The sequence below is a fragment of the Rhodoferax sp. GW821-FHT07F03 genome, assembly GCF_059418745.1.
Genome location: NZ_JBWKQM010000006.1, coordinates 1 through 112,292, shown reverse-complemented (window position 1 = coordinate 112,292; position 112,292 = coordinate 1). Strand labels below are relative to the sequence as shown.

The window sequence follows — 112,292 nt, the reverse complement described above, 5'->3', positions numbered from 1 at the left end:
TGAGGTCGAGCGTCTGATCGATGGTGTCGAGGCAAGACCGAGTTGACGAGGATGCGATCATGATTCCGTCAGCCGGTCTTGTGGACTTCCATTGCCACGTCGATCTCTACCCGGACCACGCTCTTGCGGTCCGGGAGGCAGATGCGGCTGGCGTATTCACCCTCGCGGTGACAACAACACCGTTAGCGTGGCCACGCAATCACGAACTCGCGCAGCGCACGAAGCATGTCCGAGCTGCGCTTGGGCTGCATCCGCAATTGGTCGCGGAGCGTGCGAGCGAACTTGAACTGTGGGATCGCTACCTGTCGGAGGCGCGTTACGTTGGTGAAGTCGGCCTCGATGCAGGTCCGCGCTTCTACAAATCTCTGGATCTGCAGAAGCAAGTCTTTCAACACGTTCTTCAGCGTTGCGCTGACGCGGGGGGCAAAGTTGTCACTGTCCACAGCGTTCGAGCTGCCAAGGCTGTGCTTGACCATATTGAATCGTTTTTGCCTCCATCTAAGGGGAAGGTCGTACTTCACTGGTTCACCGGCAGCAAGGCAGAAGCGCAGCGCGCTCTCGAATTGGGGTGTTATTTTTCGATAAACGCCGCCATGTTGGAAAATACGCGACATGCATCTATGGTCGCGCTGATTCCGCTCGATAGGCTGTTGACTGAGACCGATGGCCCCTTCACAAAGACGGGCGATCGCCCGTCTAAACCTGCCGATGTTGCCATAGTGGTCGAAGCGCTCAGCCGGCTGCACGGAATGCCCACTTCAACGGTAGCCGCAACGATACGAGCGAATCTGCGTGCCCTACTCGAACCGAATGATGGAGCGAAGAACGGTCCGCCCCCTCCGCCTGGGGTTACCAACTCTTAATGGAGACTACCGAAGTGCCAAAAAAATTTCATGTTGCCTTGTCCTTTGCCGGCGAAGATCGTGTGTATGTCGATGCCGTGGCCAAGGCGTTGCAAGCCGAAGGCGTCGATGTCTTTTACGACAAGTTCGAGGAAGTCGATTTGTGGGGAAAGGATCTGTACACGCACCTGAGCGATGTCTACCAGAACCGAGCTGTCTTCACTGTCATGTTCGTCTCCGACGCGTACCGCAAGAAGTTGTGGACGAACCATGAGCGCAAGAGCGCCCAAGCTCGGGCATTCACCGAAAGCCGCGAATACATCCTGCCGGCCTTTTTTGATGAGAGCGTCGAAGTGCCTGGTCTCTTGAAGACAACAGGACACATTGCTCTTGCAGGTCGTTCGCCCGCTGCCCTGGCCGAACTCATCACCAAGAAGCTACGAGAAGCCGGTGTACGCCTGAAGCAGGCCTTTTCGTACTCGGATGAGGCCAAGGCAGATGTGGACTTCCCGCTAAAGAACGGAAACAAAATCGCCGGTCTTATTAAGGCGATGAAGACCTACAACTGGTATCAGCAGAATCCGGCCGTCGTGGCCGTACTGGAACTCGATTGGGGCAAGGTCAGTGCTGACGAAGCCTTTGTGCTGGGTCGCAATCTGTATCAATGCGCTTGTGGAAACGAGAATCGAGCGGTCGCGTTCTTGGACAAGCTGCGTTAGGAGTTGGCTTCCATTCCAATCGAGCGGGCGCTCGATGTGTTGAACGGAATGTTCTTCGAGGTCTACTTCAATGCTGCTGGCGAGTTCCGCTCCGGCAAGATCAAGGGACGGTGTTTGGAGAAGTTGCTGGCTATTCAAACGGTGAAGAAGTACGAGCCCGCAATGCTATTCATCCAACGGACGCTTGAACCGTATCGTGACGAGCTTCCTTTTGTTCCTTCCACCGCACCGCAGGAAGTGGTCGTGGAACTGAGCGTTAAGCGGAGTGCGCCACCTCTCGTTAAGGCGCTGACGATTGGGGAACGCAGTTTGCTGAGTGAAGACAAGGACAACGATAGCCCAGACGGTCGAGTATGGCGTTTGTCATTCCGGGGCTTTACGGTTAAGGAACTGAAGGCGCAACTTGCAGAGGAGTGGAGCATCCCCAGCGACTTGCTCACAATTGCGCCAGACCGGAAGCTGGACCCGAAACTTGAGCTTGAGCTACCGGACGGCGTGAGCATTCGATGGCCAGCACACAAATGATGTGTGCCATTCAGAAAGCCCGTCTCAAGAAACTTCCGGGCCTGGTTAAGTGCCGCCATGAGGACGTGAGGAATTTTCACGAATCAGTGGTGCGCAATCGTCAGCCCGAACAATTCGCCACGCCGAAGTCTGGCGGCATCCGTTTATAGCCAGGACCGACTCGTGCCTGATATCCCAATCGTAGACGCCCTATTTTCTGCACTACTCAACAGCGACAAGGCCGCACTTGACGCCATCGAGTCCCAACGCGCGGCGGAATGCGCAGGTCTTCGCGCTGTCATTTGCGCCGATTCCCCAGGTGCGATCAACCTCGAACTTGGCCTCAGCCTGTCCTCCAGTGAGTACGTCACCCCTTTCTTCGAGGGCCAACGAGCGTTCTTCATGTCCGCCGGGACCAGCATTCAAGCACGGTTCACTGGCGGCCAGTCGAATGTACTGATCGATTTTTCGCTGAGCTTCGACTCGAACTTTGCAGAGAAGATGCGTGCGGCCATCGCCGGTGAGAGCATCCAGCAGGTCGATCGCAACCGGGTCGACGAGGTACTCATGCTCAAAGCTCGGAACCGCAACGTGCAATTCGACGTGCTGCCGTTCCTCATCGAGAACACCCGCCTGACCCGCGACGATCCACGCAACGAGCGCCCCTTGAATACGTTGATCGCCTTCCGCATGCTCGATCACCTGGATTGGGATGCCTTTCGGGATGATCCCACTCGCTTCGTTTTCGATGTCCCATGCGAAGAGCTAAAGGCTTCACTCCGTCCCGAAGCCGAGGCCTTTCTGTCGGAGTTGCAGACCAGTGAGCATGTCATTCATCACGAAGCCAAGAGCGCTGGGACACAGGCGTTGCTCTTGCGGTTTGCCCGACTGTGGCACGAGAAACGCAAGCCAGATAAGAGACGCATCTTGAGCGAACTGCTGCGTTTCAGCATCCATAACCTGGGGGCCATCCCGCTCACCGAGTTGCACCTCATATGGAGCGGCATGACTTCCGAGTTGGGGTCGCCGTTCTTCGGCCCGATCACTGGTCGATCCAAGACGATGCTGGAGGAGATTCGCGGCATGGCTTGGGACATGACTCTCCTCCGTGTCTTAGAGAAGAATGCTACGGCAAGTCAGCTCGGCTCGTTTTTCGTTCCTTATTTCGTGTCGATCGACCGCCGCTGGCGTCACTTGCTGCGCCTGAATTCTGTGAGGTTGATGCTGATCGATGATGCACATCGGCGCGTACTCTTCGCCCGTACCGATGAGCTGGAATTCCAGCACGTTCTGGGAGAATGCATGCAGACTGAGTTGCAGTCGGAGATGACTCCCGGAAAGGTTGAAACCCGTCGGAGGTCCGCGCAGGCAATCCGATTGGACGCAATGCAACAGCTCGTCGCCGAAGAAGAAAGCGGTTGGCTCGAACAAGCCTTGCAGCAATCGCAGAACGGAACCAGATAACACTTCTTCTGCGAATTGTCGTATCGCGACACGACAATTCGTTGGAGTTCACCCTTCGCGTAGCGCCCGCTGGTTGGCATGACGCTGCACTGGCGGATGCCGGCCAAACGCTGCCCGTTGGCCGGCCCCCGGATGTCGCCCAGCAGCATTGAAGGTGCTGCTGGCGACGGAACGGATATCTTGCACCGGATCAAGCATTCACCTCTTCGGTGCGGCGCCCCCCCGTGATTGTCTTGCGCCGATTGGCCACCAGCTCGGCGGCTTCCCGCACCGGCTTGTCCTCGGTGTGGACGTAGCGCATGAACATCACCACAGTCTTGTGAGCCGTCAGGGCCATGCCGACCTTGACCGGGATACCCGAATTGGCAATGTCGGTCGCTGAGCGATGGCGGATGCCGTGCGTTCCAACATGCGTCGCACCCGCCGCTTTGAGCGCACGACTCCAGCCACCGTAATACTCGCCTGTGGTCAGGTGTTGCCCTGGATGGCGCGGCGACGGTAGTACATAGGGATTGCCTTCCTGCCTCGGCGCCGTCGAAAGCAGCCGGTAGGCTTCCTCGCTTATGGGCTTGGACATGCCACCGGTCTTGCTGTCAGGCCAAACGACGCGGCGGTTTTCCAGATCGACCCATTCCCATTCGAGCGAGACGATTTCACCACGGCGGCCGGCGAACTCGAATTGCAGGCGAATCGCCAACGGGATGACGTAGTTCTCCAGCCCCTCGGCCTCGATCTTGTCGAGCTGCCGGAACAGCTTGCCCATGTCCTCGTCGCTGATAAGGTGGGTGGACTTTCCAGCAGGGAACATCGGGACATGGCGGCAAGGATTGGTGCCGTCAGGCCGATAGCCCCACACCTCGGCCAAGTTGAACATCTTGCGCAGGATACTGAACGCCTTGTTTGCCTCGGTCTGCTTGTACGATAGTTTTTCCATCAGTCCGGCAATGTCAGGTCGCTTCACGTCATGGACCTTCTTGCGGCCCAGCAGCGGAATGATGCAGCGGTCGATGACGCCTTGATAGCCGACTCGGGTGCTGGGCTTGTTGCGCTTCTTGGAGTGATCCTCCATGAACTTCTTGCACAACTCCTCGACGGTGGGCGCTTTGCGTGCTTCCGCCTTGGCTGCGCCGGGATCACCACCCCGGCGTACCTGGGCCAGCCATTCCTGCGCGAGCGAGCGGGCCTGTTCGACGGTCAGTTCCCCGTACTGGCCCAAGGCGGGCTTGCGGCGCTCGCCGGCGTTCGTCCGGTACTGGAGCATGAACACCTTGCGGCCCGACGGGGTAATCTTGCACAAGAAGCCGGGCACCAGCGTATCCCGGAGTTCGACAGCCTGCGCCTGTGGTTGTGCCGCGTCGACAGCGGACTTGGTGAGCTTGATTTTTGCCATGATGACTCCTCGGAAAGACCCGGTTCCCAGGAGCCTTCTAGGGGCCAGCAGAGAGGAAGTCGGGTCAAGTTTCAGAAAGCACCGGCATATGATGAACTCGCCTAAGTCATTGATAAACCTGCTGTATCTAGTCCTGGCGTAGTCCAGCGAAGTGCCGGGCTGGAGTCATGGTGAAATAAAAAAGGCCCGTGTAACTGCTAGTTCCACGGGCCTTTTTACGTCTACGCTATCAGTCCGACTTGGTGACCAGGTCGAAGTGTTCCACCACTGGTGGGCTGGCGAAGAAGGGGCCGACGATGGCGCGCCATTCGGCGAATGCAGGCGTTTCGCGGAAGCCTACGTTATGCGCTTCTACCGAGGTCCAGAAGATTTGCAGCACGTAGCGCTCAGGGCTTTCAATGCCCTTATTGACCTTGTAGCCCTTGCAGCCAGGGTTCTTGCTGATGACGGTCTGCAGGCCACGCGTGATGGCCTCATCGAATGCGGCTTGTTCGCCGGGGCGGATGCGGATGTCGGCAATTTCTAAAATCATAGAGATCTCGGTTAATGGTTAGTCGATGGCAGCGGCACACATGGTTCCTGCCCAGAGATACCGCGGAACCGGCTCCGCCGGGCCGCTGGTATCGCCCCCTGCACGGGGGGTGGCGAAGACATGCGTACTCGGCTTTTCAAGTCGATTCCGGGGCAGTGCGTAGCCTGGGGGGGTTACAAAACCTCGCTGGCGAAGTCGGCTAAGCGCGAACGCTCGCCGCGCGCCAGCATGATGTGGCCGCTGTGCGGCCAGCCTTTGAACTTGTCCACCGCGAACGTCAGGCCGGATGAGCCTTCGGTCAGGTACGGCGTGTCGATCTGCTGCAGGTTACCCATGCAGATGATCTTGGTGCCGGGGCCGGCGCGGGTGATCAGCGTTTTCATCTGCTTGGGCGTCAGGTTCTGCGCCTCGTCGATGATCACGTACTTGTTCAAGAAGGTGCGGCCGCGCATGAAGTTCATGCTCTTGATCTTGATGCGCGAACGGATCAGCTCGTTGGTTGCCGAGCGGCCCCATTCGCCTGCGCTGGTCTCGGTTTTGGCCAGCACTTCCAGGTTGTCGTCCAGCGCGCCCATCCAGGGGCCCATTTTTTCCTCTTCGGTGCCGGGCAGAAAGCCTATGTCTTCACCGACGCTGACCGTGGCGCGCGTCATGATGATCTCGGTGTAGCGGCGCTCGTCCAGCACCTGGGTCAGACCGGCGGCCAGAGCCATCAATGTTTTGCCGGTGCCGGCGTTGCCAGTCAGGGTGACGAAGTCGACTTCCGGGTCGAGCAGCAGGTTCATTGCGAAATTTTGTTCGCGGTTGCGGGTGGTCACACCCCACACGGCGTGCTTGAGGTGGTTGTAGTCTTTCAACGTCTTCAACACCGCAGTCTTGGCGCGGATTTCGGTCACGCGCGCATACAGGCTGGGCTCGCCCGGGGCTTCGAAGTAGACGAACTGGTTGACCATCATCTCGGGCACGATGGGGCCGGAGATGCGGTAGAAAGTGTGCAGGCCTTGCTGCCAGCTTTCCACAGTTTTGCCATGTTTGCTCCAGAAATCGGCCGGCAGGGCCAGTGCGCCGGAGTAGAGGAACTCGCCGTCTTCCAGCGCCTTGTCGTTCTGGTAATCCTCGGCGGCCAGGCCCAGTGCGCGGGCCTTGACGCGCATATTGATGTCCTTGGACACCAGCACGACTTCGCGGCCGGGATGCAGCGGGCGCAGCGCCTCGACCACGCCCAGGATCTGGTTGTCGGCCTTGCCCTGGGGCAGGCTGGACGGCAGGGTGTAGTCCAGCGTCTGGGTCTGGAAGAACAGCTTGCCGCCGGCTTCAGGGTGTCCGGTGGCATCCAGCTTCAGTCCGATGCCGATGTCGCCACCATTGCTGCCGGCCAGGGCGTCCAGCGAGCGGCTGGTCTGGCGTGCGTTGCGGGCGACTTCGGTCATACCCTTTTTGTTGCTGTCCAGCTCTTCCAGCACGATCATGGGCAGGAAGATGTCGTGCTCTTCGAAGCGGAACAGGCACATCGGATCGTGCATCAGCACATTCGTGTCCAGCACGAACAGCTTGGCCGGTCCCGTGCTCTTGGGGGTCTTGCGCTTGGCAGCGGGTTCTTGCAGCAGGGCCACGCCACGGTTGCGTGCGGGGGCTGCGCGGTCTGCCGCTGGTGCGGGTCTGCTGGGTTCGGCCGCGGGGCTGGATTTGTCGCGCTGGGTGGGCAGGCGCTGCTCCACCGGTTCCACCGCCACATTGCGGGCTTGGGGTTTTTCGTCTACGGGGCCGGCATTGGCGCTGGCTTTAGGTGCCCGGCTGGTCCCCGATTTTTTAACGGGTTTGGCGACCACGTCATAGGCTTCACGGGCCAGGGTGGCGGCGCGCTTGGTGGGGGCGGGTGGCAATGGCATAGGGCGTGGGGCTCGCTAAAAAGAAGGATCAAAAAGCGAAAAAGCCGCCAGGAGGCCCGGGCGGCTTTTGAGGGGGAAGCGCGTTCGAATTCACCAAAAACATGAATTCATTATGCATGAGCTGCGTGGCATTTTGGTGCCGTGCAGCAATGACGGCTTTAAACGGTTTTCTTCAGGTCCTTGACGGCTTGCAGCACGTCGTCCACATGGCCGGGTACTTTCAGGCCGCGCCATTCGTTTTTCAGCACACCGTCGGCGCCGATCAGAAAGGTGCTGCGCTCAATACCCTTGACCTTTTTGCCGTACATGATCTTGTTCTTGACCACGCCAAACATATGGCACATTTTTTCTTCGGTGTCGGCGATCAGTTCAAACGGCAGTTCGAGCTTGGTCTTGAACTCGTCGTGCGACTTCATGTTGTCGCGCGACACACCGAACACCGTGGCGCCGGCCTTTACAAATTCTTTATGCTTGTCGCGGAACTGCATGGCCTCGGTGGTGCACCCAGGGGTGTTATCTTTGGGATAGAAATACAGGACAACAACTTTACCGAGATGGGTGGTGTTGGAGACCTTTACGCCACCCGTGGCGTTGGCTTCGAATTCGGGGATAGGTTTATTGACAACGATCGCCATAGTGCTTGGGGTCTCTTGTGACGGGATGTGGTCGTTGAAAGCTGAAAGTGGCTTGGAAAGATGCGATCACATGCTTGACCAAGATACCGCGGCTGACCAATCTGCTGTGAAGGTTATTACGCAGCTGCAACCTTCGATTTTACCCTGAAAACCCAGAGGCTCACGGCGCAGGCTCAAGTATCAGGGCTGCCACGACGTGGCGACCTTCCTGGGCCAGGATGTTGTAGGTGCGGCAGGCGGCCTGTGTATCCATGGTCTCCAGGCCTATGCGCCGGGCCATCAGTTCCTTCATCCAGACCGGTTTGGGAAAGCGGATGCGGCTGCCGCTGCCAAAGATCACCAGCTCGGGCTGCAGCGCGGCGAGTTGTGTGAAGTGCTCCTCCGTCAGGTCCTCAAAGCGTGCGCAATTCCATACCAGGCGCTCACCGTGCGAGCCCAGCACCACGCTGTGCTCCACTTTGTCGGTGTTGATGCCCACCCAGCCAGGCCCGTAGCCGGTGATGGATTGGACGTCGAATTTATCGGGTTGGATCTTCATGGGGCGGCGTGCCTGGGTTGGATGTTGCCAGGCCCTGGAACGGGGCGGCAAATGTGGTCCAATTATAGGTTTCCATCCTTGCAAGCTGCCCGGGAGCAGGCGGCTTGCATATTTGCCCATTAAGCGCCCACTAGGCCACCATGAAGACCATCCAAAAATCCAGCAAACTGGCCAATGTGCTGTACGACATTCGCGGGCCGATCATGGACGCAGCGCGCCAGATGGAGGACGAAGGCCAAAAGATCATCAAGCTCAATATCGGCAATCTGGCGGTTTTTGGCTTCGACGCGCCGGAAGAGATCCAGCAGGACATGATCCGCAACCTGCCCAATTCGGCAGGTTATTCGGACAGCAAGGGCATTTTTGGTGCGCGCAAGGCGGTCATGCACTACACCCAGCAGCAAGGCATTGCGGGCGTGACGCTGGACGACATCTACTTGGGCAACGGCGCCAGTGAGCTCATCACCATGGCGACCAACACCTTGCTGGACAACGGCGACGAGCTGTTGCTACCCATGCCCGACTATCCGCTGTGGACGGCCGCGACCAGCCTGTCTGGCGGCACGCCGGTGCACTACCTGTGCGACGAGGCCAATAACTGGATGCCCAACCTGGACGACATCCGCGCCAAGATCACGCCGCGCACCAAGGGCATCGTGGTGATCAACCCCAACAACCCCACGGGCGTGGTGTACACCGACGCGCTGCTGCTGGAGATCGTCGCCATCGCCCGCGAGCATGGCCTGGTGATCCTGGCCGACGAGGTCTACGACAAGGTGCTGTACGACGGCGTCAAGCACACGGCGATGGGCAGCCTGTCGACCGACGTGCTGACCCTGACCTTCAATTCGCTGTCCAAAAGCTACCGGTCCTGCGGCTACCGCGCGGGCTGGATGGTGGTGTCGGGCAACAAAAAGGTGGCCACCGATTACATCGAGGGCCTGAACATGCTCTCCAACATGAAGCTGTGTTCCAACGTGCCCGGCCAGTGGGCCATCCAGACCGCCCTGGGCGGCTACCAGAGCATCAACGACCTGGTCTGCGAAGGCGGCCGTCTGCGCCGCCAGCGCGACCTGGCCTACGAGCTGATCACCGCCATTCCGGGCGTCACCTGCGTCAAGCCACAAGCGGCGCTGTACATGTTCCCCCGGCTGGACCCGGCGGTCTACCCGATCGCCGACGACCGCCAATTCTTCCTGGAACTGCTGCGCGAAACCCGCGTCATGCTGGTGCAGGGCACCGGTTTCAACTGGCAGCAACCGGACCACTTCCGCATCGTCTTCCTGCCCCATGAAGACGACCTGCGCGAAGCGATTGGCCGCGTTGCCAAATTTCTTGAAAGCTATCGTAAACGTAGCGCCTAGCGCACGTACTACCTGCGCTATCGGCACTTTTTACTTAAATATCTGTTATGAAACCCATCCAAGTAGGCATCCTCGGCATCGGCACTGTCGGCAGCGGCGTGTTCAACGTTTTGCAGCGCAACCAGGAAGAAATCAAGCGCCGGGCCGGCCGTGGCATTGAGGTCACCATGGTGTCGCGCCGCAACGTGGCCGAGGCCCAAGCCCTGGTGGGCGACCGTGCCCAGGTGGTGGCCGATGCACGCGCCATCATTGCCAACCCCGACATCGATATCGTGGTCGAGCTGATCGGCGGCTACACCCTGGCCAAAGAGCTGGTGCTGGAAGCCATTGCCGCCGGCAAACACGTGGTCACCGCCAACAAGGCCTTGCTGGCCGTGCACGGCACCGAAATCTTCGCTGCGGCCCATGCCAAGGGCGTGATGGTGGCGTTTGAAGCAGCGGTCGCCGGTGGCATCCCCATCATCAAGGCGCTGCGCGAAGGCCTGACGGCCAACAGCATCCAGTGGGTGGCCGGCATCATCAACGGCACGACCAACTTCATCCTCAGCGAAATGCGCGACAAGGGCCTGGACTTTGCCGTGGTGCTCAAAGAAGCCCAGCGCCTGGGCTACGCCGAGGCCGACCCCACCTTCGACATCGAAGGCGTGGACGCCGCGCACAAGCTGACCCTGATGTCGGCCATTGCCTTCGGCATCCCGGTGCAGTTCGACAAGGCCTATGTCGAAGGCATTACCCAGCTGGGCTCGCAAGACATCAAGTACGCCGAGCAACTGGGCTACCGCATCAAATTGCTGGGCATCACCAAGCGCACGCCGCAGGGCGTGGAGCTGCGTGTGCACCCCAGCCTGGTGCCAGCCAAGCGCCTGATCGCCAATGTCGAAGGCGCGATGAACGCGGTGGTGGTGCAGGGCGATGCCGTCGGCACCACGCTGTACTACGGCAAGGGCGCGGGCAGCGAACCCACCGCCAGCGCGGTGATCGCCGACCTGGTGGACATCACCCGCCTGCACACCGCCGACCCGACCAATCGCGTGCCGCACCTGGCCTTCCAGCCAGATGCCCTGAGCGATCTGCAAGTGCTGCCCATGGGCGACGTGGTCACCAGCTACTACCTGCGCCTGCGCGTAGCCGATCAGGCCGGCGTGCTGGCTACCGTCACCGGCCTGCTGGCCGCGGCCGACATCAGCATCGACGCGGTGCTGCAGCGCGAAGCCGATGAAATCGGCGGCGAAGGCGCCACGCAAACCGATGTGATCATCCTGACCCACGACTGCACCGAGTCGCGCATGAACGCCGCCCTGGCGCAGATGCAGGCCCTGCCCACCGTGCTCGCGCCCATCACCCGCATCCGCAAGGAAGAGCTGGCCTGACCTCATACTCCTTTACGCATTAAAACTGTGAGGGTTGCGCTATGAAAATTGAGTCGATACGCCTAAAAAACTTTAAGGCTTTTCGGGATGTTCATATTTCTGAAATGCCTGATTTTCTCGTCGTAGTGGGAGCAAATGGCGCGGGTAAAACGACCTTGTTTGATGTGTTTGGATTCCTACATGATTGCCTCAAGGGCAATGTACGACAAGCCCTGGATCGTCGGGGTAGATTCAAAGAGGTTTTGAGTCGAGACAGTGTGGAAGACACAATCTTGATCGAAATTCAATACCGCATGCCGATTGCGGGCGTTGATCGCCTGGTCACCTATTCGTTGGAAATCGCCGAAAAAGGAAATGCGCCTTATGTGAAGCGAGAGGTGCTTCGCTACAAGCGCGGGCGCTACGGGAGTCCTTACAGATTTTTAGACTTCACCAATGGGCAAGGTTTTGCCATTAATAACGAAGAGGATTTCCATAAGCCCGACGGCGAGTTGGAGCGAGAGTTCCAAACGGTTGCACCTGACACTTTAGCCATCAAAGGTTTAGGGCAGTTTGAGCGATTCAAGGCGGCCAATGCTTTTCGTCAGTTAATGGAGTCGTGGCATGTTTCCGATTTTCACATTGATGCCGCACGTGGGCGTAAAGAGCCGTCCGGTGATTCAGAGCATCTGTCTGAAACGGGCGATAACCTGCCATTGGTTGCACGTTATTTGTACGAGCAATACCCCCGGGATTTTCAGAACATTTTGACCACCATGGCTCGGCGTGTACCAGGGGTTCGTGCGGTGGAGCCATTGTTGTTGGATGATGGGTACTTGACGCTTCGGTTCCAGGATGGTTCGTTCAAGACCCCTTTTTTGGATCGCTATGTTTCCGATGGCACTATCAAGATGTTTGCCTATCTTGTGTTGTTACATGACCCTAAACCGCACCCATTGCTGTGTGTAGAAGAGCCTGAAAATCAGCTATATCCCAAGTTAATGATTGAGTTGGCTGAAGAGTTCCGTCTGTACGCTCAACGTGGTGGACAAGTACTCGTGTCCACCCATTCGCCGGATTTTCTGAATGCGGTTGAGCTTGATGAGGTATTTTGGTTGGTGAAGGAGGGTGGCGGAACTCAGATTCGTCGAGCAAGGGATGATGTGCAAATTGCAGCCTATATGGCAGACGGCGATCAAATGGGCAATTTGTGGAAACAAGGCTTCTTTAAGGGGGCTGACCCCATATGACGGAGTTGGTTTTTTGCTTGGAGGAGGCCTCTGCACAGGCCATGCTGGAGGGACTGTTGCCCCGTTTGTTTCCAGATGGAGGGATGGTCTACCGGTACATCACCTTTCAAGGTAAGCAGGATCTAGAAAAGCAATTACTTCGAAAGTTACGTGGTTATCAGAATCCATTAGCAAAATTTGTAGTACTACGCGACCAAGACTCCAATCCGGATTGCGGCGCGGTGAAGGAAAAGCTGTTGGCCATATGTATCCAGGCGGGGCGTCCCGACAGCTTGGTACGCATTGCCTGTAGGGAGCTTGAGACTTTTTATTTGGCTGATTTAGCTGCAGTCGAGCGTGGACTCGGTATTTCCGGATTGGTGAAATTGCAGGCTACTAAGAAATTCCGCAGTCCTGATTACCTAGGATCTCCGTCTAAAGAACTAGGTATCTTGACGAAAGGGCTTTACCAAAAAGTAGGTGGATCGCGAGCGATAGGTACCCATCTTGATCTTGAGAACTTCCGATCTGACAGTTTTCGCAATCTCGTAGCCGGGATTCGGCGACTTGCCCATTGATTTATTGGACATTATTCATGCACTACATCTCCACCCGTGGCGACGCCACGCCGCGCAAGTTCTGTGAAATCCTGCTCGAAGGCCTGGCGCCCGATGGCGGCCTGTACCTGCCGGTGCAGTACCCGCAGGTGGACAACACCACCCTGACGCGCTGGCGCAAGGTCTACCACGAGCAAGGCTATGCCGAGCTGGCGTTTGAAATTTTGTCGCTGTATATCGACGACATCCCGGCCGACGACCTGCGCGCCCTGTGCCGCAAGACCTATACCGCCCAGGTGTTCGGCACTGGCGAGATCGTGCCCCTGCGCCATGTGGAAAACGGCGTCTACCTGGAAGCCCTGTCGAATGGCCCGACCCTGGCCTTCAAGGACATGGCGATGCAGCTGCTGGGCAATTTGTTCGAGTACGAGCTGGCGCGGCGCGGCGAAGAGCTGAACATCCTGGGTGCCACCAGCGGCGACACCGGCAGCGCGGCCGAATACGCGATGCGCGGCAAGAAGGGCGTGCGCGTCTTCATGACCTCGCCAGCCGGCCGCATGAGCCCGTTCCAGCAGGCGCAGATGTTCAGCCTGCAGGACGCGAACATCATCAACATCGCTGTGGAAGGCGTGTTCGACGACTGCCAGGACATCGTCAAGGCCGTGTCCAACGACCTGGACTTCAAGCGCAAGTACAAGATCGGCACCGTCAACAGCATCAACTGGGCGCGTTTGCTGGCCCAGGTGGTGTACTACTTCGCCGGCTACATCCAGGCCACCGAGACCAACGACCAGAAGGTCAGCTTCACCGTGCCCTCGGGCAACTTCGGCAACGTCTGCGCCGGCCATGTAGCCCGCATGATGGGCCTGCCGGTGGCGCAGCTGGTGGTGGCCACCAACGAGAACGATGTGCTCGACGAGTTCTTCCGTACCGGCGTCTACCGGGTGCGCGGCAGCGCCGATACGCACGAGACCTCCAGTCCCTCGATGGACATCTCCAAGGCCTCCAACTTTGAACGCTTCGTGTTCGACCTGGTGGGCCGCGATGGCGCGCGCACCAAGGACTTGTTCAGCACCCAGCTGTCGGCCACCGGCAGCTTCGATTTGAGCGCTGATCCGGCCTTCAAGGACGTGGCCGCGCGCTACGGCTTCGCCAGCGGTAAGAGCACGCATGCCGACCGCCTGGCCACCATCCGCGACACGGCGGATCGCCACGGCATGGTCATCGACACGCACACGGCCGACGGCCTGAAGGTGGCGCTGGAGCACTTACAAATCGGCACTCCGATGATCGTGCTGGAGACGGCGCTGCCGATCAAGTTCGCCGCCACCATCGTCGAAGCCCTGGGCCGCGAACCCGAGCGTCCCGCGCAGTTCGAAGGCATCGAAGCCCTGCCCAAGCGCGTGCTGAACCTGCCCGCCGATGTGACGCTGGTGAAGGCGCTGATCGAGAAGACTTGTAGCTAAATAGGCCTCTGGCGCAGGTTCTACCTGCGCTAGCAGCTATTAAAAACATAGTATGGTGCGGACATGGGTATGAAGGCGGTCGTCTTCGCGGGCTTTTCCGGGTCGGGCAAAACCACCCTGGTGGAGCAGCTGATTCTCCGCCTCAAGCAGCTGGGCCTGCGGGTGTCCGTGGCCAAGCATGCCCACCACAAATTCGACATCGACCATCCGGGCAAGGACAGCTGGCGGCACCGCCAGGCCGGCGCCTTCGAGGTGGTGGTGGCCTCCGACCGGCGCCTGGCCCTGGTGCGCGAATTCGAACAACCTGAGGCGCTGTCGGTGCATGCGCTGATCGCCGAACTTAGCCCCAGCGTGGACTGGGTGCTGGTCGAGGGCTTCAAGTCCAGCGACCTGCCCAAGATCGAAGTCTGGCGCGCCGCCGCGCAGCAACCGGTGCAATACCCGGTGGACCCGCACATCGTGGCCATAGCCACCGACGTGGCCGCCGACGCATTGCCCGAGCCCAGCCCGTACCCCGTGCTGGACCTGAACGACCCCGACGCTGTAGTTGCCTGGCTGCTGCAGCACGCCCCTCTGTTTGTCTACAAGGCCCCGACATGACCCGACCCCGCGCTCCTTTGATGCCGCTGGACGACGCCCTGGCCCAGCTGCTGGCCCAGGCGCAGCCCCTGGCCGGGGTAGAGCAGGTGTCCACCTTCGATGCCGACAGCCGCGTGCTGGCGCAAGACCTGGTGTCGGAGCTGCAAGTGCCCGCGCACGACAACAGCGCCATGGACGGCTACGCCCTGCGCTGTGCGGATCTGGCGGGCGCGGCCAGCTTGCCGGTTTCCCAGCGCGTAGCCGCCGGCAGCCCGGCGCTGGCCCTGCAGGCAGGTACGGCGGCGCGCATCTTTACCGGTGCGCCCATTCCCTTTGGTGCCGACGCGGTGGTGATGCAGGAGGACTGCGAAGTCCTGCCCGACCAAAGCATCCGCGTGCTGCGCCCACCCCAGCCCGGCCAGTGGCTGCGCCGCGCCGGCGAAGACGTGGCCAAGGGCGCTGTGGTGCTATCGAAAGGTGAGCGCCTTACGCCCGCATCTACTGCGCTGGCGGCCAGTATTGGCATGGACCAGCTGCCGGTGGCGCGGCGCCCAAGGGTGGCGCTGTTTTCCACCGGCGACGAACTGGTGATGCCTAGCGAAGTGGCGCCACAGGCTATGCGGCCCGGGGCCATCTACAACTCGAATCGTTTCTTTCTGCGCGCCCTGCTGCAACGCCTGGGCTGCGTGGTGACCGACTACGGCATCGTGCCGGACCAGCGCGCCGCTACCGAGCAAGCGCTGCGCGATGCCAGCCAGGCACACGACCTGATACTGACCAGCGGCGGCGTGTCGGTGGGTGAGGAAGACCATGTCAAACCCGCTGTGCAGGCCCTGGGCCAGCTGAATCTGTGGCAGATCGCAATCAAGCCCGGTAAGCCGTTTGCCTGTGGCCGGGTGGGCGGCGCCCACTTCATCGGTCTGCCTGGCAACCCGGTGTCCAGCTACATCACTTTCCTGGTGTTGGTGCGCCCCTTCCTGCTGCGGCTGCAGGGCGCCACCCAGCTGGCGCCGCAGGCCATGGCACTGCCCGCGCATTTCAACTGGCCCCGCGCCGACCAGCGCCGCGAATTTTTGCGCGTGCGGCGCAACGCGGCCGGCGGCCTGGACCTGTTCGCCAACCAAAGCTCTGGCGTGCTGACCTCCGCCGCCTGGGGCGACGGCGTGGTGGACAATCCGCCGGGCCAGACCATCGCCCACGGCGACATGGTGCGTTTTATCTCTTTGACGGAGCTGCAGGCATGAAAGTGAACGTGCTGTACTTCGCCTCCATCCGCGAAGCCCTGGGCCAGGGTCGTGAAGAGGTCATCACCAACGCAGCCACCGTGCAGGCTCTGCGCGACGAGCTGGTGGCGCGAGATGGCGCCTATGCCAGCAGCCTGGCGCCAGGCCGTGCTGTGCGCGCCGCGCTGAACCAGGTGATGGTGGATGGGCAAGCTGCGCTGGTGGACGGGGCCGAGGTGGCATTTTTTCCGCCGGTGACGGGGGGCTAGTTGGTTGGAGGCGCATCCACGTAGCCTGGGCGGTGAGGGACAGTGTTGTTTCCCCTATGCCTTCTTCACAAACTCCGACTTCAATTGCATCGCGCCCACGCCGTCGATCTTGCAGTCAATGTCGTGGTCGCCTTCGATGATGCGGATGCTTTTGACCTTGGTGCCCACTTTGATGACGAGGGAGGAGCCTTTGACCTTCAGGTCTTTGACCAGGGTGACAGCATCGCCATCGGCTAGCACGTTGCCATGGGCGTCGCGGACGACGCGTTCTTTTTCAGCGCTGTCTTCTGCGGCCTTCTGCGGCCACTCGTGCGCGCATTCTGGGCACATGAACAGAATGCCGTCTTCGTAGGTGAAGGCGGAGCCGCATTGGGGGCAGGGGGGTAAGTTGCTCATGTTATTTTGGTCTTGGGTGAGTGGTTGATCTTGGGGGGAGTGGTGGCTCTAGTTGGCCTAGGGTGAACGGAGATCCCAAGCCAAATTGTCTGCTACCGCAGAAAGAATCTGCGCAAGCCGCTATTCATTTGAGAGCAAGCCTGCATCCCTGTCCGAGATGCAGTGCTAACGCCCGCCGGCTATTCCAGCTCGGCCAGCTTGGAGTTGCGCAGGCGGTTCGGGGCCAGGGCACCGGCCGAGTCCAGAATGGGGTAGGCAATGGAGCAGATGTGCGAGTTGATGCGCTTGAGCTCGCTGATCAGGTCGATGTGCAGCGAGCTGGTTTCGATGCTGGACAGGGTGTTGTCCGTCAGCCGTACCAAGTGGGACCGCGAGTAGGCGTGCTCCAGGTCGCGGAAGCGGGCTTTTTCCTCCAGCAGCTTTTTGGCGTCGTGCACATTGCCGTTCAGGAACACGCTCATGGACAGGCGCAGGTTGTCCAGCAGGCGGGCGTGCAGCTCGCCGATTTCCTGCAGGCCGGCTTCTGAGAAGTTGCGCCGGGGGCGTATCTTCTTGTCCTGTACGTCGATCAGCACGCGTTCGATGATGTCGCCGATCTGTTCCATATTGATGGTGAAGCTGATGATGTCGGTCCAGCGTCGGCTCTCGGCTTCGGCCAGGGCTTCACGCGATATCTTGGTCAGGTAGTACTTGATGGCTGAGTACAGCTCGTCCACCGTGTCGTCCAGCTTGCACAGCTCCTTGGCCAGGGCTTCGTCGTCGTGGCTGATCACTTCCATCACGCCGCGCAGCATGGTTTCCACCACATCGGCCTGGTGCAGGGCCTCGCGCGCGGCACAGGAGATGGCCAGCGAGGGCGTGGACAGGGCGGACGGGTCCAGATGTCGCGGCCGCATCTGGGATGCGGAGGGTAGGGGTTTGGGCAGCAGCTTTTCCATGGCCTTGGCCACCAACTGGGTCAGGAAAATAAAGGCCAGGCTCATGGCTACGTTGAAGGCCAGGTGGAACAGCACCACACCCTGTGTAGAGTCGGGCATGGAGGGCTGCACATGGCGCAGCCACAGGCCGATGAACGGCGCCACCAGCACCACGCCCATGATCTTGAACACCAGGTTGCCCACGGTGACCTGGCGCACCTCGATGGCCGACTTGGCTGTGGTCAGTACTGCCAGCGCGCCACTGCCCAGGTTGGCACCCAGCACCAGGCCCAGCGCTACGTCCAGGTGGATCACATGCGAGGCGGCCAGCGCCGCAATCAGCAGCACCACCGCCAGGCTGGAGTAGGCAAGTATGGCCAGCAGCATGCCGAGGAAGATCTCCAGCACCACGTCGCTGCTGACGGCGCTCAGCAGCCCGCGTATGGCGGGTGAGGCCAGCAGCGGCTCGGTGGCGTCCACCACCAAACGCAGGGCCAGCAGCATCAGGCCCAGGCCGATCAGCACCCGGCCGATGCGCCCGGGCGTACCGTCCTTGCTGGACAGGAACAGCACCACGCCGACAAAGATGAACAGCGGCGACAGCCACGACAGGTCGAAGGAAAACAGCACCGACATCAGACTGGTGCCGATGTCGGCCCCGCGCATCACGGCCAGTGCGGCGGGCAGGGTGATCAGGCCCTGGCCCACGAAGGAGGATGTCATTAACGAGGTGGCTGTGCTGGACTGCACCAATGCCGTCACGCCTATGCCCGATAGGGCGGCGGTGAAACGGTTGCCCATGCTGTTGGCCAGGATTTGCCGCAGGTTGGCGCCGAATACACGCAGCACACCGGTCCGTACCAGGTGGGTGCCCCACACAAGCAGCGCAATGGCCGCCAATAAATTAAGGAGATGCTTCATAGGGTTAGCCGGCAACTATACGCCGCAGCGCTGTTGTATTTGGCATGGGGACGCCATGGATTGGCCGGGAGGCGCCATGGGGGCACCCCGATTTTCTTGTGTAAAGAATGGATGAGGCTCATATTGGCTCATGTAGGATGTGTGTAAATGTAAATTTGTGTTTGCAGTTCAAGTACAAAAGCAAGTTTGCTGAAGAGACAGACAGGCCCCGCGCAGGGTGGATGCCAGTCTGGATGTTTTTTTTCACTACCGCCCATATACATAGGAGTCGATATGCCGAGAACCCAAGCCCCCGCCATCCAGCTCAAGCGGCGAACCGTGATTTCTTCAGCTGTCGGCATGGCGGTGTTCGGGCTGGCCGGGTGCGGCAGCTCCGCCAATGGGGCGGGCGACTCTGCTGCGGCAAGCTCCGCAAGTACAACGAGCGGCTCCGCCACGCTGCTCGCTAGCAGCGACGCGGGCACGACACAGGTGGACAACACAACTGCCACCGCAAGAGTCTTCGCACACCCGGGTTTGCTGCATACCGAAGCGGACTTCACGCGCATGCGGGACAAGGTCGCGGCCCAGGCCCAGCCCTGGCTTGCGGGTTGGAATGCGCTCACGGCGAATGGCCGCAGCCAGCTGGGTGCGACGCCACGCCCCCTGGCCACGGTGTACCGCGGCACTACTAATAATTCCGCGCAGATGTACATCGATATTGACCGAGCCTACCAACTGGCCTTGCGCTGGAAGGTGTCGGGCGACACACGGTTCGCCGATCTCGCGGTGGTGTTCCTGAACGCGTGGTCGTCCACGCTGACGTCCATCCAGGGCAATGCCGATCGCTATCTCGCGGCAGGCATTTACGGCTACCAGTTTGCCAACGCGGCCGAGATCATGCGCACCTACAGCGGTTGGGCTGCGGCAGACTTTGCGCAGTTCCAGAACATGATGCTGACGGTGTTCTACCCGCTCAGCAGCTGGTTCCTGGTCAATCACAACGATGCGGTGATCACCAACTACTGGGCCAACTGGGACCAGTGTGCGCTGGCCTGCGTACTCAGCGTGGGCGTGCTGTGCGACCGTGAAGACATTTACAACGAGGCCATGGCCTATTACCGGTCGGGGGCGGGCAATGGTGCCGGCTTGCAGGCGGTGTACCACGTGCATCCTGGTTACCTGGGCCAATGGCAGGAGAGCGGGCGCGACCAGGGGCACTGCACGCTAGGCATCGGCTTGGCCGGCGCATTCTGTGAGATGGCATGGAACCAGGGCGACGACATCTACGGCTATGACAACAACCGCTATTTGGCGGGCGCCGAATACGTGGCCAAGTCCAACTTGCGGGATGCCAATGGCGTGTTCAACACCGTGCCTTGGTTGACCTATGCTGATAAGCAGGGTGTGTTCACGGGCCTGTCAACCGCTGCGCAAGGCATTCTGCGCCCGGTGTGGGAAATGCCCTTGCACCACTACCAGGGCCGCCGTGGTATCGCCGCCAAGTACGTGGGGCAAGAGGCGCTACAGCTGCGGCCTGAAACCGATGGTGGCAACGGGGATCAGCTTGGCTTTGGCACACTGACGTTTGCACGCGACCCGATCACAGGTGCCGCTCCGCAGGGCTTGACCGTGCGCCAGCAAGGCACGCAAGCGGTGCTGTCCTGGTGGGGCACGCCAGACGCTACGTCGTACAACGTCAAGCGTGCCAGTTCCGCTGGCGGCAGTTATGCGACCGTGGCTTCGGGTATCACCGACCTGCTGACCTGGACCGACACCTTACCGGCGGGCACATCCTGGTACGTGGTGACAGCCGTGTCGACCAGCGGCGAGAGCGCGGTATCGAATGCCGTGAGCGTATCCCTCTCCCCGGTGCTGTCGCTGCAGCTGAAGTTCAATGAGGCCAGCGGTACAGCCGCAGCCGACAGCACGGCGCAATGGCCGGCGGCGACCTTGACCAATGGAGCGGCATGGGCCGCGGGCCATGAAGGTAGTGCCTGTGCGCTGGACGGTGTGGACGACTATGTCGCCTTACCCGCCGGGATCGTGGATACCTTGAGCGACTTCACGATGGCCACCTGGGTGTATCTGGACTCTGCGGCGACCTGGACGCGCATTTTCGATTTCGGCTCGGGCCCGCGACGTTGCATGTTTCTAACCGTTCGGAATGGGGCAGGCGTGCCGCGCTTCTGCATAGACACCATCCACGGCTACAACGCGCAGGTGATCGACGGCAATACCGCGTTTCCCGTAGGGAGCTGGGTCCATGTAGCCGTCACTCTGTCGGCGGGTGTGGGCACGCTGTATTTGAACGGCGCGGTCGTTGGCAGCAATACGGATATGAAGCTTGCGCCCTACCACCTGGGTACTGGCATGGACGGCTGGATTGGCCGTTCGCAGTACGCGGCCGACCCTTATCTGAAGGCCAAGGTAGACGATTTCCGGGTGTACCAGGGCGCCTTGACGGCGGCTGACATTGCAGCGCTGGCGAGCGCCTGAAAGCCAGTCCAATCAGCCATAGCTGATGCATGCCAGGGCTGCATGGGGTTGCCTTGCCCCTTGACCTTGGGTGCAGTCAGTGCCGGGTTCAGTCGGTCACAGATCTGCCTGCGTACCGGGCGCCGGGGCTTCCACGTTCCAGCCCAGTGTTTTGGATATCTGGTCGGCAAACCCGCGTGCGGTCTGCGCTTCTCCGTGGACCACGAAGGTTCGCTGAGGAGGGCGCGCAAAGCCCTTGAGCCAGCCCAGCAAAGCCGCCTGGTCCGCATGGGCCGAGAGCCCGCCGATGGTGTGGATCTGCGCCCGCACCACATGCTCTTCGCCGAAGATGCGCACCCGTTTGGCGCCATCCACCAGCTTGCGGCCCAGCGTGCCTTCGGCCTGGAAGCCGATGATGACGATGGCGCATTCCGAGCGCCCCAGGTTGTGGCTCAGGTGGTGCTTGATACGGCCCGCATCGCACATGCCGCTGGCCGACAGGATGATGGCACCGGCCTTGATGTCATTCAGGGCGATCGACTCCTCCACGGTTTGCGTGAAGTGCAGGTCGATCCAGCGGGGCAGGCTGTCTTTGGGCACCAGGAATGCGCGGGTTTCGTCGTCCAGCACCTCCTTGTGGCGCCAGGTGATCTCGGTGGCCTTGGTGGCCATGGGGGAGTCGACGAACACCTTCAGCTTGGGCAGCCGCCCCTGTCGGCACAGGTCGGCCAGCAGCCACAGCACCTCTTGCGTACGGCCCAGGGCAAAGGCGGGGATGATGATGTTGCCCTTGCGCCGGCGCAGCGTGTCTTCCACCACCTGGACCAGTTCGTCCACGGTGTCCTTCATCTGCCGGTGCAGGCGGTCGCCGTAGGTGGATTCGACCAGCAGCACATCGGCGCTGTCGATGATGGTCGGGTCGCGCACGATGGGCCTCCCGGGTTGCCCCAGGTCGCCAGAGAACACCAGCTTGGTGGTCTTGGCGTCTTCGGTCAGCCACAGCTCCAGAATGGCCGAGCCTAGGATGTGGCCCGCATCGCGAAAGCGGCAGCGCAGGGCGGCATGTGGCTGCACATCCTCGTCGTAGGCAACGCCGTTCAACTGCTCCAGGCAGGCCTGGGCCTGGGCCACGGTGTACAGCGGCGCGGGCGTGGCCGCCAGCCTGCGCTGGCGGTGGTTTTTGCGCTGGGCGCGCGCCCAGTCGGTTTCCTGGATGAAGGCGCTGTCGAGCAGCATGACGGATAGCAGGTCCACGGTGGCCGTGGTGGCGTAGATCGGGCCGCGAAAGCCCAGCGCGCTCAGCCGGGGCAGCAGCCCGCTGTGATCGATGTGGGCGTGGGTCAGCAGCACAAAGTCGATCTGCCGCGGGTCAAAGGTCCAGGCCTGCAGATTGCGCACCCGGGCTTCGCGCCCGCCCTGGAACATGCCGCAGTCCACCAGAAACTTGAGTGAGTCAGTTTCCACCAAATAGCAGGAGCCGGTGACCTCTTGCGCGGCCCCGATAAATGTCAGCTTCATACGCAGCCTCCAGAGTGGAGGCCCAGTATCTGCTTCGCGGTGGCAGTTGTGTTGACCTGGGTCAAACCATCCGCTGCTGCCTATTCCAGCAGCTTGCGCGACGCCTCCAGCGCCAGGCGCGACCATTCCACATCGCCAAGCTGCGCGACTCGCAGCTGGTGCGGCACCTCGACGCTGATGGGCAGGTCTGCCGGCAGCGCGTCGAACAAACCGGCCAGGTCGATGCCTCCTTCGCCCGGCAGCAGGCGCTCGCAGCGCGCGGTGTGGATCATCTGCTCTACCGTGAAGTCTTTGCCGGCGGGCGCGTCGCAGATTTGTGCGTAGTGCAGCAGTTCGCGCGGCAGGGCGCGCAGATCGTCCAGCGTGGTGTGGGAGCGGGCGAAATGCAGCGCATCGACCAGGATGCCAGCGTTGGCCGGGCTGCCCGCGGCGCGCACGGTGCGCAGCGCAGCCTGGGCATTGGGCACGGCAGTCCAGGGCATGAATTCCAGGTCGGCGGTCATACCGTAAGCCTGCATGAAGGCACAGAGCCGGGCGTAGCTGTCGGCTAGGCGCTGCAGGTCCGTGTCGTCGCCGGCCACCAGCACCGCCTTGGCCTGCAGCGCCGCGCCGGCTTCCAGCAGCGGGCGGTGTGCGTGGGGGTCAAAGTCCGCGCCTATGCGGATGATTTCAATGTCGAACACGCCCACGCCGGTGTCGCGCTGCACTGCCAGGGTCTCGCGCAGCATGGCGGCATCGCCCAGCAAGACCTGGTGCGGCGCGCCGGGCATATTGGGCTGCAGCCGCATGCCGACGTGGCGGTAGCCTAGCTGCGCCGCAGCGGCCAGCATCTGCGGCGGCGTGAGGCCAGAGGCGGTGAGGTAGGCCAGGGAGTAGGTGCGCATGCTCAACCTCCTCGCTTTACTTCAGCGGCGATACCGCGGTGGGCATCGCGATGGTGGACACCATATTCGTCGTCAGGTGCGCCGGCCCGCCCTTGGGTGGCCAGATGCCTTGGGCCACCGCGTCGGCGCGGGCCTTGCTGCGCGCGTCCAGCGTGGGGTAGGACCAGATGTTGGTGAAGCGCAGCGGGCCGTCCAGCGCCACCATCGCCACCACGCAGGGCGACAGCGCTTCGCGTGGTGGCACGTACTGCTCCCACAAATCAATCGTGGCCTGCACGCCGCCGGTCTTGATGCCATAGGTACGGATCTCGTACACCGGGCCGGTGATGCCCGATTCTGCAGACGGCCGCACCGGCTTCATCCACGGAAAGCCCTGGTAGCTGTGCTGCTCCAGGCTTTGGAAGATGCCGCCGCAGCCGAAAGGGTCGGCGCTTTTTTGCGTGCGCGCCCGCTCCGCCTGCAGCGCGCCCAGGTCGGCAAAGCCGCGCAGCACGATCATCTGGTTCAGCTGGCCGATGTCGGTAAACCAGCAGCCCAGCAGTTCACCGCCTGCTTCGGGCTCGGTGGTGTAGGTCTGCACGTGGGTTGCGGCCTGCCCGGCGGTGCCAAAGGGCAGGGTCATGGTGGCGAGTTCGTAGTACATGGAGATTCCTTTTGCTATTGAATTGAGAGCTTCTTGCGCAGGTATTGCTTGCGGTAGAGCCCGATTTTTTATAAATCCACACCGGCGGCGTGGTGTGCAGCGATGTAGCCAAACGTCATCGCCGGCCCCAGGGTGATGCCGCCGCTGGGGTAGGTGCCGCCCATCACGCTGTGCACGTCGTTGCCACCGGCGTACAGGGCGGGGATGGGCTGGTTCCGCGCGTCGAGTACCTGTGCGCTGGCGTTGGTGCGCAGGCCGGCGAAGGTGCCCAGGCTGCCGGGAACGACCTTTACCGCATAGAACGGGCCTTGCGCCAGAGGCGCCATGCAGGGGTTGGCCAGGCCCGCCTCGGCGTCGCCCTGCACGCGGTTGTAGGGGGTCTCGCCCTTGGCGAAGTCAGCGTCACGGCCTTCCAGTGCTTGCTGGTTGTAGCGCTGAACTGTGGCGTGCAAGTTCGCTGCAGCTATGCCGCAGGCCAGGGCCAAATCAGCCAAGGTGTTGCCGCGTTGCAGGTAGCCGTTGCGCAGCATGGCGCCCATGGGCATGGGGGCGGGTTTGACTGCGCCCAGCCCGTAGTGGCGGATGAAAGCGTGGTCGCAGACCAGCCAGGCCTGCACCGGTGCTCCGGCTGGCGTGACCGCCAGCATGCCGCGCACAAAGTCGTAATAGGAGTCGGCTTCGTTGGTGAAGCGGCGCCCGTTCGCCGTCACCGCGATCAGGCCGGGTTTGGCGCGCTCGATCAGGTGTGGGAAGTGCGCGAAGCTGCCGTCTTTTTGCGGCACCAGCGATACCGGCGCCAGCGCTGCGGCCTGCACCGCGTCACGCGCGACCTGGCCGCCGGCCGATTCGCCCAGGCGCAGGCCGTCGCCGGTGTTGCCGCGCGACGCGGCCGACCAATGTTCGTGGTCCAGCAGTTCCTGCTTGCGCGCTGCGTCGTGCGGAAAGCCGCCGCAGGCCAGCACTACGCCGCGGCGCGCGCGTATCTCTGTGCCGTTGACCACCGCGCCGAGCACGCGGCCATGCTCGACCAGCAGGCGCTGTGCCGGGCTGCTGGTGCGTATCTCCACGCCCTTGGCAAAGGCCGATGCGGCCAGGCCTGCCACCAGCGCATTGCCGTTAACTAGGCGCATGCCGCGCCGGTAGCGCAGCAGGTCGGTGAAGTGATGCAGTACCCGCTTGGTCACATACCAGAGCGATGCGGGTTTGCGCAAGGCGTTGAAGAAATGCCGCAACTCCGCACCGGACGCAATGCCCATGCCCCACAGCGTGGTCTCGGCTAGCGGCGGCTTCAGCTGCTGGATGTGCGCACCCAGGCGGCGGCCATCAAAGGGTGCGGCGCAGATCGACCGGCCGCCCTTGGCTGCATGCGGGTTGCGCCCGTGGAAGTCGGGCACGCTGTTACCGTCGATGAACTGCAGCGCAGTCTGGCTACGGAAGAACTCCACCATGCGCGGCCCTTGTAGCAAGAAGGCCTGGACCCGCTCTGCGTCGAACTGCGCGCCCAGCTCCTGCCGCAGATACGCCATGGGTTGGGCGATGTCCTCAACGATGCCGGCGTCAAGCGCCAGCGGGTTGCGCGGAATCCACATCCAGCCGCCCGACCAAGCGGTGGTGCCGCCGTACTGGGCCTCTTTCTCCACCACCAAGACCTTCAAGCCCAGATGGGCGGCGGTGACGGCAGCAGACAAGCCGCCAGCGCCGGAGCCGATCACCAAAAGATCGCAGGTTTCAGTGGCGGCCATGGGATCAGGCTGCGTAGATTTTCTTCAGGCTAGCAGCGGCGGTAGCGCGCGGCTGGTTGAAGAAGGGCGATGCGCCACTGGCTGCGGCCAGCTGCGCGGCCAGCGACACCAGGTCGGCGCCCAGGGCCTGCATGCGTTCCAGCGTAAAGCGGGCAGACGGGCCGGCAATACTGATAGTGCCTAGCGCGGGCTGGCCGTTCAGGCGCATGGGCGCGGCCATGGCGTTGAGGCCGGGGGTGTAGGTTTCCAGCGTCAGGCTGTAGCCGCGTTCGCGTGTGGCGTGTACTTGGGCCATCACCTCTTGCAGGGTCTTGGGTGCGTTCGGGCCGAATTCTTCCACCGGGCCAACGCCCTGCTGGGCCACCAGGGCCAGTGCCGCGTCGTCGTCCATAGTGGACAGCCAGGCCAGGCCCGAGGACGAGCAAGAGATGCGCGCATCGCTGCCCATGTCGGGGTCGTAGCGCAGGCCCTGGCGCGCGCCTTGGGCGCGGGCCACCCAGGTCAGCCGGCTGCCATCCACCACGGCCAGGCGCACCAGTTCGCCGGAGATTTCGGCCAGGCGGTCAAGCAATGGCTGGGCAATATCGACGATGCCGGTATGGCTGAGAAAGCTCAGGCCCATGGACACCAGCTTGGTAGTCAGCAGGTAGTCGCCGTGGTCGCGCGTTTGCCGCACATAGCCACAGCGCGCCAGGTCGGCCAGCAGGCGGTGTACGGCGCTGCGCGGGATGTCGAGCTGGTCGGCAATGGCAGCCAGCTCCAGCCCGCCGCCGTGCTGGGACAGCAGCTCCAGGATGCCCAGGGTTCTTTCCAATACGCCATTCATGCGGGTCGCTCCGTCGGTTCAATGGCTGGCATCTTATCAAAATCAGAATTAAGTTCAATACTAGAATAGTATTCCATTTTTAATTATGATTGCGCCATCGAGCAGTCCCACGGAGAACTTCAGCATGTCAGAACCCTTGAACGGCGCCACCCGCGTCCACTACATCGTCGGCGACCCGATCGCCCAGGTGAAATCGCCGGCCGGGGTGAGCCAGGCGCTGCAGCAGCGCGGCCACAACGCCTATGTGATGCCGGCCCACGTGGCGCCGGCCCAACTGGCCGCCTGGCTGGCCGGGGTATCGCTGGCGCAGAACGTGGACGGCGTCATCGTCACCGTGCCGCACAAGTTCGCCTGTTTTGAGTTGTGCAGCACCACCTCGGAACGGGCCAGGTTCTTGCACGCCGTCAACACCATGCGCCGCAACCCTGATGGCAGCTGGCACGGCGATATGTTCGACGGCCTGGGCTTCGTCTCGGCGATGCAGGACAACGGCTGCCAGCCGGCGGGCAAGAAGGCCTTGCTGGTCGGTGCCGGCGGCGCCGGCTCGGCGATTGCCCACGCGCTGGTGGTGGCCGGGGTCAGCCAGCTGGCCATCTTCGACGCCGATGTGGCCCGCCGCACCACCCTGGTCAACCGTTTGCACGGCCTGGGCCGCTGCCCGGTCATCCATGGTTCGGCCGATCCCACGGGCTACGACATCGTGCTCAACGCCACCCCGGTCGGCATGCGGGCCGGCGACCCGTATCCGTTGGATGTGGAGAAACTCAGCGCCGCCATGTTCGTCGGCTGCGTGATCACCGCGCCCGCCATCACGCCACTGATCGCCGCCGCCCGCGCCCAGGGCTGCCAGACCATGACCGGCGCCCACATGTTCGGCCGCGTGCGCGACCTGATGGTCGATTTCCTGCTGGAACGCTGAGATGCAGCTGCTGCCTTCGCTGAGCGCTCTGCCCGAGTCCTCCAGCTACGACCTGGTCGTCGTCGGCGCCGGTGGCGCGGGCCTGGCAGCGGCGCTGTTCGCGGCCATCGCCGGCCAGAAGGTGTTGCTGGTGGAGCGCACCGAATATGTGGGCGGCACAACGGCCTGGTCGGGCGGAACCACCTGGATTCCCGGCACGCGGCATGCGGCCAGCGTCAACCCGCAGGACACGCTGGCAGACGCCAAACGCTACCTCGACAACGCCATCGGCGCGCACAGCCCGGTGGCATTGCGCCAGGCGTTTCTAGATAACGGCGCGCAGGCGGTGGAGCTGCTGGAAAGCCGCAGTGATGTGCACTACCGCGCCTACCCCAAGCACCCGGACTACATCTCCGAGCTGGGCGGCTCTACCCTGAACGGACGCGCGCTGGAGCCGCTGCCATTTGACGGTCGCCTGCTGGGTGATCTGTTCGCCTTGATCCGCCCGCCCATCCCGGAGTTCACCGTGCTCGGCGGCATGATGGTGGATCGCACCGACATCAACCACCTGCTGGCGCTGGGCACCTCCTGGCGGTCTTTCAAGCACACGACCAAGCTGCTGGCCCGCCATGCGCTGGACCGGCTGCGCCACCCGCGCGGCACGCGATTGGTGATGGGCAATGCCCTGGTCGGGCGGCTGCTGTATTCCTTGTCACAACACGCGAATGTCACGCTGGCGCTGAACACCTCGGTGCGGCGCATCCACCGCGAGGCCCAGGGCATTACGGCCGTGACCCTGCTGCAAACCGGCCAGCACCGCACGGTGGGCGTGGGGGCTGGCCTGGTGCTGGCCAGCGGTGGCTTCAACCGCAACGCCCAGCTGCGCGCCGACCTGCTGCCCGGCGTTCCGGCCGACTGGTGCCCGTCTGCGCCCGGCCACACCGGTGAAGCCCACGGCTTGGCCCAGCATGTGGGTGCGCACTATGGGCAAGGCGGCCTGAGCCCGGCCTTCTGGGCACCGGTGTCGAAACGCCTGCGCGCAGACGGCAGCACGGCCGTGTTCCCGCATTTCATGATGGACCGCGCCAAACCCGGCATGCTGGCGGTGAACCAGGCGGGTCAGCGTTTCGTCAATGAAAGCACCTCCTACCACCTGTTCGGCCTGGCCCTGCAACAGCCAGGCAATCTGCCGGCCTACCTGGTGTGCGATGCCGTAGCCCTGCGCAAATACGGCATCGGCATGGTGCGCCCCGGCGGCAAAGGGCTGGAGCCCTTCCTGGCCGACGGCTACCTGGCGCAGGCTGACACGCTGGATGCGCTAGCGCACAAACTGGGCATCGATGCGCAAGGCCTGCAGGCCAGCGTGGCGCAGATCAACCGCTATGCCGCAACCGGTGTGGACCCGGACTTTCAACGCGGCAGCACTGCCTATTCCCAGAATATGGGCGACCCCGCTGCCGGCGGCAAGAACCCCAACCTGGGCCCGCTGCGCCAGGCACCGTACTTCGCGGTGCGCCTGTACCCGGGTGACATAGGCGCCGCCACTGGCTTCGCCACCGACGCCGATGCGCGTGTGCTGGGCGAGGACCAGGCGCCCATCCCCGGCCTGTACGCCGTGGGCAACGATATGCAGTCCATCATGGGCGGCGTCTACACCGCACCGGGCATCACCCTGGGCCCGGGCCTGGTGTTCGCGTATTTGGCGGTGCGCCATGCGCAGTCTGTGAAATCTAGGTAAAAAGTGGCTCTGGCGCAGGTAATACCTGCGCGGGTAGCTATCAAGTTGATAGTGAATTGCGGCCTAGGGTTTCACCCTAGATTGCAGTTGACATCTGCCTGCGGGGTTTCGCAACACGGGGTTGGCGGTGGCTTGGGAAGATCACCCCATCGACAACAAACCGCACCGGTCACGGTGCAAACCCCGAAGGACTTCACCATGACACGCACTTTCAACCGCATCGCCGCTTCTGCCCTGTTCGCCCTGACCGTTGGCGCTTTTCTGCCCGCACACGCTGCCGGTAACGACGCTGATCTGGCCGGCCAAGTCCAAGCGGCCCTGAGCAGCAAGTTGGGCAGCGATGCCAAGGACCTGACCGTTACCGCCGACAACGGCAGCATCACCCTGCACGGTTGGGCCCAAGGCCCGCAAGAAGAAGCCAAGGCCCGCTATGTGGCCAGCACGGTGCCTGGTGTGCATAACGCCTACAGCTCGGTGCGCACGTTCTCGACCGATAGCAACGAGTAATTTGAACCTGTGCCCCGTGTGGGCATGCTCCAGAACAAAGGCCTGCAACGTTTGCGTTGCAGGCCTTTTTGCCGTTATACGAGGCAAAGAGTTGGAGGCCGATCACCACGATGGGCATCAAGTAAAGTCAGACTTTTGCGGCAAGCGATTGTCCATTTCTCGCCATGAACAGATTGCAAACCGAATTGCGTCGCCTCTACCTCTTGGGTAGTCCCGCAGACGACGTTGCCAGTGTCGAAGCCCCTTGCTTGATCAGCCCAGAAGCGGGTGTGCGGGCGATGGTCCTGGAACTTGCCCGGCCAGCGGATTGGAGTGTTCTATCGGTACTGTGGCAAGGCGTTCAAGCCGATCTGGAGCTGCCCGCACCGGCAATTGCCGTCTCGGGCACAGACGGTTACCAGTTATGGTTTTCGCTTGCTGAACCGGTGCCCGTGCTAGAGGCGAGGCGCTTCCTGGAGTTCCTGCGCCTGCGTTACTTGGGTCAGGTTGCGCTGGGGCGCATTGCCATGTGGCCTGCGGTGGATGCTTCGGCTCCAGGGCATTACCAGCACGCCAATATGGTTCCGGCTCACTTGAAAGATAGCGGGCTATGGTCGGCGTTCATTGCTCCCGATTTGGCTCCCGTTTTTTCCGATGAGCCCTGGCTCGACATTTGCCCTAGTCCTGATGCCCAGGCAGACATTCTGTCGCGCCTGGTGGGTATCAAGGCCGCAGATTTTCAAAAGGTCTTGGCCAGGCTGGGTGCTGCAGCCAAAACCACGACGTCTCACAGGGCGTTGGCAACCAGCGAAAAAGGCGGCGGCGCAAGCGATCTGGCGCATGCTGCAACACAGCAGAATCTAAAACAGTTTTTGCTGGATGTCATGGGCGACACCAGCATAGAAATGCACCTGAGGATTCAGGCTGCGGCAGCCTTGCTGCCGTACTTTGAAAACCCGCCTCGCGCTGCAAGTTGATGGTGCAAACGTTGCCCTAAGTTGCCACCGAATCCGGTGCCAGCCGGGCTGCGAGCAGGCTGGCCGTATAGCGCAGGCGGTCTATGTCGGCTCCGACTTGGATACCGCGGCTGAAGCAGCACAAGGTGCCGTACACCGCACCTCCCGAGAGGCGCACGGGCGTGCTCAGGTGGGTTCCGATGGGGATGCCAGGGTCGGGTGCCTGGCCAGATGCGACGTAGGCGGCAGCATCGTCCATACGCTCTGGCAAGCGGCCTTCGACCACCCATTGGCACCAGCTCTCTTCCACCGGGTCGGACATGCCGGCCTGCACAGGCGCGAAGTCCGGCGCGTGGTCCACCGCCATGAAGGTGCGGCGGTTGTTGGCAATCTGGGACACGAAAGCCACGTCCATTCCCAAGCGCGTGCGCAGCAATTTCAGAACTTCCGGTACGGCGGCAGGAAGTTCGGGGTCCGCCGAGTCGCTGGTGGCGACCAGCAACTCCGAAATTTTGACGTCCAAGTCGTCGGGTTCGTAATCCAAGTACATGGGTGCCAGTCTAAATGTTGGCTCCTGTGGCTGGCGCCGGATGGGCGCTGCTGCCATGGGCCGAAAAGCCTGCATGTTCCCCACGATGCAGGCTTGGTGCGGAGGCACAGGCCGGTACGCGCATCACGTAAAAAAATCACGGCTTGGCCGCGTTTTCTGCGGCCTTTTTGTATTCGAGAAATATAGGGAAAATTTGCCTCTAGCGCAGGTAATTACTGTGCAAGTAGCTATCAATTTTATAGTGATTTAGCTGCCAGGGTTTCACCCTGGGTTGCAGTTGAAATAGGGCGAGCGCTTGTGGCAACACGCCATTGGCGGCGGCTTGGGAAGATCGCTCCATCGACAACCAACCGCACCGAACTTGGTGTAACAACCCCAAAGGATCTTTACCATGGCACACACTTTTAACCGCATCGCCGCTTCTGCCCTGTTCGCCCTGACCGCTGGCGCCTTCTTGCCCGCACACGCTGCCGGCAACGACGCCGATCTGGCCGGCCAAGTCCACGCTGCCCTGAGCAGCAAGTTGGGCAGTGATGCCAAGGACCTGACCGTCACCGCCGACAACGGCAGCATCACTCTGCACGGCTGGGCCCAAGGCCCGCAAGAAGAAGCCAAGGCCCGCTATGTGGCCAGTACGGTGCCTGGTGTGCACAACGCTTACAGCTCGGTGCGCACGTTCTCGACCGATAGCAACGAGTAATTTGGATCTGTGCCTCGTGTGGGCACATTCCAAAAACAAAGGCCTGCAACGTTTGCGTTGCAGGCCTTTGGCATTTAGCCCCGGGAAGAATGGGTCGGCGGCGCGGTGGATTGCCGTACGACCAGCTCCAGCGCGTCCACGCATTCCATGGGCGGAACTTCGGGTACGTTGTCCAAGAGGGTCAGCAGCATTTCAATACCGCGCGCCGCCATGGCGGTGGTGGGAATGGCTACCGTAGTAAGGCCGGGCCTGGACTGGGCCGACTGCTGGATATTGGTGATGCTGACCACGGACAGGTCTTGCGGCACGCGTATGCCCAGGTCGGAGGCGGCGTCCAGCACGGCCAGGGCCGGCAGATCGTTCGACACAAACAGGGCCGTGATGTCGGGCTTGCTGGCCAGGTAGCGGTGCGCGGTGGTGTAGCCCTGTTCAAACGAATCTTCACAGACCAGCACATTGGCGGCAGGCAGCTCGGCATCCGCGGTGGCCATGGCCTGGCAGAAGCCCTCGTAGCGGCCGCCGTGGATGCCGTCGAGCGTACTGGCGATGATGGCGCCAATTTTCCGGTGGCCCAGGGCCAGCAGGTGTTCGGTCGCCATCTGCCCCGCCTTGCGGGAATCAAAGCCCACGCAGGGGATGCCGGGGTGGCGCTCCGGGAACTCCCACACACTGACCACTACCGGCATGCCGCTGTCTGCCAGGGCCTGTAGCTGTTGCAGGTTTAGGTCGCCGCGGTTGGCGACCAGCACGCCGTCGGACAGCGAGCCCGCCACATCGTGTAAAAACTGTTGGCCGCCGTCTTCCTCGTGCTCGGTATTGCAGATCAGCAGAAAGCGGCCGTTCTTGCGCGCCGCCAAGTGGGCCTGCAGCGTGAACTCGGGGTAGAACGGGTTGGTGATGCAGCTCACCATCAATGCCAGCGTGGGGGCTTTGCGTTCCACCAGCGCGCGCGCGTTCAGGTTGGGGCGGTATTTCTCGGCGGCAACCGCGGCCAGCACGCGTTCACGGGTTTCATCGCCGACGCGGCCCTTGCCGCGAATCACATTCGTCACGGTAGTGGGGGTGACGCCTGCGCGCAGTGCCACTTCTTTGATGGTTGCCATATCGGTCGGATGCGGTTGCTGAAGGTGTTGGAGGGGCGTGGTGGAGCAGGGCGGGCAGAAGCGATCCGGGTGTGATTGTCGTCTGAAGCAGAACTTTTTTTGCAAAACTAGTTTAACGTTAAATCAAATTGCGCTAGACTCCCGAAAAATTCAGAAAAATCAATGTGTCGCCACAGGCGCGACGGCCAAATGCAGCGTTTGCTGTTTTTTTTGGAGTAGTTGATTTAACGTTAAATCAAGTAGGAGACAAAAATGGCGGCCATTCGTTTGCAGGGCGTATCCAAGTCGTTCGGCGACTTCCCACCGGTTCTGAAAGACGTGAACCTGGACATCGGTGAGAGCGAGTTTTGCGTCTTCCTCGGGCCGTCGGGCTGCGGCAAGTCCACGCTGCTGCGGATTGTGGCGGGCCTGGAGGACCCGACGGGTGGCGACATCGAAATCGCCGGGCAGCGCGTCAACGCCGTGCCCGCAGCCAAGCGTGGCGTGGCCATGGTGTTCCAAAGCTATGCGCTGTTTCCCCACATGACGGTGGCCGAGAACATGGGCTTCGGCCTGAAGCTGGCCAAGAAGTCGCCGGCCGAAGTGCAGCAAAAGGTCCTGGAAGCCGCGCGCATCCTGCAGCTGGAGGCGCTGCTGGACCGCAAGCCTAAAGCCCTCTCGGGTGGCCAGCGGCAGCGGGTGGCGATTGGCCGGGCGATTGTGCGGGAGCCGGGCGTGTTTCTGTTCGACGAGCCGCTGTCCAACCTGGACACCACCTTGCGTGGCCAGACCCGGCTGGAGATCGCCAAGCTGCATGCCAGCTTCAAGCAATCGTCCACGGTGTATGTGACCCACGACCAGGTGGAGGCCATGACGCTGGCCGACAAGATTGTGTTGCTGAACGCCGGCGCCAACACCGACCGCTACGGCAGCATCGCCCAGGTCGGCGCGCCGCTGGAGCTGTACCACAACCCCAACAGCCAGTTTGTGGCCGGCTTCATCGGCTCGCCGCAGATGAATTTCTTGGCGGCCCGGGTGCTGGCCTGCGATGCCCACGGTGTTGCGGTGGCGGTCCACGCTACTGGGCAAACCGTGCGCACCCACCACGGGGCCAGCCCGTTGCAAGTGGGCCAGGAGCTGACGCTGGGCATACGCCCCGAGCACCTGCGTCCATGTGCGCCGCAGACCGTGGACAGCGTGGATGCGTCGACCATCACCGGCCGCATTTCTGCCATCGAGCGGCTGGGCGAGCAGACCTATGTGCACTTCAGCTGTGGCGATAGCCAGAGCTTGATCGCCAGCGTGCCGGGCAATACCGCGCACCAGGTGGGCGATGCGATCACGTTGGCAGTGCCCGCTGAACACTGCCATCTATTCACCGCGGACGGACGCGCGGTTCAGCAGAAGTAAACCAAAACAGGAGACAAAAATGAAATTCAAGCAATTACTCACCGCATGTGCAGCCGCCCTGGCGCTGGCATCCGCGGCCCACGCCGGCACCATGACGGCCAACATCGCGTTCAAGGGCAGCGGCTCGCGGGCAGTATGGGAAAGCGTCATCGCCGACTTTGAGAAGGCCAACCCCGATGTCAAGGTCAAGGCCGCCTTCATCGAGGAGGAAACCTACAAGGTGCAACTGCCCGCCTGGCTCACCACGGCCGCGCCCGACATCGTGAAATGGCATGAGGGCGAGCGCATGGCCTACTACGCCAAGCGCGGTCTGTTCGAAGACATTTCCGAGGACTGGGCCAAGAACGGCTGGGACAAGGACTTTGCCTCCTTGAAGGGCGCCTCGTCGTACAAAGGCAAACAGTACGCGCTGCCTACCGACTACTTTGGCTGGGGCGTTTTTTACCGCAAGGACTTGTTTGACAAGGTGGGCATCAAGGCCGAGCCCAAGACCTGGGAGGAATTCCTGGATGCCTGCAAGAAACTGAAGGCTGCAGGCATTGCCCCTATCGTGGTGGGCGGGCGCGACTCCTGGACGCTGGCCGCGTGGTTTGACTACCTGGACTTCCGCATCAACGGCTATGAGTTCCACATGAAGTTGATGGACGGTGAGATCGCCTACACCGACCCGCGCGTAAAGGCCGTGTACGCGGCCTGGAAGACGCTGCTTGACGAGGGCTACTTTATCGAAAACGCGCTGTCCTACACCCTGGACTCCGCCCAGCCGCTGTTCAACCAGGGCCAGGCAGCGATGACGCTGATGGGCACCTTTCTGTCGGGTGGCATTCCGCCGGAAGTGAAGCAGAAGACCGGCTTCTTCCAGTTCCCGGTGGTCAAGGCCGGTGTGCCGATCGCCGAAGACGGCTCGGCCGAATGCCTGAACATTCCGGCCAAGGCCAAGAACAAACCGGACGCTCGCAAGTTCCTGGCATTCGTCGGCACGCCGGAAATCAGCGCGCGGCTGGCCAAAACCTTTGGCTCCTTGCCTGCCAACAACCGCTCGCCGGTATCGGACGACCCGATTGCCCGCCGTGGTTTTGAAATCCTGTCGGCCACCAAGGGCGGCATCGCGCAGTTCTACGACCGCGACATGACCAAGGAAATGGCCGACGAGGGCATGAAGGGCATGCAGCGCTTCATGACCGACCCCAGCAAGCTGGACGACATCCTGGCGCAGGTGGAGCAGCAGCGGCTGCGCATCTACGCGAAGAAGTAAATCCAAGCCAGGGGCGGAGACATCCGCCCCCCGCGCCACTTCTCCAGAAAGCCGTTCCAGCCATGTCTACACAAGCCCATGCATCGCCATTGGCCAGGCAGCGCCGCCTGTCTGCGGCCCTGTTTCTTGCGCCCGCATTGACCGTATTTGCGGTGTACGTGATCTACCCCATCTTCAACAGCATCGTGCTCAGCTTTTACGACTGGGACGGTGTGGCCGACAAGGCCTACGTAGGCCTTGCCAACTACCGGGAACTGTTTGCGTCGCAGACTTTTTACATCGCGCTGAAGAACAATCTGCTGTGGCTGGTGCTGTTCATGCTGGCGCCGCCGATAGGCCTGGCTTTCGCCCTGTTTTTGAACCAGAACGTGCGCGGCATCAAGCTGGCCAAGTCGCTGTTCTTCGCGCCCTTTGTACTGCCGGGCGTGGTGGTGGGGTTGGTGTTCGGCTGGTTCTTCGACCCGAGCTTTGGCCTCTTCAAGCTCATTGTGGGCCACGGTGTGCCGGTGCTGGGCGATGAGCGCTACGCCACCTACGGCATTATTTTTTCTGCGCTGTGGCCGCAGATACCGTTTTGCATGGTCTTGTACCTGACGGGCCTGACCGGCATCAACCACGAGGTCATAGAGGCCGGGCGCATGGAAGGCGCCAGCGGCTGGGCTCTGCTCTGGCATGTGGTGCTGCCGCAGCTGCGGCCTGCCACCTTCATGGCCATCACCCTGACGGTCATTGGTGCGCTGCGCAGCTTCGACCTGATCGCGGTGATGAGCGGCGGCGGCCCTTACGACAGCTCGACCGTGCTGGCCTACTTCATGTACGACCAGTCCATCAAGTACTTCCGGTTTGGCTACTCCGCCGCCATTGCGGTGGTGCTGTTTCTCATCATGTCGGTATTCATTGCGTATCAGCTGCGTCGCCTGCTGAAAGCAGAAAGTTGAGCGAGGTTCACCATGTTTCCTTTAGCCATTGAGAAATGGAAGCCCATCAACCGGCTGGGCTACAAGTGCGCGCTGCCCATCGCGCTGCTGCTGTGGCTGTTGCCGCTGCTGGCCGTCATGGTGACCTCGGTGCGGTCCAATGAAGACTTGTTGCAAGGCAATTATTGGGGCTGGCCGCAGAGCATCACGGTGGTGGAGAACTACCGCACCGTGTTGGTCAATTCGCCCATGCTGCAGTACTTCTGGAACAGCTGCCTGATCACCCTGCCATCGGTGCTGGGTGCCATGGCTTTCTCGGCCATGGCCGGATTTGCGCTGGCCACCTATCCCTTCAAGGGCAACACCTCCATCCTCGCCACCTTTGTGGCGGGCAACTTTGTGCCGGTGCAGATCTTGATGATTCCGGTGCGCGACTTGACCCTGCAGATGGGCATGTTCAACACGGTGCAGGGCCTGGTGTTTTTCCATGTGGCGTTCCAGACAGGGTTTTGCACGCTGTTCCTGCGCAACTTCATCAAGGAGCTGCCGTTCGAGCTGTTCGAGGCCGCGCGCATTGAGGGTGCGTCTGAATGGCAGCTGTTCTACAAGATCGTGTTGCCGCTGATCACACCGGCACTGGCGGCGCTGTCCATCCTGGTCTTCACCTTCGTGTGGAACGACTACTTCTGGGCCCTGTGCCTGACGCAGGGCGACGAGGCCGCGCCCATCACCGTCGGGGTTGCTGCCTTGAAAGGGCAGTGGACCACCGCGTGGAACCTGGTGTCCGCCGGGTCCTTGCTGGCCGCCATGCCTTCCGTGCTGATGTTCTTTGCCATGCAAAAGCACTTTGTATCCGGCCTCACCTTTGGCGCGACCAAGGGCTGAGGTCGTCACCCCACCACATCGCAACTTCGGCCTGTTGCCGAGGTTGTCCATCTGTCACTAGATAGGAAATGACATGAAAGTCGGAGTTGATTACTACCCGGAACACTGGGACGCCAAGCTGTGGGAGCAAGATGCCATCGCCATGAAAGAGGCGGGTGTTTCCATCGTCAGGCTGGCCGAGTTTGCCTGGTCCCGCATGGAGCCCACACAAGGCGTGTTTGACTTTGGCTGGCTGGACAAGGCCATCGCTGTGTTGGCAGCGCAAGGCATTGAAATCGTGCTGGGCACGCCCACCGCAACGCCGCCCAACTGGTTGGTCGAGACCTACCCCGATGTGCTACCGGTGGACAGCAAGAAGCAGCCCATGTACCCGGGCGTGCGCTGCCACCGTTGCTACAACAGCCCATCGCTCAAGCACTTTACCGGCCTGATCGTGAACGAGATGACGAGCCGGTATGCGAACCACAAAGCCGTCATTGGCTGGCAAACCGACAACGAGCTGGCCGCCAACGACTGCCACTGTGTGAACTGCACGGCGCAGTTCAGGGTCTGGCTGCAAGACAAATATGGATCGCTGGAAAACCTGAACCGCGAATGGGGCACCGTGGTGTGGAGCGGCGAGTACAGCACCTGGACCCAGGTGACCACGCCGCTGGGCGGCTCGCCGTACCAGAACCCTTCGTTGCTGTTGGACTTTCAGCGTTTTTCCTCGGACTCGGTGGCTGCGTTCAACGGCTTCCAGGCCGCGCTGATACGCGAGCGCTGCACGGACCAGTTCGTCACCCACAACCTCTGGGGCTACCCGGTGGTGACGGACTACTACGACTTGTTCAAGGACATGGACTTTGTCTCCCTGGACTACTACCCCAGCACCGACCTGAAAAACGACGCCAAATCCAAGTTCTACCATGGTGCGTTGACGCACGACCTGACCCGTGGCGTGAAGCAAAAAAATTACTGGGTCATGGAGCAACTCAGCGGCACCCCTGGCTGCTGGTACCCCATGTCGCGTACGCCGTTCCCCGGCATGATCCGCGCCCATGCATGGCAAAGCATTTCGCGCGGTGCCGACGTGGTGGTGCACTTCCGCTGGCGTACGGCCAGGGTGGGGGCCGAGCAGTTCTGGCACGGCCTGCATGACCACCACGGCATTCCGGGCCGGCGCTTTCACGAGTTCAAGCAGTTCGCGCACGAGGTGAATCGCCTCAGTGACATGCTGGACGGCACGACTGTAGTGAATGATGTGGCCATGCTGTTTTCCCACGAACAGCACAACGCGCTGAAGATCCAGCCGCAGTCGGACGGCTTTGACTACCTGGACAACTTCAAGCAACTGCACAGCGCATTCTTGCACCTGGGTGTGGGCACCGATGTCATCAACTGGACGGCCGATATAGCCCGGTACAAGGTGGTGGTGGCACCCTATCTGTTCTTGGAAAACGCAGAAGTTAACGCCAAGCTGCGACGCTTTGCCGAGGCCGGCGGCACCGTGGTCCTGACCACCCGCACGGGCGTGAAGAACATGCACAACGTGTGCGGTCCGCAGCGGCTGCCAGGTGGGCTGGCGGCGATGGCGGGTGTCGAGGTGGACGAGTACGACCCGGTGGGCCGCGACGTGCAGACGCTGCGTTTTGCCAATGCAGACGAGCACAGCTGCGCGCAGTGGTGCGACATCCTGACCCCCACCTCGGCCCAGGTGCTGGCGCACTATGCGTCTGAATATTTTGCCGGTCGGGCAGCGATCACCCACAACAGCTACCAACGCGGCAGCGTGTACTACATCGGCAGCATCCTCAGCGACGCGGGCTACCAAGCCCTGTTTGCCGATATGTTGCGCGGCGCCAAGCTGCCGTATTTCGAGAACCTGCCGCAAGGTATCGAGGTCTCGCGCCGGGTGGGCGCGGGCAGGGTATTGCTGTTCGTGCTGAACCTGGGCAAAGACAGCAAGGACCTGTCGCTGGGCGATAGCCGGTATGTGTGCGAGCTGTCGGGTAAGGAGGTTGGTGCCACCGTGCGCGTGGATGGCGGCGATGTGCTGATTCTGCGGGACGTCCAAGCCATCGCCTGATGTCGGCGGTACTGCCTTTCATGCGCTGATGAAATATAGGTAAAAAGTGGCTATGGCGCAGGTAATGCCTGCGCTGGTAGCTATCAAGTTAATAGCGAATGGCGGCCTAGGGTTTCACCCTAGATTGCAGTTGACATCTGCCTGCGGGGTTTCGCAACACGGGGTTGGCGGTGGCTTGGGAAGATCACCCCATCGCACCAAACATGGTGCAACAACCCCAAAGGAACTTCACCATGACACGCACTTTCAACCGCATCGCCGCTTCTGCCCTGTTCGCCCTGACCGCTGGCGCCTTCTTGCCCGCACACGCTGCCGGTAACGACGCCGATCTGGCCGGCCAAGTCCAAGCTGCGCTGAGCAGCAAGTTGGGCAGCGATGCCAAGGACCTGAGCGTCACCGCCGACAACGGCAGCATCACTCTGCACGGTTGGGCCCAAGGCCCGCAAGAAGAAGCCAAGGCCCGCTATGTGGCCAGCACGGTGCCTGGTGTGCACAACGCTTATAGCTCGGTGCGCACGTTCTCGACCGACAGCAACGAGTAATTTGGACCTGTGCCCCCTGTGGGCAGGTTCCAAAAACAAAGGCCTGCAACGTTTGCGTTGCAGGCCTTTTTGTTTTGTGGCGAGGCTATAAGCCAATGCGTTTTAATGTCTGCTTGGGAGCAATCACAAAGATGGCTTCGGGCTCCCAGCCGACGGTGGGCATCGTTCTCCAAAGCGGTCTGCGATGCGCTACCCAGCGTTCCCGTGGTCATAATCTTGCCCTGTTAGTGCCCCGATTTCACCTCTTCGCAAGCTCTGCGGTCTAGATTACCTTAAGCCTCGCAAAGACAATCCCAGTCAACGTCCATGAGTTCAGCACACGCCGTCGAATACAAGCTCTCGCCAGCAGTGAGCGACTTGGAACTGAACAAGTTGTTCTCTGTGTCCTGGCCGAGCCACAGCGACACTGAGTTTCAGACGGTCTTACGCTGTAGCATGGCTTACATCTGCGCGTATCAGGGGGCCGAACTTGTTGGCTACGTCAATGCAGCCTGGGACGGAAAGGCACATGTCTTCGTACTGGACACAACGGTTCACCCAAACCGTCGTCATCAAGGTATTGGAAAGGAACTGGTTCTACGCGTGTTGGAACAAGCCAGGGTGCGGGGAGCTAGTTGGGTGCACGTTGATTTCGAGCCACACCTCAGAGAGTTCTACAGTCAGTGCGGGTTCCGCTCATCTGAGGCCGGAGTCATCAATGTCGCGAGCTATGCCTAACCTTTCAATCGAGAGAGCGTTAGACCTCAAAGTTACAAGCCACGGCCACGCCCCATCTCTTCAAAACCTCAACAACTTCTCGTGATATAGCACTTCCGATGGAACAGTTGAAGACCAGGCTGCTCGTCGAACTTCACAAGATCGAAGGTGTTGAGGACCGACCGTCACCCGTGGCCGGGGGCTCATCTCTCTTTTACCTCGGCAAGGAGTTCGCTCATTTTCACAATGCGACCGAGCTTGATCTACGGCTCACCAAGACCGCGATACGCGAGCTTGGCCTGGAGCACCCCACTGGGTCAGTTCACCATCCGAGTCGGTCACCGAACTCGGCTTGGATCGAAGTGCGCTTCTCCACTGCCGATGATGTCAAGCGCGTCGTAGAGCTGGTAAGACTTGCGGTAACAAAGCTATGAATCCGTCCGTACTCCTAGGGTGCCCTCTGTTCACACCTTCTGGCGACACACGCCCTCGGCCAGGAAGCAACTCTATATCTCGCCCGTGAGGCGCACCGCTGTGGTGACTTTGCTGCTGCACCGGAACACTATGACTATTTCTTGGTCCGCCAATCAGTCGCCTGAGCGCATTTCAGGGTTTAAGTAAAAAAGGCCTCCAGCGCAGCTAATACCTGCGCTGGCAGCTACTTTTTATGTAGCGCTGTGGTGGTGGCGCTTAACGTGGCGGCGCAGCCAGAGCAGCAGGTCGTCCACATAGGTGAAGACCACCGGTACCACCAGCAGGCTGAGCACGGTGGAGGTGATCAGGCCGCCTATCACCACGATGGCCATGGGGCCGCGGAAGCTGGGGTCGGTGCCCCAGCCCAGGGCGATGGGCAGCATGCCGGCGACCATGGCGATGGTGGTCATCAGGATGGGCTGGGCCCGTTTGTGGCAGGCGTCCACCAGGGCTGCGTAGCGGCCCATGCCTTGCTGGTGGTAGGCCACCACTGCGTACTCCACCAGCAGGATGGAGTTCTTGGTGACGATGCCCATCAGCATCAGCAGGCCGATCACCGACGACATGGAGAAGCCGCTGCCGGTGATGAGCAGCGCCATCAGCGCGCCGCCTACCGACAGGGGCAGGGCGGCCAGGATGGTAGCGGGCTGCATGAAGTCGTGGAACAGCAGCACCAGCACGGCGTAGATGCACAAGATGCCGACCAGCATGGCGCCGCCAAAGCTGGTGAACAACTCGGCCATGCGCTGGGCGTCGCCGGTAGCGATCTGGTGCACGCCGCTGGGCAGGTTTTTCATGCTGGGCAGAGCCTGCACCATCTTGTTCACCTCGCCCGTGGTCAGGCTGCCCAGCTCGATGCTGAGGGTGACGTTGCGCATGCGGTCCAGCCGCGCTACCTGCGACGGCCCGCCGCCCAGCGACAGGTCGGCCACGGACGCCAGCGGCACCGCGCCGCTGCGCCCGGCCACGCGCAGCTGGCCTATGGCGTCCAGGTCGGAGCGCAGGTTGTCGTCAAAGCGCACGCGGATCGGGATCTGGCGCTGCGGCAGGTTCAGCTTGGCCAGGCTGGTGGCGTAGTCGCCGTAGGTGGCCACGCGCACCACGCTGGCCAGGTCGGTGGTGGTCACGCCTTGCTCGGCCATGCGCACCGGGTCGGGCCGCACATGGATTTCCGGCCGCTGCAGGCTGGAGCTGTCGGTGATGTTGCCTATGCCTTTGAGGGTGCGCAGGTCCTTGGTCAGCGCGGCGGTGGCCTGGCTCAGGGCCACGGCATCGTCGCTGGCCAGGGTCACGTCCAGCGACTGGCCATTGCCCTGGCCCATCACACCGACGCGGGTGCCGGGCAGGGCGCCCAGGGCCTGGCGGATGGCGGCTTCGACCTGTGCCTGCGAACGTGGCCGCGTGCCGCGTGGCGTGAGGCTGACGGTGAGCGTGGCCTCGTTCACCGTACTGCTGCTGGCGTCGCTGGTGGAGTCGCCGATCACGGTGAACACCTGGCGCACCTCGGGCATCTTGGCGATCAGCGCCTGCGCCTGGGTGCTGGCGGCGCGGGTCTGCTCCAGCGTGCTGCCGGGCTGCAGCTTCAGCGAGATGGTGGTTTGCGCGTTGTCCGAGGCGTTGATGAAAGAGGTAGACAGCAGCGGCACCAGGCATACCGAGCCGACGAAGAACAGCCCGGCCAGCAGCACCGTGCTGCGCCGGTGGGTTTGGCACCAGTGCACCATGGCCAGGTAGCGGCGCATGATGGGGCCGTCTTCCTGCACATGGTTGGGGCTGGGTTTGAGGATGTAGGCCGCCATCATCGGCGTCAGCAGGCGCGCCACCAGCAGCGAGGCCAGCACGGCTGCCGCCGAGGTGATGCCGAACTGGCGGAAGAACTTGCCCGGTATGCCGCTCATGAAGGCGGTGGGCAGGAACACTGCCACCAGGGTGAAGGTGGTTGCGATCACCGCCATGCCGATTTCATCCGCCGCCTCCAGCGCGGCCTGCATTGGCGTCTTGCCCATGCGCAGATGGCGCACGATGTTCTCCACCTCCACAATCGCGTCGTCCACCAGCACCCCCACCACCAGGGACAGCGACAGCAGCGTGATCAGGTTCAGCGAATAGCCGCACAGGTACATCACCAGAAAGGTCGGGATGATGGACAGCGGCAGCGCCACGGCAGACACAAAAGTCGCCCGCCAGTCGCGCAGGAAAAGCCACACCACCACCACCGCCAGTACCGCTCCTTCGTATAGCAGGTGCATGGAGCCCTTGTAGTTGTCTTGCGTGGGCGTGACGGTTTCCACCGCCTCAGTGATCTGCACCTGGGGATGGGTTTGGGTGAAGCTTTGCACGGCGTTGCGCACCGCCGCTGCCACGGCCACGTCGCTGGTGCCGATGAGCTGCTTGACCTGGAAGCCGACCACCGACTTGCCGTTCAGCGCGGCGTAGGCAAAGCGCTCTTCTGCGGTATCGTTGACCTGGGCCACCTGGTCCAGCCGCACGCTGATTTGCTGTGCAGTGGCGGTGGTCACGGGAATGGCCAGGCCGGCCAGTTGCTCGGGCCGGTCCAGCCGGCCCAGGGTGCGTACCGACTGGTTGGTGCCGCCCAGCAGGCCGCGCCCACCGGAGGCATCGGTCTGCACCGCCTTGATCTGGCTGGACACGCTGCCCGCGGTCACGCCCAGGCCGGCCAGCTGCGCCGGGTCCAGCGTTACATGCATTTCACGCGTGACACCGCCCACGCGTGTCACGGAGCTCACGCCTTTGACGGACAGCAGCGCCTTGCTGATATCGTTGTCGATGAACCAGGACACATCGGCCTCGCCCAGGTGCGGCGCCTGCACGGTATAGGTCAGCAGTGCGCTGCTGGCGCGGGTGACCTTGGACACCACGGGTGCGGCGACCTCGGTAGGAAGGTCGGCACGTGCGCTGTCTACGGCGTTGCGCACCTCGTTCAGCGCGACCTCGCTGTCCTTGTCCATGTCGAAGCTGACCACGATGCTGGCCGCGCCGTCGGTGATGGTGGTGGTGATGTGGTCCACCCCGCCTACCGAGGCCAGTTTGTCTTCGATCTTGCGGGCCACTTCGGTTTCCAGCTGCGCGGGGGCCGCGCCCTCCAGCGTGGCCGACACCTGGATGGTGGGTACGTCGAGGTCGGGGAAGTTCTGTATGGCCAGCCGGTGAAAGCCCAGCAGGCCGGCCCCGGTGAGGATGATGAACAGCAGGATCGCTGGGACGGGATTGCGTATCGACCAGCTCGACAGATTCATGGAGTCCCCTTGGCGGCGCTGGCGGTGCCAGCAGGGGTAGTCCATTGCACTGGGTCACCGTCCTTCAGAAAGGCGCCGCCACTCAGCACCAGCGTGGCCTGTGCGCCTATGCCGCTGGTGATCTCCACCATATCGCCTATCCGGCGACCGGTCTGTACCTGGCGCTGGGCCACTTTGGTGGTACCGTCTTTTTCGAACACATAGCTGTTGCCGTCGCGCAGCACCACGGCGCTGGCCGGCACCACCAGGGCCGGGGCTTCGCCGGTGTCGATCTCGCCGCGCACATACATGCCGGCGCTGGCAGCGCTACCGATCGGTAGGTCCACATAGGCCAGGCCGTTGCGCGTACTGCTGTCCAGCGTGGGGCCGACGATGCGCAAGCGGCCCTGTACCTGGCTGCCGTCGGGCAGCGTGACCTTGGCCGTTTGGCCGGGCTTGAGCGCGCTGAGCTGCTTGCCCGTGACTTCGGCCCGCCATTCCACGCGGCGTTGGCGCACCAGCTGGAACAGCTCGGTGCCGGATGCCACCACATTGCCCAGCGTGGCGCTACGGCTGGAGACCACCCCGTCGTCCACCGCCAGGATGCGTGTATGGCCGAGTTTGATACGTTGCGTGTCCAGCGTGGCCAGGGCCGCGTCCAGGCTGCCCTGGGCGGTTTGCTCGGCGATCACGTAGGAGGTGACCTGTTGTTCTGAAAGGGCACCGCTGTCGCGCACCGCACGGCTGCGGTCGGCCTCGGCCTTGGCCTGGGCCAGCTTGGCGCGGGCCTGGACCACGGCGGCCTCCTGGGCACGCAGGTCGGCACGTACGCTGTCATCGGCCAGGCGGGCCAGCAGCTGGCCGCGTTTGACCACGCTGCCCACGTCCACCAGCACCTCGGCAATGCGCAGGCCAGCTTCTTCGCTGGCGATGCTGGCGGTTTGCCAGGCAAACAGGCCACCTGCAAACTGCTGGGTACGCCGCCAGTTGAGCTGCTGCGGCTGTACTGCCGTGACGGACAGGCCGGCATTCGCGCTGGCCGGAGCGGTGCTGGGGGTTTGGGCCGGGCTTTTCGCCATCCACAGGCCACCAGCGGCCAATAGCACGATGACGGCAGCTGCAATCCATGTTTTTCTATGCAATTTCACTTCACTTCTCCAGAGGATGTTGCCGGTGCTTGCACCGACCAGCCGCCGCCAACGGCTTTGTACAGGGCCACGCCGTACAGCAGCTGGTCGCGCTGCACGGTGATCAGGCTTTGCTCGGCGGCGATAGCATCGCGCCGGGCTATTTCGAGGTTGAGCAGGCTTTCGCCACCGGCGCGCCACAGCGACTCCACCGTGTTGGCATAGGCCCGGTAACCCAGCGCGCTGCGGCGCAGGTCGGCCTCGCGGCGGGTGGCACTGTCGAGCTGCACCAGGTCTTCTTCTACCTCTTGCACTGCACTGCGCACGGCCTGCTGGTAGTTGGCCAGGGCCAGGTCGTAGGCGGCCTGGGCCGAGGCCACGGCCGCCAGCTTGGCGCCGCCGTTGAGCAGTGGCAGCGACAGGCTGGGCCCGAAGGACCAACTGGTGCTGTTGGCGTTGCCCGCCGTCTTGCTGCCTGATAGCGAACCCACCAGTGACAGGCGCGGGTAGCGGTCGGCCTCGGCCACGCCGATTTCGGCACTGGCAGAGGCCAGGCTGCGCTCGTACGACACCAGGTCGGGTCGCTGGCTGAGCAGTGCCACCGGCAAGGTGCTCAAGGCAAACATCTGCGGTGTAGGCAGGCTGGGGGCCTGCGCTGCCAGTTGCTGGCGCAGGATGGGCTCGTCCAGCCCGGTCAGGGTGACCAGGGCCTTGACCGTCAGGTCACAGCTGGCTTGCTGGGCCGTAGCGGTGGCGGCGGCGCTGGCGGCACTGGCATCGGCCAGCGCGGCGTCAGACTGCGCGCTCATGCCGGCCTGCAGCGAGCGGCGGGTGATGTCGGCGGTGGCCTGGCGCGACAGCGCGTCGGCCTGGGTGCTGGCCAGGGTCAGCTGGCAGGCGCGGTAGGTCAGGTAGTCGGTGGCCACTTCGGCGGCCAGCGACACCCGGGCGTCATGCCAGTCGGCCTGGCGCGCCGATACCAGGGCATCGGCCGACTCCATCGAGCGGCGTACGCTGCCGAACAGGTCCAGCTCCCAGCTGGCGTCCAGCGCGCCGGTTGTCGTGGTGGTAGTGCTGGTGCCTGTGGTTCGGCCTCGGCTTGCGGCGGCGCTGCCGGTCAGCGTGGGCAGGCCGGCCGCATTGGCGGTGCTGACGTTGGCGCGGGCCGAGGCGATGTTGGCCGCCGCCTTGCGCAGCGAGGGGTTGCTGGCTTCGGCGGACTGCAGCAGCTGGTTCAGCGTGGCGTCGTGGAACTGTTCCCACCAGGTCAGCAATTGTCCGGTGTCGCCCGCATGCGGCAAGGCTGCTTGCCAGGCGTTGGGTACGGTGAGCTGTTGTGGCACCGGTGCCTGGTACTGCGGGCCTACGGCGGCGCAGCCGCAGAGCAGGGCGCTGCACAGCAGCAGGACGGGCCGTCTGAAGACGGAACGGGGAGACGGAGAGTGCATGGTGGTATCGGTTGGGTGGGGACACCCACGGGTATTCAATCCAGGCCCAGTTTGCCGACAGCCCAGTAGGCCTTGGTCATATGGGTGGAAAGCATGCGGCGCTGCTTGAGCGCATGGCGCAAGCGCTGTATCGAATTGGCATTGCCGCTGAAAATAAAGTCCTGCGCTGGCGTAGCCTGGGCCAGGCGCACCATCTCGGCTTCCACCTCGGCCAGGTGGCTGTTGTCGGCATTGCGTTGTACCAGCACGGCACTGCGCAGCTGCAGCACATCCAGCACGCGGCGTGCGTCCTGTGCGTTGTCTACTTCGAATACATAGGACACAGGGTGTTGTTCGTTCGCTGCCACGAAAGCGCCGGCGGTGGCGAAGGAGGTTTCGTCACCAAAAAATACCGTGTTGTGTTTGCGTGCATGCAGGCTTAGAGCGTTGCGCGGGCCAAACAGCATGCAGCTGTCGCCCACGTTCGCGGACTGGGCCCAGCCCGCGCCGGGTGAGCGATGCGGTGCATCGCCATGCAGATATACCAGCAGCTGTATGTTGCCGCTGGCATAGTTCCAGTTCAACGGCGTGTAGGTACGCGACACAAAGCTGCCCAGTTTCAGTTCCACCTTTTCTCCCGGGCTCCAGTGCACCCTGCGTAGCCCATCACCCTGCAAGGTGATGAGCCGAAACCGGTCGCTCAGCGGTTGAACCTCCTGCACCACGGTGGGCAGGGCGGTGAGTCGTAGCAAGACGCTTTCAATGCGGCCATAGGTGGGGCTCGGGAGATTTTTCATGCGGGGCGACGGGGGCTTTAGACGTCTTAAAACCGGTAGCTGGCAAACACGCCCACCGTGGTTTGCGTCTTCTTCTCGGTGATCGGACTGTCGGCTGCATCACCGCGCAGGCTGCTGGCGCTTAGCCGGGCGCCCAGGCCCCATTGCTGGGTGAGCTGGTAGTTGGCGCCGATGTTGAAGCTGACCGAGTTGATACCTGATTTGGCGGTATAGGTTGCCAGGCCGGAGCTTGCGCTTTGCGCTGCAGTGACGCCAAAAAAGGTCTGCGTGTATTTGCTGTCTGCCCAGGTGATGCTGGGGCCTGCGGTCAGCATCAGCCGCTCCATGGGGCTATAGCGGGCCTCCAGGTCCAGCGTGGCGCGGGTGCCCTGGTCTTTGCCAGCCAGGTCGGTGACCACATTGCCGCCCACCTTCCACCAGCTGTCGCTGTAGCTGGCGAAGACCGAGCCCAGTGCCGTGGCGCTGATGTCGCCCATACCGTGCAGCCGGGCGGAGTCCGATTCCTTGCGCGGTTTTTCCAGGTTGCCCCCCAGGCCCACGCCCACACGCAAATGCTCGCCCTGTACCAGGAAGGCACCCACGCCCGCCGGCACACCCGCGCCGGGCAGGCCACCGATGAAATAGCGGCCTCGGTTGGCACTGAACATAGGCAAGGCCGAGGTCTTGGTTTCGCTGCTGCCGGGGTATTTGGGCTGGCTGACAACACCCAGGCCGGCGGTGAAGTTCCAGCTATCGTTGGACTCCTGGGCCCAGGCGTTGGCGCCCAGGACGCTGCTGGCGCCGGCCAAGGCTATGGCGCTCCAGCGCAGGCGGCGGGCGGAGAAAGATGTGAGCATGTTGAATGTGCTTTCAGTGAGGAAGGGAGTTGAGGGAGTCGGGTATATCCAGGCGGAACAGGGCGCCTGAAGGGGTATCAACAACGTGCAGCCACCAGCCATGGGCCAGGGCAATCTCCTGGCAGATGGACAAGCCCAGCCCGGCGCCTTGCGGGGCGGTATTCTGCTGGCGTGGGCCGCGCCAGAAACGCTCAAACAAGTGGGCTTGGTGCTCTTTGGCAATGCCCGGGCCTTCGTCACGCACACTCAGGCCCGAGGTGTCGATGGTCAGCATCACTACGCCGCCAATGGGGGAGTGTTGCACCGCGTTTTCCAGCAGGTTTTTCAGCAGGGTGAACAGGGCTGACTTGTCGCCCTGCCATAGCAGGGTTTGTGTTGGCAGCTGCAAGTCCAGCTGTACGCTATGGCGGTCGGCCAGGCGCGACAGAAATACCAGCACTTCCTCGGCCACGCTCGCGGGGGCCATGGGGGCGAACTTGTAGTTGTGGGCCTCGCTGGCTTCGGCCAGGTGCAGCAGTTGGTGCACCTGGCGGGCCATTACGTCGATGTCCATCAGCAGGGTGTCGCGGTCGGCCATGCCGTCCAGCTCGATCTGGCCACGCATCAGGGTCAGTGGGGTCTTCAGCTCGTGGGCCGCTGCACCCAGAAATTGCTGCTGCACACGAAAGCCTTGCTCCAGCCGCTCCAGCGCCTGGTTGAAGGCATGGATCAACGGCACCAGCTCGGTGGGCACATGGTGGATGGGCAAGCGGGCCGACAGGTTGCGTGCATCAATGTGTGCCGCTGCCTCGGAGGTGTCACGCAGCGGGCGCAGCAGGCTTTTCAGCGCCAGCAGCATCAGGCCGATTAGCACTGGAACGGTGATCAGCAGCGTCAATACCAGGCTGCCGCCCACCGGCCTGCGGGCCGCCAGCTGGGCCACGGCCAGAATGCGTTCGCTGGCGGCGGCCTGCAGGTAGAAGGCCTGGCCGGCCGGCGTGTCCTCCACCTGCACCGTGGCCAGTTGCACGGCTGCATCCTTGATGCGCAGATCGGTGGCGCCTACCTTGGGAACAGGCTGGTAGTCCATGGGCAGCAACTGCTCGCGGGGATGCACGCGCAGCACCGAGCGGCCCTGTGCATCGACCACCCGGAACTCGATGTCGCCGGGAAAGGCGTCGTAGAACCAGAGCAGCTCCTGCGGCTGCACGATGCGGTTGGGGGTGCCATCGGCATTGCGCTCCAGATTATTGGCAGTCTTGGTGGCAATGTCTTGCAGCATACGGTGCCGCGCAGTCCAGCTGTCCTGCCAGACAAACACGGCCATGAACAGACTGCCGAGCACCGTGACAACGATCAACATGCCGACGGCGAAGGCGGCCAGCAAGCGTCCGCGCAGGCTGCGAAACCAGCTATGCCTCGACCAGTGCATAGCCATGTCCCCGCGTATTGCTGATGCGCACCACCGAGCCAATCGCCAGCAGCTTGCGGCGCAGCCGGTGCAGAGCCACATCTAGCGCGTTCGGGGTGACGGCATCGGTCAGGCCCCAGGCCGCCAGTTCCAGTGCATTGCGCCGCACCGTCTGGCCGCCAGCGCGCAGCAGTACCAGCATGATTTGCATCTCGGCGGGTGCCAGGGTTATGACTTCGTGGCTGCAGACCAGCATGCCGCCGTCGGGCCGCAGCTCGATGTCGGCGAAGCTGTCTACGGTGTTCAGCCGTTGCGCTGGGCGGCGTGTCAAGGCACGCACCCGGGCCACTAGTTCTTCTATGGCGAAGGGCTTGGTCAAATAGTCGTCGGCCCCCGACTCCAGGCCGTCTACCCGGTCGTGCAAGGCGTCGCGGGCGGTCAGCATCAGGCAGGGGATGGACAGGCGGGCCTGGCGCAGGCGGCGCACCAGGTCGATGCCATCGCCATCGGGCAGGCCACGGTCTATGACTACCGCTTCGTAGTCGCCCTCGCGCAGCGCTGCCCAGGCGGCATCGATGCGGCCGAAGGTGTCCACCGGAATGCCCACCTGGGCCAGCGCCTTGCCGACCAGCTGGGCCAGGCGTTCGTGGTCTTCTACGAGTGCGATGCGACCCATGGTGTCAGGCCGGAGCGCGGCGGAGGGAATGGACGGAACTGTGCATGCCGGCCATTGTGCGCACACCTCTCTTACTGCCGACTTTCCGGGCGAAAGTTTGTGTAAACCAGCGCCGTCAGATGGCCGGTGTTGCAAGCCATTTAGGCCTCTGGCGCTTATAAAACCTGTGGTAGGTGCTATTTATTCAATAGCATTTTATTTTCTACTGGCTTTTCAAGGTTTGCAGCGCTTGGGTAATCGGCTCTGCCACCATGGGGCGCACCAGCCGCTGCACCTCCTGGCCGTCCTGCAGAAAAACCAGCGTGGGCCAGAGCTTGACGCCAAAGGATCGCCCCAACGGCCGGCCGCGCCCGTCGGCAATCTTCAGGTGCCGCACGCCAGGTCGTGCCGCCAGCGCCTGCTCTATGGCCGGGCGGGCGGCGCTGCAGATGCCGCAGTAGTCGTCGCCAAACTCCAGCACCAGCGCGCCTGGCGTGGCATCCACCTCGGCGCGAGTTGGTTCGGCGGCATATGCATGGGCCATGGGCGTGCTCCTGGGGTTTATAAGGAAATAATGGCTGCAGCGCAGATATTACCTGCGCAAGCAGCTGCTAATTTCGTAGCAAACGGGGCGGCTTCAGTCTATCAATTGGCCCCCATCGTGGAACGGGTACGGCCCCGCAAAGCTGCCGCTGGCCGCCAGGTGGCTGACCAGTGTGCCGCCGTTGCCCAGTGCATGCAGGGCGAAGCCGGGCGGCTCCAGCGTCCAGGCCGAGGCCGCGTCGGGCGCCAGATCCAGGCACACCTGGTGGGCTGGCGAGGGCACGGTCATGGCGATGCTGCCGCCAAAGCGCACCTGGATGCTGCGGTGCAGATGGCCGCAGATGATGCGTTCCACATTCGGGTGCCGCGCCACCAGCGCTTCCAGCGCGGCCGCACCTTGCAGCAGGCCGATGTCGTCCATATGGCCGATCAGCGTGGCAAACGGTGGGTGGTGCATGGCGATGACCACCGGGCGGTCGCGGTGCTGGTCCAGCGTGTCGGCTAGCCACTGCAAGCGCTGGCCGCACAGGCTGCCGTGGCTGGCGCCGGGGACGACCGTGTCGAGCGCGACCAGCTGCAAATCGCCCACCGCCACGCTGAACTGCACGAAGCCGTTGCTACCCAAATAGCCATGGTCGGCAAAGCTGGTGCGCAGCTGTTCGCGGTCATCGTGGTTGCCGGGCATCAGATACACCGGCATGCTCAAGCGCGCCAGCAGGCTACGCAGGTGCGCGTACTCGGCAGCGCGGCCGAAGTCGGTCAGGTCGCCGGTGATGACCACCGCATCGGGCTGCTGCGGCAGCCGCAGGATGCTGTCCACCGCCTGTTGCAAATACGGCGCGGTGTCCAGCCGGCCATAGGCCAGGCGGCCAGGTTCGCGGATGTGCAGGTCGGAGAGTTGCAACAACAGCGTGCTCATGTGGCTTCCTCGCAGGACATCAGGCGTTCGGGGGCGATGTGTATGCCCACGGTGTCGCCCACCTTGGCCGGGTGGTCGCGCGGCACTTCGGCGTGTAGCGGCGCCTGGTCGGCCAGCGCCAGCGTGAGCTGCAAGCGGTCACCCAGAAAGCTGCGGCGCTGCACCACGGCCTGGCCGGCACCGGAGCGTACCGGGCCGATCTGGATGTCTTCGGGGCGCACCAGCAGCGCGCTTTGGCCGGCGCGGGCCGGTGGACATTTCAGCAGCATGCCGCCCAGCGGCAGCAGATTGCGCAGCAGCGCTGGCGTGTCGCGCTTGAGCGTATTCACCCGGCCCAGAAACGACGCCACGAAGGGGTGGCCGGGGCGACGGTATAGCGTCTCGCCATCGCCTACCTGCACGATGCGGCCGGCCTGCATCACAGCCAGGCGGTCGGCAATCGCCAGGGCTTCCTGCTGGTCGTGGGTCACGTGGATGGCGGTGATGTGCAGGCGGCGCAGCAGCTCGGCCAGCTCGTCGCGCAGCGACTCTTTCAGCTTGGCGTCGAGCGCAGTCAACGGCTCGTCCAGCAGCAGCACGCGCGGGCGCACCGCCACCGCACGGGCCAGGGCCACGCGCTGGCGCTGGCCGCCAGAGAGCTCGGCCGGGCGCTTGTTTTCCAGGCCATTGAGTCTGACCAGATCCACCAACTCGCCGACAGTTTTGCGCTGTTCATCGGCGCTGACGCCGCGGATGCGCAGGCCGTAGCCGATGTTGGCCGCCACCGACATCTGCGGAAACAGCGCGTAGTGCTGGAACACCATGCCGATGCCGCGCCGCTCGATCGCCAGCGCCGTCACGTCCTCGCTGCCAAACAGGATGCGGCTGCCGGCGTCCGGCGTTTCCAGCCCGGCGATCAGGCGCAGCAAGGTGGTTTTTCCGCAGCCGGATGGGCCCAGCAAGGCCAGTACCTCACCGGGCTCAATGGCCAGCGTGGTGGGTTGCAGGCCGCGTGTGCCATCGGCATAGGTTTTGGCGCAGTCGACTACATCGACGCGCGTGCGTTCAAAGTTCATCTGCACACCCCCAGGCTACGCATTTCATGTCTTCGCCAACCCCCTTGCAGGGGGCAAACCCAGTGGCCCGGCAAAGCCGGTTCCACGGGTTTCTGGACGGGGAGGCGCTGTGTCCATCGTTGAGAGTTAAGTTCTTATCCATTGCGTTTTTCCATGAGGTGTCCTAGCCATTGCAGGCCCCACAGCACGGGCAGGATGACCAGCAAAAAGACCAGGGTGTAGGCCGAGCCGATTTCGATGCGCATCGACGCATAGCTGTCCGCCAGGCCGACCGGCAGGGTGCGCGTCAGCGGCGTGTGCAGCATCCAGGTCAGGTTGAATTCGCCGACCGACAGGGTGAAGACCATCAGGCTACCGGCGACGATGGCGGGTAGCACGGCGGGCACCAGCACGCCGATGAAGCGCTGGGCAAAGCTGGCGCCGAGCGAGCGCGCGGCTTCCTCCAGCGCCAGCAGCTCATGCCGGCGGAACGCGGCACCCACGGTGCGCACCATGAAGGGCAGGGTGAACACCAGGTGCCCGACCAGGATGAAGGCAAAGCTCTGCCGGAAGCCGCTGAGCTGCCCGTAGGCCAGGATCAGCGCCAGCGCGGTGGCCAGGCCGGGTACGGCCACCGGCAGGGTCAGCAGTTCTTCAAACAGCCGTGCCCAGCGGGATCTGCTGCGCGCCAGCGCATAGGCGCAAGGCACGCCCAGCAGCAGGCTGCCGACCACGCTGAGCAAGGCCAGCAGCAGCGACGCGGCCACGGTGCCGCCGTACACGTCCAGCACCTCGCTGATCCAGCGCAGGGTCAGGCCGCTGGCCAGGCCGGTGCTGTAGTTGTTGACCAGGCCGGCCAGCACCGACAGAGCGATGGGCGCGATCATGAAGACGCTGACCAGCGCGGTCAGCGCCGGCAGCAAGAAGGGGAGTTGTCGTGGATGGGCCATGGTGTCAGGCTCCCGCCGCCGCCGGGCCGGCCGCATGGCGCGCCAGGAACAGGCTCAGCCAGGTGATGCTGCCCAGCGTGATCGACAGGCTGGCGGCCAGCGCGAAGTTGGCGTAGTTGGTGAACTCGTTATAGAGCGTGATCGGCAGCACTTCAAACTTGCTGGCCAAGGTGAAGGCCGTGCCGAAGGCGCCCATGGACGTAGCAAAAACGATAGCACCACACGCAAGCGTGGTCTGCGCCAGCTCGGGAATCCATACATCTCTGGCAACGCGCCAGCGGGACGCGCCCAGCGAGCGCGCGGCCTCTTCCAGCTGCGCATCCATGGCGCTGGCGGCGGCGGTGTAGGTGGCGATGGCGCGCGGCAGCGAGAAGTACAGATAGCCCAGAAACAGGCCGGTCAGCCCGTAGGCAAACGTCGTGCGGCCCAGGCCCAGCCACTCGGTCAGATCGGCCACCAGGCCCTGCCGACCACCGAGCAGGATGATGAAGAAGCCGATGATCACGCCGGGAAACGACAGCGGCAATGTCAGCAGCGACAGCAGCAGCGGCTTGGCCTTGAAGCGTTGCCGCGCCAGCGTGATGCCGACCAGGCCGCCGAGCAGCAGCGTGGCCATCGTCACCGCCAATGAGAGGCCCAGCGTGTTCAGCAGGCTGCGCAGATAGCGGCTGTCGGTCAGCACCGCGAAATAGGTGGCCCAGCCTTTGTCTGCCGGCAGGGCGAACAGGCGCACCACCGGCAGCAGCCAGAAGGCGGCAAAAAAGGCCACGGCCGGCGCCGCACAGGCGCCCAGCAGGCGGGAGTTGGAAGTCATGCGGGGCGCCCCTTGTGCAGATTCTTTGCAGACTTACTGCACGTCTTTCAGGTAGCGGTCCGAGAAGCCCTTTTGCACCGCGGCCATCTTGGCGTAGTCCACGGTTTTGGCGCGGGCGTATTCGCTGGCCGGCAGGAAGCGGGCCTGGATTTCTTTCGGCATGGCCGTGGCGCGCACCGGGCGCAGATAGGCATTGGCCCAGATGGCCTGGCCTTCGTCGGACAGTACAAAGTCCAGCACCTTGTGGGCGTTGTCGGCGTGCGGCGCATTGGCGACCTGGCTCATCACATAGGGCACGACCAGGCTGCCTTCGGTGGGGATGACGAACTGCACGTTCGCCTTGTCCTTGTACTTGGCGCGGTAGGCGTTGAAGTCGTAGTCCAGCAGGATGGCGATCTCACCCGACAGCACGCGGGCGTAAGCAGTTTGCTTGGGCACGATGGGTTCGTTCTTTTGCAGCGCCTTGAAGTAGTCGATGCCAGGGCCGAAGTTGTCCAGCGTGCCGCCACGCGCCTGGTTCACCGCCACGGCGCCCACGTAGCCTACGAAAGCCGAGGCCGGGTCCAGGTAGCCGATCAGGCCTTTGTAGTCGGGCTTGAGCAGGTCGGCCCAGGACTGGGGCACCGGCTTGCCCTTGAGCGCGTCCACATTCACCATGAAGCCCATGGTGCCGGAATGGATGGTGAACCAGTGGCCTTGCGGGTCTTTCAGCCCGTCGGGAATATCGGCCCAGCCAGCGGGTTTGTAGGCGGCGACCACGCCTTCTTTTTGCGCCTGGATGGCGAAGGTCACGCCCAGGTAGGTGACATCGGCCACCGGGCTGGCTTTCTCGGCCACCATCTGCGCCAGCGACTGGCCGGAGTTCTTGTTGTCCGGCGGCATGGTCACGCCGGTCTTGGCCTTGATGGCCTTGATCTGGCTGGCCCAGTCGGCCCATTCGGGCGGGCAGTTGTAGCAGATGGCGTTTTGGGCGAAGGCGCTGGCGCCGGCCAGGCCGAGTGCCAGTAGCGCTGCGCGCGCCAGGGTTTGGAAGGGTTTACGCATAAAAACTCCGTTGAAATAAAAGGGTGGGGGACGTAGCTTCTTGTTATGACTGCAGCACCGGGGCGCAGGACTCCCCGGTGCGAAAACCATGGGCCAGCAGCACGCTGGCGTCGGGCGATACCGCTGCGCCGGCGGCCATGGCAGCCATCAGCAGTTGCACGCCGTGGCGGCCGATGTCGGCGTTCGGTTGGGTGACGGTGCTGAGCATCGGCGTCAGGTCTTCGCCCAGCGCAATACCGTCAAAGCCGGTGATGCTGATGTCCTGCGGCACGCGCAGACCCGCCAGGTGCGCGGCGCGGATGCTGCGGATCGCCAGCAGGTCGTTTGAGCAGACCAGGGCGGTGGGGTGGGGGCCGCACTGCAGCAGCGCATGGATGTCCTGCACCGCGGTTTCGACAAACGGCACTTCCAGCCACTGCGTGCCATCCAGCCCCAGCGCTTGCATACCGGCGCAGAAGCCGCGTTGGCGTTGCTGGGCCCGGTCGGACGCCGCCAACTGGCCGCTGATCAGCGTGATGCGGCGGTGGCCGAGTGCGGCCAGCCGCGCCACCAGCTCGCGCACGGCCTGTTCGCTGTCCACCGACACGCAGGGGTGGTCTGGGTGCTGGTTGTAGGCCAGCACATAGGGCAGGTGGGCCACACGCAGCCGGGCCAGCGCGGTGGATGTGGCGGGGTTGGACACCACCAGCAACATGCCGTCCACATTGCCGGCCAGCAGCTGCTGTACGGCCTGTTCTTCGCTTTCCAGCCGGTAGTCGGTGGTGATGGGCAGGATGGCGTAGCCGGCGGCGCTGGCGGCCTTGGCAATGCCGTCCAGGCATTCGGCGAACACCGGGTTCAGCAGCGTGGGCAGGACCACGCCAATCACGCGGCTGCGCTGGGTGCGTAGGCTGCGGGCGCTGGCATTGGGTAAATAGGCCAGGGTTTGCGCCATCTGCAGCACATGGGCGCGCGTCACGGCATTCACCGTGTCGGGACGGTTGAAAACCCGCGATACGGTGGCCATGGATACGCCGGCTTGCTCTGCTACTTCTCGGATGCTCACGTTGTTGTCCTGACTGAAAACGTTTTCATTGGACAAGCTGGGCGTGACACCGTGATGACAGGTGTGCCGGAGTAAACGCGGGGCGAAAAAAAGCCCGCATCAGCGGGCTTCAGTGTTGGGTGGGTGGGGGCTTATTTGCCGCGCCGTACCCGCAGCAGCTCGTCCAGGATCAGGCAGATCGCGCCCAAGGTGATGGCTGCATCCGCCAGGTTGAAGGCGGCGAAATGCATGTTGCGCCAGTAGAAATCCAGAAAGTCCACCACGTAGCCGTGCAGCACGCGGTCTATCACATTGCCGATGGCTCCGCCCAGCACGCAGGCCATGGCGAAGCAAAACAGCTTTTGCCCCGCGTGCTTGCGCAGCATCCAGACGATGAACAGCGCTGCTGCCACACCGATGCCGGTGAAGAACCAGCGCTGCCAGCCGCCCGCGTCGTGCAGAAACGAGAACGCCGCGCCGGTGTTGTGGGCCCGCACGATGTTGAAGAAGCTGGTCACGGGCGTGCTGTCGCCCAGCTGGTAGTAGCCTGTGATGAGCACCTTGGTGAATTGGTCCAAGATCAGGACGATCAGTGCCAGGCCCAGCCAGGGCAGTACGCTGGCGCTGGATTTGCCGAAAGTGGTTTTGCCTTTACCCGCCATTACGCCACCTTGCGGACTTCGCCCGCGCCATACAGATTGCTGCTGCAACGGCCGCAGATCGTGGGGTGGGCGGCATCGCTGCCCACGTCCGGCGTGTAGTGCCAGCAGCGCTCGCACTTGGTGTCAGAGCTGGCTGTGACGCTGATAGCGAAAGCGTCACCAGCTACCAAAGTGATAGCGGAGGTAATGAACACAAACTTCAGGTCCGCACCCAGGCTGGACAGCAGGGCGTAGTCGGCAGCGGCCACGGTCAGGTGCACATTGGCCTGCAGCGAGGCGCCGACTTCGCCATTGGCGCGCAGCACTTCGATGTCCTTGTTGACCGCGTCGCGGATCTCGCGGATGCGGCTCCACTTGGCTTGTAGCTCCGCGTTAGGCGCGGCCAGCTCGGCATAGGTTTCCAGGAAGATGGATTCGCTGCTGCCGAAGATCTTCCAGGCTTCTTCTGCGGTGAAGCTGAGGAACGGCGCCATCCAGCGCAGCATGGCGTGTGTGATTTGCGCCAGCGCGGTCTGGGCGCTGCGGCGGGCCAGTGATTTGGGCGCGGTGGTGTAGAGCCGGTCTTTCAGCACGTCCAGGTAGAACGAGCCCAGGTCTTCCGAGCAATACACCTGCAGCTTGGCGACCACCGGGTGGAACTCGTACACCTCGTAATGCGCGAGGATGTCGGCCTGCAGCTGGGCCGCGCGGCTGAGTGCATAGCGGTCGATTTCCAGCAACTGGTCGAACGGCACGGCATCGGTGGCCGGGTCAAAGTCGCTGACGTTGGCCATCAGGAACTTCAGCGTGTTGCGGATGCGGCGGTAGGTATCGACCACGCGGGCCAGGATTTTCGCGTCGATGCCCAGGTCGCCCGAGTAATCGGTGGACGCGCACCACAGGCGGATGATCTCTGCACCCATCTTGTCGCTGACCTCTTGCGGCGCGATCACATTGCCTTCGCTCTTGCTCATCTTGCGGCCGCGGCCGTCCACGGTGAAGCCGTGCGTCAGCAGGCCCTTGTAGGGCGCGTGGTCGTACATCGCGCACGAAGTGAGCAGCGAACTGTGGAACCAGCCACGGTGCTGGTCATGGCCTTCGAGGTACAGGTCGGCCGGCCACTGCGACTGGGCTGCGTGGCTGGCGCGCAGCACGTGTTCGTGGGTGGTGCCGGAGTCGAACCACACGTCCAGGATGTCGTTCACCTTGGTGTAGTTTTCCGCATCGGCGCCGATGATGGATTCGGCCGTGGCCTTGCTCCAGGCTTCCACGCCGCCGGCCTGCACCATGGCCGCGGCCTGGTCCATGATCTCCATGGTGCGCGGGTGCAGCTCGCCTGTGGCGGTGTGGATGAAGAAGGGCAGGGGCACGCCCCAGTTGCGCTGGCGGCTGATGCACCAGTCGGGCCGGCCGGCGATCATGTCGCGCAGCCGGGTCTTGCCGTTCTCGGGGTAGAAGCTGGTTTCTTCGATGGCAGCCAGTGCCAGCTTGCGCAGGGTTTGCGGCGCCTTGTCCTTGGTGAACACGCCCTGGCCTTCGTCCATACGGATGAACCACTGGGCGGCGGCGCGGTAGATCACCGGCGTTTTGTGGCGCCAGCAGTGCGGGTAGCTGTGGGCGATGGTCTCGGTGGCGAATAGGCGCTCGTGCTCGCGCAGCTTGTCGATGACCAGCGGCGCAGCCTTCCAGATGTTGAGACCGCCGAACAGCGGCAGCTCGTCCACATAGCGGCCGTTGCCTTGCACCGGGTTCAGGATGTCGTCGGTCTTGAAGCCGTTGGCGATGCAGGAGTTGAAATCCTCTACGCCGTAGGCGGGCGAGGAATGGACGATACCGGTGCCGTCGTCGGCTGTCGCGTAGTCGGCCAGGAAGACGGGGCTCAGGCGCTGGTAGCCGGGGTCTACATCGTAGAACGGGTGCTTGAAGTTGATGCGTTCCAGCTTCTCGCCCAGGGCGGTAGCCAGCACCGTGCCGTTCAATGCGTAGCGGGCCATGGCTTTTTCCACCAGGTTAGCCGCCAGCAGCAGGATGCCGCGCTCGGTCTGCACCAGCGCGTAAGTCAGAGCCGGGTTCAGGTTCAGCGCCTGGTTGGCGGGGATGGTCCAGGCGGTGGTGGTCCAGATCACGGCGTAAGCGTGCTGGGCCAGCTTGTCCAGGCCAAAGGCGGCGGCCAGCTTTTCGGGCTCGGCGCATTCAAAGCCCACGTCCAGGGTTTGCGACTTCTTGTCGGCGTATTCGATCTCGAACTCAGCCAGCGACGAGCCACAGTCGAAGCACCAGTACACGGGTTTGAGGCCACGGTAGACGAAGCCGCGTTCCATGATGCGTTTCAGCGCGCGGATCTCGTTGGATTCGTTGCCGAAGTCCATGGTGCGGTACGGGTTGTCCCACTCGCCCAGCACGCCCAGGCGTTTGAAGTCGGCCATCTGTCCGGCGATCTGCTCGGTGGCGAAGGCGCGGCTTTTCGCCTGCACTTCGTCACGCGGCAGATTCCGGCCGTGCAGTTTCTCGATGGCGTTCTCGATCGGCAGGCCGTGGCAGTCCCAGCCCGGCACATAGGTGGCGTCCATGCCTTTGAGCTGGCGCGCCTTGACGATCATGTCCTTCAGGATCTTGTTGACGGCGTGGCCGATGTGGATGTTGCCGTTGGCATAGGGCGGGCCGTCGTGCAGCACGAACTTGGGCGCGTTGATGCGTGCGTTGCGCAACTTTTTGTAGATGCCTTTTTCTTCCCATTCCTGGACCCAGCCGGGTTCGCGCTTGGGCAGGTCGCCGCGCATGGGGAAGGGCGTGTCGGGCAGGTTCAGGGTGCTGCGGTAGTCGGGGGCGGTGGATTCAGTCATGGGATATTCGAATGGCACGTTAGGGAGACAGCCGGCGTACACAAAGAGGGGGGCTGCAAGATCGGCAGGCTGTCTGCTGACAGCAACTCGATCGTCTAAATTCGGTCGCGCGTTGTCTGGCGGCTGGTTTCTGCGTGCAGGGTCTTGAAATAGGCGCGTGCCTCAGCGCAGTCCTTGGCGATGCCGATTTGAAGGGCGTCCAGACTGTCGTATTTCAGTTCGTCATGCAGTTTGTGCAGCAGTTCCACGCGGATGATTTTACCGTAGGCCCCCTCGGGGCCCAGCGCGGCGGGCCAGTCCAGGCAATGGGTTTCCAGCAGCACCCGGCCGCCGTTGATGTCATTCGGGTCCAGCGAAGGGCGTATGCCCAGGTTGGCCACGCCGACCAAAGGCTTGGCATCCAGGCCATGCACCAGTACCGCGAAGATGCCGCTGGCGGCGGGTTTCCAGTGCGAGAAACGCAGATTCAGGGTGCGAAAGCCGTCGTTGCGGCCGGCGGCAGACTCGCCGAGCTGCCGGCCCAGCTTGCGCCCATGCACCACGTGGCCGCTGATGCTGTAGGGGCGGCCCAGCAGACGGCTGACGTCGGCCATGCGCCCGGCTTGCAGCGCGGTGCGTACGGCGGAGCTGGACACGCGCTGACCATGCACCTCGTAGCTGTTCATGCGCGCCACGTCGAAGCCCCGGGCCTCGCCGGCGGCGTCCAGCATGGCGTAGTCGCCGGCACGCTTGGCACCGAAGCAGAAGTCGTCGCCCACCAGCACATAGCGCACGCCCATGCCGCGCACCAGCACCTCGTCGATGAAGGCCTGCGGGGTTAGGGCTGCAAAAGCCGCGTCAAACGGCAGCACCACCGCCTGGTCGACGCCGCAGCGGTGCAGCTCGGTGAGCTTGTCGCGCAGGGTGGCGATGCGGGCCGGCGCCAGGCTGGGCTGGGCCGTGGCCTGGGCGAAGTAGTCGCGCGGGTGCGGCTCGAAGGTCATGACGCAGCTGGGTACGCCACGGTGCCGGGCTTCGTTGATCAGCAGCGCCAACATGGCCTGGTGACCGCGGTGCACGCCGTCGAAATTACCGATGGTGAGCGCGCAGTGGGGGGCTATGCCCGGATGGTGGAAGCCACGAAAAACCAGCATGGATCGTTATCTTTTTGATAGCGTATTGCGCCCGTGTAATAAGCGCTGTCAGCTCAATGTTCATAGAAACAATGTATATTGTGACGCAGCAGACAGATGCAAGGCGTTCACCAGCGGGTTGGCGCCCTGCCTAGCATTTCCGGTAAGTGGTCTTTTATCGATCCAGGAGGCGTGTTGTGAAGGTCTTGAAGCTCTCAGCCCAAGGGTTGCCCCAGTCATGGATTTCGCTGGAGCAAGCCGTCGTCCATTACGCGGCCGAAGAGGTGCGCTGGGAGATGGGCGCGCAGGTTGCGGTGTTCCATGGCGGGCATAACGCCATTACGGGCGAGCAGTCGATCATCACCGTCAACAGCATCATCGGCACCCGTGGCGTGCCGAATATCAACCCCTTCGACCTGCGCCCCAGCCTGACCAACGCCAAGCTGTTCATCCGCGACCGCAATGTCTGCGCCTACTGCGGCAACCGCTTCCACGAGGAAGTGCTGACCCGCGAACACATCAAGCCCCTGGGCCAGAAGGGCGCCGACACCTGGATGAACGTGGTGACCGCCTGCCGCGCCTGCAACCACCGCAAGAGCAATCGCACGCCCGAACAGGCGCACATGCCCCTGCTGTACACGCCCTACGTGCCCAGCCTGTGGGAAGACTTCATCCTGCGCAACCGCCGCATCCTGGCCGACCAGATGGAGTTTCTGATGGCCCATGTGCCGAAGTCGTCGCGGCTTTTGATTTAGCTGATCCCTAACTCAGCGCAGAGTTTTTGCACCGTGGCCCGTAACTGGGCCACTTCTTCTTCCAGGGTTTCGATACGGGCTTCCAGCCGGCCCGTGTTGCCGCTGCCCGCGGGGGCTGCAGGGGCGTTGATGTCCACCGGCCCGCACAGCAGATGCGCCCAGCGCTGCTCGCGCTCACCCGGTGCGCGCGCGAGTTTGACCACCAGCGGGCCGCCTTTTTCCTCGCTGCGCTCCAGCATTTCGTCCAGAAAACCCTCGACCGAGGAAATATCGGCAAATTTGTACCAGCGCTCGGTGTTCAGCCGCAGCTCGCCGGCGGTCTGCGGGCCGCGCAGCATCAGCAGGCCCAGGATGACGGCCGATTGCTCGGGTACGCCGATGCCGCGCTGGAAGTTGTGCTCGAAGCGCGTGACCCGGCTGCCGCTGGATTCGCGCACCAGGGCCAGGTCTTTCAACGTGCCCAGGGCCTCGGCGATCTCGGCCTCGCTCAGGGTCATGATCGGGTCGCGGCTGGTTTTCTGGTTGCAACCGGCCAGCAGGGTGCTGAGCGACATGGGGTAGCTGTCGGGCACGGTGCGGGCTTTTTCCATCAGCGTGGCAAGTACGCGGGCTTCGTTGGGCGAGAGGGTGGTGGTCACAGGGATAATTCCGGTCAGTATGAAGAATATTGTTATTTTGATCTCAGGCGGTGGCTCTAATATGGCGGCCATCGTGCGCACGGCCCAACGCGACGACTGGGCCAAGCGCCTGGGAGCCCAGGTAGTGGCGGTGGTGAGCAACAAAGCCACGGCGGCGGGGCTTGACTTTGCGCGTGCCCAGGGCCTGGCTGCCGAGGTGGTGGAGCACAAGGCCTTTGCCGAGGCACCCGACCCGCGTGCCGCGTTTGACGCCCAGTTGATGCAGGTGATAGACCGCCACCAGCCCGCGCTGGTGGTGCTGGCCGGCTTTATGCGCATCCTGACGCCGGGTTTTGTGGAGCACTATGCGGGCCGGCTGGTGAACATCCATCCGTCTTTGCTGCCGGCCTTCACCGGGTTGAATACCTACCAGCGTGCACTGGATGCGGGTTGCCGATTTGCCGGTGCCACCGTGCACCAGGTAACGGCCGAGCTGGACCACGGGCCCATCCTTGGCCAGGCGGTGGTGCCCATCTTGCCAGGTGACACGGCCCAACTGCTGGCTGCCCGCGTGCTCACGCAGGAGCACCTGCTGTATCCGCGCGTGGTGGCGGATTTGCTGCGAAATATGTAGCTACCAGCGCAGGTATTACCTGCGCTGGAGCCGTATTTATGCCGTAAGGCTGACGGTGCTACCCGTGTTGCTGCTGGCGGAGCCCGCAGCGATCTGGGTGTATTGCTTGAGCACTTGCTGGGCCAGTTGGTTCAGGTCAATGCTGTCTGTGCTGCTGGAGGACTTTTGCAAGGTGTCCACGGCGGCGGCCACCTGTTGGACGAAGGTGTCGGCTTCTGTGTTGCTGAGCTTGCCGTCCTTGTCGGTGTCAATTGCCTTGAGCAGGGCCTGCATGGTATCGGCCGTGCCGTTGGCCTGGCCCGCGGCGGCCTCGGCGGCGGACACGATGCCGTCCTTGTTGGTGTCCAGCGGGTCGTAGGTGGTGCTGTCGCTGCTGCTGGAGGTGGGCGGCGGGCCGCCCGCGCCATGGGGGCCGCCTGCGCCCGAAGGACGTCCGGCGTCGAATTCGCTTTGGGTCAGCTTGCCGTCGCCATCTGTATCCAGGCTGGCAAATTTGTCGCTGCTGCTATCGGTGGCGTTTGCGTCTCCGCTGGCCGACATCTTGTCCATAAGTGCGGTGAATTCGCTGGAGCTGAGGCTGCCGTCGCCATTGCTGTCCACCTTGGAGAACAGATCGTCGCCGGCCTGGCCGGTAGCGCCGGTACTGCTGTCGCTACGGCTTTGCGCGAAGTCCATGGTGGACGGGAGCTGCACGATGCTGGTGATTCCGTTGTGCAGTTCGGTGCCGTCCAGGCTGCCGTCGCCATTGGTGTCCAGCTTGGTCATCAGTTCGGCGGCGGTATTGCTGTTAGCCACACCGGTCTTCTTGGTGACCTGCTCCATCAGGGTCTTCAGCTCGTCGGTGTCTATGCCACCGCTTTTGTCTGAATCGACCAGGCTGAAGAGTTTGTCTTTGGGGGCGCCGCGTGTCGCCCCGGTTGAGGCCCACGCGTTGCTGCTGTTACTGACACTGCTGATGCTGGACATCGTTGTTTCCTTTAGGCGGATGAGGGTGGGATGTCACCCCAGCAAGTGGTTTGGGCGACTACTGTATTTTTTACGCCACGTGTAAAGCTTGTTTGTCAACCGTGTATCCAAGTTGGTACAAAAGCTTGTTTAAGAGGCGGAAAAGAAAGGTAAAGACCTGCCTGTTTGTGTCTTTAAGGGGGGGTACTCTCCCTACACTTTTCGGCGAAATGGATGAAATATGAACCCCTCACGCCAAATATTGGTCGTGGACGACGATGCCGGCATTACCAATCTGCTACAGGAATACCTGACGGGTTTTGAGTTTTGCGCGCATACCGCCCACGACGGGCCCAGCATGCGCCAGCAACTGGCTGCACAGCCTATTGATCTGGTGGTGATGGACATGATGCTGCCCGGTGTGGACGGCTTGGCCCTGACGCGCGAGTTGCGCCAGCGCTCACGCATTCCCATCATCATGCTGACGGCATGCACCAACTCCTACGACCGAGTGCTTGGTCTGGAAATGGGGGCCGACGACTACATGAGCAAGCCCTTCGAGCCGCGTGAGCTGGTGGCGCGCATCAAGACCGTGTTGCGCCGGGCCGCCACCGTGCACGACCGCATCCTGCAAGAGGTGGGCGGAGACGTGGTGTACTTCGATGGCTGGGCACTGCAACGCCATGAGCGTCGCTTGACTTCGCCGTCCGGTCTGGTGGTGCCGCTATCGAACGCGGAGTTTCGCCTGCTGCTGGCCTTCCTGGGCATGCCTCGCAGGCTGCTCAGCCGCGAGCAACTGATGGAGCAGGCGCGTGGCCGGGCCATGGATGCGTACGAGCGCAGCATTGATTTGCTGGTGTCGCGGCTGCGGCAGAAATTGAGCGAGTCTCCCGACGCGCCATCGCTGATCAAAACCGTGCGCGGCGCGGGTTATATGTTTACCGTGCAGTCTGTGCAGGGTCAACCTTCGTGGACGTCCTGAGGCGCCTGATTTCGCGACTGTTGCCGTCCACCCTGTTTGGGCGTTTGGCTGTGTTGGTGTCGGTGGGTGTCTTGACTGGCCATGTGCTGGCTTTGGCCATGATGTTCCATATGCGCCCGCCTGTGCGGGACCCGCGCGCGGCGCCACCGTTGCCGAACCCCGTGCTACGCCCGGGTGCCAAGCCACTCATAGAGTTTGGCCTGCCCGCATCTGCGCCACCACAGTCTGGCCCTCCGGACGATATGGCGCCGCCTGCTTCTGCGCTGTGGCTGGACATCAGCGTACGCCTGGCTGCTTTGGTGGTGGCGGCATGGATCGGAGCCCGTTGGTTATCGGCCCCGGTGCGGCGACTGGCCAACGCCGCCAAGGCTCTGGGCCAGGATCTGGACCATCCGCCTTTGCCGGAAGATGGGCCCCGGGAATGCCGTGATGCCAGCCGCTTGTTCAACCAGATGCAGTCGCAGATCCGCCAGCAACTGGTGGAGAGCGATCGCTTTGTCGCCGCCGTATCGCATGATTTGCGTACGCCCTTGACGCGTTTGCGCCTGCGGGCCGAGGGGCTGGGCGACTCGACCCAGAAGAACGCTTTTCGCAACGACATCGTCCAGATGGACGAGATGATTACCGCCACGTTGGACTATCTGTGTGGTGCCGCTCAAGAGGAACCCTGGGTGCATCTGGACGTGGCTGCCTTGGTTGAAAGCCTGGTGGATGACCAGCAGGACTGCGGTTTTCGCGTGGATTTTGGCGGTACGGCTGCGCCGTTGCGGGCGCAAGCATCGGCTTTGCGCCGCTGCCTGAACAATCTGGTGGACAACGCGGTGCGTTACGGCGGTGCGGCGCATATCGAGATGGTGGACAGCCCGGAGCAGCTCTCCATTGAAGTGCACGACCCCGGCCCAGGCCTGCCGGAGTCTGAGCTGATCCAGGTGTTGGCTCCGTTTTACCGCTTCCAGCAGACTTCCGGGCGCAATACCGCCGGCGTAGGCCTAGGCTTGTCGATTTCGCTGGACATTGCGCGCCGCCACCAGGGCAGTCTGACGCTGCGCAACGGTGACACCGCTGGGTTGGTCGCCACGCTGCAGCTACCGCGCCTGGCTGTTCAGCCGGTCTTAAGACCTTGAATACGTTCTAAGCGTCCTGCAGGCCGGTGAAACGCGGCTGGCGCACGCCGTCTATCACCACCTCTTCGGCGAACATGGCCGCTGGGCGCACCCATAGGCCGTGTTCGCCGTAGAGCGCGCGGTACAGCGTCATGGGTTCCAGGGTTTCACTGTGGCGCACGGTGTCGATGACTTCGTACAGCATGCCTTTGTAATGGCGGTAGCGGCCTGGCGGGGTGGGGTGCAACGGAGGCAAATCGGCGTCAGACATGGTGCAGGTTCGTGAAAAAAAGGGGACGTGGGACAATCGGGCTTATGCATCCTAAAGACTTTCTTGACGAGTGTTCTGAACTCGTCCGCCTCGCGCTCCAATTTGAACATCCCGCCGATTCGGTGGTTTCGCGTTTCTTCCGCGACAACCGCTCGCTGGGCCCGCGTGAGCGCGCCACGCTGGCGGAAACCGTGTACACGGTTCTGCGCAAAAAACTACTGTTCGATCATTTGGCCCCTTCGGGCAGCGGCTCCAAGCAGCGTCGTATGGCGATTTTGGGCTTCCATGGCCCACGCGACTTTTTGTACGCGGCCCTGAACGATCAAGAGAAAACCTGGCTGGAAAACTGCGACAAGGTCAAGCAGGAAGACCTGCTGGACCGCCACCGCCACAACCTGCCCGAATGGCTGGTACAGCCGTTGAAAGAGCAGCTCAAGGACGAGTTCTGGCCGCTGGTGGAAAGCCTGGTCCATGGCGCCGGCCTGGATTTGCGCGTCAACGCCTTGAACTCCAAACGTGATGATGTGCAAAAAGAACTGGCCAAGGCTGGGATCCAGTCGGTTGCCACCCCGTATTCGCCCTGGGGCTTGCGCTTGACGGACAAGCCTGCATTGACCAAGGTGGACGCCTTTGTGCGCGGTGCGATCGAAGTGCAGGACGAAGGTTCGCAGCTGCTGGCTTTGCTGCTGGATGCCAAGCGCGGCGAAATGGTGGTGGACTTCTGTGCTGGCGCCGGTGGCAAGACCTTGGCGATTGGCGCCAGCATGCGCAACACCGGACGCCTGTATGCGTTTGACACCTCGGGCCACCGCCTGGATGCGCTCAAGCCACGTCTGGCGCGCAGCGGTTTGTCGAATGTGCATCCCGCCGCTATCGCCCATGAGCGCGACGACCGCATCAAGCGCCTGACCGGCAAGATCGACCGCGTATTGGTCGATGCACCGTGCTCCGGCCTGGGCACGCTGCGCCGCAATCCTGATATGAAATGGCGTCAATCGCCCAAGGCGGTCGAAGAGCTGGTGGTCAAGCAAACCGCGATCTTGCAAAGTGCGGCCCGTTTGCTGAAGCCGGGCGGTCGCCTGGTGTATGCGACCTGCAGTATCCTGCCCCAGGAAAACGAGGCTATTGCGCAAGCCTTCTCGGCGGCGAATCCCGAATTCACCCCCCTTGAAACAGTCGACTTGCTGACCCATTTAAAGGTGGAGAACGCAGCCAGCTTGTGCAGCGGTCCGGTAACGGGCGGCGAGTACCTGCGTTTGTGGCCGCATCGCCATGGCACGGATGGCTTTTTTGCTGCAGTTTGGCAGAAAAAATAAGGCAATGCGTGTGTTGCTTGGGGTTGCTCTCTAGGTAAATTGAGTGCTCCAACCTAGAATAGAGGGTTGGCGCGCCCGGGATACGCGGCGAGCCCACTCTAAAAACGAGGCTATTTACCTATGTTGTTACCCGATTGGGCTGTGTTGAACGCAGCCGTTGACTGGCTTGCAAACGGCTTGTGGAACCTGTCTTGGTGGGAGATCGTGTTGTACACGCTGGTCACCACCCATATCACCATCGCCAGCGTGACCATCTACCTGCACCGCCACCAGGCGCATCGGGCGATGGATCTGCACGCGATTCCGTCGCATTTTTTCCGCTTCTGGCTCTGGCTGGGCACTGGCCAAGTCACCAAGGAATGGGTGGCCGTGCACCGCAAGCACCACGCCAAGTGCGAAACCAAGGACGATCCGCACAGCCCGCACGCCCACGGTATTGAAACCGTGTTCTGGACCGGTGCCGAGCTGTACCGCAAGGAAGCCAAGAACCTGGAAACCGTTGCCAAGTTCAGCCATGGTTGCCCGAACGACTGGATCGAGCGCAATCTGTACACCCGTTTTAGCTGGCAAGGCGTGGGCCTGATGCTGATCCTGAACTTGGCCATGTTCGGTATTGCCGGGCTGTCGGTCTGGGCAGTGCAGATGATCTGGATTCCGGTGACGGCTGCCGGCATCATCAACGGCATTGGCCACTACTGGGGCTACCGCAACTTTGAAGCACCGGACGCGAGCACCAATATCTCGCCCTGGGGCATCATCATTGGCGGCGAAGAGTTGCACAACAACCACCACACCTACCCAACCTCGGCCAAGTTCTCGGTCAAGCCTTATGAATTCGATATGGGCTGGGTCTACATCAGCATGATGGAGAAGATCGGCTGGGCCAAGGTCAAGAAGACGCCGCCCAAGCTGCAACTCGGCGCCATCAAGCCTGTAGCCGACGAAAAGACTTTGGAAGCGCTGATTGCCAACCGTTACGAAGTCATGGCCGGTTATGCCCGTGAACTTCGCCAAGCCTGCAAGGCCGAGCTGGAAACGCTGAAAGCCCGCAAGGGTGATCTGTCCGCATTGCAAGCTGCCAAGCGCTGGATGCACCGCGACGCTGAAAAAGTGCCTGCGGCTGCCCAGCCCCAGTTGGCCCAGGCCCGTGCCGCCCATCCGGTACTGGACAAGATGGTGGTGATGCGCGAAGAACTTCGCCAGATGTGGCTGAACACCTCGCAGTCGCGCGAACAGCTGACAGCTGATCTGCAAGCCTGGTGTCACCGCGCCGAAAGCAGCGGTATCGCTGCTCTGCAAGAGTTCTCGCAAAAGCTGCGCGCTGCGCACGCCTGATAGTGGTTCCCGGCGTGCCGGGGACGTAAAAAAACCCGCTGCGGCGGGTTTTTTTACGTCTGGGCTAGCCACGGACTATGTTCTAACCCCATACGTCGAGCGGCGGGTCCATGGCCACGGCGCGCAAGATGTCGGAACGTGACACAAAGCCCATGACCTTGCCGACGTCATCCACCACCGGCAGGCCCGGCAGTTCGGTATCCAGCAGCACCCTGGCCACCCGGCGGATGTCGGTGTCTGCCGAGACGCTGGCTATTGGCGTCCACATGACGGCGGAGACCGGCTGCGCCATGCGGGTGGCCCAGTAGTCGGGTGCACTGGGCAGACCGGATGTGTTGGGCGCTAGATCAGTGCGATACAGGTCGGCACGCAGCAACATACCTACCAACTGGCCATTCGTGTCCAGTACCGGCACCTGGCCAATTCTTTTTCGGGCCAACAGGTCGGCGGCATCGAATAGCAGGGTATCGGCCTGGATGGTGGTGGCGGGCTGGGTCATCAGCTGCGCCACATGGGTCAACGGCTGACGGGGCGTGTCTGGTTGGGCGGCTTGCGCGTAGGCGGCCAGCGCCGGGTTGGGTAGTGGTTTGTGCGTGTGCTCTTGCGCCGTAGGGGCTTCCACTTCTTGGGGGAATTCGGGCAGGATCTCCAGCTCATTGTTTTCGATACGGTGCATGCGCGCCACGGCATGCACCTGGTCGATATGGCGCAACTGCTCTACGGTGCCCGTGAACACCCTGCCCGAAACCCCGTAGACCGAAAACATGTACAAAACCCTCCTGCGCAGGCGCAAAGTACCATATTGCGCCGGCGGGCGGAAGGCTTATTCCACTTCCGCCTCGCAGTGGGACTGCACTGCCGCCAGGGGGTGCCCGCCCGCATCCTCTACCCAGCCTATGACCTGTAGCCGCTCGGGTTTGGCACCTTCCGGTACGGACATGGCGCGCAGCTCCTGCCAGCCATTGGCCGTGGGGGCCCAATCCAGCACCAGTGCGTTGCGTACCAGGTTGCGTGTGATCGGTGTGCCGTCTTCTCCGGCTGGGATGCTTTCTACCAACACCAGCCAGGCCTTCAGCGGCCCGGTTGGAGTGTCTGCCGGCAGCAGTGCGATGGAGGTGCCTACATAGCCGCTCAGCAGCGGCCCACGTGCGACGCGCAGTTGCGGGGGGGGTTGCAGCGACGGCGGGGGGGCTGCGTGGATGGCTGCCTGCTGCCTCGCTCGCATGCGCTCCAGGCCTTCTGGGCGGGCCGCGGCCGACAAGGGCGCATCTTCGCCGAGCGCGCCGGGCAGTATCCAGTCGAGCGCGATGGCTTGCGGGCTGGGGAGCGCGGTTTGGGGATTGCTCCAGCAGGCTTCGCAGTCGGCGCTGATGAAGCGGTCTCGTATGGCCTGGAAGGCCGGCTGGCCATCGCTGGAGCAGCTGGACTGGGCGATGGCAGGCTGACCCAGGATCAGGGCAGCGAACAGGGCGGCGGGGCCGACGGCAAGTCTGGGTTTCATGGGGGTTCCTACAATCGACGTATGTTCTCAGCAAATACACCCTTGGTCGCAGAAAATTCGCCGCTCTTACACAACCTGAACCCGGAGCAGCTGGCCGCAGTGACCTTGCCGACCGGGCATGCGCTGATTCTGGCCGGGGCCGGCTCTGGCAAGACCCGGGTGCTGACCACCCGCATCGCCTGGCTGCTGCAAACCGGGCGCGTTACGCCCGGCGGCATCATGGCCGTGACCTTCACCAACAAGGCCGCCAAGGAGATGGTGGTTCGATTGGGCACCATGCTACCCATCAATGTGCGTGGCATGTGGATTGGCACTTTCCATGGCCTGTGCAACCGCCTGCTGCGCGCCCATTACAAGCTGGCCAATCTGCCGCAATCCTTCCAGATCTTGGACACGCAGGACCAGTTGAGCGCCATCAAGCGCCTGATGAAGCAGTTCAACATCGACGACCAGCAATACCCCGCCAAGCAGACCCAGTGGTTCATCGGCAACTGCAAAGAAGAGGGCTTGCGCCCCAGCATGGTCGAGGCGCGCGACCCGCAAACCCGCAAGAAGGTAGAAATCTATGCGCTGTATGAAGAGCAGTGCCAGCGCGAAGGCGTGGTCGACTTTGGCGAGCTGATGTTGCGCAGCTACGAGCTGCTGCGTGACAACGATGCCGTGCGCGAGCACTACCAGCGCCGCTTTCGCCACATCCTGATCGACGAGTTCCAGGACACCAACAAGCTGCAGTACGCCTGGATCAAGATGCTCAGCGGCTATGGCGAGAAAGACCTGGCCGCCGGCACCTCCATCCCCGGTGGCAGCGTGCTGGCCGTGGGCGACGACGACCAGAGCATCTATGCCTTTCGCGGCGCGCGGGTGGGCAATATGGCCGACTTCGTGCGTGAATTTGGCGTTACCCAGCAGATCAAGCTGGAGCAAAACTACCGCAGCTTCAGCAACATCCTGGACTCTGCCAACCACCTTATCAGTCACAACAGCAACCGCCTGGGCAAAGACCTGCGCACCGACCAGGGCCCCGGCGAGCCGGTGCGCGTGGTGGAAAGCCCGCGTGACCTGGACGAAGCCCAGTGGATCGTTGATGAAATCAAGCAGTTGGTACGCGATGGCATGGAGCGCAAGGAGATCGCCGTACTCTACCGCAGCAATGCGCAAAGCCGGGTGATCGAAACCACGCTGTTCAATTCCGGCATTCCCTACCGCGTGTACGGCGGCCTGCGCTTTTTCGAGCGGGCTGAAATCAAGCACGCGCTGGCCTATCTGCGCCTGCTGGAGAACCCCAACGACGACACCAGCTTTCTGCGCGTGGTCAACTTCCCGCCGCGCGGCATTGGTGCCCGAAGCCTGGAAATACTGCAGGACGCGGCGCGCGCTAGCGGCTGTTCGCTGCACGATGCGGTCAGCGCCATCCCCGGTAAGGCGGGGGCCAACTTCGGCGCCTTTGTTGCCAAGCTGGACGTGCTGCGTGAACAAACCCAGGGCAGCAGCCTGGCCCACATCATCAAGCTGGTGCTGGAGCACAGCGGCCTGATGGCCCACTTCAAGGCCGACCGTGAGGGTGAAGACCGGGTGGAGAACTTGGAAGAACTGGTCAACGCCGCTGAGAGCTTTGTGTCCCAGCAAGGCTTTGGCCGCGATGCCGTGGCCCTGCCGGTGGACGAGCTCAGCCAGTCACCTGTCAGCCAGGGCCTGGACCCGAACGCGCCGTCTGCCGACGGCTTCCTGGACCAGGACAGTGGTGAAACCCTGTCGCCGCTGGCCGCCTTCCTGACCCACGCTGCCCTGGAGGCTGGCGACAACCAGGCCCAGGCCGGCCAGGACGCGGTGCAACTGATGACCGTACATTCGGCGAAGGGCCTGGAGTTCGACGCGGTGTTCGTCGGTGGCATGGAAGAGGGCCTGTTCCCGCATGAGAACTCGCTCAGTGACCGCCAGGGCCTGGAGGAAGAACGCCGCCTGATGTATGTCGCCATCACCCGCGCGCGCCAGCGCCTGTACCTGAGCTTCTCGCAAAGCCGGCTGCTGCATGGCCAGACGCGCTACAACCCGCGCAGCCGCTTCTTTGAAGAGCTGCCGGAGTCCGCGTTGAAGTGGATCACCTCCAAAAGCGCGGGCTACGGCACCTCCAGCTTTGCTCCTAAATTCGGAGCTGCTAGCGCAGGCGGATACAGCGCTGGAGGCCGATTCAATAAAGAAGATGCGCCCTTTGCCAGCCCACCTGTGCCACCGCAGAAAGAGGCACCCAGCCACGGCCTGCGCGTGGGCATGAAGGTGTTCCACACCAAGTTCGGTGAAGGCAAGGTCAATTTGTTGGAGGGTAAGGGCGATGACGCGCGCGCACAGATCAACTTTCCACGCCACGGCGTGAAGTGGCTGGCGTTAAGTGTTGCGAAATTGACACCCGTGCCCTGATACACAAGGTATCTGCCGTGTATCCGGTTTGTGTCTTCTGGCTGTCATATAGCGGGCGCAGCATGCTTGTGTTGAGGCCCAAGAACACTCCAGGAGCGCACCATGACCGACCTGACCGAATTCCACGTAGGCGACTGCGTCGTCTCGTTGTATGCCAAACCCATGATTGACGGCACGTGGTTGGCCCGCGTTGGCATCGCCCAGCACTACGGCATGCCCATCCCCAGCCAGCGTACCCTGAGCTTTGACAACCCCTTCATGTCCGAAGACTCTGCCCTGGCCCACGCCCGCGAGCAGGGCCTGCGCATCGCACGCGACCCGGTGGCATTTTTGCAGATGGGTGCTTGACGGTTGGTTTTCCGATAGTTGGGCGGCGGCCTTAGTCTTCAAGGCACAGACCGCTTGGGTTTAGGATGGCAAGCTATGGATTGCTTAAGCCTGCTTGCCTCATGAACGAATGGAAAGACCTGGTTGGCCATTGGCGACCTGTATTGGTTCGACTGGCCACCCAAGCTGGAGCGACTGATCGTGCGCATGATCTCAACCACTTGGATCGGGTATGGGCCACGGCCAGGCAACTTCTTTCATCGCATCCGCAGACTGATCCGTTGGTGGTGATGGCGGCGTGCTATCTGCATGACCTCGTCAATCTGCCCAAGGACCATCCTGAGCGAGCACAGGCATCGCGGCTTTCTGCACAACAGGCCGAGACAGCGTTGTCGAAGCTGGGATTTCCGCAGGACAAGCTGAGGGGCGTAGTGCATGCCATTGAAGCGCACAGCTTTTCCGCTGCCATAAGCCCTGAAACGATTGAAGCGAAGATCGTCCAAGATGCGGACCGTCTGGACGCTTTGGGGGCTGTGGGGCTGGCACGCATGTTCCACATTGGAGGGCAGCTGGGGCGGGCACTTGCGCACGCCACCGACCCGCTTGCGCAGGATCGCCCGCTAGACGATGTGCATTACACCCTTGACCATATTGAGAACAAGCTGCTGCAGCTTCCTGCCAGCATGCAGACGGCTGAGGGACGGGAGTTGGCGCAATCGCGTGTGCAATTGCTCATTCGCTTTCGGGACCAATTTGCCCAGGAGTGGCTGGGAACGACGTAGAGTATGTCGATGGTCTGTTGCGACGCGGTGGCGAATAGCTGTCGTCTTTTTGTATTGAAGGGGATTTTTTACGTGGAGTATTCCATAATTCAATTATTATTGAATTATGGAAATATTAAACATCTCCGAAACCAGCGCAGTGCAGTCGCTGGCCGCGCTGGCCCAGGTGCAACGCTTGCGTGCCTTCCGGGCGCTGGTGGTTGCGGGCGCTGAGGGGCTCACGCCTGGCACCATGGCCGAGCAATTGGGTGTGGCGCCCAGCGCGCTGTCGTTCCACCTCAAAGAGCTGACCCATGCCGGCTTGATCGCCAGTGAGCCGCGCGGGCGCAACCTGATCTACCGCGCCAACTTCGACCAGATGAATGCCTTGCTTGGCTACCTGACCGAGCACTGCTGCCAGGGCGCAGCCTGCGGAGCCCCTGATGCCTGCTGCTGAGCCCGGCACGCCACCGAGCCTGCCGCAACAGTTGCTGGCCGAATGCCTGGGCACGGCTGGGCTGCTGTGCGCAGTGATCGGCTCCGGGGTGATGGCCGAACGCCTGTGTGGCGGCAACGTCGGCCTGGCCTTGCTGGCCAATACCCTGGCCACGGTGTTTGCGCTGTACGTGCTGATCGAGATATTCGGGCCGGTGAGCGGCGCGCACTTCAACCCGCTGGTGACTTTGCTCATGTGGTCAAAAGGCCGGTTGGCGCAGATAAAACCTGCGCGAGTAGCTCTTTTATTCATAGCATTTCAGCTGCTGGGGGCGGTGTTGGGGGCTTGGTTGGCACATGCCATGTTCGCGCTGCCCCTGCTGCAAACCAGCCAGCATGTGCGCAGCGGCGCGGGCCAGTGGATTGCCGAGGCGGTAGCCACCGCCGGCCTGGTGCTGGTCATACTGCGCGCGCCCAGCGGCAAGGCCAGCGCGTTGGTGGCCAGCTATATCGGCGCGGCCTATTGGTTTACCGCCAGCACCAGCTTTGCCAACCCGGCCGCCGTGCTGGGGCGCATGTTCAGCGACAGCTTTTCCGGTATCGCGCCTGCCAGCGCGCCTGGTTTTGTATGGGCCCAGTGCCTGGGCGCCCTGGCGGGTGCAGGCCTGGGCAGACTTTTAGAAACATCTTCTGCAGGAGCACACCATGTCTGACACCACCATCTTCCACAACCCGGCCTGCGGCACCTCGCGCAATGTGCTGGCTTTGATCCGCAATTCGGGCGTCGAGCCCACCGTGGTCGAGTATCTGAAAGCCCCGCCGGACCGTGAAAAGCTGCTGGCCTTACTCGTCCAACTGGGCCTGCCGGTGCGCGCCGTGCTGCGCAAAAAGGGCACGCCTTACGACGAGCTGGGGCTGGGTAATGCTGCGCTGAGCGACGATGCCTTGATCGACGCCATCGTCGCCCACCCCATCCTGCTGGAGCGGCCCATCGTCATCACGCCGCTGGGCGCCAAGCTGTGCCGTCCGTCCGAGGCGGTGCTGGACATCCTGCCCCACCCGCAGCAAGGCGCTTTTGCCAAGGAAGATGGTGAAAAAGTCGTCAACGCCCAGGGGCAGCGCCTTGCTCCCTAACTTGGACCCGGCGCTTTTCATGGCGCCCACGCAGGCCGCATTGCAGCCTGCCACGCCCAGCAGCCACCCGCCGCGCATCCTGCTGCTGTACGGCTCGCTGCGCGAGCGCTCGTTCAGCCGTTTGCTGACCGAGGAAGCCGCCCGATTGCTGAGCGCCATGGGCGCCGAGCCGCGCACCTTCGACCCGCACGGCCTGCCGCTGGCCGACGATGCGCCGGAGTCGCACCCCAAGGTGCAGGAGCTGCGCGAACTGACGCTGTGGAGCGAGGGCATGGTCTGGTGTTCGCCTGAAAGGCACGGCGCCATGACCGGCATCATGAAGACCCAGATCGACTGGATTCCTCTCAGCCAGGGCGCAGTGCGGCCCACCCAGGGCAAGACCTTGGCAGTGATGCAGGTCAGCGGAGGTTCGCAGTCCTTCAACGCGGTGAACCAGCTGCGCGTGCTGGGCCGCTGGATGCGCATGCTGACCATTCCCAACCAGTCGTCGGTGGCCAAGGCCTTTTTGGAGTTCGACGAGGCCGGGCGCATGAAGCCCTCGGCCTACTACGACCGGGTGGTGGATGTGATGGAGGAACTGGTCAAGTTCACCCTGTTGACCCGCGACGCCACGCCGTACTTGGTGGACCGTTACAGCGAGCGCAAGGAAAGCGCCGAAGCGCTGTCCCAGCGTGTGAACCAGAAATTACTCTAATTGCTATAAAGTTAAGAGCGGTTGGCGTAGGTGGAATGTGCGCTAGCGCCTTGAATGGCTGGAAGCTTGGCGTGCATCCCAGTAGACTTGGGTCGCATCCAGCATTTCGCTCAGCCCGAGCATGGGGTAGCCCAGATCTTTCTGCGCCAGGCGGGAATCCGCCAGCATGGTGCGCGTCAGCACGGCGGCCAGTCCGGGCGTGATGGATGGCTTTTTACCGCTGAACAGTGCGCCTATATGCGCCAGTGCCGCCACGGTGGTGAGCACGCTGTTCGGCACCGTTGATGCCACCGGTTTGGCGTGGACGCGGCGGGCCACGTCGGCAAACACCTGCAGGTAACTGGCATCTTCGCCGCCCAGCACATAGCGTCGGGCGGGAGCCGGGTGCGTGGCCGCCGCAATATGCGCCTGGGCAACAGCCGAGACGCCGCAAAAGCTGGCCCGGCCGTGCGGGGCCGCCCGCATCTTGCCCTGGGCGGCATCGTCAAACAGGCCGATCCAGCCGCTCGCATCGTAGGGGCCCAGGATGTGGGCCGGGTGCAGGCTGACCACCGACAACCCCTTGCGCGCGGCCTCGCTGAGCAGCGCGTCGGCCAGCAGCTTGGTGCGCAGATACGGGTTGCGGACGGTGCTGGGCTGCAGCGGCGTGTGTTCGTGGATGCGGCCGTCGCTGTCCTGGAACACGCCCAGCGTGGATGTCATCACCACGCGGCGGGCCTGGCGCTGGTGGGCCGCGTCCAGTAGGCCCTGGGTGGCGGCCACGTTGTCGCGCAGCAGCCGCTGTGCATCGCCGGACCACATCGAGGTATTGCCGGCCAGATGGAATACGGCGTCGGCCCGCGCGGGCATGGCCGCAGCCACGCTGGCGGCATCTTCCAAGGCGCCTTGGCGCACCGTCAGCCTGTGTTGCTGCATCCACGCTGGAGCGGCACTGCGTACCAGTGCATGCACCGACCAGTGGTCTTTGAGTAGCGCCTCCACCAGGTTGCGCCCGACGAAGCCCGCTGCGCCCGTCACGAATGCTGTTTTTTCCAATTCAAACCTCCAGATTGCAGAAGCCCAGACTGTAGGCAGGGGCTGGCTACACTGGTATGCATGCAAGTCCGTTTAGCATCTTTGCAAAACCTGAAGGTGAACTGGGACGATCTGCGTCTGCTGATGGTGGTGGCGGGCCATCCGTCCTTACTGGAGGCGGGGCGGGTGCTGGGCATTGCGACCACCACCGTGTCGCGCCGCATGGCCGCGCTGGAGGCTGGCGTGGGCGCGCAACTGGTGCACCGCACCCATGTGGGAACCGTGTTGACCGTGGCGGGCAAGGCGCTGGTCACCGCCCTGGAGCCGCTGGCGCTGGAGCTGGAGGCCACGCTGCGGCAAAGCGCGGGTGCCGACAGCCAGATCGAAGGCGCTATCAAGGTCTCGGTCGCCGAAGGCCTGGTGCCCTTGACCCTGGAGGCTATTCAGTCCTTCCGCACGGCCCATCCTGGCGTGGTGTTTGAGCTGGACGCATCGCACCGCAGCCTGGACATGGGCAAAAACGAAGCCGATGTGGCCGTGCGCATGCTCCGGCCCAAGTCGGACGGCCTGGTGGTGCGGCGCATTGGCCCAGTGCATTTTGGTGTCTACATGTCCAGCCAACAGCCGCTGGCCCGGTCCGCGCAACGTGGGGCGGGCCTGCTGGCGCGCATGGACGGCGTGGTGCTGGGTGGCGAGCTGGCGGGGCTGAAGGAATCGGTGTGGCTGCGCGCATGTGTGCGCGCCGTAGCGCTGCAAACGGAAACCCTGGGCTCGCTGATCGACGCAGTACGGCGCGGCATCGGCGTGGGGGTGATTCCGGATGAACTGGTGCGGGCCGATAGCCGCCTGCGCCGGCTGTGCGACTGTGAAGCCGTGCCGCAGAAAACACTGTGGCTGGTGATGCACCAGCGTACCGCGAAGCTGCCGCGGATTCGGCTGTTTGCCGACCACATGACGGCGCATTTGCGCGCTGCTTCGGCAGGCGCCGGCACCGCGGTGATGCAATAGGGTGAAAAGGCCGTTAGCGCAGATAAAACCTGCGCTAGCAGCTTCCAATTTCATAGCAAGCAGCTCAGACCTTGCCGCTGACCTCGTGGCCCGCATTCGGCGCCAGCCGCAGGGACCATGCGGCGGCCACGGCCATCAGCGCCGCACCGGCCAGCTGGGCGTGCTGGAAGTCGGCCAAGCCCAGGGCCGCCGCGCCGCGCAGCTGCTGGAACAGCGCCAGGGCCAGCGCGGCAAAAGCCACGCCCAGCGTGGCAGCCACCTGCGCCGACATGGCAGACAAGGTGCTGGCACCGGCGCGATGTTCGGCGTGGATGTCGGCAAAGGCCAGCGTGGACACCGTGGTGAAGTGCATGGAGCGGGTCATGCCGGCGATGAACAGCACCGGGTAGACCAGGGCCATGGGCTGGCCTGGCGCCAACAGGCCGCAGGCCGCCATGGCCGCTGCGCACATGGCGCCATTCACCGTCAAAACCCGGCGAAAGCCGAAGCGGCGCAGCACCGGCGTGGTGGCGCTTTTCATCACCAGGTTGCCGCCCATGTAGACCAGGATCATCAGCCCGGCCTGGAAGGCGTTCAATCCAAAACCGATCTGGAACATCAGCGGCAGCAGAAAGGGCGTGGCGTTGATGGCGATGCGCGCCAGCATGCCGGCGGTGAGTATGCTGATGGCAAAGCTGGGTACGCCCACGGCGCGCAGGTCCAGCATGGGCGTGGGGTGGCGCAGCGCATGGCGCACGGCCAGCACCCCGGCGACACCAGCGCAGCCCAGCCACAGCAGGGCGACCTGGGCCGAGCCTTGCGCCTCACCCAGCAGCGCCAAGCCATGCACCAGCCCTGCCAGCGCCACGGCGGTACACACAAAGCCGTACAGGTCGAATGGTGTGCGCTGGGCGGTTTCATTCGGCACATAGCGCAGCACTAGCCAGATGCCGACTAGGCCCAGCGGCAGGTTGATCAAGAAGATCCAGTGCCAGGACGCATAGGTAGCGATCAGCCCACCCAGCGGCGGCCCCAGCACCGGGCCTATCAGCCCCGGCCAGGTGATCAGGCCCAGAGCTTCGATCAGCCTGGCTTTGGGCGTGCTGCGCAGCACCACTAAGCGGCCCACTGGCGACATAAAGGCGGCGGCCATGCCCTGCAGCGTGCGCGCGGCAATAAAGCTCCACAGATTGGGGCTGAGCGCGCACAGCAGAGACGACAGGGTAAACAGCGCGATCGCCCCGGCAAACAGTTTGCGCGTACCAAAACGGTCGCTGGCCCAGCCGGCGGTGGGCACAAACACCGCCAGCGCTACCAGGTAGGCCGAGATGCTCAGGCTCAGGCTTAGCGTGCTGGTGTGGAAGCTGGTGGCGATGGCCGGCAGCGCGGTGGTGACGATGGTGCTGTCCAGCGTCTCCATGAAGAAGGCCGTCGCCACGATCAGCGGGATGCGGCGGGAAAATGCAGGTGCTGCTGCGCTAGGCATTGATGAAAAGTGCCGCTAGCGCAGGTAGAGTCTGCGCTGGCAGCTATGGTTTTGGTAGCTCTTCCAGGGTTTCGTCGGCTTCGAAGCTGTCGCGAAAGCTGAAGTACACCGAACACATGAACATGCTGGTGGTCAGCAGGCTGACGGCGTAGGTGCCCATGGCCAGCACTTCGGCAGAGTTCAGCAGCAGCGCCAGGATCTGCACCACGATGCCTTCGGCCATCACCACGGCGAACCAGGCCAGGCCGAACACCACATACGCGCCCTTGTTGCGCCAGCAGCCCACCAGGCTGAAGAACAGGCTTTTCACCGGCGTGATGCCATGCCAGTGCGTCAGCGCCGGCGCGTGCCAGAAGGCCAGCGACAAAGGCAGATGCAAGAGCATGAACAGGAAGATGCCGCGCGGCAGCTCCATACCCGATGCGCTGCCGGCCGCCTCGTCCTGAGGGCCGTGCAGAAAGAACATGCGGGCGAATTCGCCGCCGTCTGCCAACGCGGTCAGGGCCACGATCACGCAAAACCAGAAGGTGTAGATCAGGCCCAGCACCAGCAGGGGCTTGGTGCTGGCCTGCGGGCCGCGCAGGCCGGTGAGCAGCACCGTGGGCATGGGGAAGCTGCCCTGGCTGGCGCGCTGGGCTGCCGCCATCAGGCCCAGGCCCAGCGTGGGCAGCAGCATTAGCGACACCACGCTGCCCAATAGAGGCACCAGGTTCAGCACCGACAGCGTGGCCATGAACAGGAAGAACAGGCCGGTCAGCGCCAGCGGCTGTTTGAAGAACACCTGTATGCCCAGCCGCACCCACACAATGCCAGTGCGTGCCGAGACAATTTTGAGTTTCATGGAGAGCTTCGCTGGGGTCAGAGCGTGATGGGATGGGCCACGCGTTCGCGCAGAACACGTTCGAAATGGCCGGGGTCGTGAGGCTTCAGGATGTCGGCTTCACGCGGCAGATGCCAGTCCCACAGGCGCGAGATCCAGAAGCGCAGTGCGCCGGCGCGCAGCATGGCGGGCAGCAGCTGGCGCTCGGCGGCGGCCAGTGGGCGCACGGCACAGTAGGCGTCCAGAAAGGCCTGGCAACGCGCCGCGTCATTGGCGCCTGTGGCCAGGTCTATGCACCAGTCGTTCAGGCACACGGCCAGGTCGAACAGCCAGGTATCGGTGCCGGCGAAATAAAAGTCGAAGAAGCCACTGAGCTGCGGGCTGCCGTCCACCGTGTCGAACATCACGTTGTCGCGGAACAGGTCGGCGTGGATGGGGCCGCGCGGCAGGGCCGCATAGGCGCTGGATTCGGCGATGTGGTTCTGGTAGGCCAGCTCGCTTTGCAGCAACTGGGCCTGGGTTGGTTCCAGGTGCGGCATGACCACTGGCGCTGTCTCGTTCCACCAGGGTAGGCCGCGCAGATTGGGTTGCTCCATGTCGAAGTCGCGGCCAGCCAAGTGCATGCGCGCCAGCATGTCGCCGACAGCGGTGCAGTGCAGCACGCCCGGCGCCAGTTCGCTCTTGCCGCGCAGCTTGCTCACGACCGAGGCGGGCTTTTTCTTGACGGTGTGGAGGATGCTGCCGGCCTTCGTGGCCACCGGGTCGGGCACCGGGATGCCGCGCTGGGCCAGGTGCTTCATTAGGTGCAGGTAGAACGGCAGTTGTTCGAAGCTCAGGCGTTCGAACAGAGTGAGCACGAATTCGCCGCTCTCGGTGGTGACGAAGTAGTTGGTGTTCTCGATGCCGCCTTCGATGCCGCGCAGTGCGCTGACTTCACCCAGATCCAGTTGGCGCGCCAGCGCCTGTGCCTCTTTCAGCGAGACTTTCGTGTACACCGCCATGGCTTAGAAGCTGATCAGTTTCCAGACACGCTGACCCACGCTGCCAGAGCCGCCATCGCGCTCGTCCAGCCGGCGGTTGCGTGCACCGTTGGCCGGCACCACTTCATAGGCGGGCATGCCGTTGCTGGGCTGGACACTGATGTTTTGCGTTTCACCGCCTACGCGCAGTTCGTTGACGCGGGCGCCGGAGTCAATGACTTCGATGTGCTCGATGCGCTGATCGATAGGAGGGGTGGGGGCAGCAGGTACTGCAGCCCAGGCGGAAGACAGGCTAAGCAAGGCAAGGGGGAGGGATAGAAGGGCGCGCATACACACGATTGTAGGTGTATGCGCCAATGCCGATAGGCCAGCGTGGTGTTATTGACCCACGGGATAGAGCCTGGACCAGGCCAGCATCAGCAGCGTGGCCGCCAGCGCCCAACTGGCCGTGGCCGACAGCAGGGTGGTGGTCAGCGTGCAGCGCAGGCTCAGGGCGTAGACGGTCAGCAAATACACGGCGTAGGGCAGCAGCGACCACAGGCCGAACAAGGCGGTGGTGCGCAGGTCGGCCATTGAGCGTTCGCTGCCCACGATGGCATGGGCGATCAGCGCGAAGGTGGGAAACAGCGGCACCAGCCCGGCCACCACGAAATTCTTCGACCGCGACAGCAGCGCAATCGCCAGCACCGCCAGCGCGCCCAATATGCATTTCAGAAACAAGGACAGCATGGGCGCGCTCAGTGTCTTATGGGGGCTGCAGGCGCTGTGGGGAAAGCGGGCGCTGCAGGTGCCGCTGGTGCCGCTGGTGCCACAGGCTGCGCTGCTGGTGGGGGGGAGGCCGTGCTGGCGTCTGCTGGAGCTTCGTCAAAACCTATACGTATCAGCTCGCCGTTTTCCGGCGGCTCGGTGTAGGTCCAGTCGTTCAGTGCGTCGCGCATCACGCTCGGCGGCGGGGCGAATGGCGCCACCGGCACGCTCTTGAGCGCATGGCCCATGTAGTCGATCCAGATAGGCAGCGACAGGCTGGCGCCAAAGGCATTGCTGCCCAGGCTGCGCGGCTTGTCATAGCCCATCCACACCACGGTGGCCAGGGTGGGTTGGAAGCCGGCGAACCAGGCGTCCACCGCGTCGTTGGTGGTGCCGGTCTTGCCGTACAGGTCGGGGCGCTTCAGCGTGGACTGGGCCTTGGCGGCGGTGCCACTACGGGTCACTTCCTGCAGCAGGCTGTTGGTGATGAAGGCGTTGCGCTCGGGCAGCACGCGGTCTTCGTCGGTCAGCGCGGGGGCGGGCGGGGCTTCGAACAACAGCTTGCCCTGGGCGTCGGTGATGCGCTCTATCACCACCGGTGGCAGCAGATGCCCACCGTTGGCGAACACCGAATAGGCTGAGGCCAGTTGCAGCGGCGTGGTGCTGCCGGCGCCCAGCGCCAGCGTCAGGTTGTCCGGCTGTTTGTCGATCTCAAAGCCGAAGCGGCCGGCCCATTCACGGGCCGGCTGCACGCCCAGGAACTGCAGCAGCCGGATGCTGACCAGGTTGCGCGACTGGGCCAAGCCCTGGCGCAGGCTGACCGGGCCGAGGAACTGGCCGTCGTCGTTCTGCGGGTTCCAGGCCGGTGCGCCATTGGCGGCGGCAACGTTCAGCGGCGAGTCGTTCACCAGGGTGGACGGCATCACGCCCTTGTCGATACCGGCGGAGTAGATGAAGGGCTTGAAGCTGGAGCCGGGCTGGCGCCAGCCCTGGGTCACGTGGTTGAACTGCTGGTCGGAGAAGTCGAATCCACCCACCAGGGCGCGCACCCGGCCAGTCTGCGGCGTCAGCGATACCAAGGCGCTTTGCACCTCGGGCCATTGCGACACGGCCCAGTAGCCGCCGCCCTTGCCGTCCATGTGTTGCACGCGGATGATGGCGCCACGGCGCAGCGCCAGCGGGGCCGGGGCCTTGGCACTCAGCGCGGGCTGGGCCCAGCGTAGGCCATCGCCCTGGATGTGCAGCGTCTCACCTGTGGCCAGGCGGGCCACCACTTCTTGCGGGCTGGCCTGCAGCACGATGGCCACGCGCAGGTCTTCGTCGTCGCTGTAGTCCTTCAGTGCCTGGGCTGCGGCTGCGTCTTCTTCGGTGGCGTCGGCCGGGGCGGGCGGCAGGTCTTCGTTTTCTTCGGGGCCACGGTAGGCCTGCTTGCGGTCAAAGGCCAGCACACCCTTGCGCAGTGCCTGGTAGGCGGCCTGCTGGTCGGCGGCGATCAGCGAGGTATAGACCTTGATGCCCTGCGAATAGGCCTGCTGGCCATAGCGCTCGAACACGGCCTGGCGCGCCATCTCGGCCACGTACTCGGCATGTACCGGTACCTGCAGCGGCGAGCGGATTACCAGCTTTTGCTTGGTGGCGGCGTCGAACTGGGCCTGGTCGATCACGCCCACGCTGAGCATGCGTCCCAGCACCAGCTGCTGGCGCCGCGTGGCGCGTTCCATATTGCTGATGGGGTTGGCGAAGGCCGGGTTCTGCGGCAGGCCGGCCAGCATGGCCACTTCGGCCACGGACAGCTCGGGCAGGGTCTTGCCGAAGTACACCTGGGCGGCGGCGCTGAAGCCGTAGGCCCGGTGGCCCAGGTAGATCTGGTTCATGTACAGCTCCAGGATCTCGTCCTTGCTCAGGCTGTGCTCGATCTTGATGGCCAGCATGGCTTCTTTCAGCTTGCGCTCGGCCGTCTTGCGGTTGCTCAGAAAGAAGTTGCGCGCCACCTGCTGGGTGATGGTGGACGCACCCTGGCGTCGCCCGCCAGTCAGGTTGGACACCACGGCGCGCAGCACGCCTATGGGGTCGATGCCGCTGTGCTCGCGAAAGCGCGCATCTTCCACGGCCAGCAGGGCGTCCTGCATTAGCTTGGGGATTTGCGCGATGGGCAGGAAGTCACGCCGCTCGGACCCAAACTGGGCAATCTCCACGTTGTCGCTGGTGTAGACCTGCATGGCCTGCTGCGGCTGGTAGCTGGTTACCTTGTCCAACGGCGGCAGGCCGGGGTAGTACCAGACGGCTGCAATGGCTAGCACCAGTGTGCCGATCACGCCCAGGCCCAGGCAGACCCATATGGCGGTGAGCCAGAGCTTGCCGGATTGGTTGCGGGATGGTACGGGATGGGAGGAAGAAAAAGAGGAGGGGATTGGGGTCATGTCAGCTATGGCGCTGGTGCCGGTTGGGGCGCGGGCTTGGGCGCGCTGAATGCGGGTAGTGGACGTTCTGTCGCGTGGGCGAGGGGGCTGGCATCGGAGTGGCGGCGGGCCCTGCAAAGATCGGGCAAATTAATGGGGCGGCTCCCGGTTCGGTCGTCGCGGAGCTTAGCGGCTGGCTGTGAAGGAAGTGTAAAGCGGGGTGTCGGACCCCATGCAAGCATTTGTAATGCTATTGAATTAGTAGCTGCTTACGCAGATAAATTCTGCGCTGAAGCGGTATTTTTTATAAAAATAGAACCGAGTCATATGCCGGCACGCGATGCACTGCGGGCTGGAAGGGCCTGCGTTGATATGCTAGGGCTTACCCCAGTTGTGAGCGATTAGTGAACGTATGGGTTTGATAATCGCACGAATGGATCGTCTGCTGTATGGCGATTTGCCCTTGGCGACACTACATTCTGCTCCGCACCGCGGCCAGGTCTGGCCGCTAACGGACCATCTGAACGCTGGCGCGACCGCACCCTCCGCCCTCTGTCCGGCATGAGCCGCTTGCAGAACAACGTTCACCCACCCAGGAGACATGCATGAGCACCACCGCCGGCGATTCACGCGCCAAGCACCAGTCGAAGAAGGCCACAGCCAGTGGCTGGATCGGCTCGGCGCTGGAGTATTACGACTTCTTCATCTACGCCACCGCGGCGTCGCTGATCTTCCCGCAGATCTTTTTCCCCAAGGGCGACCCCACCACCGCCATCATCGCCTCGCTGGCCACCTATGGCGTGGGCTATGTGGCGCGGCCCATCGGGGCCTTCTTTCTAGGCCACTGGGGCGATACTCAGGGCCGCAAGAAAGTGCTGATCATCTGCATGTTCCTGATGGGCTTTTCCACCGTTGCCGTGGGCCTGCTGCCTACCTATGACCAGGTCGGTCTGTGGGCACCTACGCTGCTGGTGATCCTGCGCCTGATCCAGGGCTTTGCGGTGGCTGGCGAGATATCCGGGGCCAGCTCGATGATTCTGGAGCACGCGCCCTTCGGGCGACGCGGCTTCTTCTCCAGCTTCACGCTGCAGGGCGTGCAGGCCGGGCAGATTCTGGCGGCGGCGGTGTTCCTGCCCTTGGCGCACTTCATGCCCACCGAGGCCTTCAATACCTGGGGCTGGCGCATACCCTTCATCCTGAGCTTCCTGGTCATCGTGGCCGGCTACATCATCCGCCGTGAAGTGGACGAAACCCCTGCCTTCGCCGAAGAAGGCGCCCACGGCACCGTGCCCAAGGCCCCGATGATCCAGGCCGTGACCGAGAGCTGGCGCGACATGCTGCGTGTGATGTGCTGCTCGCTGATGAACGTCATCCCGGTGGTGACCACCATCTTCGGCGCGGCCTATGCAGTGCAGCCCGGCTACGGCATTGGCTTTGAGAAAGACGTGTACCTGTGGATTCCGGTAATGGGCAATATCGTCGCCGTGCTGGTGATCCCCTTCGTGGGCAATCTGTCCGACAAGATCGGCCGCCGCCCACCCATCATCATCGGTGCCCTGGGCTCGGGTCTGCTGTCCTTCGGCTACCTGTACGCCATCAGCGTGCACAACGTGCCGCTGGCCATCACCATGTCGCTGCTGATGTGGGGCGTGGTGTACCAGGGCTATAACGCTGTGTTCCCCAGCTTCTACCCCGAGATGTTCCCCACCCGCACCCGGGTGTCGGCCATGGCCATCTCGCAAAACCTGGGCACGCTGGTCACCGCCTTGCTGCCCGCGCTGTTCACCGCTGTAGCGCCCCCCGGCGCGATGAACATCCCGTTCACCATTGGCTCCATCACCCTGGCCGTGACGGTGATTGCCGCCATCGCTGCCTGGACCGCCCGCGAAACCTACCGCGTGCAGATGGTGGACCTGGGCAACCCCGACGCCGTGCCCGTGCCCAAGAAGGCTTACGACGCCGCCCGTGAAAAGCTGATCGCCGCTTCACAACAGGCGCACGCCTAGTTTTTAACCGGTCTCCTTTTAGCTGCCCGCGCAGATGTGGTCTGCGTCGGCAGCTATTTTTCTTATAGCGGGTTATCCTGCAGGTTTGGCTTTTTGTAGACCGCATGCTGAACCGCCCACTTCCCCTCCTGTTAATCACCGGCAGCCTGCTGGGACTGGGCTTTCCTTTGGGCAAGCTGGCCGGGGCGGCGGGTATTGCACCTATCGTCTGGTCCTGGATCATGGCTGTTGGCGCCGGCCTGGTCTTGCTGCTGGCCCTGTGGCTGGGCCGCGTGCGGCTGCCGCTGGACGCACGCCATCTGCGCTACTACCTGGTGACGGGCGCGGTGTCCAACGCGCTGCCCAATCTGCTGGTGTTCAGCGCCATGCCGCACTTGGGGGCGGGTTTCATCTCCATCTTCTTTGCGTTTTCACCCATCGTGACCCTGGTGTTCCACAGCCTGCTGCAGCGTCGGCGTCCCAGTGCCCTGGGCGCAGCGGGTATTGCCCTGGGCTTTGCCGGGGCTCTGGTCATCGTGCTGTCCAAGGGGCGTGTGGATACGCCCGGCGGCGGCACGGTCCTGTGGCTGGCGCTGGCTTTTTTGATTCCGCTGCTGCTGGCCGCTGGCAACGTTTACCGCACCTTGGCCTGGCCCGCTGGCACCAGCGGCCTGGCCCTGGCGGCGGGCACCAACCTGGGGGCTGGCGCGGTGCTGGGTGTGCTGTCGCTGCTGTGGAACGGCAGCCTGCCGCTGTCGACCGCGCTCGCCGTACCCGGCCTGTTGCTGGCCCAGGTGGCCATCAGTGCGGCCATGTTCGCCGTGTTCTTCCGCTTGCAGAGCGTGGGCGGGCCGGTGTACCTGAGCCAGATTGGCTATGTGGCCGCCGCCGTGGGGCTGGGCACGGGCACCTTTGTGCTGGGCGAGCACTATGGCCTGCTGACCTGGCTGGGGGCGGTGGTAGTGGCCGTGGGCGTGCTGATGACGACGCGGGCACAGCAGGGTGTGGGTAAGTAATTGCTATTGTTTTGGTAGCTGCTTGCGCAGGTTTTATATGCGCTACAGGTACTTTTGTTGAATACGGCTTCTGGCGGGCTGTCATACCCGCGTTCAGAGCTTCTGCCTGCTATGCCTGTCCGTCCCGGCTCAGCAATTCTGCCTGGAAGCGTTCCAGTTCTTCATCCAAAGTCCCGCGGCTGCGGAATGGGCGGTTGGCTTTGCCGTACCAGTACTCGGCATCTTCCAGATCGCCTTCCTGGATGTGCAAGATGCCGTGCAGCCAGGCGGCCAGTTGCGAGTCGTCGGTCTGCACCAGGTTGTGGGCCTCGATCCAGCGACCCGAGCGCATATGCTCCAGGACTTGGTGAAGAATGGCCATTGCATGCTCCTTTGTGGGTGTTCTGTACACCATAGCTGCTTCCACGCACAGGGGCGAATAAACAGCCCGCTGTCATGTGCGTGGGGCCATCCCATTACTTTTGTGGATTGGAAAACATCGGGTTGCCGCTGGTGGTCTTCACGACTTCTTCTTGCAAAACGTCCCAGTGCTCCACGATCTTGCCATTTGCCAAACGGAAGATGTCTACGCCCACCATGGCTTTGGGGCCCATGCCGGTATAGCGGCCGTGCACCATGACGAAGTCGCCTTCGGCCACCACCATGCCTGGTTCGTACCTGAAGTCTGGCCCCAGGCTGCCAATCCAGCCCTTGAGCACCTCGGAACCGTTGGGCACCGCCGGGTTGTGCTGGGTGTAGTTGGGCGACCAGTACTTGTCAATGACCGAAGCGTCATGCGTGATGAACAGCCCCTTCATGCCCGCAACCACGATCTCTTTGTTGGTTTGAGCAAATGCACTGCTGGAGAAGATCGCCACAAGAGATGCTGCGGCGAAGAGGGTTTTAAAGGGTTTCATTTTGGGCTCCTATCGGGGTTGCTGCTGGTTAACTACTTAGCGCTTCATCTCGCCCTTGTTGACCTTGGCGCCGATGTCCAGGGACATGGCGCCAAGGTCACTTGTGGGTAAGTAACGCCCGGTACGTTGAAGTGCAATGTAGTTTCTTCAATCGCGCAGATAAACCCGTGTAGTTGCACATTAATGTTGCGTGAATCGATCAGGTAGTGGGTTCACTAGCACCCATGTTCGCCCGACTTTTCACTGGGCAAGCGTAGGTGGCTAGTGCGTCTGCGCTGGATCGGCTGCGTGGCCGCAGTCGCCCAAGGGTGGGGCGTGCTACTTTTTTTGCAGCTGTATCCGCAGGTTTTATCTGCGCTACAAGGTATTTTTGTATGGATACAGAGGTTGGAGAACTGCCAGAGCCACGGGCAATCTTTGGTTCTTTGGGGGATTTAATCGATTACCCCTGGGAGTTCGGAGGGCTGTTTCCGAACTCCCAGACTCAGCTTTCGTGAACAAAAATAACCCAGGAGGTATCAGCGCCTAGTGCATCCAGCTGCCTATATCGGCGTTGTATCCCTCTCCGCCAGTTTCGCCATCAGCCCCCAGACTGAATACATCGATCTCTCCGTGCAAGCCTGGGGACCGGTATTGCAATTCATTGCCCCAGGCGTCTTTGGGCATTTGATCCATATACACGCGCCAGTTCGGCGGCACTTTGCCGCTGCTGGGCTTTTGAACCAAAGCCCCCAGGCCCTGGCTGCTGCTGGGAAAACTTCCGGCATCCAGTTTGTACAGATTCAAGGCCTGCACGGTGTCGGCAATTTGCTGCTTGGTTGCAGCGACCCGCGCATCATTCGGGCGGTCCATGATTTTAGGAATCACTAAAGCCCCCAGAATCCCCAGGATGGTGATGACCACCAGAATTTCGATCAGCGTGAAGCCGGTGTTTTTGCGAATGCGTGGCATGTAATGGTCCTTGCTCAAATATTCAGTTTGGAAACATTCAGGGTGTAGTGGCCAGGGGCTCCAGCAGCTTGCAAGTAAGCTCCAAGAAACCCCGGGAACTGGGCGGTTAACCCGGCATTGTCGATGAGCTCTCCGGTGAACTGGAATCCTTGTTGCACGGAGTGGCTACCCTGGCCGGAAATCACCAGAGGGCCGTCCTGGCTGGTGATTGAAAAGCTCACGCCGGAATTCTCGCTATGGCCTTTCAGCTCGAAAGTGCCCAGTTGCCCTTTTGGAACCAGGCTGGTCGCGGCGTTGAGCCATTCCATTTCAATCTGGGATATGCGGGTGGACTGCAGGTTGCCTTGCGCAGAAATCTGGCGAAAGTTCAAAAAGCCTTGCCAGTCACCTTTGTTCAGCATGCCGGGCAGCAGCGGTGTGACTTCCTTTGCCTCTACGCCCAGTCCTCGCAGGTTGACCTGCCAGCCGTACAAGCCCAGTTGTACTTGCCCGATGGACGAGCCATTGACCTTGATCTGGAACAGCAGGCCAGCGTTCTGGAATCCGTCCAGCCTCCATTCCAGAGGCGGCAGAGACAGCTGACGCGGGTCTTTGCCGCGCATACCCGTAACTACCCCGCGTCCGTTCCACAGTGTGCCGTCGGCGTCGGCCAAATCCCACTCATGGTTGGTGGCTTGTTGCAGAACTGTGCCAATGAGGCTGGCTGGGGCCAGCCAGAGCATAAACACCACGGTTAGCAGGCAGGTGACGGCGATTTGACGGGAGCGCTTCACGGCTCGGTCCTCCACAGTTCCAACGTGGCCTGGATTTCAACCATGCCTTGTACATCTGCCCGGGTGACTTTTACCTTTTGCACAAGCATGCGCATGTCTTTCTGCACAAAGGCGAGCCAATCCACCCACTTGTCGAATGGCACCACGCCTTGCAAAGAGACCTGATTCTCGGAATCCAGGGGTTGGACGATTTCGGTGGGCAAGCCAAACTTGGTCAGTGCATCAGACACCGCCACTGAATACACCTGGTTGACGTTGCCGCCCGCTGTGGGAAGTTGTTTGAGCCGTTGCAACTCGTCGGCCTGGACGCGCATCGTGCCCAGGACTTTCAATTCAGTCGCCAGCTGGCTTTGGGCCCGTTCCTGGGCTGCGGCCAGCGCTGACCAGAACCAGACCAGCGCCACCACGGCCATGCCGAGCAGCCACGCCGTAAGCAGGCGCTGGTCCCGTCGGGATAGGCCTCTCCACCAGGATTGCAGTTGTTTCATGGTTATTCCTTGGCCATTAGCGCCGTGGTGATCGTGCCATTGTTGGTCGATTGCGTGACGGCGGTGTAGCCGCGTTGCAGCATGCCGGTTTCCAGCGCGCGCGCATCCTGGCTGCTGCCGCTCCAAACGGCGATCAAGCGGCCTTGGTCATAGTCCAGGCTGGTGAATTTGGCCTGTGGTAGCTGCTGCGCCAGCGCCGCCAGCACTGGCACAAACCCGTCTGTACGCGATTCGCCCACGCGGGCGCGTGCGGCCTGCCACAGTTGGTGCAACTGGCGGGCCGGCTTGTCGGTCTGGTCGGCCTTGCCACTTACCTCCTGCCAGAAAGCCAGTTGCTCGCTCTTGACCTGGTGGATGGACCACCATGTCTTGCCTACGCTGGCCAAGGCCATTAGCGTCTGAATGCACACGCAGGCTGCGATCGCGATCAGCGCAGTCCTGAATGCGGGCTCGGCCATAAGCTTGCGCCGGGGCATCCAGTCTCCGACCAGCAGGTTGGCACTGGGGTTCGACAAGGTGGCGCGCCAATCCAATGCAGTTACGCGTTCGACCGGAATACCCCATGCCTCTTCCAGCCCCTGAAAGAGAGTGGGTGTCACGCCGTACAACTGGATGCGGGTCGGTGGCGGGGGCGTAGCCTGCTCACGGTGCAAGGCCAGGGCAATGGGAATGCCTGCACCGTCGCCGGGCATGTCCAGTTCCATTGCAACCATGCCATCGTGAAGCCACAGAAGGTCGTCTTCATTTTGGAAAACCCGCCATGCGCCCGCGGCGGTGGGGAGCTTCTCGGCCAATGCCTCCACGCGCGCCAAGGACCGCCCCAGTTCTTGCATCGTGGCTACCAGCAGTTCCAGCCGCTGGCGCTGCAATGTGCAGCAGACCACTTCGTCACCTTGTTGGCGCAGGGGAATCACGACCAAACGGCCCAGGTCGTCCACCAATCGGTCCTCCAACGCCATGGCGACTGCGGCAGCGTCTTTCCAATTCACTTTTGGAGGGAGCTTTACCGTGTGGTAGACAAGCTGCTCTGGGGAGAGAATGAGCACGTGCTCCGTGGCTGGTGGCCACTGCTTGGGGGTGTCTTGCCCTGTGGTGAGCAGGCGCTCACCTTCGACCAGACTCCAGGGACAGTCCAGGTGTTGATGCGGCCAGCCCGCATCGATAGAGAGATATAAGGTTCGATTCATGGGCGCTTCATCCAAACAACATCGGGCCAGGCTCCGGGTTTGCGTCTTAGCAGGGCAATCGCAGACGCCCGGCCTTGTTCAAAGTTGGCGTGCACTTCGACCTTGAAGAAGTCGCTGCGAACCGAAACGGATTCCGTGCGAAATGTGTCCCTGGCATCCTCGTTGAGCAAGGTGTAGAAATCCGGGGTGTATTCAAAAGGTGTGGCGGCACGCCGGTTAAAAATTTCTTTCGCCTGCTGGAAGCTGAGGCCGGGGGCTATGGCGTAAATCAACTCCACAGGCGCAGTGTTGACGTTCAGCTTTGAATTGGCGGTGGGCAGCAGGGTGATGTATTTGTCCAGTTTTGCAATGGTTTCCGGTGTGTAGCCGGGTATAGCCTCCAGGCTGGCCGTACCCATATAGCGGACACGTTCCGACACCTTGCCCGATAGCGCCGTTTTCAGGGACGCGGCCAGCGCAGGGGGCAGCCCCAGCGCCTGCAGCAGGCGTTCATATTGGCCCCAGACATAGGGGTCCCCGGCCAACAGCCATGCCATGTTGAATTTGGCCTGCTCATCAAACATCTGGCCGCTGATTTCGCCGCCGGCGACCGGGATGGGAGGCACCCGCGTGCCCCAGGCCTCGCCCAGGTAGTCTTTGCCTATGCGTTGGCGCTGGCGTTCATACAAGACCGAACGGGCCCAGTCCACACCACCCATTACCAGGCGATGCGCCTGGCGTGCGTCGCGCAGCACTTTTACCTGCGTAACCCAGATATCGACGCGCCAGAGGATGGCCGACGCCAACACGGTGACCACAGCCACCAAGAGCAGTGCCATCAGCAGGGCTACGCCTTTTTGGTGCCGGGTAACGTGCGAGGTGTGCATGCTCATGGCAGGGCATAGACCCGTGTGACGTCGCGCCCATCGTCCAGCGTCAGGGCGACACGCAGGGCCCGCAGTTTGGTATCGGATGCCCCTTCGACTGGCCAGCGATCGTGCCAATTGCCCTGGCCATCCAGGAAAGACAGTGCCATGGTCCGCACGCCACCGAGCAGCGGTGTATCCAGTTCCGCAGGCGGGGCTTGCGTTCGGCCAGTGCCAGGCCCAGCAACTTGCGGGCGAGAAAGGTCGGCCCCCAAAGTACGCACTACCGTGCCATTGCGCAAGCTGTACTGAATTGGCAGCACGCTTCCCGCCGAGCCCCAGATGGCCCAGCGGGCTGTGGCACCTTCGCCCTGCCAGTGAACCTGGATAACGTCGATGGGCAAGCCATCGACCGCACAAGTGACATCCTCCCCGATGCGTGCCCAGGCCATGGCAATGCTGCGCCAGCGCGACTGTTCGGCATACACCACGTCGCGGGCACGGAGGACTTGTGTCAGACCCTTGCTCGCCATGGCTCCCAGCACGGTCAGCAAGGCCATGGCGACCATGACTTCCAATAAAGTCATGCCTTTTGCGCTATGCCGGAAAGTCAATATGGCTCTCCTGGTATGAGGTTGACCTGGTGGGTCAGATACCCCTGAACCGTTACCTTGGCCGTTGGATCGTCTTTTAGAGATACATGTACATCTACCTTGCGGGCTAACGGACTGGGGGTGTCGCTCACTTCTTCTGCAACAACAAATTCAAGCCCGCATTGGCTTTCCGTCTGAGCGGGCTGGATGCCCGCGTCCAGCCAGTCTGCGCGCGCATGGTGCAGTTCGAGCCGGTTCTGCCCCACCCAATCGGCGCACATTTGGGTGCGCAGGCGCAGCGCATTGGCCGCCGTCAGGCCTGTGGCCCGCACGGCCGCGATGAGGCCGATGCTGAGCACCAGCAGTGCCACCAGCACTTCCAACAGACTGATGCCCCGGGCACGACTACGTTGTGTGGCCACGTTCAAGCTCCTGTATGGCATTCAGCCCCCTGGCTCCACCGTTTGCACTACACCGCCGGAAGCCGTGGTTTCCAATCGGACGAGCCGGGCACCGTCGCGCAGCTGGATCCGCAGCAGCGGTGGGGTGGCGCCGATGAACTCGATGCGCAGTGGCGGTTGCATCGCTTTGTTGTCCTGCCAGGCCTGCTCGATGTGCACATCGTCGTTCAACTGGCCCGCCTTCAATGCGTCGGCGTCGGTGGGGGGCATCCATGTGCCATCGTTTTGGCGCTTCTCGAAGCGGTAGTGGCTCCCATCAGACAGCAGGCGCAGGTGCTGGCCTCCAATGACACTGGCGAACATAGCCGCCTCCAGTGTGTTCACGAATTTTTCCAGCGAAACCTGCCGTTGCACCATCGCGGCATTGCGGGTGTTGGGCATGGCCATGGCCAGCATGATTCCCAGGACGGCGACAACCACCAGGATTTCAATCAGCGTAAAGCCCCGTACCCGGAGCGTTTTGAAACCCATTACATCAGCACCTGGTTGATGTTGAAAATGGGTTGCAGGATGGCCAGTACGATCATCAGCACCATGCCGCCCATCACCAGGATCATCAGTGGTTCCAGCAGTCGGATCAGGATGGCCACATCGTGTTCCAGCGACAACTGTTCCAGCCGGGCGGCTTGGGCCAGCATTTCGGCCAGTTGGCCGCTCTGTTCGCCACTGGCGATGAGGTTGATCAGCAAAGGCGGGAACCCATCTTTGTGCTTGAGCGAACGGCTCAGGCTCTTGCCGGCATTGACCTCCTGAAGTGCTCCACCCACAATTTCCTTCAGGGGAAGGCGTTCGAGCAGCGCCTTGCCTGCCTCCAGTGCCAGTAGCAGCGGGACACCGCTGCGCACCAGGATGGCCAAAGTGCTGGCAAACCGCGCGGTGTCTGCAGACCGCAGCAGCTTTCCCACAATAGGCAAGCGCAGCAGTCGGACGTCCACCGCGCGGCGAAAGGCATATTGCTTCATGGCATGGAGCCACCACATGCCGGCCAGAATGGCCATTCCTACTGCATAGCCGCCACCTGCGCGTACACCGCTGCTCACGCTCAGCAAGGCGCGGGTGAGCAGCGGCAGTGTCTGGTGCTGGTTTTGGAACACGGTTACCACTTGGGGGACCACATATGCCAACAGCACACCCACTACGCTCAGGGCCACCACCAACATGACCAGGGGGTAGATCATGGCCTCCATCGTTTTGCTGCGCAGGGTTTGGCTTTCGGCCAGGTAGTCGGCCAGGCGAGACATGACTTCGCCCAGTTCACCTGCTGTCTCGCCTGCCCGGATCAATGCGAGGTACAGCGGGGGGAAAGTGCGCGGGTGCATGGCCAAGGCGTTGGCCAGGCTGTGGCCTGCACGGACCTCATTGCGCACTGCATTGATGATCAAACCGTGTGCAGGCTTGTCCACTTGGCCGGCCAGGGTCGCTAGCGAGGCGTCCACATTCAGCCCCGCTCGCAGTAACGACGACCATTGCTGCGTCAGCAGAAACAAGGCCCGTGGCGGGATGCGACTGCGCCGTCCTCCTGCCGCGGATGCGTGGGCGTTGGCTTCCTCCACCGATACCGGCAGCAGCCCTTTTTCCCGCAAGGTGGTGCGTAGCTGGGGGGCGCTGTCCGCCTCCTGGCTGCCTTCGACCCGTATCCCGGATGCATCAATGGCCTGGTAGCGGAAAGTTTTCATCGGTCTCCTGCCACGCGCATCAACTCGTCTACCGACGTCACACCCGATCGAACCCAGCGCTGACCATCTTCTTGCAGCAGCCGAAGGCCTCCGTGCTCGCGTGCAGTGTCGCGCAGGACATGTTCGCCTGCGCCGTCGTGGACCAGGCGGCGCAAGCGGTCATCCATGGTCAGCCACTCGTAAATGCCCAGCCGTCCTGCATAACCGGTGCCCCTGCATTGCACACAGCCACGTGGGCGAAACGCGCGCCCCAGTTCCTCGGGTTCGTCGGCGTACGCGGGATCGGGTTCTTTGCAGTGGGGGCACAGCTGACGTACCAGGCGCTGCGCCAATACCCCGATCAGGCTGGACGCCAGCAAAAATGGTTCAACGCCCATGTCCACCAGACGGGTAACGGCGCTGACTGAATCATTGGTGTGCACAGTGGCCAGCACCAGATGGCCTGTCAGGCTGGCCTGGATGGCGATCTGGGCTGTTTCGAGATCCCGAATTTCACCGATCATCACCACGTCAGGGTCTTGCCGCAGCAAGGCGCGCAACGCGCGCGCAAAAGTCATGTCGATGCGGGAATGGATCTGCACTTGACCAACACCTGCCAGGTCGTACTCCACCGGGTCTTCTACCGTCATGATGTTGCGGTTGCGCGAATTCATGCGCATCAAGGCGCCATACAGCGTCGTGGTCTTGCCCGAACCCGTCGGGCCGGTCACCAGCACGATGCCGTGCGGTGCATGGATGGCGGAGTCGAAGCTCGCCAGTGTGTCGGGTGCCATGCCCAGCACGGCCAAGTCCATGCGCTTGGGGTCTTTGTCCAGCAGGCGCATCACCACGCGCTCGCCGTGCGAAGTCGGCACTGTGGATACCCGTACATCCACCGTTTTGCCCGCCAGCCGGATGGCAATGCGACCATCTTGTGGCAGGCGTTTTTCGGCAATGTCCAGTTGCGCCAGGATTTTGATGCGGGAGGACATGGCGGCGTGCAGTGCCCGGTGCGGTGCCAGTACCTCCACCAATTCGCCATCGCGGCGCATACGCACCACGGTGCGCTGCTCCTCGGGCTCAATGTGGATGTCCGATGCGCCTTCGCGCACGGCCTGGGCGATGAGTGCGTTGATCAGGCGAATGACGGGGGCATCGCCATCGCTGGCCAGCAAATCTTCGACCGGCGGCAAATCGTTGACCAACTGGTCCAGGTTCACCTCCTGGCCGGCCGTGTCCACGATCGAGGCGGCGCTGTCTGTGCCGTCTGAATAAATCGATGTCAGGGCTTGGGAGAACTCTTCATCCGAGACCATCCTGAGCGTAACTGCTGAGCCTAAGGCGCGGCGAACCTCGGCCAAAGGCCCTACAGGCGTGGCCTTGCACACCCATAGGACTGGCTCGCCTCCATCAGTAGGGTGCAGCAGCATCCCATGACGCCGCGCAAACAGATACGGTATGCGTCCACCGTCCAACGAATTCAGCGCCACCATCGATTACCTCGGTTCTTCAGTAACGGGCTGCGTTGTGGGCGTGGGTTGGGTGGGAAGTGTGAGGGTTGCCTCAGCTTTCAACTCAGGGGAAGGTAGCAGGGGGCCCAACTCCAGTTTGGCCTTTTCGTTGGTCGATTTTTGTAGCCCCTGAATATAGGAATAGCGGGACATGGACAGCGTTTCATCCGCCTCCGCCGAGCGGAGAGTCTTTGGGCGGATGAACACCAGCAGATTGGTCTTAGACCGGGTTTTACTTGTGTGCTTGAACAGAGCCCCTACCAGCGGTAGATCCCCTAGGCCGGGGACTTTGTTTTCTGTATCTCCCAAGTTGTCCTGCAATAGTCCGCCTAGAACAATCAGACCGCCATCCTGTACTTGGACCGCTGTTTCGATGGTACGGGTGTTGATGGTGGGCCCCGATGCGTTCGATGTAGTGCCTTGTACCACTGACGACGCCTCCTGAACGATCTTCATGCGGACCATGCCCCCTTCGGACACTTGGGGCAGGATCCGCAAGGACAAGCCCACTTTGCGCCGGTCAAATGTCTGGAACGGGGTGACTGTGGACGATGAGCTGGTTGACGAATAGCTGCCTGTGACGATCGGCACGTCTTGTCCGATCATGATCTGTGCCTCCTGGTTGTCCAGGGTCATCAGGTTGGGCGTGGACAGAATATTGCCACTGCTGGTGGTTTCCAGGAACGTCGCCAATCCCATTAGGTTGTTGATGATGGTTCCGTTAGGCAGCGTGATGGTTCCGTTGGCGATACCTAGGCTCAGCCCGGTTCCGGCCGAAGTCGGGTTTTGGGCCCAGCTGAGGATGCCTGTATTGGCTCCTGAGAAATTGGTGCCCCCCACCAATTGGGCGCCGGAGCTGCCGGTGCCCAAACCGCTTAATGCCTGCCATTGAAAGCCGAACTGGGCAGCAGTGTCGCTGTTGACCTCGGCGATCAGCGCTTCCACATAGACCTGCGCACGGCGCAAATCCATTTGCTTGATAACTTTGCGCAAGCGTTCAATCACGATGTTGGGCGCGCTGATGAGAATCGCATTGTTGGCTACGTCCGCCTGCACATAGCTTCCCTGTACCAAGCCCCCGGTGGTTTGCCAGCCACCGTTGCTGCCGCCGCTCGCTCCTGCCCCTGACGTTGAAGTGCTACTACCCATGGCATTGTTGGGCACCAGGCCAGACGAGCGGTTGGAGCCGAGCGCCGACGAGTTGTTGCTTTCCCCAGATACGGATCCGGCGGCCTTGGAAGTCGCCTGGTCGGCAGACAGGATGGCGCGTAGCATCTGCGCCACCTCGCTGGCTACGGCATTCTTGAGGTAGATGACCTCGATGCTGGCACCCGCTTCAGGTCGGTCTATCTGCTTGATCAGTTCCTGCGCGCGCAACAGCTTGCCCGGTGAACTGCTGCGAATGAGCAAACTATTGCTATGCGGCTCGGCCATGACGGCGAAGCTATCACCCACAGCAGTCACAGCATTGGCTCCAGCAGCACCGCCGGGCGAAGCTGTTGTAGACGCCTGTTGGGAAGGACTGTCGCTCATCAAATTCTGGATAAGGGGCGCCAACTCCGTTGCCGTCGCGTGGCTCAGTGGCACCATCACGGGTAAGCCCAATCCCGACACATCGATAGCCGCCAACACGACCTCAAGTCGCCTCAGATTCTGCGAGTAGTCGGTGACCACCAGGGTGTTGTTGGCCGAATAGGCGACAACGGTCGCGTTATTGTTCAGCAAGGGCTTGATTGCAGAAGCCACCGACTGGGCAGCTTCATATTTCAGCGCGAACATGCGGGTTGCAATGGTGTCACCGCTCAGGGGTGATCCACCCACGCCTACTCCAACAGATTGTTGGCGGGCATCCGCATCAAGCAGGATGCGCACTACCTTTCCATCATCCACTGCGGCAATGCCTTGCAAACGCAGTGCAGCCACCAAGGTGGGATACACGAGCGAACGCGGCATCGGGCTTGCCGACACTACGTTGACATTGCCTTTGACCTTGGGGTCTAGTACGAATAGCTTGCCGGTCAACTCAGACGCCAGCTTCAACACCACAGACACTTCGGCATTGGCCAGGTTAAGAGTTACCGTGTCTTCGGCAGCCTGCGCAGCCAGGCCCCACAGCCCCAGGCCGACGCCCCAGAGCAACTTGCGAAAATTCATCGAGGATCCTTAGTAAACGAAATGGGGCCCGAGGGCGGTGGTGGGCTAGGCATCCCGGAGCGACTTCCGGGTGCTTCTTGCTCTCGTCCGTTGGGGGCTGTCGGCCTTAGAGTTAACTCGCTGCGCTGGGACGCCTTGTCCAGAACGATGCGCTCAGGCAGCACCTCCATGACAGTATGGCCGGATGGCAGCCGGTCCCCGATCTGGGCCACTACTACCTGGGCACTGCCTTCCAGCACTAACAGTGCACGGCTCCTGCCACCAGAGTCCACATACGTGCCCAGCAACCGCCAGCGCGGGTCAATGCCTCCTGGTGGGGTATCTGCGCCAGGCCCAGCGGCGGGGCGCCGTGCAATTTCAACATCGAAAAAATGGCGGGCCGTCACGCGGTTGCTCTGCTCCACTAGTGTGAGCGAGGCTTTGCCTGCAAGCGGGGCGCTGCTTGGCGTTGCCAGCCACCAAATTGTTTGCGCGGCAATCCAGGCTATAGCCACGCAAGCCAAGCGCTGTACGGCCCACAACATGCCAGCGTATGGCGACCATCCCATACGGGCACGCGACAGCAGCCCGGAAAAATTCCAACGCATTCAAATGCTCCAATCAACTGTTAATGAGCGCGATATGGCCTGGCTGCGCTCGCAATTGGGGCGACTGTTACTTGCTTTGCGGCTCAATGAAGAAGTTTTCTATGGAGTTGCTCTGTTCTGCTGCATTGGGCAGTAAGCCCTTGGCCACTTGCGCTTCTACATCTGCCTTGCTGTAAATGGGAATGAGTAAATAACCGCCGCCTTTGTCCTCTGGAGCCTTGCGGATAATGGTCCCGGCGGCCTCCGGGATGGAGCCACCCGTGGTTTCAAACACAATGGCCGCCGCTTTTTCCCGCGATTCGTTGGTGCCACCGTTGTCCACCAGCACCTGGCGATCTTTGTCCAGGCTTTCGACAATGCGTTGCTTCAGCTCTTTTGTACTGAGATTGCTTTGTGTGTCGTAAACATCGTAATTGAGATTAGGTTCGCGCAATGGGCCGCCTATGGCCTTGAGTTCGGTCATGACTTCGCCATTCCCGCTGCTGCCAGCCGCTGGGGTGAATACCACCGCTACGGTACGCGATTGGCGCAGGGCATCCATTTGGGCGTCGGTCAACAAGTTGTTCTCTGCACTTGCTTTGGGCTTGCTGTCAGTGCTTGTTTGGCCAACTTGCTCTTCAGTCTTGGCGCTGCAGGCGGCCAGAGCAGCGCAGGCTGCGAGCACTAAGAAGAATGATTGAATTTTCATATGAAAATAAAGAAAAATGGATGCACGAAATGAGTTCACTCGTTCGGGTACGCACGCTACATGTTGGTGCGATTACAAATGTTGTGACTCCTGCTTGTGCGGTGAGGGCAAAGACTGGTGCGTTCGTTGCTATTCATTTTCAGAAATGTGATAAGGTATTCGGGGAAATTTAAAAATACCTTCCTTGATTAACCTTGTCTTTGATTTGTAATTTTATTAATTACCCAAGGATTGAAAATATTTCAATCCTTGGGGTGATTTATTCCTATGTTAATGGTAGTGCATATAACAATAGGAAATTGCACGGAAAATCAGAGCGTATTGCGATCTGCCGTTACGTAGAACATCTTGAAGGTATATTCGGCCTCATTTTTGACCCAGTGGCCGTCAGTCCGTTCACCGTTCCAGTTATAGGCCCAAGCCAGGTTGTTGCCGCATTCATCCCAGGAAACTTGTTGTTGGGGAACAAAAAATCCTGCGAACTTCCCTTGTTTCCAGCGGCGGGCTACGGCAATTACAGGCTCTGCCCACATGCCTGGTGCAAAGCGTGCATTTGCGGCCCATGACTGCGTGGTTGACTGTGAATAGGTTTCACTATTCGTCCATCGTTTACCGGCTTCTTCGGCTGCAAAGGCAAGGTCAAAGCCTACGCTGGTACCTGTACTGTGGCCATAACCTGTCGTCTTGGATCCACCCCAAGTGAAAGTGCAGTAGCTCGAACCGGCAGAACAGAACTGAACCAAACCTTGAGACTTTCCACGCCATGTCCAATCATTCCAAGTGTTTGAGGCTTGGTTGATGCCTTGTACGCGGGTAGTCCAGTAGTTGTGTGGGGTGCTTGAGTTGCCATACTGGGAACCGAACGAGAGGTTACGTTTGCCACCGCAGATCCATACGTCGTGCGCTAACGCGATGGAGGGGGCCACGCCCGCGGCAATCATGGCTGTTGCAACTGCAGCCTTAACAAATTTTTTCATATTGGTTTTTTTCATTTGGTTAAATTTTTGCGACAAAAAATCAACGTCAATTAGATGGATTTGGCGATCTGGAATGTGATGTAGTGCCATTCGGCTCTGTTGGCAGTCCAATAACCATGTTTTTTATTTAACCAGTCGTAAACGGTATTATTGCCGCCACCACTGATATACCCTGTGCGGAACCAGGCGTTCATGAAACTACCGCGCGTCCAGCGACGTACAGTCACCTTAATAGGATTGCACCAGAGGCCGCCTTTAAAGGTCACGCCGTTGGAAAAGGTATCCGTAGAACTTTTTGTTTGTTGCTGGCTTTTTGTGGTCGCGTATTGGTATTGGGCCGTAAATGGTCCAAGGCTATAACCCAGCCCGGCGGCTACGGAAATTCCTTGCTCGCGTTGGTACGTCGTTGTGACGGTTCTGCCCAAACTATAGGTGCAGTCGAGAGCGCCGCTACTGCAGTACATTGCCATATCGTGGTTCTTGCCGCGCCAGTACCAATCATCGTATGTATTGGATGCTTGAAGATCGGCATTTAATGCATAGGTCCCATCACCCGGTATTACCTGGCCGGTATCGGTTCTAATCCATGACGCTGAGGCCATGCTCGATACGGCTGATAAAGCTGCAGCCACTACCAACGCCGAATATCGACGTGAATTTTTCATAACAACTCCTTTTTCATTTTGGAGGCACATTAAATTCTTGACTGCTGGTTATGCAGCAAAGATCGGGGGAGATTCTTGATGTTCTGGTAGGGGTCGGGTTCGACTTGGCTAGGTTTTGTGTTTTCTATCGGAGTGGGGTTGCCTTATTTGCGTTAACTCAACTCTTGGAAAAAACTAACTGTCTTGTCAATTCAAAAGTAGATAGTCCGGCAAGTTAAACGTATTTGTTTTAAGTACTGCACGGACATTCTTGGCTCCGCTTTTCTTTGCTTGTGGCGTCATCAGCGTTCGAATTCTTCTGCTTTGTAAGCAGTTGGATACAAGTATTTACATTTTTCAAATAACCCTCCATCAGAGTGAAGTGGCGGTGGTATCGATATTTCGAGAAAAAATACATAAATCGATACATAAGTTCGCATTGGAGTGGTTTATACAGGCTGAACGTGACAAGTCAATAACCATTTACGCGTAAAAATGACGAAATGTGATGTTTTGCAGCATGAAGCAAAAAATGTGCCACATGCATTTTTGTAACAAGATGATGCGGCACCCAGGTTCTACTTCTGCTACGAGCGAGAACATATGGGTATACGTGGTATTGAGGAAAATTTGCTACTCTTTTAGTAGCGCGCATCCTAGATGGTGGATGCGTGAAAGGCCTGCGGGCCCAGAGTTCAGCGAGGGCCCGTGCTGTGCGCCACCGCAAACCGCAGCAGCGCCGCGCTGCTGTCCAGCCCAAAGCGCTGCCGGATGTTGGCGCGGTGGGCGTCCACGGTGCGTGAATCGATGTCCAGTGCCCGGGCGATTTCCTTGCTGGTCAGACCCTGGGCTACCAGGGCCAGCACCTCGGTTTCGCGGGCGGTCAGGGCGGGTTGCTGCTGGCGGCGGTCCAGGGCCCGCTTCAGGCCGGCGGGGTAGTGGGTGGCGCCGCCCATCACGGCTTCAATCGCTTTGACTAGTTCACCCGCTTCGGCCTCTTTCAGCACAAAACCCTGGGCGCCGGCATCAAAAGCCTGCAGCATGTGCTCGTCCTGCGTGGATGCGGTGAACACCACGTAGCGGATGTCCGGCTGGCGCAGGCTCAGCTGCTGTATCAGTTGTATGCCACTGGTGGGCTTCATCTGCAGGTCAGTCAGCACAATGCTGGGCGAGTGCTGCTCAGCCAGCACCAGGGCTTCCTCCGCGCTACCGGCACTGGCCACCACCTGCATGGGCGGGCCATAGGCGCCTAGCAGGGCGCTCAGGCTTTGCCGCACGATGGGGTGGTCGTCCACGATCAGTAGGCGGATGGTTGGGGTGGTGGTCATCAGAGTTTCAACACATTAGGCGGCAGACTGGCGCTGAGCAGGGTGGCGCCGGGCGCGGAAGTGATGCTGAACTGCCCGCCCAACATTTCGATGCGCTCGCGCATATTCGTCAGGCCCAGGCCCGCGCGTACCTGGCGTAGGCTGGCTTGTACGTCGAAACCCGCGCCGTCGTCGCGCACCTGCAGCACCAGGCCGGTGGGGTAATGTGCCAGCTGCAGGTCCACATGCTGGGCGCCGGCATGCTTTTCGATATTGCCCAGCGCTTCCTGCGCCACGCGAAACAGGGCGGTGGCCACGGCTTCGGGGATGGGCGGCAGCGTGGCCACCTGGGTGCTCACCTGGATGCCGCTGCGCTCGCCGAATTCGCGGGCAGTCTGCTCCAGCGCGCTGGCCAGGCCCAGGTCGTCCAGCAGGGTGGGGCGCAGGTCGTGGGATATGCGGCGCACGTCGCGCATCACGGCCTGCAGCAAGCCCACGCCCTGGCGCAGCGTGGGGGCGGCGTCACTGCCGGCGCGCTCCAGCTGCAGCAGGGCCGACTCGGCAACAAACTTCACCGACACCAGCTGCTGGCTGATGCCATCGTGCAGCTCACGCGCCACGCGGGCGCGTTCGTCTTCCTGCGAGTGCACCACCTGTTGCGCCATGGCGCGCAGCTTGTCGTCGGCGGCGCGTTGTTCGTAGATGTTCAATGCCAGGCCGCCGCCAGCCACCAGCAGCAGCGCCGCGGAGGCGATCAGCAGGATCTGGTTGCGCGTCTTCTGCACCGCCAGCGCGGTGGAATGGGTGATCAGCGCCTGGGTCTCCTGCAGATGGTCCAGGTACAGGCCGGTGCCCACCACCCAGCCCCATTCGGGCACTAGCTCCACATAGCCTAGCTTGCGTTCTTCGCGCCCTGTGGACGGGCGGTTCCACAGATAGTCCACAAAGCCGCCGCCGGCCTGGGCCTGGCGCACCAGCTGCTGGATGATGGGCGCGCCCGCGCCGTCGTGCAGCTCCCACTGGGGGCGGCCCTCCAGGTCGGGCAGGCGCGGGTGCATCAGGCTCTTGCCCTGCAGGTCGTAGACGAAGAAGTAGTTGTCGTTGCCAAAGTCCATACGGCGCAGCAGGTCCAGCGCCTGCTGCCGGGCCTGCGGCGTGTCGCCAGCGCGCTCGGACAAATGCGCCACGGCCCGTCGCCCGGCCTGCACAAAGTGCTTCAGCTCGTCCTTGCGTGCCTGCAGCAGGATGGGCTGCATGGCGGCGATTTGGTCCTGCGCCAACTGGTCCGATTGCTGGCGCACCACCCACACCACGGCGGCAATCGCCAGCACCAGCGGCACAGCGGCCAGTAGCAGCACCATGGCGCGTAAATGCAAGCGGAAGCGGAGTTCACCCATGGGCCGATTTTGAACCAGGCCCGCCTGGGGAAAACCATTACGTAAACACTCCGCAGCGGCCCTGCAAGCACACCAATGCGCCGCCAGGCCCGGCGCTCGACACTGTGCGTTCGCACATCCGTTCCACCTAACAAGAGCATAGAGACAATGGACACCCTCACCAAAAATCCCCTGGCCCGCACAGCGCTATGGGCGCTGATTGCGCTCGGCGGTGCTGGCGCACTCGCCACCATCGCGCTGCACCGCGGCGAAACCATCAACGCCCTGTGGGTGGTGGTGGCCGCGCTGGCGGTCTATCTGATCGCCTACCGCTTCTACAGCCAGTTCATCGCCAAGCATGTGCTGTCGCTGGACGCGAACCGCGCCACGCCCGCCATGCGCCACAACGACGGCCTGGACTATGTGCCGACCAACAAGTTCGTGCTGTTCGGCCACCACTTCGCGGCGATTGCCGGCGCCGGCCCGTTGGTCGGCCCGGTGCTGGCCGCGCAGATGGGCTATCTGCCGGGCATGCTGTGGATCCTGGCCGGCGTGGTGTTTGCCGGCGCGGTGCAGGACTTCATCGTGCTGTTCATCTCGACACGGCGCGATGGGCGCTCGCTGGGCGATCTGATCAAGTCCGAGTTGGGGCCGATCCCCGGCGTCATCGCCTTGTTCGGCACCTTCATGATCATGGTCATCATCTTGGCGGTGCTGGCGCTGATCGTGGTCAAGGCCTTGGCCGACAGCCCCTGGGGTACCTTCACCGTGGCTGCCACCATTCCGCTGGCGCTGTTCATGGGCATCTACACCCGCTACATCCGCCCCGGCAAGATCGGCGAGGTGTCCGTCATCGGCATCGTGTTCCTTATCGCGGCCATCGTGGTCGGCGGCCAGGTGGCGCAAAGCGCCGAGTGGGCGCCCATGTTCACCTTCGACGGCAAGCAGCTGACCTGGATGTTGATCGGCTACGGCTTTGTGGCCTCCGTGCTGCCGGTGTGGCTGCTGCTGGCGCCGCGCGACTACCTGTCCACCTTTTTGAAGATCGGCGCCATCGTGGCGCTGGCCATCGGTATCGTGCTGGTGGCGCCCGATTTGAAGATGCCATCGACCACGCGTTTCATCGATGGCAGCGGCCCGGTCTGGGCCGGTGGCCTGTTCCCCTTCCTGTTTATCACCATCGCTTGCGGAGCGGTGTCGGGCTTCCACGCGCTGATCTCTTCGGGCACCACGCCCAAGCTGATCGAGAATGAAAGCCATGCCCGCTTCATCGGCTACGGCGCGATGCTGGTTGAATCCTTCGTCGCCATCATGGCGCTGGTGGCCGCGTCCATCATCGAACCCGGCGTCTACTTCGCCATGAACAGCCCGCTGGCCGTGCTCGGCCCCACGGCCGAAAGCGCTGCGCAAGTGATTTCGCAATGGGGTTTTGTGGTCACGCCGGACATGCTGCTGCAGACCGCGAAAGACGTGGGCGAGCACACCATCATCGCCCGCGCCGGCGGCGCCCCCACGCTGGCCGTCGGCATGGCCCACATCTTCTCCGAGATGCTGGGCGGCAAGGCCATGATGGGCTTCTGGTACCACTTCGCCATCTTGTTTGAGGCGTTGTTCATCCTGACCGCAGTGGACGCGGGCACCCGCGCCGGCCGTTTCATGCTGCAGGATTTGCTGGGCACTTTTGTACCGTCGCTGAAGAAGACTGACTCGTGGATCAGCAACGGCCTGGCCACCGGCCTGTGCGTCGCCGCCTGGGGCTACTTCTTGTACCAGGGCGTGGTCGATCCGTTGGGCGGCATCAACACGCTGTGGCCGCTGTTCGGCATCTCCAACCAGATGCTGGCCAGCGTGGCGTTGATCCTGGGCACGGTGGTGCTGTTCAAGATGAAGCGTGAGCGCTTTGCCTGGGTGACGTTGCTGCCCACCGCCTGGCTGCTGGCCTGCACCATGACGGCCGGCTGGCAAAAGGTGTTCCACGAGAACCCGAAAATCGGCTTCCTGGCCCACGCCAACAAGTACCAGGCCGCGCTGGACAAGGGCGAGCTGCTGGCGCCCGCCAAGGCACTCGGCCAGATGCAGCGCATCGTCTTCAACGACTACCTGGACGCCGGCCTGTGCGTGTTCTTCATGTTCGTGGTGATCAGCGTGCTGGTGTTCGGCATCCGCGCCTGCCTGGTGGCCCGGCGTTCCAGCCGGCCGACGGTGCAGGAAGCCGGCGGCCCTTTGCTGGCGGCCTGAGCTTGGCATGCTGAAAGAGATTGCCAGCTTGGGCCAATCGGTCGGCAGCTACCTCGGCCAGACCGCCCGGCTGATGGTCGGCGTGCCCAGCTACGACACCTACGTCGCCCACCAGAAGCGCGAGCACCCGGACCAGCCGGTGATGGGCTACGAGGCCTTCTTCCGCGAACGGCAGGAGGCGCGCTATGGCGGCAAGGGGCGCATCGGGCGCTGCTGCTGACCGTGAAAAGTTCTAAGTAAAAATAGCTGCCAGCGCAGGTTTTATCTGCGCTGGCAGCTATGTATTTGCTAGCAAATTAAGCGCGCTTGACCAAGCGGATGAGGAAGAGCAGCACCACGGCGCCAATGGTCGCCACCAGGATGCTGCCCAGAATGCCGCCGCCCATCGAGACGCCGAAGGTGTTGAACAGGAAGCCGCCCAGAAAGGCGCCGACGATACCCACTACCAGGTCACCGACCAGGCCGAAGCCGCCGCCCTTGACCAAGGTACCCGCCAACCAGCCGGCGACGATGCCGACAACCAGAAACCAAATAAAGCCCATTTATTACTCCCAGTGGCATGCCGACATGGCGGATGCAGTCTAACCGTCCATGGCGGACGGGCGCGTAAGTCGGCGGTGCAGGCACTTACCAGGCCCTTCGACAGGCTCAGGGTGAACGGGGGGTAGTTTTGTAGGTCTATAAGAAAAATGCTGCCAGCGCAAGTACTACCTGCGCTAGCAGCTATGAATTCAGGAGCGAATTACTCCTCGCTGGTCCATTCCACCTGCGCGCCCAGGCTGCGCAGGTTCTCCACAAAGCCCGGGTGCGCGCGGCGGATCGGCGTGGCGTTGCGGATCTCGGATCGGCCATTCACGCTGGCAGCCACCATGAACAGCGCAATCGCTACCCGGATGATGTAGGGGCTTTCGACCACCGCCGGCGTCAGCGGGCTGCCGCCGAAGCTGACGATGCGGTGCGGGTCCGACTGGTACACGTGGGCGCCGAACTTCGACAGCTCGGTGGTCCAGCCCATCGCGCCGTCGTACACCTTGTTCCAGAACATCGCATTGCCCTGGGCCTGCACGCCCAGCGCGACAAAGATCGGCAGCAGGTCTACCGGGAAGTAGGGCCAGGGCGCGGCTTCCACCTTGGTCAGCACATTGCTGGTGAACGGGGTTTGCACCTTCAGCGCGCCCGGGCAGTCGGCACGCGACCAGCCGTTTTCGTGCGTGATGTGCACGCCGAACTTGGCAAAGGTGCGGTCGATCAGCGGAAAGTTCTCGGGCGCGCTGTTGCGCACCACCACGTCGCCGCCGGTGATCGCGCCCAGCGCCAGGAAGGTGGTGATCTCGTGGAAGTCCTCGTCAAAGCGGTACTCGCCGCCACCCAGCGTGCCACCGCCGTGCACCGTCACGCGCGAGGTACCCATGCCCTCGATCTTCACGCCAATCATCTGCATGAAGCGGCAGAACTCCTGCACATGCGGCTCGGACGCGGCATTCGTCAGCGTGGAGACACCGCTGGCCGAGGCCGCACACAGCACAAAGTTCTCGGTGGTGGTGACGGACGCGTAGTCCAGCCAGTGGTCGGTGGGTGTCAGCGGGCCACGGCAGCGCACCAGCAGCGAGCCTTCGCTGCGCTCCACCAGGCCGCCGAACTGGCGGAACACATCGATGTGCGGGTCGATCTCGCGCACGCCCAGCGTGCAGCCCTTGACGTTGTCCTCCAGCCGCGCCACGCCAAAGCGCGCCAGCAGCGGCGGCACCAGCATGATGGACGAGCGCATCTCCTCCGGCAGCCTGTGCCGCGCCGCGTCGAACACGGTTTCGCGGTGGTGCAGCTCCAGCGTGCCGGAGGCGTAGTCCATCTGCACCTCGCTGCCCAGCAGCCGAAAGATGTCCAGAATCTTGCGCACATCGGTGATGTCCGGTACGCCCAGCAGCCGCAGCGGCTCGTAGGTCAGCAGCGTGGCGCACAGCACCGGCAGCACGGCGTTCTTGTTGGCGGATGGGGTGATGCGGCCGCGCAAGGGCGTACCGCCGTGGACGATGAGGTTGGACATGGGGGGCGTGGAGAGAGAGGGCAGGTGGAAAAGCTGGCGAATTATCCATGGCCCTGGGCGAGCCCGCGTAACCAATGCGTCACGGCCAGCCCGCGTGTTTACCTGTGGAATCGGGCTGTAGCGCTTGATTTATCTGCGGGTGCAGCTACGGTTTGTGTAGCGGGTGGGGTGACGTTTTGTCACGGGCTGTTAGCTGTGATGGGATTGTGGGGCGTTTGCTTCGGTCTGGCGGGTACCGGTGGCCGCTGTAATCGTGCGGCTGGTGCGGCCACGAACTTTGCCTCTTTGCGTATCTACTTCGCAGGGTTTGCTTTATTTTTTACAGCTTCAACGTTGGAATTCAGCGGCCGCCGTAGGCGGTCCGCTGGAATGATGGGATGGACTCCCCCGTTGTTTTACGCAAGAGTTGCGTACTGATCTTCATTGGCGTGGGGAACAGTTCTTTCAACGTAAGGAGTCCGACATGCATGCTACTACCGTTGCCGTTGATCTTGCAAAGTCCGTTTTTCAGCTCGCGATTGCTGATGAGCGCTGGTGCGTGGTCGAAACCCAGCGCCTGACACGCACCCAGTTCGAACGCTGGTTTGCCAACCGTGAAGTGGGTCTGGTGGTGATGGAAGCCTGTGGCTCGGCCCACCACTGGGTGCGCTGGCTCAATGGCTTGGGCATTGAAGTTCGGCTACTGCCGGCCCAATACATCCGTGCTTACGTCAAACGCAACAAGACCGATGCCACCGATGCTGCGGCGTTACTGGAGGCGGCGCGTTGCGCCGACATTCGCCCTGTGCGCGTGAAGTCCGTGGAGCAACAGGCGCTGCAAGGCATGCACCGCATCCGCAGCCTGTGGATGGGCACGCGCACCAGCAGGATCAATGCCTTGCGTGGCTTCTGCCGGGAGTTTGGCATTGCAATTCCTGTGGGTGCACGTACCGGGGTGGAAGCCATCAGCCGTGTGCTGGCTGATCCCAACACGGCGGTGCCCGATCTGATGCGGGGCACGGCCAAATTGCTGATGGAAGAGATTCGCCTGCTCGAAGCCCGCATTGCACAGTTGGAGCGGGAGCTGGCAGCTCTGGCCCGGCTCAGCCCGGCATGCACCACGCTGCTGTCGATACCGGGTATTGGCTTGCTCACGGCTACTGCGCTGGTGGCAGCCACTTTGGGAGATGTGAGCCACTTCAAGGATGCACGGCATTTTTCCAGTTGGTTTGGCTTGACGCCCAAGGAGTACAGCTCCGGCAACAGCCGTTACCTGGGGCACATCTCCAAACGTGGAGATCGTTACCTGCGTATGTTGCTCACGCATGGCGCACGCAGTGTGCTGCGCTCCTCCAAAGTGGCACAAGACGCCGGGCGGGAGGTGTGTGGTGTACGCCGCTGGGCGTTAGATGTGCAGGCCAGGGGCAACCACAACAAGGCAGCCTGTGCGCTGGCCAACAAGCTGGCTCGGATTTGCTATGCCACGCTCAGGGACAAGAAGCCATTTGGCGAACAAACCGTGCGCTTATCCAAAAAGGTCAGCAGGGAGAGCTTTGTGATGCCGGTCTGAGCAAGTATCCAAACAGCCGCTATCAAGAAAAACTGAACACCCATCACGCGTTGCGACGAGATTGATCGACCATCATGGCCAACCGAGTTCACCCCACACCGACAGATGCCGATCACTCTTCCGGCAGCTTACCTGCCGCTTGTAACGACTGGCGCATCGGTGACGCAGATTCCATGTCGGCACGGAACACATACGGTCCCACTCTAGATGCCGGATATTTGAGCAGCAGGCGCTTCCCAAACAGCCAAAACATCGGTCAGTTTCTTGCGCTTGTGGGGGAGTCCATATAGGAAGGGTTAGAGCGCATCACGCGAACAGCTGAAGCGCTTCTTCGCTCCATGCATGGTCGCCGACCGACCATGAGCCTTCAGCCGCGGGTGGTGGAAAGCCAGTTCTGCAATAGCCCTTCTTGGCTTCGAAGTCGAAGATCGCATGCGGGTAGCCATTAATAAGAAGAGCCACTTTCTTTGAATCATTGGACCAACCGATCTTGAGGACAGATGGCTTTTCTCGATCCGTCACGTTCGAGACGTTATAGATGTGTACCGCGTCTTGAATCGGGTTTCCTTTGAGCGATGGATCAAGTGCATAGAAATAGCCGGTCTCCCCATCGTCTTCAAAGATTGCGACGTAGTGGCTCTCTGGTGCGGGCCCTTCTACGACGGAGGAGCTTCCAACGGAGATTGTTTCTTCGGCGGTGACTTGAATTGGCATAAGACTAATGCGCTCTAACGAGGCTGTAAAAAAATCCGGTTCCCACACGCGCAACTATGGCGTTGCCCTGTGCGCAGATCGAGTTTCGTGAAT

The 112,292-nt window shown here is 62.2% G+C and carries 111 protein-coding genes (1 of these 111 running past the window's edge); 46 read left to right on the top strand and 65 right to left on the bottom strand.

Annotated elements, in window-relative coordinates:
* From qatC to AC07R0_RS10380, 5 genes are all read left to right on the top strand, one after another.
* A protein-coding gene (gene qatC, locus AC07R0_RS10400; protein WP_495104765.1) for a Qat anti-phage system QueC-like protein QatC crosses the window boundary here: on the top strand, positions 1-46 show its end. Its footprint begins 1,322 nt before the window's first position; the window shows 46 of its 1,368 coding nt (coding positions 1,323-1,368); the start codon falls outside the window, past its left edge; it ends in the stop codon at positions 44-46.
* 13 nt (positions 47-59) lie between these two features.
* On the top strand, positions 60-863 hold the full coding sequence (qatD, locus tag AC07R0_RS10395; RefSeq protein ID WP_495104764.1) for a Qat anti-phage system TatD family nuclease QatD: 804 nt from the start codon (positions 60-62) through the stop codon (positions 861-863).
* A complete protein-coding gene (locus AC07R0_RS10390; protein WP_495104763.1) occupies positions 863-1,561 on the top strand; it encodes a toll/interleukin-1 receptor domain-containing protein in 699 nt (232 codons plus the stop codon). The genes qatD and AC07R0_RS10390 overlap by 1 nt, the downstream gene beginning before the upstream one ends.
* Before the next feature lie 3 nt (positions 1,562-1,564).
* Positions 1,565-2,086 carry a hypothetical protein gene (locus tag AC07R0_RS10385; protein WP_495104762.1) on the top strand — a complete coding sequence of 174 codons (522 nt, stop codon included), beginning with the start codon at positions 1,565-1,567 and terminating at the stop codon, positions 2,084-2,086.
* 162 nt (positions 2,087-2,248) lie between these two features.
* Complete coding sequence (locus AC07R0_RS10380; protein ID WP_495104761.1) at positions 2,249-3,529, top strand: hypothetical protein; 1,281 nt, start codon at positions 2,249-2,251, stop codon at positions 3,527-3,529.
* A gap of 190 nt (positions 3,530-3,719) precedes the next feature.
* Here the strand turns inward: AC07R0_RS10380 and AC07R0_RS10375 are convergent, their stop codons facing one another.
* The 5 genes from AC07R0_RS10375 to AC07R0_RS10355 all read right to left on the bottom strand — a co-directional run bounded on the left by AC07R0_RS10375 (position 3,720) and on the right by AC07R0_RS10355 (position 8,513).
* Positions 3,720-4,919 carry a tyrosine-type recombinase/integrase gene (locus tag AC07R0_RS10375; RefSeq protein ID WP_495104760.1) on the bottom strand — a complete coding sequence of 400 codons (1,200 nt, stop codon included), beginning with the start codon at positions 4,917-4,919 and terminating at the stop codon, positions 3,720-3,722.
* A 229-nt stretch (positions 4,920-5,148) separates the two neighbouring features.
* Positions 5,149-5,451, bottom strand: a complete 303-nt coding sequence (locus AC07R0_RS10370) for an antibiotic biosynthesis monooxygenase family protein (protein WP_490592502.1) — start codon at positions 5,449-5,451, stop codon at positions 5,149-5,151.
* A 173-nt stretch (positions 5,452-5,624) separates the two neighbouring features.
* Entirely contained in the window at positions 5,625-7,340 is a 1,716-nt protein-coding gene (locus AC07R0_RS10365; protein ID WP_495104759.1) for a PhoH family protein, read from the bottom strand.
* A gap of 158 nt (positions 7,341-7,498) precedes the next feature.
* A complete protein-coding gene (locus AC07R0_RS10360) occupies positions 7,499-7,975 on the bottom strand; it encodes a peroxiredoxin (protein ID WP_495104758.1) in 477 nt (158 codons plus the stop codon).
* A 160-nt stretch (positions 7,976-8,135) separates the two neighbouring features.
* Positions 8,136-8,513 carry an Mth938-like domain-containing protein gene (locus AC07R0_RS10355; RefSeq protein ID WP_495104757.1) on the bottom strand — a complete coding sequence of 126 codons (378 nt, stop codon included), beginning with the start codon at positions 8,511-8,513 and terminating at the stop codon, positions 8,136-8,138.
* Positions 8,514-8,653: 140 nt separating this feature from the next.
* Between AC07R0_RS10355 and AC07R0_RS10350 the strand changes: the two genes are divergently transcribed.
* From AC07R0_RS10350 to moaD, 8 genes are all read left to right on the top strand, one after another.
* Positions 8,654-9,877, top strand: coding sequence for a pyridoxal phosphate-dependent aminotransferase (locus AC07R0_RS10350; RefSeq protein ID WP_116605929.1), 1,224 nt, complete (start codon positions 8,654-8,656; stop codon positions 9,875-9,877).
* 47 nt (positions 9,878-9,924) lie between these two features.
* Positions 9,925-11,247 (top strand): homoserine dehydrogenase, encoded by a 1,323-nt coding sequence (locus tag AC07R0_RS10345; RefSeq protein WP_495096082.1) that lies wholly within the window; start codon positions 9,925-9,927, stop codon positions 11,245-11,247.
* Between the two features lie 41 nt (positions 11,248-11,288).
* Positions 11,289-12,476, top strand: coding sequence for an AAA family ATPase (locus AC07R0_RS10340; RefSeq protein WP_495104756.1), 1,188 nt, complete (start codon positions 11,289-11,291; stop codon positions 12,474-12,476).
* Positions 12,473-13,033 (top strand): DUF4276 family protein, encoded by a 561-nt coding sequence (locus AC07R0_RS10335; protein ID WP_495096080.1) that lies wholly within the window; start codon positions 12,473-12,475, stop codon positions 13,031-13,033. The genes AC07R0_RS10340 and AC07R0_RS10335 overlap by 4 nt, the downstream gene beginning before the upstream one ends.
* Positions 13,034-13,050: 17 nt before the next feature.
* Complete coding sequence (gene thrC / locus AC07R0_RS10330) at positions 13,051-14,478, top strand: threonine synthase (RefSeq protein ID WP_495104755.1); 1,428 nt, start codon at positions 13,051-13,053, stop codon at positions 14,476-14,478.
* Between the two features lie 69 nt (positions 14,479-14,547).
* On the top strand, positions 14,548-15,078 hold the full coding sequence (gene mobB, locus AC07R0_RS10325; RefSeq protein WP_495104754.1) for a molybdopterin-guanine dinucleotide biosynthesis protein B: 531 nt from the start codon (positions 14,548-14,550) through the stop codon (positions 15,076-15,078).
* Positions 15,075-16,301, top strand: a complete 1,227-nt coding sequence (locus AC07R0_RS10320) for a molybdopterin molybdotransferase MoeA (protein WP_495104753.1) — start codon at positions 15,075-15,077, stop codon at positions 16,299-16,301. The genes mobB and AC07R0_RS10320 overlap by 4 nt, the downstream gene beginning before the upstream one ends.
* Positions 16,298-16,549, top strand: a complete 252-nt coding sequence (gene moaD / locus AC07R0_RS10315) for a molybdopterin converting factor subunit 1 (protein WP_495104752.1) — start codon at positions 16,298-16,300, stop codon at positions 16,547-16,549. Before AC07R0_RS10320 ends, moaD begins: the two co-directional genes overlap by 4 nt.
* A 54-nt stretch (positions 16,550-16,603) precedes the next feature.
* On the opposite strand, the gene AC07R0_RS10310 is transcribed toward moaD, so the two are convergent.
* Together AC07R0_RS10310 and AC07R0_RS10305 are read right to left on the bottom strand one after the other, a co-directional pair.
* Positions 16,604-16,945 carry a zinc ribbon domain-containing protein YjdM gene (locus AC07R0_RS10310; protein WP_495096075.1) on the bottom strand — a complete coding sequence of 114 codons (342 nt, stop codon included), beginning with the start codon at positions 16,943-16,945 and terminating at the stop codon, positions 16,604-16,606.
* A 179-nt stretch (positions 16,946-17,124) separates the two neighbouring features.
* Complete coding sequence (locus tag AC07R0_RS10305) at positions 17,125-18,783, bottom strand: Na/Pi cotransporter family protein (RefSeq protein WP_495104751.1); 1,659 nt, start codon at positions 18,781-18,783, stop codon at positions 17,125-17,127.
* Positions 18,784-19,056: 273 nt separating this feature from the next.
* Between AC07R0_RS10305 and AC07R0_RS10300 the strand changes: the two genes are divergently transcribed.
* Complete coding sequence (locus AC07R0_RS10300; protein ID WP_495104750.1) at positions 19,057-21,261, top strand: LamG-like jellyroll fold domain-containing protein; 2,205 nt, start codon at positions 19,057-19,059, stop codon at positions 21,259-21,261.
* Positions 21,262-21,357: 96 nt separating this feature from the next.
* On the opposite strand, the gene AC07R0_RS10295 is transcribed toward AC07R0_RS10300, so the two are convergent.
* From AC07R0_RS10295 to AC07R0_RS10275, 5 genes are all read right to left on the bottom strand, one after another.
* Complete coding sequence (locus tag AC07R0_RS10295; RefSeq protein ID WP_495104749.1) at positions 21,358-22,758, bottom strand: MBL fold metallo-hydrolase RNA specificity domain-containing protein; 1,401 nt, start codon at positions 22,756-22,758, stop codon at positions 21,358-21,360.
* An 80-nt stretch (positions 22,759-22,838) separates the two neighbouring features.
* Positions 22,839-23,642 carry a sugar phosphate isomerase/epimerase family protein gene (locus AC07R0_RS10290; protein WP_495104748.1) on the bottom strand — a complete coding sequence of 268 codons (804 nt, stop codon included), beginning with the start codon at positions 23,640-23,642 and terminating at the stop codon, positions 22,839-22,841.
* Between the two features lie 16 nt (positions 23,643-23,658).
* Positions 23,659-24,285 (bottom strand): NIPSNAP family protein, encoded by a 627-nt coding sequence (locus tag AC07R0_RS10285; protein WP_495104747.1) that lies wholly within the window; start codon positions 24,283-24,285, stop codon positions 23,659-23,661.
* 68 nt (positions 24,286-24,353) lie between these two features.
* A complete protein-coding gene (locus AC07R0_RS10280; protein ID WP_495104746.1) occupies positions 24,354-26,027 on the bottom strand; it encodes an FAD-dependent oxidoreductase in 1,674 nt (557 codons plus the stop codon).
* Between the two features lie 4 nt (positions 26,028-26,031).
* Entirely contained in the window at positions 26,032-26,853 is an 822-nt protein-coding gene (locus AC07R0_RS10275; RefSeq protein WP_495104745.1) for an IclR family transcriptional regulator, read from the bottom strand.
* 124 nt (positions 26,854-26,977) lie between these two features.
* Between AC07R0_RS10275 and AC07R0_RS10270 the strand changes: the two genes are divergently transcribed.
* The 4 genes from AC07R0_RS10270 (at position 26,978) to AC07R0_RS10255 (ending at position 30,952) form a co-directional block, all read left to right on the top strand.
* Complete coding sequence (locus tag AC07R0_RS10270) at positions 26,978-27,772, top strand: shikimate dehydrogenase family protein (RefSeq protein WP_495104744.1); 795 nt, start codon at positions 26,978-26,980, stop codon at positions 27,770-27,772.
* Position 27,773: 1 nt separating this feature from the next.
* Positions 27,774-29,489: an FAD-dependent oxidoreductase gene (locus AC07R0_RS10265; RefSeq protein ID WP_495104743.1), complete on the top strand. Its 1,716-nt coding sequence runs from the start codon at positions 27,774-27,776 to the stop codon at positions 29,487-29,489.
* A gap of 198 nt (positions 29,490-29,687) precedes the next feature.
* Positions 29,688-29,996, top strand: coding sequence for a BON domain-containing protein (locus tag AC07R0_RS10260; RefSeq protein WP_495104742.1), 309 nt, complete (start codon positions 29,688-29,690; stop codon positions 29,994-29,996).
* Between the two features lie 164 nt (positions 29,997-30,160).
* A complete protein-coding gene (locus AC07R0_RS10255; protein WP_495104741.1) occupies positions 30,161-30,952 on the top strand; it encodes a hypothetical protein in 792 nt (263 codons plus the stop codon).
* Between the two features lie 16 nt (positions 30,953-30,968).
* On the opposite strand, the gene AC07R0_RS10250 is transcribed toward AC07R0_RS10255, so the two are convergent.
* Entirely contained in the window at positions 30,969-31,481 is a 513-nt protein-coding gene (locus AC07R0_RS10250; RefSeq protein ID WP_495104740.1) for a GAF domain-containing protein, read from the bottom strand.
* Between the two features lie 391 nt (positions 31,482-31,872).
* Here AC07R0_RS10250 and AC07R0_RS10245 point away from each other — a divergent pair, with 391 nt between their 5' ends.
* Positions 31,873-32,181, top strand: coding sequence for a BON domain-containing protein (locus tag AC07R0_RS10245; RefSeq protein ID WP_495104739.1), 309 nt, complete (start codon positions 31,873-31,875; stop codon positions 32,179-32,181).
* Between the two features lie 74 nt (positions 32,182-32,255).
* Here the strand turns inward: AC07R0_RS10245 and AC07R0_RS10240 are convergent, their stop codons facing one another.
* Entirely contained in the window at positions 32,256-33,284 is a 1,029-nt protein-coding gene (locus AC07R0_RS10240) for a LacI family DNA-binding transcriptional regulator (RefSeq protein WP_495104738.1), read from the bottom strand.
* A 252-nt stretch (positions 33,285-33,536) separates the two neighbouring features.
* Between AC07R0_RS10240 and AC07R0_RS10235 the strand changes: the two genes are divergently transcribed.
* The 8 genes from AC07R0_RS10235 (at position 33,537) to AC07R0_RS10200 (ending at position 41,470) form a co-directional block, all read left to right on the top strand.
* Positions 33,537-34,673: an ABC transporter ATP-binding protein gene (locus AC07R0_RS10235; RefSeq protein WP_495104737.1), complete on the top strand. Its 1,137-nt coding sequence runs from the start codon at positions 33,537-33,539 to the stop codon at positions 34,671-34,673.
* 19 nt (positions 34,674-34,692) lie between these two features.
* Positions 34,693-35,928 carry an ABC transporter substrate-binding protein gene (locus AC07R0_RS10230; RefSeq protein ID WP_495104736.1) on the top strand — a complete coding sequence of 412 codons (1,236 nt, stop codon included), beginning with the start codon at positions 34,693-34,695 and terminating at the stop codon, positions 35,926-35,928.
* Positions 35,929-35,990: 62 nt separating this feature from the next.
* Positions 35,991-36,866 carry a carbohydrate ABC transporter permease gene (locus AC07R0_RS10225; protein WP_495104735.1) on the top strand — a complete coding sequence of 292 codons (876 nt, stop codon included), beginning with the start codon at positions 35,991-35,993 and terminating at the stop codon, positions 36,864-36,866.
* A gap of 12 nt (positions 36,867-36,878) precedes the next feature.
* The gene (locus AC07R0_RS10220) at positions 36,879-37,730 is read left to right on the top strand and encodes a carbohydrate ABC transporter permease (RefSeq protein WP_495104734.1); all 852 of its coding nucleotides are present in this window, start codon (positions 36,879-36,881) and stop codon (positions 37,728-37,730) included.
* 73 nt (positions 37,731-37,803) lie between these two features.
* A complete protein-coding gene (locus AC07R0_RS10215; protein WP_495104733.1) occupies positions 37,804-39,798 on the top strand; it encodes a beta-galactosidase in 1,995 nt (664 codons plus the stop codon).
* A gap of 233 nt (positions 39,799-40,031) precedes the next feature.
* The gene (locus AC07R0_RS10210) at positions 40,032-40,340 is read left to right on the top strand and encodes a BON domain-containing protein (RefSeq protein WP_495104732.1); all 309 of its coding nucleotides are present in this window, start codon (positions 40,032-40,034) and stop codon (positions 40,338-40,340) included.
* Positions 40,341-40,646: 306 nt separating this feature from the next.
* Positions 40,647-41,057 carry a GNAT family N-acetyltransferase gene (locus AC07R0_RS10205; RefSeq protein WP_495104731.1) on the top strand — a complete coding sequence of 137 codons (411 nt, stop codon included), beginning with the start codon at positions 40,647-40,649 and terminating at the stop codon, positions 41,055-41,057.
* A 98-nt stretch (positions 41,058-41,155) separates the two neighbouring features.
* Positions 41,156-41,470 (top strand): luciferase domain-containing protein, encoded by a 315-nt coding sequence (locus tag AC07R0_RS10200; RefSeq protein WP_495104730.1) that lies wholly within the window; start codon positions 41,156-41,158, stop codon positions 41,468-41,470.
* A gap of 231 nt (positions 41,471-41,701) precedes the next feature.
* Here the strand turns inward: AC07R0_RS10200 and AC07R0_RS10195 are convergent, their stop codons facing one another.
* From AC07R0_RS10195 to AC07R0_RS10115, 17 genes are all read right to left on the bottom strand, one after another.
* Complete coding sequence (locus tag AC07R0_RS10195; RefSeq protein ID WP_495104729.1) at positions 41,702-44,767, bottom strand: efflux RND transporter permease subunit; 3,066 nt, start codon at positions 44,765-44,767, stop codon at positions 41,702-41,704.
* Positions 44,764-45,894 (bottom strand): efflux RND transporter periplasmic adaptor subunit, encoded by a 1,131-nt coding sequence (locus AC07R0_RS10190; protein WP_495104728.1) that lies wholly within the window; start codon positions 45,892-45,894, stop codon positions 44,764-44,766. The genes AC07R0_RS10195 and AC07R0_RS10190 overlap by 4 nt, the downstream gene beginning before the upstream one ends.
* Positions 45,891-47,321: an efflux transporter outer membrane subunit gene (locus AC07R0_RS10185; protein ID WP_495104727.1), complete on the bottom strand. Its 1,431-nt coding sequence runs from the start codon at positions 47,319-47,321 to the stop codon at positions 45,891-45,893. Before AC07R0_RS10185 ends, AC07R0_RS10190 begins: the two co-directional genes overlap by 4 nt.
* A gap of 35 nt (positions 47,322-47,356) precedes the next feature.
* Positions 47,357-48,097 carry a siderophore-interacting protein gene (locus AC07R0_RS10180; protein WP_495104726.1) on the bottom strand — a complete coding sequence of 247 codons (741 nt, stop codon included), beginning with the start codon at positions 48,095-48,097 and terminating at the stop codon, positions 47,357-47,359.
* Positions 48,098-48,123: 26 nt separating this feature from the next.
* Positions 48,124-48,933 carry a MipA/OmpV family protein gene (locus tag AC07R0_RS10175; RefSeq protein WP_495104725.1) on the bottom strand — a complete coding sequence of 270 codons (810 nt, stop codon included), beginning with the start codon at positions 48,931-48,933 and terminating at the stop codon, positions 48,124-48,126.
* Positions 48,934-48,946: 13 nt separating this feature from the next.
* Positions 48,947-50,344 carry a sensor histidine kinase gene (locus tag AC07R0_RS10170; RefSeq protein WP_495104724.1) on the bottom strand — a complete coding sequence of 466 codons (1,398 nt, stop codon included), beginning with the start codon at positions 50,342-50,344 and terminating at the stop codon, positions 48,947-48,949.
* Entirely contained in the window at positions 50,325-50,999 is a 675-nt protein-coding gene (locus tag AC07R0_RS10165) for a response regulator transcription factor (RefSeq protein ID WP_495104723.1), read from the bottom strand. Before AC07R0_RS10165 ends, AC07R0_RS10170 begins: the two co-directional genes overlap by 20 nt.
* 202 nt (positions 51,000-51,201) lie before the next feature.
* Complete coding sequence (locus AC07R0_RS10160) at positions 51,202-51,522, bottom strand: thioredoxin family protein (RefSeq protein WP_495104722.1); 321 nt, start codon at positions 51,520-51,522, stop codon at positions 51,202-51,204.
* A 93-nt stretch (positions 51,523-51,615) separates the two neighbouring features.
* Entirely contained in the window at positions 51,616-52,440 is an 825-nt protein-coding gene (locus AC07R0_RS10155; protein WP_495104721.1) for a phosphodiesterase, read from the bottom strand.
* Positions 52,437-53,495 (bottom strand): ABC transporter ATP-binding protein, encoded by a 1,059-nt coding sequence (locus AC07R0_RS10150; RefSeq protein WP_495104720.1) that lies wholly within the window; start codon positions 53,493-53,495, stop codon positions 52,437-52,439. Before AC07R0_RS10150 ends, AC07R0_RS10155 begins: the two co-directional genes overlap by 4 nt.
* 134 nt (positions 53,496-53,629) lie before the next feature.
* A complete protein-coding gene (locus AC07R0_RS10145) occupies positions 53,630-54,424 on the bottom strand; it encodes an ABC transporter permease (protein ID WP_495104719.1) in 795 nt (264 codons plus the stop codon).
* 4 nt (positions 54,425-54,428) lie between these two features.
* Positions 54,429-55,238 carry an ABC transporter permease gene (locus tag AC07R0_RS10140; RefSeq protein WP_495104718.1) on the bottom strand — a complete coding sequence of 270 codons (810 nt, stop codon included), beginning with the start codon at positions 55,236-55,238 and terminating at the stop codon, positions 54,429-54,431.
* A 33-nt stretch (positions 55,239-55,271) separates the two neighbouring features.
* Positions 55,272-56,282, bottom strand: coding sequence for an ABC transporter substrate-binding protein (locus AC07R0_RS10135; RefSeq protein WP_495104717.1), 1,011 nt, complete (start codon positions 56,280-56,282; stop codon positions 55,272-55,274).
* Between the two features lie 43 nt (positions 56,283-56,325).
* A complete protein-coding gene (locus tag AC07R0_RS10130; RefSeq protein WP_495104716.1) occupies positions 56,326-57,327 on the bottom strand; it encodes a LacI family DNA-binding transcriptional regulator in 1,002 nt (333 codons plus the stop codon).
* Positions 57,328-57,458: 131 nt separating this feature from the next.
* Positions 57,459-57,968, bottom strand: coding sequence for a signal peptidase II (gene lspA, locus AC07R0_RS10125; RefSeq protein ID WP_495104715.1), 510 nt, complete (start codon positions 57,966-57,968; stop codon positions 57,459-57,461).
* Complete coding sequence (ileS, locus tag AC07R0_RS10120; protein ID WP_495104714.1) at positions 57,968-60,790, bottom strand: isoleucine--tRNA ligase; 2,823 nt, start codon at positions 60,788-60,790, stop codon at positions 57,968-57,970. The genes lspA and ileS overlap by 1 nt, the downstream gene beginning before the upstream one ends.
* Before the next feature lie 95 nt (positions 60,791-60,885).
* Positions 60,886-61,923: a bifunctional riboflavin kinase/FAD synthetase gene (locus AC07R0_RS10115; RefSeq protein ID WP_495104713.1), complete on the bottom strand. Its 1,038-nt coding sequence runs from the start codon at positions 61,921-61,923 to the stop codon at positions 60,886-60,888.
* 176 nt (positions 61,924-62,099) lie between these two features.
* Between AC07R0_RS10115 and AC07R0_RS10110 the strand changes: the two genes are divergently transcribed.
* Positions 62,100-62,657 (top strand): HNH endonuclease, encoded by a 558-nt coding sequence (locus tag AC07R0_RS10110; RefSeq protein ID WP_092758048.1) that lies wholly within the window; start codon positions 62,100-62,102, stop codon positions 62,655-62,657.
* On the opposite strand, the gene AC07R0_RS10105 is transcribed toward AC07R0_RS10110, so the two are convergent.
* Complete coding sequence (locus AC07R0_RS10105; protein ID WP_495104918.1) at positions 62,654-63,316, bottom strand: YceH family protein; 663 nt, start codon at positions 63,314-63,316, stop codon at positions 62,654-62,656. The genes AC07R0_RS10110 and AC07R0_RS10105 overlap by 4 nt on opposite strands.
* On the opposite strand from AC07R0_RS10105, the gene purN reads away from it, so the two are divergent.
* A complete protein-coding gene (gene purN / locus AC07R0_RS10100) occupies positions 63,315-63,908 on the top strand; it encodes a phosphoribosylglycinamide formyltransferase (protein ID WP_495096031.1) in 594 nt (197 codons plus the stop codon). The two genes, AC07R0_RS10105 and purN, sit on opposite strands and share 2 nt — an antisense overlap.
* Before the next feature lie 36 nt (positions 63,909-63,944).
* On the opposite strand, the gene xopAW is transcribed toward purN, so the two are convergent.
* Positions 63,945-64,874: a XopAW family type III secretion system calcium-binding effector gene (gene xopAW / locus AC07R0_RS10095; protein WP_495104712.1), complete on the bottom strand. Its 930-nt coding sequence runs from the start codon at positions 64,872-64,874 to the stop codon at positions 63,945-63,947.
* A gap of 220 nt (positions 64,875-65,094) precedes the next feature.
* Between xopAW and AC07R0_RS10090 the strand changes: the two genes are divergently transcribed.
* On the top strand, positions 65,095-65,835 hold the full coding sequence (locus tag AC07R0_RS10090) for a response regulator (RefSeq protein ID WP_490592569.1): 741 nt from the start codon (positions 65,095-65,097) through the stop codon (positions 65,833-65,835).
* Complete coding sequence (locus AC07R0_RS10085; protein ID WP_495104711.1) at positions 65,823-66,959, top strand: ATP-binding protein; 1,137 nt, start codon at positions 65,823-65,825, stop codon at positions 66,957-66,959. Before AC07R0_RS10090 ends, AC07R0_RS10085 begins: the two co-directional genes overlap by 13 nt.
* Before the next feature lie 7 nt (positions 66,960-66,966).
* Here AC07R0_RS10085 and AC07R0_RS10080 read toward each other — a convergent pair whose 3' ends face one another.
* Positions 66,967-67,209, bottom strand: a complete 243-nt coding sequence (locus AC07R0_RS10080; protein ID WP_495104710.1) for a DUF1653 domain-containing protein — start codon at positions 67,207-67,209, stop codon at positions 66,967-66,969.
* A gap of 44 nt (positions 67,210-67,253) precedes the next feature.
* On the opposite strand from AC07R0_RS10080, the gene AC07R0_RS10075 reads away from it, so the two are divergent.
* Positions 67,254-68,525, top strand: coding sequence for an RsmB/NOP family class I SAM-dependent RNA methyltransferase (locus AC07R0_RS10075; RefSeq protein WP_495104709.1), 1,272 nt, complete (start codon positions 67,254-67,256; stop codon positions 68,523-68,525).
* Between the two features lie 120 nt (positions 68,526-68,645).
* Positions 68,646-69,860, top strand: coding sequence for a DesA family fatty acid desaturase (locus tag AC07R0_RS10070; RefSeq protein ID WP_495096026.1), 1,215 nt, complete (start codon positions 68,646-68,648; stop codon positions 69,858-69,860).
* Between the two features lie 82 nt (positions 69,861-69,942).
* Here AC07R0_RS10070 and AC07R0_RS10065 read toward each other — a convergent pair whose 3' ends face one another.
* Together AC07R0_RS10065 and AC07R0_RS10060 are read right to left on the bottom strand one after the other, a co-directional pair.
* Positions 69,943-70,626, bottom strand: coding sequence for a CBS domain-containing protein (locus AC07R0_RS10065; RefSeq protein ID WP_495104708.1), 684 nt, complete (start codon positions 70,624-70,626; stop codon positions 69,943-69,945).
* 57 nt (positions 70,627-70,683) lie between these two features.
* Positions 70,684-71,361, bottom strand: coding sequence for a hypothetical protein (locus AC07R0_RS10060; RefSeq protein ID WP_495104707.1), 678 nt, complete (start codon positions 71,359-71,361; stop codon positions 70,684-70,686).
* 21 nt (positions 71,362-71,382) lie between these two features.
* Here AC07R0_RS10060 and AC07R0_RS10055 point away from each other — a divergent pair, with 21 nt between their 5' ends.
* The 7 genes from AC07R0_RS10055 (at position 71,383) to arsH (ending at position 77,127) form a co-directional block, all read left to right on the top strand.
* Positions 71,383-73,776 (top strand): UvrD-helicase domain-containing protein, encoded by a 2,394-nt coding sequence (locus tag AC07R0_RS10055; protein ID WP_495104706.1) that lies wholly within the window; start codon positions 71,383-71,385, stop codon positions 73,774-73,776.
* A gap of 102 nt (positions 73,777-73,878) precedes the next feature.
* A complete protein-coding gene (locus AC07R0_RS10050; RefSeq protein ID WP_495096022.1) occupies positions 73,879-74,124 on the top strand; it encodes a hypothetical protein in 246 nt (81 codons plus the stop codon).
* Between the two features lie 101 nt (positions 74,125-74,225).
* Positions 74,226-74,885, top strand: a complete 660-nt coding sequence (locus AC07R0_RS10045; protein WP_495104705.1) for an HD domain-containing protein — start codon at positions 74,226-74,228, stop codon at positions 74,883-74,885.
* 106 nt (positions 74,886-74,991) lie between these two features.
* On the top strand, positions 74,992-75,321 hold the full coding sequence (locus AC07R0_RS10040; RefSeq protein ID WP_495104704.1) for an ArsR/SmtB family transcription factor: 330 nt from the start codon (positions 74,992-74,994) through the stop codon (positions 75,319-75,321).
* The gene (locus AC07R0_RS10035; RefSeq protein WP_495104703.1) at positions 75,308-76,012 is read left to right on the top strand and encodes an aquaporin; all 705 of its coding nucleotides are present in this window, start codon (positions 75,308-75,310) and stop codon (positions 76,010-76,012) included. The genes AC07R0_RS10040 and AC07R0_RS10035 overlap by 14 nt, the downstream gene beginning before the upstream one ends.
* Complete coding sequence (arsC, locus tag AC07R0_RS10030; RefSeq protein ID WP_495104702.1) at positions 76,005-76,433, top strand: arsenate reductase (glutaredoxin); 429 nt, start codon at positions 76,005-76,007, stop codon at positions 76,431-76,433. Before AC07R0_RS10035 ends, arsC begins: the two co-directional genes overlap by 8 nt.
* A complete protein-coding gene (gene arsH / locus AC07R0_RS10025) occupies positions 76,387-77,127 on the top strand; it encodes an arsenical resistance protein ArsH (protein ID WP_495104701.1) in 741 nt (246 codons plus the stop codon). Before arsC ends, arsH begins: the two co-directional genes overlap by 47 nt.
* Before the next feature lie 42 nt (positions 77,128-77,169).
* Here the strand turns inward: arsH and AC07R0_RS10020 are convergent, their stop codons facing one another.
* The gene (locus tag AC07R0_RS10020; RefSeq protein WP_495104700.1) at positions 77,170-78,162 is read right to left on the bottom strand and encodes an NAD-dependent epimerase/dehydratase family protein; all 993 of its coding nucleotides are present in this window, start codon (positions 78,160-78,162) and stop codon (positions 77,170-77,172) included.
* 60 nt (positions 78,163-78,222) lie between these two features.
* Here AC07R0_RS10020 and AC07R0_RS10015 point away from each other — a divergent pair, with 60 nt between their 5' ends.
* The gene (locus AC07R0_RS10015; protein WP_495104699.1) at positions 78,223-79,149 is read left to right on the top strand and encodes a LysR family transcriptional regulator; all 927 of its coding nucleotides are present in this window, start codon (positions 78,223-78,225) and stop codon (positions 79,147-79,149) included.
* A 64-nt stretch (positions 79,150-79,213) separates the two neighbouring features.
* Here AC07R0_RS10015 and AC07R0_RS10010 read toward each other — a convergent pair whose 3' ends face one another.
* Genes AC07R0_RS10010 through AC07R0_RS09985 form a run of 6 tightly spaced genes read right to left on the bottom strand, consistent with a single transcriptional unit; the run spans position 79,214 to position 85,581 of the window.
* The gene (locus tag AC07R0_RS10010) at positions 79,214-80,614 is read right to left on the bottom strand and encodes an MFS transporter (protein ID WP_495104698.1); all 1,401 of its coding nucleotides are present in this window, start codon (positions 80,612-80,614) and stop codon (positions 79,214-79,216) included.
* A gap of 43 nt (positions 80,615-80,657) precedes the next feature.
* Positions 80,658-81,455, bottom strand: coding sequence for a BPSS1780 family membrane protein (locus AC07R0_RS10005; RefSeq protein WP_495096015.1), 798 nt, complete (start codon positions 81,453-81,455; stop codon positions 80,658-80,660).
* 17 nt (positions 81,456-81,472) lie between these two features.
* Positions 81,473-82,435, bottom strand: coding sequence for a homoserine kinase (locus tag AC07R0_RS10000; RefSeq protein WP_495104697.1), 963 nt, complete (start codon positions 82,433-82,435; stop codon positions 81,473-81,475).
* Positions 82,436-82,438: 3 nt separating this feature from the next.
* Positions 82,439-82,744: a hypothetical protein gene (locus tag AC07R0_RS09995; RefSeq protein ID WP_495104696.1), complete on the bottom strand. Its 306-nt coding sequence runs from the start codon at positions 82,742-82,744 to the stop codon at positions 82,439-82,441.
* Between the two features lie 48 nt (positions 82,745-82,792).
* Complete coding sequence (locus tag AC07R0_RS09990; protein ID WP_495104695.1) at positions 82,793-83,143, bottom strand: GlpM family protein; 351 nt, start codon at positions 83,141-83,143, stop codon at positions 82,793-82,795.
* A gap of 8 nt (positions 83,144-83,151) precedes the next feature.
* The gene (locus AC07R0_RS09985; protein ID WP_495104694.1) at positions 83,152-85,581 is read right to left on the bottom strand and encodes a penicillin-binding protein 1A; all 2,430 of its coding nucleotides are present in this window, start codon (positions 85,579-85,581) and stop codon (positions 83,152-83,154) included.
* A gap of 584 nt (positions 85,582-86,165) precedes the next feature.
* Here AC07R0_RS09985 and AC07R0_RS09980 point away from each other — a divergent pair.
* Together AC07R0_RS09980 and AC07R0_RS09975 are read left to right on the top strand one after the other, a co-directional pair.
* The gene (locus tag AC07R0_RS09980; protein ID WP_495104693.1) at positions 86,166-87,566 is read left to right on the top strand and encodes an MFS transporter; all 1,401 of its coding nucleotides are present in this window, start codon (positions 86,166-86,168) and stop codon (positions 87,564-87,566) included.
* A 104-nt stretch (positions 87,567-87,670) separates the two neighbouring features.
* Entirely contained in the window at positions 87,671-88,561 is an 891-nt protein-coding gene (locus AC07R0_RS09975) for a DMT family transporter (protein ID WP_495104692.1), read from the top strand.
* A 109-nt stretch (positions 88,562-88,670) separates the two neighbouring features.
* Here AC07R0_RS09975 and AC07R0_RS09970 read toward each other — a convergent pair whose 3' ends face one another.
* From AC07R0_RS09970 to AC07R0_RS09880, 19 genes are all read right to left on the bottom strand, one after another.
* A complete protein-coding gene (locus tag AC07R0_RS09970) occupies positions 88,671-88,922 on the bottom strand; it encodes a hypothetical protein (protein ID WP_495104691.1) in 252 nt (83 codons plus the stop codon).
* 94 nt (positions 88,923-89,016) lie between these two features.
* Positions 89,017-89,457 carry a nuclear transport factor 2 family protein gene (locus tag AC07R0_RS09965; RefSeq protein ID WP_495104690.1) on the bottom strand — a complete coding sequence of 147 codons (441 nt, stop codon included), beginning with the start codon at positions 89,455-89,457 and terminating at the stop codon, positions 89,017-89,019.
* A 525-nt stretch (positions 89,458-89,982) separates the two neighbouring features.
* The gene (gene gspG, locus AC07R0_RS09960) at positions 89,983-90,408 is read right to left on the bottom strand and encodes a type II secretion system major pseudopilin GspG (protein ID WP_495096006.1); all 426 of its coding nucleotides are present in this window, start codon (positions 90,406-90,408) and stop codon (positions 89,983-89,985) included.
* 14 nt (positions 90,409-90,422) lie between these two features.
* Positions 90,423-91,181, bottom strand: coding sequence for a type II secretion system protein N (gspN, locus tag AC07R0_RS09955; RefSeq protein WP_495096005.1), 759 nt, complete (start codon positions 91,179-91,181; stop codon positions 90,423-90,425).
* Positions 91,178-91,669, bottom strand: coding sequence for a type II secretion system protein M (locus tag AC07R0_RS09950; protein WP_495104689.1), 492 nt, complete (start codon positions 91,667-91,669; stop codon positions 91,178-91,180). Before AC07R0_RS09950 ends, gspN begins: the two co-directional genes overlap by 4 nt.
* A gap of 2 nt (positions 91,670-91,671) precedes the next feature.
* Positions 91,672-92,856: a type II secretion system protein GspL gene (gene gspL / locus AC07R0_RS09945; protein ID WP_495104688.1), complete on the bottom strand. Its 1,185-nt coding sequence runs from the start codon at positions 92,854-92,856 to the stop codon at positions 91,672-91,674.
* A complete protein-coding gene (gspK, locus tag AC07R0_RS09940) occupies positions 92,853-93,728 on the bottom strand; it encodes a type II secretion system minor pseudopilin GspK (protein ID WP_495104687.1) in 876 nt (291 codons plus the stop codon). The genes gspL and gspK overlap by 4 nt, the downstream gene beginning before the upstream one ends.
* A complete protein-coding gene (locus tag AC07R0_RS09935) occupies positions 93,725-94,315 on the bottom strand; it encodes a type II secretion system protein GspJ (RefSeq protein ID WP_495104686.1) in 591 nt (196 codons plus the stop codon). The genes gspK and AC07R0_RS09935 overlap by 4 nt, the downstream gene beginning before the upstream one ends.
* Positions 94,312-94,716 (bottom strand): type II secretion system protein GspI, encoded by a 405-nt coding sequence (locus tag AC07R0_RS09930; protein ID WP_495104685.1) that lies wholly within the window; start codon positions 94,714-94,716, stop codon positions 94,312-94,314. Before AC07R0_RS09930 ends, AC07R0_RS09935 begins: the two co-directional genes overlap by 4 nt.
* 21 nt (positions 94,717-94,737) lie before the next feature.
* Complete coding sequence (locus AC07R0_RS09925) at positions 94,738-95,226, bottom strand: prepilin-type N-terminal cleavage/methylation domain-containing protein (protein ID WP_495095999.1); 489 nt, start codon at positions 95,224-95,226, stop codon at positions 94,738-94,740.
* The gene (gspF, locus tag AC07R0_RS09920; RefSeq protein ID WP_495104684.1) at positions 95,226-96,431 is read right to left on the bottom strand and encodes a type II secretion system inner membrane protein GspF; all 1,206 of its coding nucleotides are present in this window, start codon (positions 96,429-96,431) and stop codon (positions 95,226-95,228) included. Before gspF ends, AC07R0_RS09925 begins: the two co-directional genes overlap by 1 nt.
* A complete protein-coding gene (gene gspE / locus AC07R0_RS09915; protein ID WP_495095997.1) occupies positions 96,428-97,903 on the bottom strand; it encodes a type II secretion system ATPase GspE in 1,476 nt (491 codons plus the stop codon). Before gspE ends, gspF begins: the two co-directional genes overlap by 4 nt.
* Before the next feature lie 3 nt (positions 97,904-97,906).
* Positions 97,907-100,075 (bottom strand): type II secretion system secretin GspD, encoded by a 2,169-nt coding sequence (gene gspD, locus AC07R0_RS09910; protein WP_495104683.1) that lies wholly within the window; start codon positions 100,073-100,075, stop codon positions 97,907-97,909.
* The gene (locus AC07R0_RS09905; RefSeq protein WP_495104917.1) at positions 100,072-100,599 is read right to left on the bottom strand and encodes a type II secretion system protein N; all 528 of its coding nucleotides are present in this window, start codon (positions 100,597-100,599) and stop codon (positions 100,072-100,074) included. The genes gspD and AC07R0_RS09905 overlap by 4 nt, the downstream gene beginning before the upstream one ends.
* 130 nt (positions 100,600-100,729) lie before the next feature.
* Complete coding sequence (locus tag AC07R0_RS09900; protein ID WP_495104682.1) at positions 100,730-101,389, bottom strand: hypothetical protein; 660 nt, start codon at positions 101,387-101,389, stop codon at positions 100,730-100,732.
* Positions 101,390-101,661: 272 nt separating this feature from the next.
* Positions 101,662-102,417 (bottom strand): hypothetical protein, encoded by a 756-nt coding sequence (locus tag AC07R0_RS09895; RefSeq protein WP_495104681.1) that lies wholly within the window; start codon positions 102,415-102,417, stop codon positions 101,662-101,664.
* Positions 102,378-102,992, bottom strand: coding sequence for a hypothetical protein (locus tag AC07R0_RS09890; RefSeq protein WP_495104680.1), 615 nt, complete (start codon positions 102,990-102,992; stop codon positions 102,378-102,380). Before AC07R0_RS09890 ends, AC07R0_RS09895 begins: the two co-directional genes overlap by 40 nt.
* Before the next feature lie 674 nt (positions 102,993-103,666).
* Positions 103,667-104,299 carry a response regulator gene (locus AC07R0_RS09885; RefSeq protein WP_495104679.1) on the bottom strand — a complete coding sequence of 211 codons (633 nt, stop codon included), beginning with the start codon at positions 104,297-104,299 and terminating at the stop codon, positions 103,667-103,669.
* Positions 104,299-105,675: a cache domain-containing protein gene (locus AC07R0_RS09880; RefSeq protein WP_495104678.1), complete on the bottom strand. Its 1,377-nt coding sequence runs from the start codon at positions 105,673-105,675 to the stop codon at positions 104,299-104,301. The genes AC07R0_RS09885 and AC07R0_RS09880 overlap by 1 nt, the downstream gene beginning before the upstream one ends.
* 147 nt (positions 105,676-105,822) lie before the next feature.
* Between AC07R0_RS09880 and AC07R0_RS09875 the strand changes: the two genes are divergently transcribed.
* Positions 105,823-107,892, top strand: coding sequence for a carbon starvation CstA family protein (locus AC07R0_RS09875; protein ID WP_495104677.1), 2,070 nt, complete (start codon positions 105,823-105,825; stop codon positions 107,890-107,892).
* A 7-nt stretch (positions 107,893-107,899) separates the two neighbouring features.
* Positions 107,900-108,112, top strand: a complete 213-nt coding sequence (locus AC07R0_RS09870) for a YbdD/YjiX family protein (RefSeq protein ID WP_495104676.1) — start codon at positions 107,900-107,902, stop codon at positions 108,110-108,112.
* Between the two features lie 76 nt (positions 108,113-108,188).
* On the opposite strand, the gene AC07R0_RS09865 is transcribed toward AC07R0_RS09870, so the two are convergent.
* Together AC07R0_RS09865 and AC07R0_RS09860 are read right to left on the bottom strand one after the other, a co-directional pair.
* Positions 108,189-108,434, bottom strand: a complete 246-nt coding sequence (locus AC07R0_RS09865) for a GlsB/YeaQ/YmgE family stress response membrane protein (RefSeq protein WP_495104675.1) — start codon at positions 108,432-108,434, stop codon at positions 108,189-108,191.
* A 200-nt stretch (positions 108,435-108,634) separates the two neighbouring features.
* Entirely contained in the window at positions 108,635-109,936 is a 1,302-nt protein-coding gene (locus AC07R0_RS09860) for a UDP-N-acetylglucosamine 1-carboxyvinyltransferase (protein ID WP_495104674.1), read from the bottom strand.
* Between the two features lie 463 nt (positions 109,937-110,399).
* On the opposite strand from AC07R0_RS09860, the gene AC07R0_RS09855 reads away from it, so the two are divergent.
* Positions 110,400-111,485 (top strand): IS110 family RNA-guided transposase, encoded by a 1,086-nt coding sequence (locus AC07R0_RS09855; protein WP_495104673.1) that lies wholly within the window; start codon positions 110,400-110,402, stop codon positions 111,483-111,485.
* Between the two features lie 306 nt (positions 111,486-111,791).
* On the opposite strand, the gene AC07R0_RS09850 is transcribed toward AC07R0_RS09855, so the two are convergent.
* Positions 111,792-112,199 carry a DUF2251 domain-containing protein gene (locus tag AC07R0_RS09850; protein ID WP_495104672.1) on the bottom strand — a complete coding sequence of 136 codons (408 nt, stop codon included), beginning with the start codon at positions 112,197-112,199 and terminating at the stop codon, positions 111,792-111,794.
* Positions 112,200-112,292 lie beyond the last annotated feature (93 nt).

Bases quoted from the DNA above. Each gene is read 5' to 3' on its own strand.
- AC07R0_RS10055 (WP_495104706.1), top strand. From the start codon at position 71,383: ATGTTCTCAGCAAATACACCCTTGGTCGCAGAAAATTCGCCGCTCTTA.
- AC07R0_RS10245 (WP_495104739.1), top strand. From the start codon at position 31,873: ATGGCACACACTTTTAACCGCATCGCCGCTTCTGCCCTGTTCGCCCTG.
- AC07R0_RS09890 (WP_495104680.1), bottom strand. From the start codon at position 102,992: ATGAAAAATTCACGTCGATATTCGGCGTTGGTAGTGGCTGCAGCTTTA.
- AC07R0_RS10210 (WP_495104732.1), top strand. From the start codon at position 40,032: ATGACACGCACTTTCAACCGCATCGCCGCTTCTGCCCTGTTCGCCCTG.
- AC07R0_RS10155 (WP_495104721.1), bottom strand. From the start codon at position 52,440: ATGAGCACGCTGTTGTTGCAACTCTCCGACCTGCACATCCGCGAACCT.
- AC07R0_RS10170 (WP_495104724.1), bottom strand. From the start codon at position 50,344: ATGCACTGGTCGAGGCATAGCTGGTTTCGCAGCCTGCGCGGACGCTTG.
- AC07R0_RS10310 (WP_495096075.1), bottom strand. From the start codon at position 16,945: ATGAGCAACTTACCCCCCTGCCCCCAATGCGGCTCCGCCTTCACCTAC.
- AC07R0_RS10305 (WP_495104751.1), bottom strand. From the start codon at position 18,783: ATGAAGCATCTCCTTAATTTATTGGCGGCCATTGCGCTGCTTGTGTGG.
- AC07R0_RS10265 (WP_495104743.1), top strand. From the start codon at position 27,774: ATGCAGCTGCTGCCTTCGCTGAGCGCTCTGCCCGAGTCCTCCAGCTAC.
- AC07R0_RS10225 (WP_495104735.1), top strand. From the start codon at position 35,991: ATGTCTACACAAGCCCATGCATCGCCATTGGCCAGGCAGCGCCGCCTG.
- AC07R0_RS10115 (WP_495104713.1), bottom strand. From the start codon at position 61,923: ATGCTGGTTTTTCGTGGCTTCCACCATCCGGGCATAGCCCCCCACTGC.
- AC07R0_RS09880 (WP_495104678.1), bottom strand. From the start codon at position 105,675: ATGGGTGAACTCCGCTTCCGCTTGCATTTACGCGCCATGGTGCTGCTA.
- AC07R0_RS10035 (WP_495104703.1), top strand. From the start codon at position 75,308: ATGCCTGCTGCTGAGCCCGGCACGCCACCGAGCCTGCCGCAACAGTTG.
- AC07R0_RS10075 (WP_495104709.1), top strand. From the start codon at position 67,254: ATGCATCCTAAAGACTTTCTTGACGAGTGTTCTGAACTCGTCCGCCTC.
- qatD (WP_495104764.1), top strand. From the start codon at position 60: ATGATTCCGTCAGCCGGTCTTGTGGACTTCCATTGCCACGTCGATCTC.
- AC07R0_RS10345 (WP_495096082.1), top strand. From the start codon at position 9,925: ATGAAACCCATCCAAGTAGGCATCCTCGGCATCGGCACTGTCGGCAGC.
- AC07R0_RS10335 (WP_495096080.1), top strand. From the start codon at position 12,473: ATGACGGAGTTGGTTTTTTGCTTGGAGGAGGCCTCTGCACAGGCCATG.
- ileS (WP_495104714.1), bottom strand. From the start codon at position 60,790: ATGACTGAATCCACCGCCCCCGACTACCGCAGCACCCTGAACCTGCCC.
- AC07R0_RS10290 (WP_495104748.1), bottom strand. From the start codon at position 23,642: ATGCGCACCTACTCCCTGGCCTACCTCACCGCCTCTGGCCTCACGCCG.
- AC07R0_RS10320 (WP_495104753.1), top strand. From the start codon at position 15,075: ATGACCCGACCCCGCGCTCCTTTGATGCCGCTGGACGACGCCCTGGCC.
- gspF (WP_495104684.1), bottom strand. From the start codon at position 96,431: ATGAAAACTTTCCGCTACCAGGCCATTGATGCATCCGGGATACGGGTC.
- AC07R0_RS10010 (WP_495104698.1), bottom strand. From the start codon at position 80,614: ATGCCTAGCGCAGCAGCACCTGCATTTTCCCGCCGCATCCCGCTGATC.
- AC07R0_RS10375 (WP_495104760.1), bottom strand. From the start codon at position 4,919: ATGGCAAAAATCAAGCTCACCAAGTCCGCTGTCGACGCGGCACAACCA.
- AC07R0_RS09950 (WP_495104689.1), bottom strand. From the start codon at position 91,669: ATGAAACAACTGCAATCCTGGTGGAGAGGCCTATCCCGACGGGACCAG.
- AC07R0_RS10355 (WP_495104757.1), bottom strand. From the start codon at position 8,513: ATGAAGATCCAACCCGATAAATTCGACGTCCAATCCATCACCGGCTAC.
- AC07R0_RS10255 (WP_495104741.1), top strand. From the start codon at position 30,161: ATGAACAGATTGCAAACCGAATTGCGTCGCCTCTACCTCTTGGGTAGT.
- AC07R0_RS10185 (WP_495104727.1), bottom strand. From the start codon at position 47,321: ATGCACTCTCCGTCTCCCCGTTCCGTCTTCAGACGGCCCGTCCTGCTG.
- AC07R0_RS10230 (WP_495104736.1), top strand. From the start codon at position 34,693: ATGAAATTCAAGCAATTACTCACCGCATGTGCAGCCGCCCTGGCGCTG.
- AC07R0_RS10150 (WP_495104720.1), bottom strand. From the start codon at position 53,495: ATGAACTTTGAACGCACGCGCGTCGATGTAGTCGACTGCGCCAAAACC.
- AC07R0_RS10270 (WP_495104744.1), top strand. From the start codon at position 26,978: ATGTCAGAACCCTTGAACGGCGCCACCCGCGTCCACTACATCGTCGGC.
- AC07R0_RS10390 (WP_495104763.1), top strand. From the start codon at position 863: ATGGAGACTACCGAAGTGCCAAAAAAATTTCATGTTGCCTTGTCCTTT.
- AC07R0_RS10205 (WP_495104731.1), top strand. From the start codon at position 40,647: ATGAGTTCAGCACACGCCGTCGAATACAAGCTCTCGCCAGCAGTGAGC.
- AC07R0_RS09855 (WP_495104673.1), top strand. From the start codon at position 110,400: ATGCATGCTACTACCGTTGCCGTTGATCTTGCAAAGTCCGTTTTTCAG.
- AC07R0_RS09925 (WP_495095999.1), bottom strand. From the start codon at position 95,226: ATGGGTTTCAAAACGCTCCGGGTACGGGGCTTTACGCTGATTGAAATC.
- moaD (WP_495104752.1), top strand. From the start codon at position 16,298: ATGAAAGTGAACGTGCTGTACTTCGCCTCCATCCGCGAAGCCCTGGGC.
- AC07R0_RS10200 (WP_495104730.1), top strand. From the start codon at position 41,156: ATGGAACAGTTGAAGACCAGGCTGCTCGTCGAACTTCACAAGATCGAA.
- AC07R0_RS10070 (WP_495096026.1), top strand. From the start codon at position 68,646: ATGTTGTTACCCGATTGGGCTGTGTTGAACGCAGCCGTTGACTGGCTT.
- AC07R0_RS09990 (WP_495104695.1), bottom strand. From the start codon at position 83,143: ATGCTGTCCTTGTTTCTGAAATGCATATTGGGCGCGCTGGCGGTGCTG.
- AC07R0_RS10160 (WP_495104722.1), bottom strand. From the start codon at position 51,522: ATGGCCCATGCATATGCCGCCGAACCAACTCGCGCCGAGGTGGATGCC.
- AC07R0_RS10140 (WP_495104718.1), bottom strand. From the start codon at position 55,238: ATGACTTCCAACTCCCGCCTGCTGGGCGCCTGTGCGGCGCCGGCCGTG.
- AC07R0_RS09850 (WP_495104672.1), bottom strand. From the start codon at position 112,199: ATGCCAATTCAAGTCACCGCCGAAGAAACAATCTCCGTTGGAAGCTCC.
- AC07R0_RS10060 (WP_495104707.1), bottom strand. From the start codon at position 71,361: ATGAAACCCAGACTTGCCGTCGGCCCCGCCGCCCTGTTCGCTGCCCTG.
- AC07R0_RS10050 (WP_495096022.1), top strand. From the start codon at position 73,879: ATGACCGACCTGACCGAATTCCACGTAGGCGACTGCGTCGTCTCGTTG.
- arsH (WP_495104701.1), top strand. From the start codon at position 76,387: ATGGTGAAAAAGTCGTCAACGCCCAGGGGCAGCGCCTTGCTCCCTAAC.
- AC07R0_RS10275 (WP_495104745.1), bottom strand. From the start codon at position 26,853: ATGAATGGCGTATTGGAAAGAACCCTGGGCATCCTGGAGCTGCTGTCC.
- AC07R0_RS10340 (WP_495104756.1), top strand. From the start codon at position 11,289: ATGAAAATTGAGTCGATACGCCTAAAAAACTTTAAGGCTTTTCGGGAT.
- AC07R0_RS10300 (WP_495104750.1), top strand. From the start codon at position 19,057: ATGCCGAGAACCCAAGCCCCCGCCATCCAGCTCAAGCGGCGAACCGTG.
- xopAW (WP_495104712.1), bottom strand. From the start codon at position 64,874: ATGTCCAGCATCAGCAGTGTCAGTAACAGCAGCAACGCGTGGGCCTCA.
- AC07R0_RS10360 (WP_495104758.1), bottom strand. From the start codon at position 7,975: ATGGCGATCGTTGTCAATAAACCTATCCCCGAATTCGAAGCCAACGCC.
- AC07R0_RS10220 (WP_495104734.1), top strand. From the start codon at position 36,879: ATGTTTCCTTTAGCCATTGAGAAATGGAAGCCCATCAACCGGCTGGGC.
- AC07R0_RS09995 (WP_495104696.1), bottom strand. From the start codon at position 82,744: ATGCGCGCCCTTCTATCCCTCCCCCTTGCCTTGCTTAGCCTGTCTTCC.
- AC07R0_RS09865 (WP_495104675.1), bottom strand. From the start codon at position 108,434: ATGGGCTTTATTTGGTTTCTGGTTGTCGGCATCGTCGCCGGCTGGTTG.
- AC07R0_RS10080 (WP_495104710.1), bottom strand. From the start codon at position 67,209: ATGTCTGACGCCGATTTGCCTCCGTTGCACCCCACCCCGCCAGGCCGC.
- AC07R0_RS10040 (WP_495104704.1), top strand. From the start codon at position 74,992: ATGGAAATATTAAACATCTCCGAAACCAGCGCAGTGCAGTCGCTGGCC.
- AC07R0_RS10365 (WP_495104759.1), bottom strand. From the start codon at position 7,340: ATGCCATTGCCACCCGCCCCCACCAAGCGCGCCGCCACCCTGGCCCGT.
- purN (WP_495096031.1), top strand. From the start codon at position 63,315: ATGAAGAATATTGTTATTTTGATCTCAGGCGGTGGCTCTAATATGGCG.
- AC07R0_RS09970 (WP_495104691.1), bottom strand. From the start codon at position 88,922: ATGGCCATTCTTCACCAAGTCCTGGAGCATATGCGCTCGGGTCGCTGG.
- AC07R0_RS10235 (WP_495104737.1), top strand. From the start codon at position 33,537: ATGGCGGCCATTCGTTTGCAGGGCGTATCCAAGTCGTTCGGCGACTTC.
- AC07R0_RS10005 (WP_495096015.1), bottom strand. From the start codon at position 81,455: ATGAAACTCAAAATTGTCTCGGCACGCACTGGCATTGTGTGGGTGCGG.
- AC07R0_RS09980 (WP_495104693.1), top strand. From the start codon at position 86,166: ATGAGCACCACCGCCGGCGATTCACGCGCCAAGCACCAGTCGAAGAAG.
- AC07R0_RS09860 (WP_495104674.1), bottom strand. From the start codon at position 109,936: ATGTCCAACCTCATCGTCCACGGCGGTACGCCCTTGCGCGGCCGCATC.
- thrC (WP_495104755.1), top strand. From the start codon at position 13,051: ATGCACTACATCTCCACCCGTGGCGACGCCACGCCGCGCAAGTTCTGT.
- arsC (WP_495104702.1), top strand. From the start codon at position 76,005: ATGTCTGACACCACCATCTTCCACAACCCGGCCTGCGGCACCTCGCGC.
- AC07R0_RS10260 (WP_495104742.1), top strand. From the start codon at position 29,688: ATGACACGCACTTTCAACCGCATCGCCGCTTCTGCCCTGTTCGCCCTG.
- AC07R0_RS10285 (WP_495104747.1), bottom strand. From the start codon at position 24,285: ATGTACTACGAACTCGCCACCATGACCCTGCCCTTTGGCACCGCCGGG.
- gspD (WP_495104683.1), bottom strand. From the start codon at position 100,075: ATGAATTTTCGCAAGTTGCTCTGGGGCGTCGGCCTGGGGCTGTGGGGC.
- AC07R0_RS10295 (WP_495104749.1), bottom strand. From the start codon at position 22,758: ATGAAGCTGACATTTATCGGGGCCGCGCAAGAGGTCACCGGCTCCTGC.
- AC07R0_RS10165 (WP_495104723.1), bottom strand. From the start codon at position 50,999: ATGGGTCGCATCGCACTCGTAGAAGACCACGAACGCCTGGCCCAGCTG.
- gspL (WP_495104688.1), bottom strand. From the start codon at position 92,856: ATGAATCGAACCTTATATCTCTCTATCGATGCGGGCTGGCCGCATCAA.
- AC07R0_RS10000 (WP_495104697.1), bottom strand. From the start codon at position 82,435: ATGGCGGTGTACACGAAAGTCTCGCTGAAAGAGGCACAGGCGCTGGCG.
- AC07R0_RS09985 (WP_495104694.1), bottom strand. From the start codon at position 85,581: ATGACCCCAATCCCCTCCTCTTTTTCTTCCTCCCATCCCGTACCATCC.
- AC07R0_RS10250 (WP_495104740.1), bottom strand. From the start codon at position 31,481: ATGTACTTGGATTACGAACCCGACGACTTGGACGTCAAAATTTCGGAG.
- mobB (WP_495104754.1), top strand. From the start codon at position 14,548: ATGAAGGCGGTCGTCTTCGCGGGCTTTTCCGGGTCGGGCAAAACCACC.
- AC07R0_RS10195 (WP_495104729.1), bottom strand. From the start codon at position 44,767: ATGAATCTGTCGAGCTGGTCGATACGCAATCCCGTCCCAGCGATCCTG.
- AC07R0_RS09965 (WP_495104690.1), bottom strand. From the start codon at position 89,457: ATGAAACCCTTTAAAACCCTCTTCGCCGCAGCATCTCTTGTGGCGATC.
- AC07R0_RS09905 (WP_495104917.1), bottom strand. From the start codon at position 100,599: ATGTTGTGGGCCGTACAGCGCTTGGCTTGCGTGGCTATAGCCTGGATT.
- gspG (WP_495096006.1), bottom strand. From the start codon at position 90,408: ATGCCACGCATTCGCAAAAACACCGGCTTCACGCTGATCGAAATTCTG.
- AC07R0_RS10350 (WP_116605929.1), top strand. From the start codon at position 8,654: ATGAAGACCATCCAAAAATCCAGCAAACTGGCCAATGTGCTGTACGAC.
- lspA (WP_495104715.1), bottom strand. From the start codon at position 57,968: ATGGCGGGTAAAGGCAAAACCACTTTCGGCAAATCCAGCGCCAGCGTA.
- AC07R0_RS10215 (WP_495104733.1), top strand. From the start codon at position 37,804: ATGAAAGTCGGAGTTGATTACTACCCGGAACACTGGGACGCCAAGCTG.
- AC07R0_RS10175 (WP_495104725.1), bottom strand. From the start codon at position 48,933: ATGCTCACATCTTTCTCCGCCCGCCGCCTGCGCTGGAGCGCCATAGCC.
- AC07R0_RS10090 (WP_490592569.1), top strand. From the start codon at position 65,095: ATGAACCCCTCACGCCAAATATTGGTCGTGGACGACGATGCCGGCATT.
- AC07R0_RS09885 (WP_495104679.1), bottom strand. From the start codon at position 104,299: ATGACCACCACCCCAACCATCCGCCTACTGATCGTGGACGACCACCCC.
- AC07R0_RS10145 (WP_495104719.1), bottom strand. From the start codon at position 54,424: ATGGCCCATCCACGACAACTCCCCTTCTTGCTGCCGGCGCTGACCGCG.
- AC07R0_RS10370 (WP_490592502.1), bottom strand. From the start codon at position 5,451: ATGATTTTAGAAATTGCCGACATCCGCATCCGCCCCGGCGAACAAGCC.
- AC07R0_RS09975 (WP_495104692.1), top strand. From the start codon at position 87,671: ATGCTGAACCGCCCACTTCCCCTCCTGTTAATCACCGGCAGCCTGCTG.
- AC07R0_RS09895 (WP_495104681.1), bottom strand. From the start codon at position 102,417: ATGGCACTACATCACATTCCAGATCGCCAAATCCATCTAATTGACGTT.
- AC07R0_RS10135 (WP_495104717.1), bottom strand. From the start codon at position 56,282: ATGCGTAAACCCTTCCAAACCCTGGCGCGCGCAGCGCTACTGGCACTC.
- AC07R0_RS10180 (WP_495104726.1), bottom strand. From the start codon at position 48,097: ATGAAAAATCTCCCGAGCCCCACCTATGGCCGCATTGAAAGCGTCTTG.
- AC07R0_RS09875 (WP_495104677.1), top strand. From the start codon at position 105,823: ATGGACACCCTCACCAAAAATCCCCTGGCCCGCACAGCGCTATGGGCG.
- AC07R0_RS09870 (WP_495104676.1), top strand. From the start codon at position 107,900: ATGCTGAAAGAGATTGCCAGCTTGGGCCAATCGGTCGGCAGCTACCTC.
- AC07R0_RS10240 (WP_495104738.1), bottom strand. From the start codon at position 33,284: ATGGCAACCATCAAAGAAGTGGCACTGCGCGCAGGCGTCACCCCCACT.
- gspK (WP_495104687.1), bottom strand. From the start codon at position 93,728: ATGAGCATGCACACCTCGCACGTTACCCGGCACCAAAAAGGCGTAGCC.
- AC07R0_RS10015 (WP_495104699.1), top strand. From the start codon at position 78,223: ATGCAAGTCCGTTTAGCATCTTTGCAAAACCTGAAGGTGAACTGGGAC.
- AC07R0_RS10065 (WP_495104708.1), bottom strand. From the start codon at position 70,626: ATGTTTTCGGTCTACGGGGTTTCGGGCAGGGTGTTCACGGGCACCGTA.
- AC07R0_RS10045 (WP_495104705.1), top strand. From the start codon at position 74,226: ATGAACGAATGGAAAGACCTGGTTGGCCATTGGCGACCTGTATTGGTT.
- AC07R0_RS10280 (WP_495104746.1), bottom strand. From the start codon at position 26,027: ATGGCCGCCACTGAAACCTGCGATCTTTTGGTGATCGGCTCCGGCGCT.
- gspE (WP_495095997.1), bottom strand. From the start codon at position 97,903: ATGGTGGCGCTGAATTCGTTGGACGGTGGACGCATACCGTATCTGTTT.